The 115,343-nt window shown below is 42.2% G+C and carries 101 protein-coding genes, 4 tRNA genes, 3 pseudogenes and 1 riboswitch (1 of these 109 running past the window's edge); of the genes and pseudogenes, 54 read left to right on the top strand and 54 right to left on the bottom strand.

The genetic code is table 11. The annotated features are described in order from the left end of the window. Positions 1–1,827 carry the 5' end (the start) of an exodeoxyribonuclease V subunit gamma gene (locus HLH18_RS06320; RefSeq protein WP_171546194.1) on the bottom strand. 1,866 nt of this gene lie to the left of the window's left edge, so only the first 1,827 of its 3,693 coding nucleotides appear in the window; it begins with the start codon at positions 1,825–1,827; its stop codon lies off the left edge, out of view. 182 nt (positions 1,828–2,009) lie between these two features. Here HLH18_RS06320 and HLH18_RS06315 point away from each other — a divergent pair, with 182 nt between their 5' ends. Continuing rightward, positions 2,010–2,516: a hypothetical protein gene (locus HLH18_RS06315; RefSeq protein WP_171528420.1), complete on the top strand. Its 507-nt coding sequence runs from the start codon at positions 2,010–2,012 to the stop codon at positions 2,514–2,516. 56 nt (positions 2,517–2,572) lie between these two features. On the opposite strand, the gene pap is transcribed toward HLH18_RS06315, so the two are convergent. Next, positions 2,573–3,991 (bottom strand): polyphosphate:AMP phosphotransferase, encoded by a 1,419-nt coding sequence (gene pap, locus HLH18_RS06310; protein ID WP_171546193.1) that lies wholly within the window; start codon positions 3,989–3,991, stop codon positions 2,573–2,575. A gap of 207 nt (positions 3,992–4,198) precedes the next feature. Between pap and HLH18_RS06305 the strand changes: the two genes are divergently transcribed. The 14 genes from HLH18_RS06305 to HLH18_RS06240 all read left to right on the top strand — a co-directional run bounded on the left by HLH18_RS06305 (position 4,199) and on the right by HLH18_RS06240 (position 20,116). Continuing rightward, positions 4,199–4,903 carry a DUF8198 family protein gene (locus HLH18_RS06305; protein WP_171546192.1) on the top strand — a complete coding sequence of 235 codons (705 nt, stop codon included), beginning with the start codon at positions 4,199–4,201 and terminating at the stop codon, positions 4,901–4,903. 167 nt (positions 4,904–5,070) lie between these two features. Then, a complete protein-coding gene (ubiE, locus tag HLH18_RS06300; protein ID WP_171546191.1) occupies positions 5,071–6,015 on the top strand; it encodes a bifunctional demethylmenaquinone methyltransferase/2-methoxy-6-polyprenyl-1,4-benzoquinol methylase UbiE in 945 nt (314 codons plus the stop codon). Positions 6,016–6,026: 11 nt separating this feature from the next. Next, positions 6,027–6,695 carry a ubiquinone biosynthesis accessory factor UbiJ gene (locus HLH18_RS06295; RefSeq protein WP_171546190.1) on the top strand — a complete coding sequence of 223 codons (669 nt, stop codon included), beginning with the start codon at positions 6,027–6,029 and terminating at the stop codon, positions 6,693–6,695. 6 nt (positions 6,696–6,701) lie between these two features. Next, positions 6,702–8,321, top strand: coding sequence for an ABC1 kinase family protein (locus HLH18_RS06290; protein ID WP_171546189.1), 1,620 nt, complete (start codon positions 6,702–6,704; stop codon positions 8,319–8,321). Between the two features lie 169 nt (positions 8,322–8,490). Next, positions 8,491–9,570, top strand: a complete 1,080-nt coding sequence (locus HLH18_RS06285) for a patatin-like phospholipase family protein (RefSeq protein ID WP_171546188.1) — start codon at positions 8,491–8,493, stop codon at positions 9,568–9,570. Positions 9,571–9,826: 256 nt separating this feature from the next. Continuing rightward, the gene (gene hisIE / locus HLH18_RS06280) at positions 9,827–10,609 is read left to right on the top strand and encodes a bifunctional phosphoribosyl-AMP cyclohydrolase/phosphoribosyl-ATP diphosphatase HisIE (RefSeq protein ID WP_171546187.1); all 783 of its coding nucleotides are present in this window, start codon (positions 9,827–9,829) and stop codon (positions 10,607–10,609) included. 10 nt (positions 10,610–10,619) lie between these two features. Further along, positions 10,620–12,125: a UvrD-helicase domain-containing protein gene (locus HLH18_RS06275; protein ID WP_171546186.1), complete on the top strand. Its 1,506-nt coding sequence runs from the start codon at positions 10,620–10,622 to the stop codon at positions 12,123–12,125. Positions 12,126–12,154: 29 nt separating this feature from the next. Then, the gene (locus HLH18_RS06270) at positions 12,155–13,522 is read left to right on the top strand and encodes an AAA family ATPase (RefSeq protein WP_171546185.1); all 1,368 of its coding nucleotides are present in this window, start codon (positions 12,155–12,157) and stop codon (positions 13,520–13,522) included. 369 nt (positions 13,523–13,891) lie between these two features. Then, positions 13,892–16,741, top strand: a complete 2,850-nt coding sequence (locus tag HLH18_RS06265) for a monovalent cation/H+ antiporter subunit A (RefSeq protein ID WP_171546184.1) — start codon at positions 13,892–13,894, stop codon at positions 16,739–16,741. Continuing rightward, the gene (locus tag HLH18_RS06260) at positions 16,734–17,099 is read left to right on the top strand and encodes a Na+/H+ antiporter subunit C (protein WP_131287831.1); all 366 of its coding nucleotides are present in this window, start codon (positions 16,734–16,736) and stop codon (positions 17,097–17,099) included. Before HLH18_RS06265 ends, HLH18_RS06260 begins: the two co-directional genes overlap by 8 nt. Further along, positions 17,099–18,907 (top strand): monovalent cation/H+ antiporter subunit D, encoded by a 1,809-nt coding sequence (locus tag HLH18_RS06255; RefSeq protein WP_171546183.1) that lies wholly within the window; start codon positions 17,099–17,101, stop codon positions 18,905–18,907. Before HLH18_RS06260 ends, HLH18_RS06255 begins: the two co-directional genes overlap by 1 nt. Before the next feature lie 2 nt (positions 18,908–18,909). Beyond that, complete coding sequence (locus HLH18_RS06250) at positions 18,910–19,431, top strand: Na+/H+ antiporter subunit E (protein ID WP_171546182.1); 522 nt, start codon at positions 18,910–18,912, stop codon at positions 19,429–19,431. Continuing rightward, positions 19,428–19,703 (top strand): monovalent cation/H+ antiporter subunit F, encoded by a 276-nt coding sequence (locus HLH18_RS06245; RefSeq protein WP_171546181.1) that lies wholly within the window; start codon positions 19,428–19,430, stop codon positions 19,701–19,703. Before HLH18_RS06250 ends, HLH18_RS06245 begins: the two co-directional genes overlap by 4 nt. An 11-nt stretch (positions 19,704–19,714) precedes the next feature. Next, positions 19,715–20,116: a Na+/H+ antiporter subunit G gene (locus HLH18_RS06240; RefSeq protein ID WP_171546180.1), complete on the top strand. Its 402-nt coding sequence runs from the start codon at positions 19,715–19,717 to the stop codon at positions 20,114–20,116. Between the two features lie 151 nt (positions 20,117–20,267). Here the strand turns inward: HLH18_RS06240 and HLH18_RS06235 are convergent, their stop codons facing one another. The 10 genes from HLH18_RS06235 to tpiA form a co-directional block, all read right to left on the bottom strand. Further along, positions 20,268–20,672, bottom strand: a complete 405-nt coding sequence (locus HLH18_RS06235; RefSeq protein ID WP_067722362.1) for a ribosome-binding factor A — start codon at positions 20,670–20,672, stop codon at positions 20,268–20,270. Beyond that, positions 20,672–23,377, bottom strand: a complete 2,706-nt coding sequence (gene infB / locus HLH18_RS06230) for a translation initiation factor IF-2 (protein ID WP_171546179.1) — start codon at positions 23,375–23,377, stop codon at positions 20,672–20,674. Before infB ends, HLH18_RS06235 begins: the two co-directional genes overlap by 1 nt. A gap of 10 nt (positions 23,378–23,387) precedes the next feature. Beyond that, positions 23,388–24,872: a transcription termination factor NusA gene (gene nusA, locus HLH18_RS06225; protein WP_171546178.1), complete on the bottom strand. Its 1,485-nt coding sequence runs from the start codon at positions 24,870–24,872 to the stop codon at positions 23,388–23,390. Between the two features lie 39 nt (positions 24,873–24,911). Then, a complete protein-coding gene (gene rimP / locus HLH18_RS06220) occupies positions 24,912–25,436 on the bottom strand; it encodes a ribosome maturation factor RimP (protein ID WP_131287848.1) in 525 nt (174 codons plus the stop codon). Positions 25,437–25,647: 211 nt separating this feature from the next. Next, positions 25,648–25,724: transfer RNA gene (locus HLH18_RS06215), tRNA-Met, on the bottom strand. Between the two features lie 92 nt (positions 25,725–25,816). Then, a tRNA-Met gene (locus HLH18_RS06210) sits at positions 25,817–25,893 on the bottom strand. A gap of 71 nt (positions 25,894–25,964) precedes the next feature. Then, positions 25,965–26,041 (bottom strand) — tRNA-Met (locus HLH18_RS06205). Between the two features lie 47 nt (positions 26,042–26,088). Continuing rightward, a tRNA-Leu gene (locus HLH18_RS06200) sits at positions 26,089–26,173 on the bottom strand. A 53-nt stretch (positions 26,174–26,226) separates the two neighbouring features. Continuing rightward, on the bottom strand, positions 26,227–26,556 hold the full coding sequence (gene secG, locus HLH18_RS06195; RefSeq protein ID WP_171528435.1) for a preprotein translocase subunit SecG: 330 nt from the start codon (positions 26,554–26,556) through the stop codon (positions 26,227–26,229). Positions 26,557–26,569: 13 nt separating this feature from the next. Then, on the bottom strand, positions 26,570–27,361 hold the full coding sequence (gene tpiA / locus HLH18_RS06190) for a triose-phosphate isomerase (RefSeq protein WP_171546177.1): 792 nt from the start codon (positions 27,359–27,361) through the stop codon (positions 26,570–26,572). A gap of 281 nt (positions 27,362–27,642) precedes the next feature. On the opposite strand from tpiA, the gene pilB reads away from it, so the two are divergent. From pilB to coaE, 4 genes are read left to right on the top strand one after another with little or no spacing between them, the layout of a single operon-like run. Continuing rightward, positions 27,643–29,355 (top strand): type IV-A pilus assembly ATPase PilB, encoded by a 1,713-nt coding sequence (gene pilB, locus HLH18_RS06185; RefSeq protein WP_171546176.1) that lies wholly within the window; start codon positions 27,643–27,645, stop codon positions 29,353–29,355. Positions 29,356–29,384: 29 nt separating this feature from the next. After that, positions 29,385–30,614: a type II secretion system F family protein gene (locus HLH18_RS06180; RefSeq protein WP_171546175.1), complete on the top strand. Its 1,230-nt coding sequence runs from the start codon at positions 29,385–29,387 to the stop codon at positions 30,612–30,614. 17 nt (positions 30,615–30,631) lie between these two features. Then, complete coding sequence (locus tag HLH18_RS16210) at positions 30,632–31,495, top strand: prepilin peptidase (protein ID WP_171546174.1); 864 nt, start codon at positions 30,632–30,634, stop codon at positions 31,493–31,495. 15 nt (positions 31,496–31,510) lie between these two features. Further along, complete coding sequence (gene coaE / locus HLH18_RS06170) at positions 31,511–32,125, top strand: dephospho-CoA kinase (protein WP_171546173.1); 615 nt, start codon at positions 31,511–31,513, stop codon at positions 32,123–32,125. Here coaE and HLH18_RS06165 read toward each other — a convergent pair. The 3 genes from HLH18_RS06165 to ppnP form a co-directional block, all read right to left on the bottom strand. Further along, positions 32,122–33,039: a DMT family transporter gene (locus tag HLH18_RS06165; protein WP_171546172.1), complete on the bottom strand. Its 918-nt coding sequence runs from the start codon at positions 33,037–33,039 to the stop codon at positions 32,122–32,124. The genes coaE and HLH18_RS06165 overlap by 4 nt on opposite strands. A gap of 31 nt (positions 33,040–33,070) precedes the next feature. After that, positions 33,071–33,820 (bottom strand): 23S rRNA (guanosine(2251)-2'-O)-methyltransferase RlmB, encoded by a 750-nt coding sequence (rlmB, locus tag HLH18_RS06160; protein WP_131287870.1) that lies wholly within the window; start codon positions 33,818–33,820, stop codon positions 33,071–33,073. Between the two features lie 131 nt (positions 33,821–33,951). Next, positions 33,952–34,275, bottom strand: a complete 324-nt coding sequence (gene ppnP, locus HLH18_RS06155; protein ID WP_067866108.1) for a pyrimidine/purine nucleoside phosphorylase — start codon at positions 34,273–34,275, stop codon at positions 33,952–33,954. Between the two features lie 667 nt (positions 34,276–34,942). On the opposite strand from ppnP, the gene recN reads away from it, so the two are divergent. Beyond that, entirely contained in the window at positions 34,943–36,604 is a 1,662-nt protein-coding gene (gene recN, locus HLH18_RS06150; RefSeq protein ID WP_171546171.1) for a DNA repair protein RecN, read from the top strand. A gap of 75 nt (positions 36,605–36,679) precedes the next feature. On the opposite strand, the gene HLH18_RS06145 is transcribed toward recN, so the two are convergent. From HLH18_RS06145 to HLH18_RS06130, 4 genes are read right to left on the bottom strand one after another with little or no spacing between them, the layout of a single operon-like run. Then, positions 36,680–37,666 carry a CsgG/HfaB family protein gene (locus tag HLH18_RS06145; protein WP_171546170.1) on the bottom strand — a complete coding sequence of 329 codons (987 nt, stop codon included), beginning with the start codon at positions 37,664–37,666 and terminating at the stop codon, positions 36,680–36,682. A gap of 52 nt (positions 37,667–37,718) precedes the next feature. After that, on the bottom strand, positions 37,719–38,321 hold the full coding sequence (gene lpoB, locus HLH18_RS06140) for a penicillin-binding protein activator LpoB (RefSeq protein ID WP_131287879.1): 603 nt from the start codon (positions 38,319–38,321) through the stop codon (positions 37,719–37,721). Between the two features lie 12 nt (positions 38,322–38,333). Beyond that, positions 38,334–38,735 carry a YcfL family putative periplasmic lipoprotein gene (locus tag HLH18_RS06135; protein ID WP_171546169.1) on the bottom strand — a complete coding sequence of 134 codons (402 nt, stop codon included), beginning with the start codon at positions 38,733–38,735 and terminating at the stop codon, positions 38,334–38,336. A gap of 19 nt (positions 38,736–38,754) precedes the next feature. Further along, the gene (locus tag HLH18_RS06130; RefSeq protein ID WP_171546168.1) at positions 38,755–40,113 is read right to left on the bottom strand and encodes a COG3014 family protein; all 1,359 of its coding nucleotides are present in this window, start codon (positions 40,111–40,113) and stop codon (positions 38,755–38,757) included. A 673-nt stretch (positions 40,114–40,786) separates the two neighbouring features. Here HLH18_RS06130 and HLH18_RS06125 point away from each other — a divergent pair. The 4 genes and pseudogenes from HLH18_RS06125 (at position 40,787) to HLH18_RS06115 (ending at position 42,956) form a co-directional block, all read left to right on the top strand. After that, a complete protein-coding gene (locus tag HLH18_RS06125) occupies positions 40,787–41,341 on the top strand; it encodes a YqgE/AlgH family protein (protein ID WP_171528690.1) in 555 nt (184 codons plus the stop codon). After that, complete coding sequence (gene ruvX / locus HLH18_RS06120) at positions 41,334–41,777, top strand: Holliday junction resolvase RuvX (protein WP_171528689.1); 444 nt, start codon at positions 41,334–41,336, stop codon at positions 41,775–41,777. The genes HLH18_RS06125 and ruvX overlap by 8 nt, the downstream gene beginning before the upstream one ends. 144 nt (positions 41,778–41,921) lie before the next feature. Then, a pseudogene (locus HLH18_RS16310) lies at positions 41,922–42,044 on the top strand (IS5/IS1182 family transposase); the annotation flags it as partial. A 138-nt stretch (positions 42,045–42,182) separates the two neighbouring features. After that, a complete protein-coding gene (locus HLH18_RS06115; protein ID WP_171546167.1) occupies positions 42,183–42,956 on the top strand; it encodes an IclR family transcriptional regulator in 774 nt (257 codons plus the stop codon). Positions 42,957–43,168: 212 nt separating this feature from the next. Here HLH18_RS06115 and HLH18_RS06110 read toward each other — a convergent pair whose 3' ends face one another. Continuing rightward, complete coding sequence (locus HLH18_RS06110; protein WP_171546166.1) at positions 43,169–43,786, bottom strand: alpha-ketoglutarate-dependent dioxygenase AlkB family protein; 618 nt, start codon at positions 43,784–43,786, stop codon at positions 43,169–43,171. A gap of 134 nt (positions 43,787–43,920) precedes the next feature. Between HLH18_RS06110 and HLH18_RS06105 the strand changes: the two are divergent. After that, positions 43,921–45,724: pseudogene (locus HLH18_RS06105) on the top strand (ABC transporter ATP-binding protein). 237 nt (positions 45,725–45,961) lie between these two features. Here HLH18_RS06105 and HLH18_RS06100 read toward each other — a convergent pair. The 4 genes from HLH18_RS06100 to abuO all read right to left on the bottom strand — a co-directional run bounded on the left by HLH18_RS06100 (position 45,962) and on the right by abuO (position 50,827). Then, positions 45,962–46,918 (bottom strand): hypothetical protein, encoded by a 957-nt coding sequence (locus HLH18_RS06100; protein ID WP_171546165.1) that lies wholly within the window; start codon positions 46,916–46,918, stop codon positions 45,962–45,964. Further along, positions 46,915–48,177 (bottom strand): glycosyltransferase family 2 protein, encoded by a 1,263-nt coding sequence (locus tag HLH18_RS06095; RefSeq protein WP_250852378.1) that lies wholly within the window; start codon positions 48,175–48,177, stop codon positions 46,915–46,917. Before HLH18_RS06095 ends, HLH18_RS06100 begins: the two co-directional genes overlap by 4 nt. A gap of 481 nt (positions 48,178–48,658) precedes the next feature. Beyond that, on the bottom strand, positions 48,659–49,378 hold the full coding sequence (gene phoU / locus HLH18_RS06090) for a phosphate signaling complex protein PhoU (RefSeq protein WP_214646633.1): 720 nt from the start codon (positions 49,376–49,378) through the stop codon (positions 48,659–48,661). A 96-nt stretch (positions 49,379–49,474) separates the two neighbouring features. Then, positions 49,475–50,827, bottom strand: a complete 1,353-nt coding sequence (gene abuO, locus HLH18_RS06085; RefSeq protein ID WP_171546164.1) for a multidrug efflux outer membrane protein AbuO — start codon at positions 50,825–50,827, stop codon at positions 49,475–49,477. Positions 50,828–51,101: 274 nt separating this feature from the next. Between abuO and HLH18_RS06080 the strand changes: the two genes are divergently transcribed. The 7 genes from HLH18_RS06080 (at position 51,102) to HLH18_RS06050 (ending at position 57,862) form a co-directional block, all read left to right on the top strand. Continuing rightward, positions 51,102–52,169, top strand: a complete 1,068-nt coding sequence (locus HLH18_RS06080; RefSeq protein ID WP_214647285.1) for a hypothetical protein — start codon at positions 51,102–51,104, stop codon at positions 52,167–52,169. A gap of 91 nt (positions 52,170–52,260) precedes the next feature. Further along, positions 52,261–52,389, top strand: a riboswitch (TPP riboswitch). 111 nt (positions 52,390–52,500) lie between these two features. Continuing rightward, the gene (gene thiC / locus HLH18_RS06075) at positions 52,501–54,396 is read left to right on the top strand and encodes a phosphomethylpyrimidine synthase ThiC (protein WP_171546162.1); all 1,896 of its coding nucleotides are present in this window, start codon (positions 52,501–52,503) and stop codon (positions 54,394–54,396) included. Positions 54,397–54,472: 76 nt separating this feature from the next. Continuing rightward, positions 54,473–55,093: an NUDIX domain-containing protein gene (locus tag HLH18_RS06070; protein ID WP_171546161.1), complete on the top strand. Its 621-nt coding sequence runs from the start codon at positions 54,473–54,475 to the stop codon at positions 55,091–55,093. A 10-nt stretch (positions 55,094–55,103) separates the two neighbouring features. Beyond that, positions 55,104–55,913: a 3',5'-cyclic-AMP phosphodiesterase gene (gene cpdA / locus HLH18_RS06065; RefSeq protein WP_171546160.1), complete on the top strand. Its 810-nt coding sequence runs from the start codon at positions 55,104–55,106 to the stop codon at positions 55,911–55,913. Positions 55,914–56,122: 209 nt separating this feature from the next. Then, on the top strand, positions 56,123–56,650 hold the full coding sequence (gene dksA, locus HLH18_RS06060; protein WP_067722416.1) for an RNA polymerase-binding protein DksA: 528 nt from the start codon (positions 56,123–56,125) through the stop codon (positions 56,648–56,650). A 9-nt stretch (positions 56,651–56,659) separates the two neighbouring features. Then, positions 56,660–57,577, top strand: coding sequence for a tRNA glutamyl-Q(34) synthetase GluQRS (gluQRS, locus tag HLH18_RS06055; RefSeq protein ID WP_171546159.1), 918 nt, complete (start codon positions 56,660–56,662; stop codon positions 57,575–57,577). Positions 57,578–57,628: 51 nt separating this feature from the next. After that, positions 57,629–57,862, top strand: coding sequence for a zinc-ribbon domain-containing protein (locus HLH18_RS06050; RefSeq protein WP_171546158.1), 234 nt, complete (start codon positions 57,629–57,631; stop codon positions 57,860–57,862). Between the two features lie 32 nt (positions 57,863–57,894). On the opposite strand, the gene ftsW is transcribed toward HLH18_RS06050, so the two are convergent. The 5 genes from ftsW to HLH18_RS06025 all read right to left on the bottom strand — a co-directional run bounded on the left by ftsW (position 57,895) and on the right by HLH18_RS06025 (position 63,038). After that, positions 57,895–59,091: a putative lipid II flippase FtsW gene (gene ftsW, locus HLH18_RS06045; RefSeq protein ID WP_131289493.1), complete on the bottom strand. Its 1,197-nt coding sequence runs from the start codon at positions 59,089–59,091 to the stop codon at positions 57,895–57,897. A gap of 21 nt (positions 59,092–59,112) precedes the next feature. Then, positions 59,113–60,459, bottom strand: coding sequence for a UDP-N-acetylmuramoyl-L-alanine--D-glutamate ligase (gene murD / locus HLH18_RS06040; protein ID WP_171546157.1), 1,347 nt, complete (start codon positions 60,457–60,459; stop codon positions 59,113–59,115). A gap of 163 nt (positions 60,460–60,622) precedes the next feature. Next, a complete protein-coding gene (locus tag HLH18_RS06035) occupies positions 60,623–60,874 on the bottom strand; it encodes a DUF6587 family protein (protein ID WP_171546156.1) in 252 nt (83 codons plus the stop codon). A 47-nt stretch (positions 60,875–60,921) separates the two neighbouring features. After that, the gene (feoB, locus tag HLH18_RS06030; RefSeq protein ID WP_171546155.1) at positions 60,922–62,778 is read right to left on the bottom strand and encodes a ferrous iron transporter B; all 1,857 of its coding nucleotides are present in this window, start codon (positions 62,776–62,778) and stop codon (positions 60,922–60,924) included. Next, positions 62,775–63,038, bottom strand: a complete 264-nt coding sequence (locus HLH18_RS06025) for a FeoA family protein (RefSeq protein ID WP_131289590.1) — start codon at positions 63,036–63,038, stop codon at positions 62,775–62,777. The genes feoB and HLH18_RS06025 overlap by 4 nt, the downstream gene beginning before the upstream one ends. A 171-nt stretch (positions 63,039–63,209) precedes the next feature. On the opposite strand from HLH18_RS06025, the gene xerD reads away from it, so the two are divergent. The 4 genes from xerD to thrC all read left to right on the top strand — a co-directional run bounded on the left by xerD (position 63,210) and on the right by thrC (position 67,676). Beyond that, the gene (xerD, locus tag HLH18_RS06020) at positions 63,210–64,127 is read left to right on the top strand and encodes a site-specific tyrosine recombinase XerD (protein ID WP_171546154.1); all 918 of its coding nucleotides are present in this window, start codon (positions 63,210–63,212) and stop codon (positions 64,125–64,127) included. A 108-nt stretch (positions 64,128–64,235) separates the two neighbouring features. After that, the gene (locus tag HLH18_RS06015; RefSeq protein ID WP_171546153.1) at positions 64,236–65,051 is read left to right on the top strand and encodes a DsbC family protein; all 816 of its coding nucleotides are present in this window, start codon (positions 64,236–64,238) and stop codon (positions 65,049–65,051) included. 123 nt (positions 65,052–65,174) lie between these two features. Next, entirely contained in the window at positions 65,175–66,479 is a 1,305-nt protein-coding gene (locus HLH18_RS06010) for a homoserine dehydrogenase (protein WP_131289505.1), read from the top strand. A 57-nt stretch (positions 66,480–66,536) separates the two neighbouring features. Next, positions 66,537–67,676: a threonine synthase gene (gene thrC, locus HLH18_RS06005; RefSeq protein WP_171546152.1), complete on the top strand. Its 1,140-nt coding sequence runs from the start codon at positions 66,537–66,539 to the stop codon at positions 67,674–67,676. Between the two features lie 88 nt (positions 67,677–67,764). Here the strand turns inward: thrC and HLH18_RS06000 are convergent, their stop codons facing one another. Next, positions 67,765–68,817 (bottom strand): serine hydrolase, encoded by a 1,053-nt coding sequence (locus HLH18_RS06000; protein ID WP_131289509.1) that lies wholly within the window; start codon positions 68,815–68,817, stop codon positions 67,765–67,767. Between the two features lie 220 nt (positions 68,818–69,037). Here HLH18_RS06000 and gacA point away from each other — a divergent pair, with 220 nt between their 5' ends. Genes gacA through HLH18_RS05985 form a run of 3 tightly spaced genes read left to right on the top strand, consistent with a single transcriptional unit; the run spans position 69,038 to position 72,704 of the window. Further along, positions 69,038–69,673 (top strand): response regulator transcription factor GacA, encoded by a 636-nt coding sequence (gene gacA, locus HLH18_RS05995; RefSeq protein WP_131267965.1) that lies wholly within the window; start codon positions 69,038–69,040, stop codon positions 69,671–69,673. 31 nt (positions 69,674–69,704) lie between these two features. Then, complete coding sequence (locus HLH18_RS05990; RefSeq protein ID WP_171546151.1) at positions 69,705–71,273, top strand: sensor histidine kinase; 1,569 nt, start codon at positions 69,705–69,707, stop codon at positions 71,271–71,273. Positions 71,274–71,288: 15 nt separating this feature from the next. Next, the gene (locus tag HLH18_RS05985; protein WP_502708113.1) at positions 71,289–72,704 is read left to right on the top strand and encodes a sigma-54-dependent transcriptional regulator; all 1,416 of its coding nucleotides are present in this window, start codon (positions 71,289–71,291) and stop codon (positions 72,702–72,704) included. Between the two features lie 4 nt (positions 72,705–72,708). On the opposite strand, the gene HLH18_RS05980 is transcribed toward HLH18_RS05985, so the two are convergent. The 4 genes from HLH18_RS05980 to lptF all read right to left on the bottom strand — a co-directional run bounded on the left by HLH18_RS05980 (position 72,709) and on the right by lptF (position 77,753). Then, the gene (locus tag HLH18_RS05980) at positions 72,709–73,884 is read right to left on the bottom strand and encodes a S41 family peptidase (protein ID WP_171546149.1); all 1,176 of its coding nucleotides are present in this window, start codon (positions 73,882–73,884) and stop codon (positions 72,709–72,711) included. A gap of 26 nt (positions 73,885–73,910) precedes the next feature. After that, positions 73,911–75,458, bottom strand: a complete 1,548-nt coding sequence (gene gpmI / locus HLH18_RS05975; protein WP_171546148.1) for a 2,3-bisphosphoglycerate-independent phosphoglycerate mutase — start codon at positions 75,456–75,458, stop codon at positions 73,911–73,913. Between the two features lie 122 nt (positions 75,459–75,580). Continuing rightward, positions 75,581–76,651, bottom strand: a complete 1,071-nt coding sequence (gene lptG / locus HLH18_RS05970) for an LPS export ABC transporter permease LptG (RefSeq protein ID WP_171546147.1) — start codon at positions 76,649–76,651, stop codon at positions 75,581–75,583. 1 nt (position 76,652) lies between these two features. Continuing rightward, positions 76,653–77,753: an LPS export ABC transporter permease LptF gene (lptF, locus tag HLH18_RS05965; protein WP_171546146.1), complete on the bottom strand. Its 1,101-nt coding sequence runs from the start codon at positions 77,751–77,753 to the stop codon at positions 76,653–76,655. 159 nt (positions 77,754–77,912) lie between these two features. Between lptF and HLH18_RS05960 the strand changes: the two genes are divergently transcribed. The 4 genes from HLH18_RS05960 (at position 77,913) to HLH18_RS05945 (ending at position 80,782) form a co-directional block, all read left to right on the top strand. Further along, entirely contained in the window at positions 77,913–79,361 is a 1,449-nt protein-coding gene (locus HLH18_RS05960; protein ID WP_171546145.1) for a leucyl aminopeptidase, read from the top strand. Beyond that, the gene (locus HLH18_RS05955; RefSeq protein ID WP_171546144.1) at positions 79,354–79,761 is read left to right on the top strand and encodes a DNA polymerase III subunit chi; all 408 of its coding nucleotides are present in this window, start codon (positions 79,354–79,356) and stop codon (positions 79,759–79,761) included. The genes HLH18_RS05960 and HLH18_RS05955 overlap by 8 nt, the downstream gene beginning before the upstream one ends. Before the next feature lie 25 nt (positions 79,762–79,786). Next, positions 79,787–80,422, top strand: coding sequence for a cell division protein BlhA (gene blhA / locus HLH18_RS05950; RefSeq protein ID WP_350642513.1), 636 nt, complete (start codon positions 79,787–79,789; stop codon positions 80,420–80,422). A 141-nt stretch (positions 80,423–80,563) separates the two neighbouring features. Beyond that, a complete protein-coding gene (locus HLH18_RS05945) occupies positions 80,564–80,782 on the top strand; it encodes a hypothetical protein (RefSeq protein ID WP_131289530.1) in 219 nt (72 codons plus the stop codon). 112 nt (positions 80,783–80,894) lie between these two features. On the opposite strand, the gene HLH18_RS05940 is transcribed toward HLH18_RS05945, so the two are convergent. The 7 genes from HLH18_RS05940 to glnK form a co-directional block, all read right to left on the bottom strand. Continuing rightward, positions 80,895–81,440: a VTT domain-containing protein gene (locus HLH18_RS05940; protein ID WP_171546142.1), complete on the bottom strand. Its 546-nt coding sequence runs from the start codon at positions 81,438–81,440 to the stop codon at positions 80,895–80,897. Positions 81,441–81,553: 113 nt separating this feature from the next. Beyond that, positions 81,554–82,213 carry a riboflavin synthase gene (locus tag HLH18_RS05935; protein WP_131289534.1) on the bottom strand — a complete coding sequence of 220 codons (660 nt, stop codon included), beginning with the start codon at positions 82,211–82,213 and terminating at the stop codon, positions 81,554–81,556. Between the two features lie 27 nt (positions 82,214–82,240). After that, positions 82,241–83,533: a DNA adenine methylase gene (locus HLH18_RS05930; protein ID WP_131289536.1), complete on the bottom strand. Its 1,293-nt coding sequence runs from the start codon at positions 83,531–83,533 to the stop codon at positions 82,241–82,243. Continuing rightward, complete coding sequence (gene ribD, locus HLH18_RS05925; protein WP_171546141.1) at positions 83,530–84,633, bottom strand: bifunctional diaminohydroxyphosphoribosylaminopyrimidine deaminase/5-amino-6-(5-phosphoribosylamino)uracil reductase RibD; 1,104 nt, start codon at positions 84,631–84,633, stop codon at positions 83,530–83,532. The genes HLH18_RS05930 and ribD overlap by 4 nt, the downstream gene beginning before the upstream one ends. Before the next feature lie 12 nt (positions 84,634–84,645). Next, on the bottom strand, positions 84,646–85,104 hold the full coding sequence (nrdR, locus tag HLH18_RS05920; protein ID WP_074946956.1) for a transcriptional regulator NrdR: 459 nt from the start codon (positions 85,102–85,104) through the stop codon (positions 84,646–84,648). Positions 85,105–85,242: 138 nt separating this feature from the next. Beyond that, positions 85,243–86,646 carry an ammonium transporter gene (locus tag HLH18_RS05915; protein ID WP_171546140.1) on the bottom strand — a complete coding sequence of 468 codons (1,404 nt, stop codon included), beginning with the start codon at positions 86,644–86,646 and terminating at the stop codon, positions 85,243–85,245. A gap of 61 nt (positions 86,647–86,707) precedes the next feature. Continuing rightward, positions 86,708–87,046, bottom strand: a complete 339-nt coding sequence (gene glnK, locus HLH18_RS05910; RefSeq protein ID WP_067722465.1) for a P-II family nitrogen regulator — start codon at positions 87,044–87,046, stop codon at positions 86,708–86,710. A gap of 279 nt (positions 87,047–87,325) precedes the next feature. On the opposite strand from glnK, the gene HLH18_RS05905 reads away from it, so the two are divergent. The 3 genes and pseudogenes from HLH18_RS05905 to HLH18_RS05895 all read left to right on the top strand — a co-directional run bounded on the left by HLH18_RS05905 (position 87,326) and on the right by HLH18_RS05895 (position 89,625). Next, positions 87,326–87,553 (top strand): accessory factor UbiK family protein, encoded by a 228-nt coding sequence (locus HLH18_RS05905; protein WP_171546139.1) that lies wholly within the window; start codon positions 87,326–87,328, stop codon positions 87,551–87,553. Between the two features lie 67 nt (positions 87,554–87,620). Next, positions 87,621–89,108 (top strand): YifB family Mg chelatase-like AAA ATPase, encoded by a 1,488-nt coding sequence (locus tag HLH18_RS05900; protein WP_171546138.1) that lies wholly within the window; start codon positions 87,621–87,623, stop codon positions 89,106–89,108. Between the two features lie 7 nt (positions 89,109–89,115). Beyond that, a pseudogene (locus tag HLH18_RS05895) lies at positions 89,116–89,625 on the top strand (GNAT family N-acetyltransferase). A gap of 59 nt (positions 89,626–89,684) precedes the next feature. Here HLH18_RS05895 and HLH18_RS05890 read toward each other — a convergent pair. Next, positions 89,685–90,428 carry a TorF family putative porin gene (locus HLH18_RS05890; RefSeq protein ID WP_171546137.1) on the bottom strand — a complete coding sequence of 248 codons (744 nt, stop codon included), beginning with the start codon at positions 90,426–90,428 and terminating at the stop codon, positions 89,685–89,687. A gap of 379 nt (positions 90,429–90,807) precedes the next feature. Then, the gene (locus HLH18_RS05885; RefSeq protein WP_171546136.1) at positions 90,808–91,578 is read right to left on the bottom strand and encodes a TorF family putative porin; all 771 of its coding nucleotides are present in this window, start codon (positions 91,576–91,578) and stop codon (positions 90,808–90,810) included. A gap of 592 nt (positions 91,579–92,170) precedes the next feature. Between HLH18_RS05885 and HLH18_RS05880 the strand changes: the two genes are divergently transcribed. Beyond that, entirely contained in the window at positions 92,171–93,484 is a 1,314-nt protein-coding gene (locus HLH18_RS05880) for an OprD family outer membrane porin (RefSeq protein WP_171546135.1), read from the top strand. An 87-nt stretch (positions 93,485–93,571) separates the two neighbouring features. On the opposite strand, the gene ppa is transcribed toward HLH18_RS05880, so the two are convergent. Together ppa and HLH18_RS05870 are read right to left on the bottom strand one after the other, a co-directional pair. Beyond that, positions 93,572–94,108, bottom strand: coding sequence for an inorganic diphosphatase (gene ppa, locus HLH18_RS05875; RefSeq protein WP_004650090.1), 537 nt, complete (start codon positions 94,106–94,108; stop codon positions 93,572–93,574). Between the two features lie 128 nt (positions 94,109–94,236). Further along, a complete protein-coding gene (locus tag HLH18_RS05870) occupies positions 94,237–94,635 on the bottom strand; it encodes an MAPEG family protein (RefSeq protein WP_171529560.1) in 399 nt (132 codons plus the stop codon). Positions 94,636–94,741: 106 nt separating this feature from the next. Between HLH18_RS05870 and HLH18_RS05865 the strand changes: the two genes are divergently transcribed. Then, complete coding sequence (locus HLH18_RS05865; protein WP_131289556.1) at positions 94,742–95,122, top strand: hypothetical protein; 381 nt, start codon at positions 94,742–94,744, stop codon at positions 95,120–95,122. 52 nt (positions 95,123–95,174) lie between these two features. Here the strand turns inward: HLH18_RS05865 and HLH18_RS05860 are convergent, their stop codons facing one another. The 6 genes from HLH18_RS05860 to HLH18_RS05835 form a co-directional block, all read right to left on the bottom strand. Further along, positions 95,175–96,851 carry an AMP-binding protein gene (locus HLH18_RS05860; protein WP_171529559.1) on the bottom strand — a complete coding sequence of 559 codons (1,677 nt, stop codon included), beginning with the start codon at positions 96,849–96,851 and terminating at the stop codon, positions 95,175–95,177. A gap of 148 nt (positions 96,852–96,999) precedes the next feature. Continuing rightward, a complete protein-coding gene (parC, locus tag HLH18_RS05855) occupies positions 97,000–99,219 on the bottom strand; it encodes a DNA topoisomerase IV subunit A (RefSeq protein WP_171546134.1) in 2,220 nt (739 codons plus the stop codon). Between the two features lie 164 nt (positions 99,220–99,383). Beyond that, positions 99,384–100,703 carry a niacin transporter NiaP gene (niaP, locus tag HLH18_RS05850; RefSeq protein WP_171546133.1) on the bottom strand — a complete coding sequence of 440 codons (1,320 nt, stop codon included), beginning with the start codon at positions 100,701–100,703 and terminating at the stop codon, positions 99,384–99,386. 135 nt (positions 100,704–100,838) lie between these two features. After that, the gene (locus HLH18_RS05845) at positions 100,839–101,483 is read right to left on the bottom strand and encodes a trimeric intracellular cation channel family protein (protein ID WP_086193105.1); all 645 of its coding nucleotides are present in this window, start codon (positions 101,481–101,483) and stop codon (positions 100,839–100,841) included. Between the two features lie 60 nt (positions 101,484–101,543). Continuing rightward, entirely contained in the window at positions 101,544–102,011 is a 468-nt protein-coding gene (locus HLH18_RS05840; protein ID WP_171546132.1) for a YchJ family protein, read from the bottom strand. An 85-nt stretch (positions 102,012–102,096) separates the two neighbouring features. Beyond that, the gene (locus HLH18_RS05835; protein ID WP_171546131.1) at positions 102,097–103,674 is read right to left on the bottom strand and encodes a TerC family protein; all 1,578 of its coding nucleotides are present in this window, start codon (positions 103,672–103,674) and stop codon (positions 102,097–102,099) included. Positions 103,675–104,013: 339 nt separating this feature from the next. Here HLH18_RS05835 and HLH18_RS05830 point away from each other — a divergent pair, with 339 nt between their 5' ends. Next, a complete protein-coding gene (locus tag HLH18_RS05830; protein ID WP_171546130.1) occupies positions 104,014–104,634 on the top strand; it encodes an LOG family protein in 621 nt (206 codons plus the stop codon). A gap of 62 nt (positions 104,635–104,696) precedes the next feature. Here HLH18_RS05830 and HLH18_RS05825 read toward each other — a convergent pair whose 3' ends face one another. Further along, a complete protein-coding gene (locus HLH18_RS05825; RefSeq protein ID WP_171529557.1) occupies positions 104,697–105,665 on the bottom strand; it encodes a hypothetical protein in 969 nt (322 codons plus the stop codon). A gap of 418 nt (positions 105,666–106,083) precedes the next feature. Here HLH18_RS05825 and mdtD point away from each other — a divergent pair, with 418 nt between their 5' ends. The 5 genes from mdtD to HLH18_RS05800 all read left to right on the top strand — a co-directional run bounded on the left by mdtD (position 106,084) and on the right by HLH18_RS05800 (position 111,341). Beyond that, the gene (mdtD, locus tag HLH18_RS05820) at positions 106,084–107,475 is read left to right on the top strand and encodes a multidrug transporter subunit MdtD (RefSeq protein ID WP_171546129.1); all 1,392 of its coding nucleotides are present in this window, start codon (positions 106,084–106,086) and stop codon (positions 107,473–107,475) included. Between the two features lie 77 nt (positions 107,476–107,552). Then, positions 107,553–108,338 carry a glycoside hydrolase family 25 protein gene (locus HLH18_RS05815; protein WP_171546128.1) on the top strand — a complete coding sequence of 262 codons (786 nt, stop codon included), beginning with the start codon at positions 107,553–107,555 and terminating at the stop codon, positions 108,336–108,338. A 62-nt stretch (positions 108,339–108,400) separates the two neighbouring features. Then, positions 108,401–109,420 (top strand): MBL fold metallo-hydrolase, encoded by a 1,020-nt coding sequence (locus HLH18_RS05810; RefSeq protein WP_171546127.1) that lies wholly within the window; start codon positions 108,401–108,403, stop codon positions 109,418–109,420. A gap of 48 nt (positions 109,421–109,468) precedes the next feature. Beyond that, positions 109,469–110,524 carry a DNA polymerase IV gene (gene dinB, locus HLH18_RS05805; protein WP_171546126.1) on the top strand — a complete coding sequence of 352 codons (1,056 nt, stop codon included), beginning with the start codon at positions 109,469–109,471 and terminating at the stop codon, positions 110,522–110,524. A gap of 457 nt (positions 110,525–110,981) precedes the next feature. Beyond that, positions 110,982–111,341, top strand: a complete 360-nt coding sequence (locus tag HLH18_RS05800) for a RidA family protein (protein ID WP_171546125.1) — start codon at positions 110,982–110,984, stop codon at positions 111,339–111,341. 51 nt (positions 111,342–111,392) lie between these two features. Here the strand turns inward: HLH18_RS05800 and HLH18_RS05795 are convergent, their stop codons facing one another. Together HLH18_RS05795 and HLH18_RS05790 are read right to left on the bottom strand one after the other, a co-directional pair. After that, entirely contained in the window at positions 111,393–111,938 is a 546-nt protein-coding gene (locus tag HLH18_RS05795; protein WP_171546124.1) for a DUF2726 domain-containing protein, read from the bottom strand. Positions 111,939–112,248: 310 nt separating this feature from the next. Next, positions 112,249–114,666, bottom strand: a complete 2,418-nt coding sequence (locus tag HLH18_RS05790; RefSeq protein ID WP_171546123.1) for a YgiQ family radical SAM protein — start codon at positions 114,664–114,666, stop codon at positions 112,249–112,251. Positions 114,667–115,343 lie beyond the last annotated feature (677 nt).

Genomic DNA, 115,343 nt, shown 5'->3' with positions numbered 1-115,343 from the left:
AATCCCCAAAGCCAAACGATCAAGCGCGAATTTAAAACTAAAACGATAGTCTTCATCGCCTGCAGACAAACTGCGTTGTAAATGCTCTGCATCCAGTCCACGTTTAAAGCCGGCATCCACCAGCAATTCAGTGATACGTTCAATTGAATTGACTTCTAAAGCGTAACGCTGCTGGGTAGCACCCAGACTAAGCCAATCGGCAAAATCCTCAATGGTAAAACGCCCTTGAATCAATTCAATGCGCCCCAGCACCGCTTTCCAGGCGTTCAGCGCATCCAGCTGGGTCACGCCGGCAATTTTAATCGGCAAATAAACACTGTCTTTGGAGAGTTGATGACTGCTGCCCGTTTTTTGATGAATCAGATCACGTTCACTGGGTGGTGGTGCAAATACACTGCGAATCAGCGGTTCAAGTTCACTCAAGCTTGGGCTTAAAACCAAGATGTCACTTGGCCTGCGTGGTGCATCTTTTGTGCCTTGCGCTAACCAGTGAATCAGCTGTTCTTTTAAAACTTCAAGCTGGCGCAAACTGGAATGGCAGACATGAATCTGTATCGAATCATCCTGCTCATCCAAAATATATTGATGCTGTTCAGGCTCGACCAGATACAACACATCCGACTGAATTTTACCGAGCAGATTCTGTTTATATTCATCGACAAAGACATCTGCCCAGACCCCATCTTCGCCTGAAGACAAGTTGGACAACAAGGAAAAATGATCACGTGCCTGTTTACCAAAACGGGTCAGTAACGGATGACGTGACTCACGCTGTTCAGCATTAAAGTTTAAGGTAAATTCCTGAAAGAATTTTTCAATATCAGCATCACTGGCTTTCGGGTTTTTGGCAATAAAGCGTTCTTTGACCCGTACGTCATAGCGTGCTTTCCAGTTCGGATCCACACTGTCTGCCCAATATTCTTGCGAAGGGTTGTAATGCAGAATATAAATATCGATGTACTGCCCCAAACGGCGTAAAAACTCCAGTTGCATCGGCGGTAAATCGAGTAAGGTAAAAATCACCAATTGTCGCGGCAGTTTTTTTAAGGCCACTTTACGTGTTTCTGGATCATCCAGAATTTCCCAGAACATCGCATCAATACTTTGCATTTGTTCAAAGTCCTGATGAAACACTTCCTGCCATAACCAGCGCTGCCAAGCTTCCAGTTCGCGTGCCTGATTCAGGGTAAATTCAGAAATTTCAGTATTGGTTTTAAAGAACATATCTTCAATAGAGAGTTCTTTGTTTTGCCCCCAAGCCTGTAACCAGTTGCTTGGACAACTGCACATATTCGGTGGACAATTTTTCTGGCAATGCCCGCGATATTCCATGTAATGACTAAACAGACGTGATACCTGTTCCGCCACCCAATACAGCATGCCCTGCTTTTTCAGCTGTTTTTCTACGCCTTGTTCCAAACGATCGGCACTGTCATAAATCCGTTGCACAATGGAATGTAAAGGATGATCTAAGGCTAAAGGATTTTGTTCGGCCTGAATAAAGGTTTTCAGCGCCTGAAACACGCGCCACTTAATAATAATGCGGGGAATATTGGCTTTACGGACTTGTTCTTTTTGATCGACCAGCACCCATTGATAAGCTGACCACTGAAAACCACGAATACGGTGATGAAACTGGGTATTGGCACTGATGCCTTTTTGTTCTGCCAGTTTTTGCGTGAGCCATGTTTCCATAGCATGTGATGGCACAATAAAATGCTGGGTTTGCAGAACCTGAAAAGGCGTATTAGCAGGCTTATTCACGGTCGTCAGCATGGCATGTACCAGTACATCAATACGCTGACTTTGAATCACATGAATTGCCATTAATTACCTACTCCTGTTTTTTTCAAAATTAAATATCTACAAAACCACAAAGATTATTTACTATACATCTGCATCTGTCTATGTCACTTTTAGGTGGTCATTGAATTTAAAAATGCTTTGAAATTCACACCTTAATGATGGTTGAATAGAACAAATAACACGAAATTTAAGGTATTTACATGATGAAAATAGATAAAATTCCAGACTCAATAGACCCAGCATTAGATTTGGAAGCCATTCGTGCGGAATGCTTAGAACTTGTCAAAAAACGTGCTTACTGTTCTGCAGGTGCTGCAGTAGTACCTGTTCCGTTTCTGGATGTTGTCATCGACGTCGGAATTTTGTCACAACTCATTCCAGAAGTGAATGCACGTTTTGGTTTGGCCCCTGAACAAATCAGCGTCTATGATCCAGAAACCAAACAAGTGCAGTGGAATGAACTGCGTAAACGTGGGGTCGAGTTTTCTGGTTTGGTGGTTGCCCGTACTGCGGTCAAAAAATCCCTCAACAATGTGGCAGCAAAGGTCATCACCAAACAAGTGACTAAATTTATCCCCTTAGGCGGACAAATTGTTGCGGCAAGTTTAGGCTATTTTGTGATGAAAAAAGTCGCTGGAGCCCATGTAGAAGAATGTTACAAAATTGCCAATGGTATTCAACAAAAACAAAAAGCACAGGTGGTGAATTAAACCATCTGTGCTAAGTGGTGGATGATCAAGGCAGATTAATCTCTCCGCTGAGAGTCTTAATTCGCTCTCAGCTGTTTTAAAATGGCTCGTAATACTTCTAAACGTGCCGTATTTTTATCATTCGTCGCAATAATATACCAAGGAGCATGGGCTGTACTTGTTCTTTCAAACATATCTGCTGCGGCACTTAAGTATTCATCCCATTTTTCACGATTACGCCAATCATCTGCGGTAATTTTGAAGCGTTTATGCGGGGTTGCTTCACGTACTTTAAAGCGCGCCTCTTGTTCATCCTTACTAATCGCCAGCCACAATTTAATCACCACCGTTCGACTATTGACTAAATCTTTTTCAAAACGGTTAATTTCATCATAGGCACGTTGCCATTCGGCCTCGTTGACAAAACCCTCAACACGCTCAACCAATACCCGGCCATACCAGGAACGGTCAAAAATGGTAATATCCTCCTCCGTTTGTAACTTGGTCCAAAAACGCCATAAATAGGGATGACGTATTTCATATGTCTCAGGCGCTGAAATGGGGTGAATATCATATTCACGTGGATCAAGATTTTTGACAATGCGTTTAATCGCTCCGCCTTTACCTGCCGCATCCATTCCTTCCAAAACAACAATGGCCTTAAGATCATCAAAACGTAGGGCTTCTGCCACCTTAATAGACAGGTTTTTCAGCTCTTTTTTATAATCTTCTTTGGTAATCGGCTGATTTTCAGGATGCAATAACAGTTCTGGAACAGCAGCTTGTTTCCACGTGGCTGTGCTTTGACTTAAATGTTTAGGACAATGCTTCATGGCTGCCAAAATGGTCTGCGCAAATTGTTGATCTCGCGTTTTTTCATCTTCACAATCGATAATTGTCCAGTCTTGGGTAAAGCGCTGACGCAGCTTTTGCACGTTGTCATATTGTTTTTTATTGCGCCAGTCCAGACCATGCAATTTGTGCCAATGCACTTCACTCGGATCAATATTGTCAAGTCGTTTCTGCAAAGATTTCCACGACAAGTCAAACCAGACTTTAATCACGTCAACATGATTGTTTTTTAAATCCTGCTCAAAAGCACGCATATCTTCAATGTATGCATCAAACAGCGTTTCATCCAAGGGCTTGGACACATGCAAGGCAGTGACCAGCAAATCAGTGTACCAATTGCCAAACATCACCATAATTTCACCTTCGGCAGGAATAGAAGGTGCGTAAGGCTGCCAAAAAATTTGCTTCTGATTCAACATGATTGGTGGATCTGCTTTGACTCGCAAATAACGGGGATCAACCCATTCACGGAGTTGCTTGACTGACTCCCCCTTGCCCGCCAATTCAATTCCATTGACTAAAACCAGAACACTTTTAGCATTCTTTTGATCGCGGGTATTTTTTAAAAGATATTGTGCTTCAATCAGATTCAAGGAGAGCTCATCTTCATCCAGCAGCTGACTTTCTATTTTTTCTGAAGGCATATAATTCTCAAATCTATCGTTCTTCATGGCAGTATAGCGAAGCTGAATACGACACAACATAGCAAGATGTGCAGTTTATGTTGCTTAGAATTGCTTATTTCCAGATCAAACTGACCTGTTTAAAATCATTTTTTCATCATTTTGTCATAGCAGCTTTGTCAATCTACCTCTAAGATTTACCCAACTGAAAAATAATAGGGACGCATAATGTCGAAACTGGCTGCATTGGATGACTTGTTAGAGTTGTACTATCAATTGAATTATCATCAAAACCCTGACATTTTCCAACGTCTTCAAGATGTGCAAGCCTGGCAAAAAAACCGCATGCAAAACACGCATGTCGAACAGTTTTCAGAAAAACACAATATTTTAATGTCTGAATATTTTCTGAATCGCCTGTATGGCGGTCCAGATTTCGATGCCCTGGCAGAGCAAATTGCACGTTTAGCGAAATATGCACACAAAGCCGAAAAGCTACTTTCTGAAAATGCCATTAAAACAGGAACATCAAGTGTGTCTTTGGCGATTTTAGCAGTCCAACTGGATGAACAAGTGGCAATGCAATTGCTCGAAGACTATCATCCCCATGAAACCTTAACTGATGAGATGATGCGTCTGACTTATCTTAAACTGGATCAGGGGCAACAGCGCCTCACACAGCTGGATTTACTGGATCAACTGGGTTTTAATTTAGATAAGTATATGCGCTCATTTATGGTCTATACCGCATTTAAAATGTGTAAAGGTGCTGCCAGCAAATATAATTTCGACATCATGTATGAGTTCATGCAGGATGGCTTTTTAGCGATGAAACCGTTAAAGTCGGCAGAGAAGTTTGTCAAAGATTTTACTGCGGTTGAACGTCAAATCATTCATAAAGTTCATGCAGGTGATCCGAATCCATTTCAATAACGTCATGCTGTGATGGAAATAACACAATGAGCCGCGAATAAAAACACAGAGCAAATTTCTGTATATTATTCATAACAATTGCATGCGGATTGCTGTACAACGTCTTAGAATCTGTCATCATGCAAGCACTGCAATATTAACCCTATTTTTATGTTAGGAGTGACTCTATGTCTAACGAAAATCAAACGCCTACCTCGACACCTGAGCCGGCACAAAACACAGACAAAGTGAGTCCATTCTTAACTGAACCATTACCGCAAGGGACAGCACAAGGTCAGCAACAAACTTTACAACAACAGTTGACCGATACGCCTGTCACTGGTTCAGTGCCTAAATACAATCTGCCGCGTGGCGCAAACACCGGCAATGTGGGCGAAACCACACACTTTGGCTTTCAAACTGTAAGCAGCCAGGATAAAGCACAAAAAGTGGCGGAAGTGTTCCATTCTGTAGCGAGTAAATACGACATCATGAATGACTTGATGTCATTTGGTATTCACCGTTTATGGAAACGCTTTGCCATTAACATGTCTGGCGTACGTCGTGGTCAGCATGTACTGGATATTGCAGGCGGTACAGGTGACTTGGCTAAAGTATTCAGTCGTGAAGTCGGTCCTACCGGTCATGTGGTTCTTTCAGACATTAACGAATCGATGTTAAATGTCGGTCGTGACCGTTTAATCGATGCAGGCTGTACCAATGTAGACTTCGTTTTAGCCAATGCTGAAACTTTAGAGCCATTTGCAGACAACAGTTTTGACTTGCTCACCATCAGCTTCGGTTTACGTAACGTGACCGACAAAGATGCTGCACTCGCTGCAATGTACCGCGTACTTAAGCCAGGCGGTCGTTTATTGGTGCTTGAATTCTCTAAACCGGTGTTTGAGCCATTCTCTAAACTTTATGATTTGTATTCGTTCACAGCTTTACCGATCATGGGCAAAATCATTGCCAATGACTCGGAAAGTTATAAATATTTGGCCGAATCGATTCGTATGCACCCCGACCAACGCACCTTAAAAGGTATGATGGAAAATGCCGGATTCCAAAACTGTGATTACCATAACTTAACTGGTGGTATTGTCGCGGTTCACCGTGGCTTTAAACTTTAAGGTTTCGCACTATGTGGTCGATTCTGGCACTTGGTGCAGTTGAACGATTAATTCATCATGTGATTGATCTGGATGCGATTACCCGCATCCAGCTGAATGAATTACAAGGCAAAATGTTGCGGGTGGTCATTGACTCACCTCAACTGTCTGTCGATGTATTCTTTGACCAAGACAAAGTTCGTTTAGAACCGACTGTCACGGGTCAAAGTGATACGCCATCCATCTTCGAACAACGTCCATTCGATAAAAATGAACAGATTTCTGAAGCGACTGCGACCTTACAGGTTAAAAATGTAATCGAGCTTTTGAAACTGTTACTGACTGATGATGTCGGTAATATTCCGCTACAAGGTGACTATCACCTGTTGCAGGATATTCAGCGCATTATGCAACAAGCTGAACCTGATTTAGCTGCGCATTTAAGTCCCTGGATTGGCCCCGCCCTTGCACATGAACTGGGTAAAATCCAACTTGCACCGAAACAGTTAAAACGCACGCTTGAAAGCTATGCGTTCTTTGCCGAAGATGCATTAAAAGAAGATACCGGTCTGTTTGCCTCACGCTGGCAGATGGATGATTTAAACCAAGACACTCGAATTTTCAATCAAAATTTAGATCGTGCTGAAGCTAAAATTCAACAACTTCAGGCACAGATTGATTCAACTCAAAACCAGGTATAAGCATTTATGATTCCGCACGTTTCACGTTTACTCGAACTTTGGCGCATCGCCGCGCACTATAGACTCGACACGTTGTTTCCTGCGGAAGAATTACCTGAAAAAGCCCGTCATGTTTTAAGCCTGATTCGCATGCACCCTGCGGCATGGTCAAGCCGTGAACGTAAAAATCCACTGAAGCTGAAAGAAGCTTTAGAGGAAATGGGACCACTTGCGATTAAACTTGGGCAATTGCTCTCCACCCGTCGTGATTTGATTCCACCGGAAGTTTTACAGCAGTTGGTGCTTTTACAAGACCGAGTCAAACCCTTTGACAACAACGTTGCCAAAATGCGCATTCAGGAATCACTGAAAGCCGATGTAAATACCTTGTTTGCCCGTTTCGATGAACAACCGCTTGCTGCGGCTTCCATCGCTCAGGTGCATACCGCAGCATTGCATGATGGTCGTGAAGTGGTGGTGAAAGTCACCCGCCCCAATATTCGTCAGCAAATTTTACAAGATTTTGAAATTCTCGATTGGCTCGGTGCTGCTTTAGAAAAACGTCTAGAAGCGGCACGTGCCTTACATCTTTCTGAAATTATTCAGGACTATCGTCAAATCATTCTGAATGAACTGGATTTGACTTTAGAAGCCGACAACACCCGTCGTATGCGCCATTATTTTACTGGCTCAAGCATGATGTATGTGCCTGAAGTGTATATGGACAGCAAAGATGTGATGGTCGCTGAACGCATCACCGGTGTGCCTATTTCCGATATTGCGACCTTCGATCGCATGGGGATGAATCGCGTAGACTTGGCAGAAAAAGGTTTAACCATTTTCTTTACCCAAGTGTTCCGTGACAACTTCTTCCATGCCGACATGCATCCGGGTAACGTGTTTGTCGAAACCATTAACCCGAGTAATCCACGCTTTATTGCACTGGATTGCGCGATTATGGGTGAGCTATCCAAACACGATCAAATGACCGTGGCACGCATGTTACTGGCAGTGATGAACAGCGACTTCATGCAGCTGATTCTGGTGGTGCATCAAGCCGGCTGGATTCCACCGGGTACGGACCAGGATGCTTTAGCACGTGAAATGCGTCGTACCGTAGGGCCAATGGTTTCTAAACCGATGCATGAGCTAGACTTTGCCGGCATCCTGATTCAAGTGATGGATATTGCGCGTCGTTTCCATCTGGAAATTCCACCACAGTTGATGCTATTGCTGAAAACACTGGTGCATGTCGAAGGTTTGGGAACAGACCTCTACCCTGAACTGGATATCTGGAAACTGGCAAAACCGATCCTGACTGACTGGATTAAAGCGCAAATGAATCCGCAGAAGAACCTGAAGGAATTGGGACAAAAAATTCCTGATCTTCTGCTCGGTGCGCAGGATTTACCTAGCTTGATGATCGACAGTTTAAACGGTCTAAAAAATCAGTCTGCTTGGCATTCCAAACAGTTAAATGAATTACAAAGCATGCGTTTGCAAATGGAACATCAGCAAAAACGCAGCTGGATTTTCGGCAGCATGATGGCAATTTTCTTATCGATTGCGATTATTGCTCCTTGGTATGTTTCGATTCTTTTGATTGCATTTTCCAGCTTACTTGCTGTTTGGCGTGTGGTGAAATAACAAAGTCCACTTACCGCCTAGATCTACCTTTAAACAGCCTGATTATTTAAATAATCAGGCTGTTTTTTCTATCCAATGACTCATCAGTCACTGACTGAATGATCTCGGCATTGCTGCCTCAGCACAGCAACCTAAAATAACAACATACTTGTATATTTAATCATAGACCATGACGCAAATCTTGCATAAACGCCCTCCTTCATTAAATATCCATGCTGGCCGATTGGCACGCAAACTGATTGAAAAAGAAGGTTTACAGGGAAGCTTTGTCGATACTATTCCCGGCGCTGCAGGTGGTCCAAAAGGGATTGGTATTCAAGGTTTAGACCAAGCCATTTTTGGCGATTTTTTGGCGCAAGCACCACAACGTAGAACCCTGATTGGTTCATCCATTGGCAGTTGGCGTTTTGCCAGTATTTTGGCGTGGGGCGCTAAAGAAGGGACTGAACGTCTTTCAGAACTTTATACCAACCTGTATTTTCACAAAAAAATGTCGCGTCAAGACGTCGGTAATATTTGTCAAGGCATGTTGATTGACCTGATTCAAGGCAAAGAACAACAACTGGTTGATCATCCTGACTATCATCTCACTGTGATTTCAATTAAAGCACAGCATATTTTCCAAAGTGATAAGTCCTTCCCTCTCCTTGCCTCTATCGTGGGTATTATTGGCAGTAATGCGCTTGGACGTAAACACAATCGTCTGTTTATGCAGCGCGTGATTAGCCAACCCTCATCCGGTCAGCAATTTAAAGTAGATGATGACTTTGTTACCCATTATCAAACTTTAAATAGCAACAATGTCACGCCTTGGTTGATGGCTTCTGCATCTATTCCGGGAGTTATGGCAGCTATTCGCGATATTCCAGATGCGCCTAAAGGCAGTTACCGTGATGGGGGGTTAATTGACTATCACATTGACCTTCCTTTTGAGAGCCAAGGCATTGTGCTATATCCGCACTTTAGCGACCGCATTACACCGGGTTGGTTCGATAAAATGTTGAAAAAGCGTAAGGCGAATCCTGAAAATCAGGCACGAACTTTACTACTTTCCCCTTCCGCAGAATATTTGCAATCGCTACCGCTCGGACGCCTGCCCGATCGTAAAGACTTCACTTTAAAAGGCTTAGATCAGAAACAGCGCATTCAAATGTGGAACCGGTGTGTAGCCGAAAGTCAGCGCTTGGGTGATGAATTTTTAGAAATGGTGGAAAAGCAAAACTTGCCGCAATTTATGCAAGATTTATAAAACTACTCTGAATTGAGCTTATCCATGGATAGGCTTAATTTTAAGTGGCATATTTCTATCAGTTGGTTTTTGATCCGTTTTACCCATAAAAATAATGAAATACATTTGCACGAAAAAAAACATACAACTGCGTGATAAGTAAACTAAATGATCATACGTATATTTTTTTCTCAAACACTCGCTAATCACGTACACTATGTAGTTGCGATTTTAATTCGCTCTTTTCCATTTTGAACATATTTTTGGTGAAATTCTCATGAACAACTTGCAATGGCTCGATGAAGTAAAATTTAACGAACAAGGTCTAATCCCTGCCATTGCACAGCATCATCAAACCGGTCGTGTGCTCATGGTTGCATGGATGAACCGTGAAGCTCTAGCCTTAACTGCAGAAAAAAACCAGGCCGTTTACTTCTCCCGTTCACGTCAAAAATTATGGCATAAAGGCGAAGAATCAGGTCATTTCCAAACCGTGCATGAAATCCGTTTAGACTGCGATGCAGACGTGATTGTATTGCAAATTGAACAACATGGCGGCATTGCCTGCCATACTGGTCGTGAATCGTGTTTCTATCGTAAACTCACACCAAATGGTTGGGAAATTGTCGATGCGCAATTAAAAGATCCAAGCCAGATTTACGCTGAAAAATCAGTGAATCCACATACGCTTGCCATGAATGCCTCAACTGCCCAATCTGAACAAGTGGAAGTGCTAGACTATTTAGGGCAGATGATGACCGAGCGCAAAGCGGCAGATCCTGACTCCTCTTATGTAGCGAAGCTGTATCACAAAGGCTTAAACAAAATTTTAGAAAAAGTCGGTGAAGAAAGTATTGAAACCATCATCGCAGCGAAAGACTTTAAAGCTGAAGCGCATGAAGATAATAAAAATGACCTGATTTATGAAGTGGCAGATTTATGGTTCCATACCATTGTCATGTTGGGATATTTCGATCTTGAACCACAACTGGTTTTAAACGAACTTGCACGTCGCCAAGGCTTATCCGGATTGGTTGAAAAAGCCAATCGTCAACACTAAGCCGATGACTGTGTCTAATTCGCAAAAACCGAGTGCAACCTATGAGCAAGCCATTGCCATAGACAATGCACGTTTGGGCAAATCCTTTAAAGTGATTGCTTATGCCGGCACAGGTAAAACCACCACTTTACAAATGATCAGTGATGCCATGCCCGAGCGGCGTGGCATGTATCTGGCGTTTAATAAAGCCATTGCATCAGAAGCACAAAGTAAATTTCATCGTGGTGTCGACTGTCGTACTTTTCACTCGCTGGCTTTTCGTAGTGTGCCGCGTGGCGTGACCGACAAACTGCGTTTACCGCGTTTAAGTCCAAGTTTTATTGCCAAGGAATATCGACTGCAACCGATTACCCTGCGTCGTATGATGGGTGGACGTTATGAAAAATATGTGATGATGCCGAGTCGTTTGGCGAGCTTGGTGGCAAATGCAGTCAGTTATTTCTGTTCGACCAGTTCGCAATATCCTGCGCCACGCCATCTACAAGCACCGAGCTGGTTACATCCGGATGATATTGATGAGTTGCAAAAGCATCTTTATCCCGCGATTGAACGGCGCTGGTTAGAATCGATCGATCCCAACCATCAAGCCGGCATTGGTCACGATATTTATCTGAAACTTTGGGCTTTGTCTGAACCGAATATTCCAACAGATTATGTGCTGTTTGATGAAGCACAAGATGCAGATCCATTGATGCTGGGAATTTTGCTGCGTCAAAGAAATACCCAAGTGATTTATGTGGGGGACGCACATCAACAGATTTATGCCTGGCGCGGTGCGGTCAATGCCATGCAGCAGCTGCCGCTACCTGAATCGCGCCTGACCACCTCATTTCGTTTCGGTGAAGAAATTGCCTTGAATGCCAATGCGATTTTGGGCGCCTTAAATGAAACAGTGCCTTTGCTTGGCAATCCGTATCTCAATTCAAAAGTGGTCAATAAACCGCATACCAAACAACGCGATGCGATTTTATGCCGTACCAATGCGCGTGCGATGGAGTTATTGCTCGCAGGTTTAGTGCATGGTGATAAAGTTAGTTTACAAGCCGATCATGTCAAACTGAACCGTTTTGTCGATGCCGCCAGCATGCTGAAACAAGGCAAACGAGTGACTGATGTGCCTGAACTGGCCTGGTTTAATTCATGGCATGACGTGCATGAATACTGTGAAACCAATGACGGCAGTGACATTAAACCTTTGGTGAAACTGGTCGATGATCACGGTACCGATCCCCTCAAAAGAGCCTTGGCGAAAATCACTCCGATTGAACATGCCGACTACATTATCTCGACTGCACACAAAGCCAAAGGTCTGGAATGGGATCGCGTGCATATCGAAGATGACTATCAGTTTAAGGTCAATGAAAAAGACCATAAAATTAGTGACGAAGAGTTAAGATTGCTTTACGTTGCCTGCACACGTGCTAAAGTGAGTTTAAATATTCACCACATTTACGATTTGGTACAGCAACTTAAAAAGCAAATGCCATTATCGTTGCGTAAAGCCGTGGGAGAATAATTCAGCTCATTTCGCAATGCGGGTGTTTTATGAAAATCGAATCTGTTCAACTCAAACACGCCCTTCATTTTGCTGACCTCAAGCTGAAATTTAGCGACAAACCGATCACCCTGATTCTGGGTGATCAAAGCTCGGGTAAAACCGGTATTTTAAAATTCACTTATCAAGCACTGACCTGGTTTGCAGCACGTTATAAAGACTTTCGTGCTGCCGGTGTGGTGATGCTTGATCAAGACATTATGTTCACGCGCTTGCAATCCAAAATTGATATTCGGGTTCGAATTCCCAATGATATTGGCACTTTAACCGAAGCCAGTGAGCCACAAGACAAAGCACTTTCTTACTGCGATTGGCAGCTGTATAAAACCTTAAATAGTCATGGTATCGGCACCAGTAAAGCCGAGACCCAACAATTGGAAAATTTGGTCGAACTTTATCAAAATGCGATCAAGCATGATCAGCTGCAAGGATTACCCTTAATTGCCTATTATCCTGCGGAACGCTTCGTCAATGAAATGAATATTCTGAGCAAGAATAATCCTGTCATTTTCCAGACCTCACACGCCTATGAAATTTCAACTATTCCTTACACCACCTTTAGCCGTTTTTTTGAATGGTTTCGTGAAATCAGTGATATTGAAAATGCCCAGATTGCCCAACTGTTTCAACAATTGCTGTCCAATCCATCCATCCAGAAAAACAAAGATAATGGCTTCCTGCAACAATTGGTCAATGCTCAAAAACAAATGAACGCACCGAGCCTGGATGCGTTGAAACAAGCCTTAAGCACGGTCATTCCTGCTTTAGAAGACATTTATATCCAGTACCAGCCTAAATTACAGTTGATGGTGAGCTATCAGAATAAAACCATGCTCTATCAACAATTGTCTAATAGCATTAAAAACTGGATCGCGTTGGTGGGGGATATTGTGCGCCGCTTATGCTTGCTCAATCCAAACAGTTTATATCCCTGCCTTGAAGGGGATGGAATTTTATTGATTGATGCAATTGACCACCAGCTCGATCAAAATACCTCGCAAGTGATTTTGCAACGCTTACATCAGGCATTTCCACGTCTACAGATTATTGCTACCGGCAATCGCAGCGAATTACTGGAACATGCAGCAGACTATCAATGCTTGAAACTGGAAAACAAACAGATCTTTGATATGCAGCTGCAACCTTTGCAAGACAAGTTTGATACGATTTATGAGAACCTGGTTTTTAATGAAGAAGTGATTGAAACTGATCCATTGCTTGACCCCGAATTAGAAAGCATCACACCACAAAGCATCTTGCAACAGATTCAACAGCATTTAAGCGTAGAACAACAAAATGAATTGCTTGATTTATTGAATCAGCAAGATGATAGGTCTTCGCCCCACCCTCTACCCTAACCAAAAAATTGAATTTAATCACCAAACAGATTCGACATTTCAAAGAGTCATTTTCAAGAATCATTTTTAAGTTTTCATCTGTCTAAACACTCGACGCCTAGAAAGAATAGATGAGCGTATAATAGGTTAGCTGTGCGCAAAAATAATTGATGTTGTTTTCTTCATGTAATAAGATCAAGTATATTTAAAGTTTTATAGTAAAATCCGATTTTACTATCGCTTTTTACAAGTTGCGCAATACAGCTTGTTTTCCATATTTTTAATTTAATTTGGCTTTCAAGATTGAGAAGTTTGGATGGTTCTTTGCTGTCCTGTAGTCCTTGAAAGATAAGATTCACCCTTAGGTTTTTACCAACCTGATTCACGACAATGGATATGAGTGTGCTACCGATTATTATATTGTTACCGTTAGTACTGGGCACAACCCTTGTCTCGTGGCTGAAGCAATTTTCACGCGGGGTAACGGCTCTGGCGGCCATTGCAGTCAGTTTAAGCAGCCTGATCTTGTTACTGACTCAAGCAAAAGAGGTCTTTAATGGAGGAACAATCACCCAGACTTGGGCTTGGTTACCTCAATTAGGTATCAATTTAAGCTTCCGTATGGATGCCTTAGGCCTGTTGTTTTGTTTGCTGATTAGCGGTATCGGCACCCTCATTTATATTTATGCCTATTATTATTTAAGCCCTAAAAGTTCCCTGAGTAAATTGTATCTATTACTGATGCTGTTCATGGCAGCCATGCTGGGAATATCACTTTCCAATAATTTAATTTTATTGCTGATTTTTTGGGAACTCACCAGTATTTCCTCGTTCCTTTTGGTCGGTTACTGGAATAATTACCAAGCTGCACAACGTGGTTCACGGATGGCTCTTACCATCACCGGGATGGGTGGTCTGTCGATGCTCGGTGGCTTTATTCTGCTCGGTCAAATTACCGGCACCTATCAGATAGACCAAATTTTAACAATGAAGGATCAGATTCAAAGCCATTCGCTGTTTGCTCCCACCTTGCTGCTCATTCTAATGGGTGCCTTTACCAAAAGTGCCCAGTTCCCGTTCCATTTTTGGCTACCCAATGCCATGGCAGCCCCGACACCGGTATCGGCCTATTTGCATTCGGCGACCATGGTGAAAGCGGGGATTTTCCTGCTGGCACGTTTTACCCCGATTTTTGTCGGTGCAGCGCTTTATCACAACATTGTGACTTTTGTGGGGTTGTTTACCCTGTGTATGGCAGCCTTTTTTGCCATTTTTAAAGAAGATTTAAAAGGCTTACTCGCCTATTCCACCATCAGTCATTTAGGCTTGATTGTCTGCCTGTTGGGGATTGGATCACCGCTGGCGATTGCCGCAGCCATTTTCCATATCATTAATCATGCAACCTTTAAAGCAGCATTGTTCATGATTGCCGGAATCATTGACCATGAAACCGGAACCCGTGATTTACGCAAGTTAAACGGGATTTGGCAACTACTGCCGTTTACTGCGACCCTGACCATGATCACCGCTGCCTCGATGGCGGGTGTACCCCTGACCAATGGATTCTTGTCCAAAGAGATGTTCTTTACTGAACTACTGGCCAACCTCTCTGGGCCAGTCATGATTTTCTCGGCGGTTATGGCAACACTGGCGGGAATCTTTGCAGTCGCCTATTCGGTACGTTTGGTTCACGGAGTATTTTTCGATGGCCCACTGGGACGACAAGTTCCCAATCAACATGCCCATGAACCGCCTTTTGGCATGCGTGCACCCGCAGTTCTGCTTGCTGTTTTATGTATTTTAGTCGGTCTGGCCCCCGCCCTTTTGGTTGAAAAAATTGTCAATTCAACTGCGCGTGCCAGCACTCAACTCCCTGACTTTGCCGGCACACATTTAGCCATTTGGCATGGCTTCAATCTGCCTTTAGTGATGAGTATTATCGCGCTGTTTGGGGGGGTAATTTTATATTTCGCTTTCGCCAAAAACGGTAAAATTCGCGAGATTGATTTAGATCTGAGCCTGGGACAATTCCAAGGCAGAATCTTGTTTGATTTATTCTTAAAGCATCTGTTACTGAATTCACGCAAGTTCAAACGTAAAACTGAAAATGGTTCCCTGCAAAGCTATTTAATGTGGATTGTGTTATTTAGTGCCGCTTTGCTGGCCATGCCACTGATCAATCAGGGACTCACCACAGGTACGCGTGAATTAACCCATGCACCTGCGCTTGGCATTGTACTGTGGCTATTATTATTCTCAGCCTGCTGGATGATGTTGTGGTTCCACCATGAACGGATTAAAGCAGTGCTGATTAGCGGTGCAGTCGGTTTAGTGGTGACCATGGTTTTTGTGACCCTGTCTGCACCGGATCTGGCTTTAACCCAGATTACCGTTGATGTGGTCACCACTGTACTCTTACTCATGAGCTTATCATTACTGCCACAGCTGACGCCTTATGAGTCCAGTGTTTCACGTCGTTGGCGTGATGCGCTGATTGCCATTGGTGGCGGTCTCGGTATTGGCTGGATTAGCTGGTTAATCTTGACCCGTGACCACAACTCGATTTCATGGTTCTTCATGCAGCAATCCATTCCACTGGGTGGCGGCACCAATGTGGTCAATGTGATTCTGGTCGACTTCCGTGGTTTCGATACCTTTGGTGAAATTACCGTACTCGGTATTGCTGCCATTGGTGCCTTATGTTTAATGGATGGCATGCGTACCCACGGTACCACCATCACTCAAGGCTTGACCTACCGGTTTAACCCCTCTCCCTTGATGTTCAGGATTACTGCATCTTGGGTTTTACCTTTGGCACTTGTGGTAAGCTTGTATATCTTCCTGCGCGGTCATAACTTACCGGGTGGCGGATTTATTGCCGGCTTGATTACCGCTTTAGCTTTAATCATCCAATATATTGCCCTAGGTCAAGATCAGGCAGAACAAATGCTGAAAGCCAAATCCGGACGTTTATATGAAATCTGGATTGGTTCAGGTCTGGTCATTGCCGGACTGACTGGACTCGGTGCGTGGTTCTGGGGACGTCCATTCCTGACCAGCGCACACATTTACATCTCACCACCGATTTTAGGTGAAATCCACCTGGCGTCTGCTGCCCTATTTGATGTCGGGGTCTATGTCACTGTTGTTGGTGCAACCATGCTGATGATCTCGGTCTTAGGCGACTCACGTCACTCCAGTATGGCTGGCCCGGTACTCAAGGGAGAAGAAAATGATTAGTATCGAATTTTTACTCGCCTCGGCTATTGGCCTACTGACTGCAACGGGAATTTATCTCATTTTGCGTGCCCGTACTTTCCCGGTGGTTTTAGGTCTCGCCATGATTGGTTATGCGGTCAATTTATTTTTGTTCGCGATGGGAAGGATTCAGGTCAATGCCCCGGCGGTGCTGACTGAAACCAGCAAAGCAACCGATCCCCTGCCCCAAGCCTTGGTGTTAACCGCCATTGTGATTGGTTTTGCGACCACGGCTTTTATTGTGCAACTGGCTTTGCGCAGTCGTTATGAAACAGGCACAGATCACGTTGACTCCAAAGAAGATATTGTGCCGATTGACCCGCGTGAGGATGAGCCTTAATGAATGCTTTCATCCAGTTTTGGACTGAACACACCCCTATTTTTATCATTTTAATTCCAGCTTTTACTGCTTTTTTACTGGTTCTTTTGGGGAATCCAGGCGCAGGCGCATTATCACGGGATTGGCGTCAACCTTGGCGTCGTGGGATTAGTTACATTTCTTCAATTTTAGGTTTAGTCACTGCCATTCTTTATTTGAACTTGGCCAGCAGTGGACAAATCAGCATCTATAATTTAGGTGAATGGTCTGCACCCTTCGGCATTGTCCTGGTGCTAGACCAACTTTCCGCCCTGATGCTGGTACTGACCTATGCCTTGGCAACACCTATTTTATGGTATGCCAGTCACGAGTGGGATGCCCGTGGACGTTATTTTCATGCCATGTTCCACTTCCTGCTCATGGGTTTATGTGGCGCATTCCTGACAGGCGACTTATTTAACTTATTCGTATTCTTTGAAATCTTGTTGATGGCATCCTATGTCCTGCTGGTACACGGACAAGGCAAAGCACGTTTTCAACTCGGCATTCATTACGTCACCATTAACTTACTGGCCTCTGCCCTGTTCCTGATTGGACTCGGCATCATTTACGGCAGTGTCGGTAGTTTAAACATGGCAGATGTCGCACGTCTAATCCCCCTGTTGGAACCCGATCAGCATAAACTCGCAGTCGCGGGTGGCTTACTGTTATTTGTGGTGTTTGGGATTAAAGCCGCCATGTTACCGGTTGGTTTTTGGTTACCGAAAACCTATGCCGTGGCAACCACGCCTGTCGCAGCAATTTTCACCATTATGACCAAAGTCGGCATCTACGCCATCTTACGTATTAATGGCACCATTTTTGAAGATGACTTGAGCCACAGTATTTTGGCAAACTGGTTGCTTCCGATTGGTTTAATCACCTCGATCTACGGTGTAATTGGGGCGATTGGCGCAGAACGCTTACGTCGCTTCGTTGGTTTCATGATTTTGTCTTCGATCGGAACCCTCTTAATCGCGATTTCGCTATTTAATACCTTGGCATGGGCTGCGGCACTTTATTATTTAGTGCATAGCACCCTAATTGCAGCGGCGTTTTATTTGCTCTCGGGCTGGATTACGTCACAACGTGGAGCATTCAAGGACCATTTCAATATTGCACCGCAAATGAAACAACACAAGGTGGTGTCATTAGTCTTCTTTTTAATTGCCTTGATGATGGCAGGTTTACCTCCATTTAGTGGCTTTTTGGGCAAAGTCTTTATCTTGCAGGCGACGTCACACTCACCTTATCAACTGGTGATTATTGCCGTTGTGCTGATAGTCAGTTTACTCAGTATTATTGCGTTTACCCGAATTGGCTTTGTGTTATTTTGGCGTGCCACGATGCCTGAAGACAATCAAGATACGAATGAATTTAAGGCCTATCAAGCTTTACCTGAGCAATCGCCTGCACGAAATGACAAAACCATCTATTTACTGCTTTCAGGTTTAATCGTATATATGGTTTGTGCGGGTCCTATTCAGCAATATATGTTTAAAACGGCTGAACAAATCCAAAATAATGCCTTATATGAAGGGATTATTTTACATAAAGATAATCTTAATCAGGTGATTAGCGTTCAACCATATGATCCTGAAAACCTGCCTGAAACCAAATATGGCGGTGAAACTGTTGATCCGAATGCCCACCTTATTCCTTACATTATTTCTGAAGATACGTTGGAAGGTGAGCACATTTCAGAGTATAAGCGCCGCCAAATTGAACAGCAGCACATGCAGGAACCGGTGGATGCGGATGATGCCAAACTCAAACCTCAGGAGCCTTAACCATGCAAAAAACATCGTTCTGGGAAAACTGGCTACCGCATCCGTTTGTATCGGTGATTGTGGCTTTAAGCTGGATCATGCTGACGCATAGCCTCGATTCAGCAACAGTACTTATGGCGTTGTTGCTGGGAATTCTGATTCCGCGTTTGGTGAAACCTTTTATTACCCGTACTCCCGATATCAACTGGGTATTGGCTTTAAAACTCTTCTTTGTGGTGGTGTGGGATATTATCATTTGTAATATTAAAGTGGCTAAACTGGTTCTTGGACCAACACGCAACTTACATCCCAAATGGTTTCGCGTGCCTTTAGAAACTCAACATGAACAAGTCAATGTGTTGCTGGCACTGATTATTACCACCACACCGGGTACAGTCACTGCAGGGATTGACCATGATCGTGGCGATATTTTGGTGCATGCCTTAAGTACGGATAATGCTGAAATAGACATTCTAGAAATTAAAAATCGTTATGAAAAAGCGCTGATGGCTATTTTTGCTGTGGAATTAGGAGAAGATTCATGACCATTTTGCCTTATGCACTCGGCATATGTATGGTGGCCACCACCATTTCAATGTTTTTTTGCCTGGTCCGCCTAGTCATGGGTCCCTCCATTGTCGATCGTCTTTTAGCCTTGGATACGCTATTTCTGAATGCCACCTGCCTGGTAGTGATTCTGGGCATTTACTGGGCCAGTACCGCCTTATTTGAAGGGGCTTTATTGGTTGCCATGCTTGGATTTGTTTCCACCGCAGCGCTTGCTCGCTACTTTACCACTGGCCATGTCGTAGATTAGGAGAAACAGTAATGCAACTCGTGATGGAAATCCTGGTTTCAATTTTTTTATTGATTGGCTCATTCTTTATGTTGGTCGGTGGTATTGGCATGGTACGTTTACCTGACTTATTTATGCGTCTGCATGCTCCGACAAAATCCAGTACCTTAGGACTAGGCAGCTTTTTAATCGCTGCGATGATTTTTTCAGCATTTCAAGGCCGTTTTGGTTTTGCCGAACTGTTATTGACTTTACTAGCGTTCATTACCGCGCCAGTATCTGCAAATTTAATGGCACAAGCCGCTCTACACTTACGGTTACGCTCAACCGGTGGTGAAGTGCCTGAAACACTTGAGCGCCCCTTACCTTGGCAACGAAGCCGCCGTCGCCCTCCTACTCAAGACAAAAACAACTCACATGATAATCTAAGCTAAATGCAGACTAGATTCTTTAGTATTTTTAGTCCTTTGGTCATTTCCAGTTTAAATTCAGTCTACTACATGCGCTGATATATCCATTTTTTCTTAAACAAAAGTTTAACGCATAAAAAAAGCCACCCGAAGGTGGCTTTTTTTATGACATCAATTATTCATCATCTTGCTTTGCTTCAGCAGGTGGTAAATCCTTCACTGCTTCTGCAATCAGACCAAACATATAATTGCCGTAAGCATTGGTTTTGTCATAATGGAAACGCAAACGTGGCGTAATACGTGTCTTGATACGACGACTCAATTCGTGACGCAAGAAACCAGATGCTTTATTTAATACATCTAAAGTTTCTTTATTCGCGGCTTCACTTTGATCATCACCCAGTTCACGACCCATTACAGTCACATAAACTTCGGCATATCCTAAGTCTGCGCTAACTTTCACCGCAGAGATGGTCACCAGACCACCTAAGCGTGGATCTTTAAGCTCTTGACGAATCAGTTCAGAGAGTTCTCTCTGAACTGTATCAGCCATACGCTTAAGACGCTGACTACCCGCCATTAAAGACTCCGTTTAATCAATTGAACATCGTACACTTCGATCTTATCGAGTGCTTTGATGTCTTTATAGCCTTTCACCGCAAGACCACATTCCATACCGGCACGAACTTCTTCAACCACTTCTTTGTAGCGACGAAGAGATTCAAGCTCACCTTGGAACACAACCACGTCATCACGTAATACGCGAATCGGTTTGTTACGATGCAATACGCCTTCAAGTACCATACAGCCAGCAGCCGCACCGAATTTACTTGAGTGGAACACTTCACGTACTTGCGCAACACCAAGAATCGTTTCACGATGCTCAGGAGCAAGTTTACCGCTCATTGCCGCTTTCACGTCATCAATCAATTCATAGATGATGCTGTAGTAACGAATGTCGATGCCGTCTGCATCTGCTTTTTGACGCGCAGTATTATCAGCACGTACGTTAAAGCCTAGAAGTACTGCTTCAGAAGATTCAGCAAGCGTAACGTCAGACTCAGTGATTGCACCTACGCCAGAACCAATTACACGAACACGAACTTCATCTGTTGCCAATGCTTGCAAGGCTACAGTCAAGGCTTCCAATGTACCGCGTACATCAGTTTTAAGCACAACATTCACATAAGGAACATCTTTTTTGCCCATAGACGCCATGATGTTTTCAAGACGCATCGCACTTTGACGTTCAAGACGTTTTTCACGCTCACGCGCCATACGTGCATCAGCGACTTCGCGTGCTTTTTTCTCGTCATTTACAACAAGAACTTCGTCACCCGCCATTGGCGCTTCAGGAAGACCCAAGATTTCTACTGGAATCGAAGGACCTGCTGATTTAATACGTTTACCGTTTTCGTCTACCATCGCACGAACACGACCGTAAGATGCACCGGCAAGCACTAAATCACCGACATTCAAGGTACCGTTTTGTACCAGAATAGAAGCAACTGCACCGCGGTCTTTGTCTACACGCGCTTCAATCACAACACCTTGCGCAGCACCTTCTTCAGATGCTTTCAATTCAAGCAATTCTGATTGAATTAAAATAAGGTCAAGCAGTTCATCGATACCTTGACCCGAATGAGCAGAAACCATTGCCACTGGAACGTCACCACCCCACTGTTCAGGTACGATTTCTTTCACAGTCAATTCATTCAATACGCGATCTGGATCGGCAGATTCTTTATCCATCTTGTTGATTGCAACAATGATTGGCGTACCTGCAGCACGTGCATGATCAATTGCTTCAGCAGTTTGTGGCATTACACCATCATCAGCCGCAACAACAAGAACCACGATATCAGTCGCTTTCGCACCACGTGAACGCATTGAAGTAAATGCTGCGTGTCCCGGTGTGTCTAAGAAAGTGATAATGCCTTTATCCGTTTTAACGTGATATGCACCGATATGCTGTGTAATACCGCCCGCTTCGCCCGCAGCCACTTTGGTACGACGAATACGGTCAAGAAGCGATGTTTTACCATGGTCAACGTGACCCATGATCGTAACAACAGGAGCACGAGTCGTTTGAACGCCACGCGCTTCTTCAGCTGCTTCAAGCAAGTTATCTTCAGCTTGAGTATCAGAAACTAGAACTGGGTTATGACCCATTTCTTCAACGACAAGTGCTGCAATTTCTTGCTCAATGGCTTGGTTTTGAGTCACAAGCTCACCCATTTTCATGAGTGATTTGATAACTTCGCGAACCTTAATCGCCATTTTTGCAGCTAAGTCAGCAACAACAATGGTTTCACCAATTTCAACATCATAAACTTGTTTTTTAACAGGTTTTTCAAAGCCGTGCTTATTACCTTGGCTGGTTTTCAAACCACGTTTAGGCTGTTTACTGAAGCTTTGCTCTTCCTGACCACGACGTCCACCTTTTTTCGGTGCACGTGCAGTTGTAGTGTTACCACCACGTTTAATTTCACGGTCTTCTTTGGCAAATGAATCTTCATAAGCCTGACCAACAAGACCCGCTGCCAATGGAGAATCATCAACCACGCGAATCGTTGCAGTCGTATCTTCAGAGGTGTACTTAGAAGCCATTTGACGCATTTGTTCAAGCGTACGTTGTTGCGCTTCTTCAGCCGACTTACGACGTGCTGCTTCTTCAACTGCTTTTAATTGCGCAGCTTGAGCTTCACGTGCTTTTTTCTGTTCAGCTGTTTCAACTTGTTTAACCGTTTGTTTTACAATCGGTTTGTTGTTTGATTTACGCTTCACAACAACAGCAGCTTTTGGTACTTCTTGCTTAGCTGTTTCTTGCTTAGCAGCAGCACGCATTGCTTCAAAAGCTTGTTTCGCTTTAGATACGCCTGTTTGAGGTGCGTCATCCGCTTTTTGTTCAGCATTCGCAGGAGATGCAGTTGCATTCTTGTCTGCTTGTGCTTTCGCTAAAGCTTCAGCTTTAATTTGTTCAGGATCAGGCTTAACAAACGTGTGCTTTTTACGCACTTCAACGTTAATTGTCTTCGCCTTACCTGATGTACTGGCCACTTTAGCAGTACTGGTTGTTTTACGTTTCAACGTGATTTTTCCTGCATGCCCATCGTCTTGACCATGAAGTTTCTTCAAATGGTTAACGAGGGTATTTTGTTGTTCAGTGGAAATAATATCTTCAGCTTTACGTTGCGGTAAACCTGCGTCACGAACCTGCTCTAGGAGCTTCTCAACTGGACGTTCTACGCTGAGAGCTAACTCTTTAATCGACTTGTCCGTCATATATTTCCTCCTAGTTAAACCATGATTCGCGCGCTTTCATAATAAGTTGACCTGCTTTTTCAGCACCTAAACCTTCAATATCTTCAATATCGTCAGTTGCCTGGTCAGCCAAATCATCTACTGTTACCACACCGCGAGCTGCAAGTGCATACGCGATTTCCTGTGTCATCCCAGCCATTGCAACGAGTTCTGCACTTGGTTCCTGGATGTTTTCTTGTTGTTTTAATGCATCTGCCAATGTAATTTCTTTCGCACGGCTTTGCAATAATTCAACAGTTTCAGCATCAAGTTCAATCTCATCGAATGTTTCAGCTGGAACATAAGCAATCTCTTCAAGAGAAGTAAAGCCCATTTCAACCAAAGCCATTGCCAAATCTTCTTCAATATCAAGACGTGTTACAAACATGTCGAGGTATTGTTGAGCTTCATTTTGTTGACGCGCGTAGAATTCTTCTTCGAGCATCATATCCAATTTGTAGCCAGTCAATTCAGATGCTAAACGAACATTCTGACCTTGTGAACCAATGGCACGTGCCAACTGATCCGTTGCGGCGAAAATGATATCGGCGCTATGTGCATCTTCATCAATCACAATACTTGATACATCAGCAGGCTCTAAAGCGCTTGCAATGTACTGAGCCGGATCATCAGACCATACAACAACATCAATACGCTCACCGTTCAATTCTGATTGTACTGCCTGGATACGTGTACCACGCATACCAATACAAGCACCAACAGGATCAATACGATGATCGTTCGTTTTCACAGCGATTTTAGCACGAACACCCGGTTGGCGTGCAGCTGCTTTAATTTCGATGATTTCTTCAGAAATTTCAGGAATTTCTTTCTTCATCAAAGCAATCAGCATTTCAGGACGTGCACGTGACAACAATAATTGTGCACCACGACCTTCACGGTTCACGCTATATAAAATGGCGTTTACACGTTGTTTCGGGCGAAGAATTTCCTTAGGAATCATTTCTTCACGTGAAAGATATGCTTCAGCATTGTCACCCAAGTCAATAATAAAGCCATCTTTGGTTTGTTTTTTAACTTCACCGTAGATGAGTTCACCAACTTTAGATTCGTACGCATCAGCAACTAAAGCACGTTCAGCTTCACGAATTTTTTGCACAATTACTTGTTTTGCAATTTGTGCAGCAATTCGACCGAAATCAATCGATTCAACTTCGAGTTCACGAATGTCACCGATTGACCATTTTTCAGGATCCAAATCCGAGATCGCATCCTGACATGCAGGCATTTCATGATCTTCGTCAGCAACCACTTCCCATTGACGGAAAGTACGGTAATCACCGGTCTTACGATCGATTTCTACACGTAAACGTGCTTCTTCCGAGTTTGTGCCTTCGTAAAATTTCTTTTTAGTCGCAGCAACTAAAGCTTGTTCAAGCGCTTCAAAAATTGCATCACGACTTACACCTTTTTCGTTACTAACCGTTTCTACTACGGTAAGAATTTCACGAGCCATAAGTCACCTATTCGTTCAGATTCTTATTTATTGAATGAATTAATCTTGAAAGATCAAATTTGATTTGTCGATATTATGACTGTCGATTTCAAGTACCTGTTGATTTTCAACTTCGACTTGAATGACTTCATTTTCAAGATCAACAGCAATGAGTTTTGCTTGAAATTTACGACGGTTATCTACAGCACTAATCAGACGTAAAGCAATTTTATGTCCAATATATGCTGGCATTTGGTCAAGCTGAAAGAATGGTCGATCCCATCCTGGAGAAGACACTTCAAGTGAATATTCGCCAGAAATTGGATCATGCACGTCAAGCATTGCGCCAACTTGCTGTGTTACGCGGACACAATCTTGCACGCCAATACCACGACCTTCTTCAAGTTCGCCATCTTCATTCATGACAGGTTGCGTGTTGTTTTCGTTGGTTTTATCAATATAGATACGTAATAAAGAACGTTTACCTTGAGGAAGGAATTCGATTCCCCAAAGTTCTACATTACAAGCTTGCACTGCAGGAGCTATAAGGTCTTGGAGTGCTTGAGTTTTATTTGATAGCTTCATTTACTCTCGTCATTGTTGTGCGATTCAATAGTCGCTGTGACCGGTTCAGACTAACTCAACTATATTAGTAGTGAAACATGACGATTTGACCAATGGATGTCGACACTACACGATAGCCAATAAAAAAGGGCGTAATCGCCCCTGTGTACACAGAAAAACCAAAGTCCACTGTGCAAAAAGGCCCACCATTTTTGTGAGCCTTTTAGAAACTTGGTAGCGGGAGCTGGATTTGAACCAACGACCTTCGGGTTATGAGCCCGACGAGCTACCAGACTGCTCCATCCCGCAACAACGTGCAAAAATTATATACAATTCACTGAGCATTTTCAATCAAAAACTGTTCAATGGTTGCTTGATTAAGTTGCACCCTAATCAAAAAGTGGTAGCGGGAGCTGGATTTGAACCAACGACCTTCGGGTTATGAGCCCGACGAGCTACCAGACTGCTCCATCCCGCAACAACATGCAAAAATCAATCACCATTTAAATATTATTTAAATCGCCTATTTAGTTTGCTTCTAAATAGTATTGGTAGCGGGAGCTGGATTTGAACCAACGACCTTCGGGTTATGAGCCCGACGAGCTACCAGACTGCTCCATCCCGCATCAACAGATTTGCTGCACAACACCAACTTATGTTCTGGATTACAAGTTGGTGCGGAAGGGGGGACTTGAACCCCCACGCCCGAAGGCACTACCACCTCAAGGTAGCGTGTCTACCAATTCCACCACCACCGCAGCTGTGTCGCATTCTAGTCGGATCAAGTCCAAAAAGAAAGAACTAAATCAGGTTATTCACCTGTTTTCGGTGCAACTGGCGAAGTTTCATTCGAATTCGCCGGAGCAGTCGTGGTTGTTTGCACTGATTTTAAGCTATAAGCATCTGTCGTTTGTTTTTTGGCAAACACCGCTAAAGTTAAACTGGTGACAAAGAATAAAGCCGTCAAAATACCCGTCAAGCGAGTCATGAAATTCGCTGAACCTGAAGCACCAAATACAGTTGCAGCACCGCCACCACCAAATGATGCGCCTGCATCTGCACCTTTACCATGTTGTACCAGAATCAATACAATCATTAATATGGCTAAGATAATATGTACCACCAGCACAAAAGTTTGCATGCTGAACTCCTAATTATTTTGTATTTGCAAAAGCCTGAGCAATTTTATAGAAAGACTCTGCATTTAAAGACGCACCACCAACCAGTGCACCATTAATATCTGGACAGGCAGCCAACTCTACTGCATTTTCAGCCTTGACACTACCACCATACAGAATGGCGATGCTTGGACCGAATGATGTAATTTGAGTTAAGCCTTCACGAATCTTGGCATGCATGGCTTGTGCATCTTCGGGTGAAGCTGTTTTACCCGTTCCAATTGCCCAAATCGGCTCATAGGCAATCACAATCTTTTGCCACTGTTCAGCTTGAACAACTGAGGCAATGTCACAAATTTGTTGCAATACCACCTGCTCTGCTTGACCATTTTCACGTTGTTCCAGGCTTTCACCTACACAATAAATAATGGTTAATCCAGCATTTAAAGCATTTTTAACTTTTTCATTCAGTATTTGCGCAGTTTCAGCAAAGATTTCACGACGCTCTGAATGACCAATCAGTACAAAATCAATTTGATGATCTTTCAGAAGTTCAGCACTCACCTCACCGGTATATGCACCCGTACCTGCAATACGCGAAACATTCTGTGCAACGGTATAAACAGATCGGACTGAACTTGCCAATTCAACCTGAACACTAGCCAAGGCAAGCATGGTAGGTGCAACACCTAAATGACAATTTTCTTCTTTAATTTCATTATTTTGCAATAATTCTTTAAAACTATTCACCAGCGCTTTGGCGTCTGCCTGCATTGGGTTCATTTTCCAATTGCCAACAACCCAAGGAGTAATAGCCGAACCCGACATACAGTAACCTATTAAAAACAATTCATTTAACCGCGCACATTCTACACGGAATTCAGTATTTTTTAGAAAATTTTCACATGGCTTTTTTTAAACCATTCTTAATTTTTGCAAGTCGTCACGGCATTCTCAAGAAAAACTTCAGCATGTAATTACGACCAGTTCAAAGTTTTATCTAATATTAAGTAGATGACAACGTTTTAAGATATGGTATTTTTATATAACAAAAGTATAATTTAAAGATACCAATTATAAACAAATTGATTGAGCGGGCATATTAAAGCATGACAGCATTACAAGGTTCACCAAGATTCACTGGTTTTATTCGCCGTTTGGTTGAAGACGGCTTAGTTTCTGCTGAAAACATGCAGAATGCAGTATTAAGTGCAAAAAAAGCCAATCAAGATATTGTTCCTTTCCTCATTGATCAATTAAAAGTTTCCTCATTAGATATTGCAGAGAAAATTTCTCAAGAGTTTGGGGAACCACTTTTCGACCTCAGTGTTTATGATTCTGCACAAATTATCCGTGAAGGAATCGATGAAAAACTGATTACCAAACATCGTGTGCTGCCTATTTTTAAACGGGGTAATTTACTTTATGTAGCCACCAGCAATCCAACCAACATGGATGCCATGGATGCCATCCGCTTCAGTAGCAAAATGAATATTGAAGCCGTGATTGTTGAACATCCCAAATTAATAAAACTGATTGAACAAAACTTTGCCGAAGCAGATACTTTTGAATTCTCAGATGATGATATTGACTTAAATCTTGAGCAACAAGATCTCAATCAAAAAGACGATGAAGATGATAATCAACAGGCTGATGAAGCACCGATTGTTAAATATATTAATAAATTACTGATTGATGCCATTCGCATGGGTGCTTCAGACTTACATTTTGAACCTTATGAAAAAAGTTATCGTGTTCGCTATCGAATCGATGGTGTGTTACGTCAAATTGCCACCCCACCCTTACAACTGGCAACACGCTTAGCCTCGCGTTTAAAAGTGATGTCCCAAATGGATATTTCTGAAAAGCGCTTGCCTCAAGATGGACGGATTAAACTCAAACTTTCCAAAAGTAAAGCCATCGACTTCCGTGTCAACTCATTACCCACGTTATTTGGTGAAAAACTGGTACTGCGTATTCTTGATCCTTCAAGCGCGATGCTGGGTATTGATGCATTGGGTTATGAACCCGAGCAAAAAGAGTTATTTATGCAAGCGCTGGACAAACCGCAAGGCATGCTCCTCATCACAGGTCCAACAGGTTCGGGTAAAACGGTTTCTTTATATACCGGTTTAAATATTCTGAATCGTGAAGACACCAATATTTCAACCGCCGAAGATCCTGTGGAAATTAACTTGGAAGGAATTAATCAGGTCAATGTTAATGCTAAAGTGGGCTTAACCTTCTCTGCGGCCCTCAAGTCATTCCTGCGTCAAGACCCTGATATTGTCATGGTCGGTGAGATTCGAGATTTAGAAACGGCAGAAATTGCCATTAAAGCGGCTCAGACGGGTCATATGGTGATGTCAACGCTACATACCAACAGTGCACCTGAAACATTGACACGCTTAAGGAATATGGGTGTACCTTCCTTTAATATTGCCACCTCTGTAAACTTGGTGATTGCGCAACGTTTAGCTCGACGTTTATGTCCACAATGTAAAATTCCTGCGGATGTTCCAGAACTAAGTTTGTTGGAAATGGGATTTCAAGAAGAAGATCTTAAACATCCAGATTTTAAAGTTTATCAACCTGTCGGCTGTTCAGAATGTCGTGAAGGTTATAAGGGTCGTGTTGGTATTTATGAAGTAATGAAAGTGACACCTGAAATTTCGAAAATTATTATGGAAGATGGCAATGCACTTGAAATTGCTGCAGCATCTTCAAGGTCGGGGTTTAATAATTTACGTCGTTCAGGATTAATCAAGGTCATGCAGGGGGTGACTTCTCTTCAAGAAGTCAATCGTGTGACTAGCGAATAGATCAAGCATTTAAAAATAAGGATAAATTCATGGCTGTCAAAAAAGCACAGATGATGCCAACCTTCAGTTATGAAGGGGTTGATCGTAAAGGGGAAAAACTTAAAGGAGAATTACCTGCACGTAACATGGCACTGGCTAAAGTGACCTTACGTAAGCAAGGGATTACCATTAAGACGATTCGGGAAAAGAGAAAAAATATTCTCGAAGGCTTAATGAAAAAAAAGGTATCTACACTCGATATCACCATTTTCACGCGCCAACTCGCCACCATGATGAAAGCAGGTGTACCGCTGGTACAGAGCTTTGAAATTGTTGCTGAAGGTCTTGAAAACCCGTCGATGCGTGAAGTCGTCTTAGGCATTAAAGGTGAAGTCGAAGGCGGTAATACCTTCGCAGGTGCACTTAAAAAATACCCTCAGTATTTTGACAATCTTTTTTGCTCACTCGTTGAGTCCGGTGAACAGTCCGGTGCTCTGGAAACCATGCTAGACCGGGTCGCAATCTATAAAGAAAAAAGTGAACTTTTAAAGCAAAAAATTAAAAAAGCCATGAAGTATCCTATTTCTATCATTGTGGTTGCCATTATTGTGACCATTATTTTGATGGTGAAAGTGGTTCCTGTATTTCAGGAACTCTTTGAGGGTTTTGGTGCAGACTTGCCAGCCTTTACCCAACTTGTAGTGAATATGTCGAATTGGTTCCAAAAATACTGGTTCTTATTGATCATTGGTATTGGTGTCATTATTGCAGGCTTTATGGAAGCCAAAAAACGCAGTAAAAAATTTCGTGATTTCCTCGATAAAGCAGCGCTCAAAGCGCCTATTTTTGGTGACTTGGTTTATAAAGCCATTATCGCACGTTACAGTCGGACTTTAGCGACCACTTTTGCTGCCGGCGTCCCCCTGATTGATGCCTTAGAATCTACTGCTGGTGCAACCAACAATTGTGTTTATGAAGAAGCGGTCATGAAAATTCGCGATGATGTCGCCACAGGTCAACAGCTGCAATTTGCTATGCGTGTCACCAACAAATTCCCTTCTATGGCCGTACAAATGGTGGCGATTGGTGAAGAGTCAGGTGCACTTGATGCTATGCTGGATAAAGTGGCAACCCATTTTGAAAATGAAGTCGACAATGCTGTCGATGGCCTGACTTCAATGATGGAGCCTTTAATTATGGCAGTGCTTGGCGTTCTTGTTGGTGGTCTAGTCATCGCCATGTACCTCCCAATTTTCCAAATGGGTTCAGTCGTTGGCTAATCAGTAGGTTAAATATCTTGTTCAGTAATGTTATTTCTTATTTTATTCAAAACCCAACAGCGCTGTATATTGCAGTTGGGCTTTTTAGTCTATGCATTGGTAGTTTTCTCAATGTGGTGATCTACCGCACACCCAAGATGATGGAGCAGGAATGGCGTACCGATTGCCAATTATTTTTGCATCCTGAACAATCGATGATTGATGAATCCAAACTAACACTCAGCAAACCGGCATCGACCTGCCCTAAATGCCATACAGAAATTCACTGGTATCAAAATATTCCTGTTATCAGCTGGCTGGTCTTACGCGGCAAATGCGGCTCTTGCAAAAATCCAATTAGTATTCGCTATCCATTGATTGAGCTACTCACTGCAGTATGTTCATTGGTCATTGTTGCAGTCTTTGGGCCGACCTTACAAATGCTCTTTGGTTTGCTTTTGACCTGGATGCTCATCGCACTGACCTTTATTGATTTTGATACCCAGCTTCTACCGGATCGTTATACCCTGACTTTAGCAGCACTAGGTTTAGGCATTAATAGTTATGCTATTTATACCTCTCCTACCTCTGCAATCTGGGGCTATATTATTGGTTTCTTATGCCTTTGGATCGTGTATTACCTGTTTAAAATCATTACAGGCAAGGAAGGTATGGGCTATGGAGACTTCAAACTGCTTGCCGCTTTAGGTGCCTGGATGGGTCCTTTAATGCTGCCGTTGATTGTGCTACTTTCATCAATGGTCGGAGCAATCATTGGCATTTTTTTGCTTAAAATCCGCAAAGAAAACCAGCCTTTTGCTTTTGGTCCCTATATTGCCATTGCAGGCTGGATTGCGTTCATTTGGGGCAAGCAAATTATGAAAGTTTATTTAGGTCAATAATTTTTAGGTGAGTACATGACTTTTATCTTGGGTTTAACAGGTGGTATTGGCAGCGGAAAATCTGCAGCAAGTACATGGTTCGAAACCCAAGGAATCACAGTTGTTGATGCCGATATTGTGGCACGTGAGATTGTAGAAAAAGGACAGCCTGCGTTGCAACAAATTCACGCTGCTTTTGGTGATTGGGTTCTTTTAGACAATGGAGAACTGAATCGCCGTGCTTTACGTGAACAGATTTTCAAAGATCCAGATGCACGTAAAATGCTAGAAAGCATCACCCATCCTGCTATTCGCCAATCGATTATTCAGCAGCTGCAGGCAGCAACCAGTCCTTATGTCATTTTAGTCTCTCCCCTGCTGTTTGAAACCAATCAGCATGAATTGACCGATCATACCTTGCTGATTGATGCATCGATTGACTTACAAATCCAGCGGGCTGCGATGCGTGATCACCAATCGATTGCTCAGATTCAGAAAATTATTCAGTCACAAATGCCACGTGAAAAAAAGCGTAGTCTCGCTGATGATATTGTGCTCAATGATGGACATCTCGATCATTTATACAGCCATTTAAAACTACTACATGAAGCTTATTTACAACGCAGCAAGCAAAAAAAAGCAGTCAATTAAGACTGCTTTTTTTGTTGATCAAGTCGCTGCTGCAAACTGTCTTTATGCATGATCCAGCGCCATGGTTGCAAAGCACCAATCGCCATTCCAATCAAGCCACAAATAATCGCCAGACTTAATGTTTCACCTAAGAGCGGCACAGCTAAAATTGCTGCCATAAACGGTGCCAAAGTCACGATGCTGCCAGTCTTAAATGCACCTAAGCGCTTGATCGCTTCCACATAAGTCAGTGTCGCCACAATCACCACAAAAATGCCGTGAAAAATTACCTGCATCAGTAAATGCACAGGCTCAGGTTCAGTTAAATTTTTCGGTAAAAACAACAGATAAATCGGCACATAAACAATCGCTGACCAAATCGCGACACCAGCCATGGAATGCCATGCAGAAAGTTTCCATTGCCGCAATAAAACGGTAAATACACCCCACCAGATTGCACTCAAGAAAAACAGCAGGTCGCCAAAACCAAAGGCGATACCTGTTTCCTGATACATTAAAAAACTCATTGTGCTAATCGCGGTCAGCATAATGCCCAGACTGATCCAGATATGCTTATCAAAAGGCTGTTTAAACAGCAAAAATCCAGCGACCGCTGTACACAGAGGAATACAGCCATTCAGAAAGATGGCTGCATGGGCTGCGGGTACATAGTGAAATGCGCTGTATGATGTCAGGCAGTACCCAACCCCGCCAATCATCGCCAAAAGAAAGGGCTCTTTTTTCCATAAAAAGGCGAGGTCTTTTTTATAGATCAGGATCGGCATTAAAATACAAAATGCCAAAGCAAAACGTAAAGCCGTGATATCCCACGCGCTGATTCCCCACTGTGCATTCAGACGGGAAGTAATGGTAAATCCCCCCCAGATGCACATGGTAATGGCGATATAGAGATAACCTTGAGACCGGGGAGACATAACAAACAACTTTTAAATTGAGATAATAAAATTACACATTACGCTGACGGCAAGCTTCATATAAAGCCATACCTGTTGCCACACTGACATTCAAACTTTGCAAGTTTCCTGCCATCGGGATGTAAACTGTCTGATCGCACTGTGACTGGGTAATTGGACGTAGGCCGGTATCTTCAGCACCCATCACTATGCACACACCAGTTCCGGTGAAATCAAACTGTTGCACGGGTAATGCTTTTTCATCCAGCATGGTACCTACAACACGCACATTAAATTCATCTTTAATGTTCCCCAAGGTACGTGCAAGATTGGTCACTTGAATAAACTTCACCTTCTCTGCGCCGCCTGCAGCAATTTTACGTGCTGTCGGGGTTAAACTTGCAGAACGATCACGCGATACAATCACCGCTTCAACACCCATCGCTGCTGCTGTACGGATACAAGCACCTAAGTTATGTGGATCAGTGACTTGGTCTAAAGCCAACAACAGTGCTTGAGGATTCTGTTTCAGCAAATCATCCAGATCTTGTTCATTCAGTGTTGGATGCGGACGAACTGCGGCAACCACCCCCTGATGAAAAGGCTGACCCGCCAATTTTTCCAGTTTGTCACGACTGGCCTGTTGTACACTGATCCCAAAAGGATCAGCCAAAGCCAAAACGTTTTTCAAGCGTTGATCGTCACGACCTTTTAGCGTAAATAAAGTAAGTACACGCTCTGGCTCAAGCTCAAGTAATGACTCCACTGAGTGAACGCCATAAAAATATTCGGTTTTTGCCATGAACGGCCTCTAAAAAATGTCTATACAATGCAAAAAAGAAAAATCCTGCAAAGCTGACTTTACAGGATTGATGCTTAAATCTAGTTTAACTGATTCAGGCTAAAATTTCTTTGCCTTAATCCGACTTATGCTTAGCCTTCTAAATGGCAAACATAATCGAGCACTTCATCAGTCTCGATTTTAAAACGGCTATTGCCCGGGACATAAAAAGACTGTCCTGCACGGAACAATTCACTCTCGATTTTATCCGCAATTTGTACACGGCATTCGCCTGAAATAATTTCCATACGTTCAGGGACATGCGTTTCGAAAGTGAGTGCCTGTTCAGTCGGTAAAATCACCCCTAATGTCTTTTTTGTACCATCTTCGAATTGCACGGTATGACTAATACATGAACCGCCGAAATAAACATTCGATTTTTTGATAACAGAAACATGATCAAACTGATTTGACATGCGTATTCTCCAGATAATGCGCATTTATAATTTTTGATTGATGTAGTTTAAAGAGCTGCATTCAACTAATCAATCGGTGTTTCATACGGCTAAATCAATATTTTACAAATTGTTGCAGATATTTTCCTGCATCAATCTGAAGAAGATTTACCCTGAGTTTGCGAGAGTCTAAATCAACATTAACATAAGCACAAATAAGTTTTTGTATTGTATCGACTAAAGGTCTATCTGCTTTTCTACCTAGCAAATCTTGCACCAAAACAATGACGATTAACCTGGCAATCCTCTACAGATCCAAAGCCTAACTGTATGCCTAAATTCAGTATGTGAATCTCAACCTCAAATACTCTCCAAGAAATGCTGATCCATGATTTGTATCGACAGATATTTAGCCATTTTTGTATCATCATGATGCATGTTTTCAATATTATGAAAAAGATCCCAGCTCTAAAATATTTCTAAAATTAACGGAGCAGGTAGATAAAAATCACGCAGACTATTCAAGCAGATGTTGTTTTTATAGCGTATCTTCAGTAAAAGATATTTTCATCTTGAATATCAGGTAAAATAGTGATGTTTTACGTCATCTTAAAATTAAAAGCTGGCTTGTGACCAAAACAGAATTTCACTATCTTAGATTAAAACTTTTCGCAGCTCGGATGCGTTTATGCTGACACATTTAACTCTGATCAATTTTGCTTTAGCCGATCATTTAGCCATTGATATTGAACCCGGTTTCAATGTCCTGACCGGTGAGACAGGTGCGGGTAAATCTTTATTACTGGATGCCCTTTCTGCCTGTTTGGGTGAGCGTACCGATACCAACTACGTCCGTTTTGGTTCAGATAAAGCCGATGTCACCGCTGTTTTTAGTTATAAAGACCAAAGTCCAGAAGCTGAATGGCTTAAAGCACATGAGTTGGATGATGAATCTGGCGAGATTCATTTAAGACGGGTGATTTTTGCGACAGGCCGCAGTAAAGCGTGGATTAATGGTCGCCCAAGCAGCCTGGCTGAACTGAAAGAAATTGGTCGTTTACTGGTGCAACTGTATAGTCAGCACAGTCAGCAACAATTATTGGAACATCCTTATCCCAAGCATTGGTTAGATCGTTACAACAACTTTTATCAACCGGCACAAGATGTTCGTGATGCCTATAGCACCTGGCAAAAAAATATTCGTCAGCATCAAGCGGCATTGGATGCACAAGCAACCCGCAAACAACGGATCGAAACTTTAGAGTTACAGCTTGAAGAACTCGAAGAAATTACTCAAATTGACTATAAAGAGATTGAGCAAGAGTTCGACCGTTTAAGCCATCATGAACATATCATGCTGGATTGCAGCTACAGTTTAAATGCGTTGGATGAAGCGGAACAAAATATCACTCAAGAAGTTTCTTCGATTATTCGCCGCCTCGAATCGCATGCCGGTCGCAGTGAGCAACTCGCAGAAATTTATAATTCGTTAGTGAATGCGCAAAGTGAACTTGATGATGCAACTGCCAATTTGCGTCAATTTATTGACCGGCAAAGTTTTGACCCTGAACGCGTCGATGAACTGAATGTACAACTGGAAATTTTCCATCGTTTAGCACGTAAATATCGCACTCAGCCGGAAACATTAAAAGAAGAATATCAAACTTGGCAAACTGAGCTTGAACAGCTGCATCAGTTGGAAGATCCTGAAACTTTAGCTGAGCAAGTTGAATTGTCTCATCAAGACTTTTTAGCCAAAGCCCAGCACTTAGATGAGATTCGTCGTGAAGCTGCGGCTCCTTTAGCTAAAAAACTCACAGAACAGGTCAAACAACTGGCATTGCCTGAAGCCTATTTTGAATTCAAGTTTGAACCGTTGGAACAGGCGTCATCAGAAGGGCTTAGCTTTATTCAACTGCTGTTTACTGCAAATAAAGGCATTCCTGCACAACCGTTGGCACGTGTAGCTTCTGGGGGCGAACTGTCACGTATTGCTCTGGTGATGCAAGTGATGAAGGCTGAAAAAACAGAATCTGAAGTCTTGGTGTTCGATGAAATTGATGTCGGGATCAGCGGCGGTACGGCAGAAATGGTAGGACGCCTGTTGGCAGATTTAGCCCAGCATGTGCAAATTTTATGTATCACCCATCAGGCACAAGTGGCGGCACAATCAGATCAACACCTACTGGTGAAAAAGCGCCAAACGGATCCTGCAAGCAGCACCATTATCGACCTGAGTGAAGAACAACGTATTGATGAGTTGGCGCGCATGACCGGTGGTGTCGAAATTAATGACACGACCCTGCAACATGCCAAGCAATTACGTCAACTTAAGTTTCATCAGGCTTGATCATAGTACTTAAAAAAATCCCTGAACATTTGTCAGGGATTTTTTAGATAAAAGCTTAATTCAAACTCGATTCACTCACCATTTTACTGGTTGATCACTTGAACCTGGAGTCATCTCGTAGCCCGGTGACAGATCATAAGACTGGCGCATCTGCGATTGGACAGGCTGTAGTTTTAAACCCTGCAAAATTTCCGGGTTTAAACCTTGGGCAATCTTATCAGCTGTGCTGTCATTTAAACTATTCGTCAAAATATTCTGAGTCATTAAATTAGACAGCGTACGATTAAAAGTACCTGCCGCGACCACTTTACTGGTATTGGCTTCAATCACACGCCAGGTCAAACGCACCTGTTCCGCACCTGCATTCAGACCATACATCTGTTGGCCATTATTAGCGGATAGATCATTGATCCGTCCCACCAATAAATAGTCCGCCCCAACTTTCTGCCCGATACGTGCCAATTCTTGTGGTGCGCCATCCCAATACAGGAAGTCATTTTCAGACTGCATTTCGTCTAGATAATGACGATCGACCACACTGAGCTGCCCGCTTTGAGTCAAATAAGTACCCAAAGTATCCGACAATTCCTGACTAAACTCACGCGCTGAGGCATCACTGGCTAGGCGATTATTTTTCTCAGCCATCTGAAAAGGTAATACTGCGATCCGGCGTAAATGTTGATCTTGTACAGTGGATTCAAACTTAACCACATGCGCACGTACTTTGGCTCGGTAATTGTTTTTCGCTCCAGACACACTCAGTACCTGAAACTTGGTCACGGAACCTGAACCCTGATTGGCCACACTGAATACCGGTGAAACCTTACCGCTATAACTCCAACCCTGATTATTGACAGATAAAGAAACCGTTTCCTCATAATTCATCTGAGAAGAAACTGAAGCCCCACTTACCGATTGCACGGCTATCAACAAAGCTTCAGAAATCGCCTGATGCTGTGTTGGCCCACTACCCGTGGCTTCTTTAATCACTTCTTTAATTGCAGCAAAGGCTGGAGAACTCAGCAATCCAGACAACAGACCTGCTAGTAATATTTTTTTCATGTTGTATTCTTCTACAGTCACTGCACCAAAAGTGCAGTGACCTCAATTTAAATTACAGACCAAAAGTCGAGCGTTTTGCAGCTTTACGAATTTCTTTCTCACCGGTCCACTCTACAATGCCAGTTTGCAGGTTTTGCAATTTAAAGGTGAATTTGTAATACACATCGCTCTTGCCGCCCGCATTTTTAACAATACTCGACAAGTTACCATTCAGCATAAACTCGGCACCAATATGACCACCGGTACGTACCGCAGTTGCCTGATTGACCATGCCACTTTGTTTTTGATAAGCCAGTTGCTGTGCAACAGCATTCACAGATTTCATATCGACAAAGCGGAATTTTCCAGAGTTGATCAACTTGTTCTGAATGCTGTCTGTAATTGATTCAGTATCAATATGTTCTTGGGTTTTATTATGAATGCGGTCGAGCACAATCACAGGACGACGTGTTTGGGTCATTTGCACGACTGGCGGGAACATCAACATGTCATCTACCATTTTAGCTGCAATCATTTGCAAGTCGGTTGAACCAAAGTCTTTGGTTAATGTTTCTACAGCTTGCGCATCACCATAGCTCACTGAGCCTCCTGTGCTGGCACAACCAGTTAGCAAAGTTGAAGTTGCCAATACAGCGAATATTAATTTTGCATTCATGTTCAATCTCTCTTATTTTTTCAAATACACAACAACATCTACAGCAGACGGATTCGGTGCTAAGGACTGCACCCCTTTTGTTTCACGTCCGGTCAATTGAATTGGCTTCCAGATTGCACCTTCAGGATTCACTTCTGCACCCTGTACATCGACCCAAACAATCTTGTAGCTAAAATCTTTATTGTTAAAACGGCGGTTTTTGATCGCAATCGACGCGCGTTTCAAATCACCCGAAAAACTCATATTCACGCGCTCCACAAAAACCTCTGTGGTCAATACCGGATTATTGGTAATCGTACGAATACTGATTTCATTGTTTACATTGGTTTGCGTCGATAAGGCATTTGGTGCGGTACACCCCACCATCAACAGCGCTCCTAAACCAAGTACAGCAAAACTAAATTGACGTTTCATATATTTCTCTGATTTATCATTAACGTGGAATCGTGCTCACACTGGCAGTAATTTTGTCATTGACATGATGAGCATAAACAAAGACGGTTTGATTGGCTTTTACATCCAGGGTCACAGGTGAACTGGATAAACTTCCGCTGGAAAGCTGTAAATTATGTTTGCCTGGCGTTAAATTTAAGCGGGCAATCTGGGCATTACTTGGCAAAGTACTCCAACCCCGTAAGTCAGCACGTTCTGTGGACATGTTTAAAACATTGCCAGCCAATTGGCCCAATACACCAAATTGATTACCGAGTTCTTTTTGTGCAGCATATTTGGCAGTCGCACGTAGCACCTGACTGGTCAGATTACCCACTACTTTTTCTTTCAGGTCTTTGACTGCCAAAGCACCGATATCACTGATGACATAGCTGTCTTGCAAAGGCTTATTGTTCACTTTGACTTTCAAACTTTTCGGTGCCACATAAGTGCTCGGCTCATAAGTGGCAAAAGCAATATTAATTAAACCACCCGGTGTTGGCACATCGATTTTATTTTCAACTTTTTGCGGCACAACACCTTGCTCGATAAATACAATCACCGGCACACTGCCGCTCTTTGGCTGTACCACCAACTGATTTAGACGTTTGACATCCTGGGCAATTTGTGCGTCTGGCTGCAATTCATAGGCTTTTTTATAGTCGACTAAGGCATCGTTATATTCGCCCAAAGTTTCCCATAAATTTGCCGCCATATAGAAAGCATAAGCATTTTGATAGCTATTCTTAATCTTGCCGGCAATTGGGTCTAAGCCGACAAAAGCTTCATCCAAAGCGCTAAATGCCGTTTCGCCAGATGATTGTTTAGTGGCTTTATCTTTTTTCTTTTCCAGTTGCTTTTGATAAGACAGCTCAATTTCACGCTGAATACCTTGTGCGACCCGCATTTCTACTGCTGCAGCTTCTAAATCCTTGAGAAAAATATAATTTTTTGCTTGGGAAATATGTGCCAACACCTGCTCATGTGGTGGCACCATATAAGGAACAATCGAATCATTACTGACCAGTGCCAGTGCCTTAAACCCCATCCGGGATACACTGACTTTGGCCCTGTTTTGTTGTTTATCTAATAAAGTAAAAGCCTGCTTATAATAATCCTGGCTTTGTTCATATTGATGGTTGACTTGTAGTAAACGTGCTTGCTCAAGCAAATATAAAACACCATCTTTTGAATCTGCTTTGTCTTTAAATTGAGTCATTAAGCTGTCTGATAACTGACTATTTAAATGACTACGAAATAAATTCCCTTCTTCATTATAAGTACTGAATACTGCAGCCTGTGATATTACGGAAACTGAAAATAAAGCAGAAATCAAAGTCCCTTTTAAAAAATTATGCATAATTATCCATTAAAAAAATAATAAAAGATGAAAATTCATACATCTTACAAATAAAGCAATAGTGTTACAATATGTATATAAAGTATATTTAGTGAAACAATTAACGCATTATTCTGAACATATTTTACATATAAAAACAAAATTTAAAAAATAATTACAATAATTCATCGTTTTTTTATCTAACTAAAATCATGAACTGCATTCAATTGAAAACCTACAACCAAGATATAAATTTTAAAAATATTTAATATTTCTTTAGAAAAAATTAAGTTACAATGAAAACCCATAAAATCAATTTATTGTTAAAACGTAAATACAGGTAATATAAGTTATTTTGATGGACATTATTTATATTTATTCAGTATTATTATTTTAACTGTATTTTTTAATATTTTTAGATTTCATCTAGAGAATTAAAAAATTAATCAGAATAATGAAATTTACTATGTCTTAAAATAAAATATGGCTTAACAACCTCTTTAAATAAACTTTAAAATCATACTTTATTTTTCTATCTACTCAGTTTCAACAAAGCCAAGTTGTCAGCAACTTATTTTTATGGGATAAATACAATCAAGGAATAGTCAGTTTGAGTGATTGAAATCAGGTAACTTACCGCCATTCATCACTTTTGCAGACTGCAAATTATACTGACTTTAGGAGAACTGCTCAGATGACCAAACAGTTTCTGACACATCGCTGTCTGATCGCACCTCCTGATTTAGCCGATGATTTTTTTGCCAATACAGTAATCTATTTGGCACGACATGATGAAGATGGTGCTCAAGGCATTATCATTAACCGCCCTTCTGGTCTTTCAATCAAAGAATTATTGAATGATCTGGAAATTGAAGCGGATAATGTAAATCCCCATGATGTATTACAGGGTGGACCGTTGCGCCCGGAAGCAGGCTTTGTGCTGCATACCGGTCAACCGACCTGGCATTCATCCATTGCGGTGGGTGAAAATGTCTGCATCACCACCTCTAAAGATATTCTAGATGCCATTGCACATAACGAAGGCGTTGGACGTTATCAAATTGCCTTGGGTTATGCGAGTTGGGGCAAAAACCAGCTTGAAAAAGAACTATCACGTGGCGACTGGCTCATCTGTGATTCAGATATGGATTTAATTTTTAACTTACCTTACGACGACCGCTGGGATGCTGCCTATAAGAAAATGGGCGTAGACCGCACTTGGCTTTCATCAGAGATTGGACATGCCTGATTTATCACAACCCCAGCTGATTATGGCATTCGATTTTGGTACACAGAAAATGGGCATGGCGGTCGGTCAATCCTTGATTGAAAGTGCCAATCCCCTTGCCCTGTTTCCGATGAAAGATGGGATTCCCAACTGGGATGAATTACTGAAAATTGTGAAACAGCATCAACCCACCTTATTTCTAGTCGGTTTGCCGCTGAATATGGATGATAGCGAATCCGAACTTTCGACACGTTCACGCAAGTTTGCCCGTCGTTTGCGCCATCAAACCAATATTGAAACTTTGATGGTCGATGAGCGTTTAACTACTCGTGAAGCGCGTGATGAATTGGGTCATTATCAAGCCCAAGGTCGCGCTAAAAAACTGTCTGCAGATAGTGTTGCTGCTGCACTTTTTATTGAAAGCTGGTATCGCAATCCTGAAGGGCTTACACCTTAATTTTATGAAAAGCCATTGAGACAAAAAAGCCATTCAGTTTTGAATGGCTTTTTAATTGCTTAGATTCTCAGATGAAGTGTAACAAAGATCAACGTTATTGATCAGCGTAATGATGACCGATATATCTATAAGGCAAGGCATCGGATAGAGAACTTTTTTACCAAGCTGAAATAGTATCGTGGTATTGCCACACGCTATGACCAACTGGTTCAAAACTTCCTGGAAGCGGTCTATCTTGCCTCAACGATGATCTGGCTTAATGGATGACATGTCCTAAGTATAAATAGTTTTAAATGTGGACAAATACAGCATCGCCCCAACAAAAGCTCTCCTCTGGCTGATTTTTTGTTATAAAGTAATACATGTTACTTTCTCTTTTTATATGCTTTGACCAAGCAGGTACTTATGGCAATTTCTAGTTTTGGTAAGATTCTCACCGTTTTGGATCTATTTTCGGTGTCTCGCCCTATCATTAATGTCGATATCATTAGTGAGGAATTAGGACTGTCTAAACCTACCAGTTACCGGTATTTAAAAGAACTCGTATCCTCAGAATTATTACAGCGCTTAAGTGGTACTTCAGGTGACTATACACTGGGTTCCAAAATTGCAGTCTTGGACTACATTTCCCGTACCACCGATCCATTGGTGCAAATCAGTATTCCATTTATGCAGCAAATTGTGGAACGTACCGAATTCAGCTGTCTGCTTACGCATTTGAATTATGATTCATGTATCGATATTCATCATGAACTGTATAAAGACATGACCACGCTGATTTATGGTCGTGGTTGCCCTCGCCCTATCTATAAGGGTTCTTCTGCTAAAGTGATTTTGGCGCATTTACCCAAACAGCGCATTTTGGATTACTACCAGCGCTTTGCGACCGAACTGTCTGAAATTGGATTTGCGCATAGCGAAGAAGCGTTTATGTTGCAGATGAAACAGATTAAAAAGCAGGGGTATTATTTTTCCAATGGAGAAGTGGATCCAAATTTGGCCAGTCTTTCTATTCCTGTAAAATTTTCCAGTAAAGAACCGCCTTTGGCCTTAACCTTATTAGGCTCTAAAAATCGCTTTGAGTTTATTAACTTTCACAAGCTGATCGAAATTTTGCAGGAAAATGCTGCACTGGTAGAGAAAAAATTTGCTGAATTAGCGAAAGAAGATGATCTTTAAAATTTTGCGTAGATTCAACAAAATATCAATTTATGCAAAATAAAACCTGTTTCAAGCATTGCAATATTAAACCTATTCTCATAATATGATTATTGTTATTTATTTAGCCAATTGTATTCCATGACAATTTGTGCAACATCCTCAGAGAAAAGTTCGTGCCTATGCATGAGCTTTTTTTTTGGCTTTATTTTTAGCCGATCAAATACATCATTTTAGAAAAAATAACGAAAGGTCAGATTAATCCGCGGCTCGAGTATCCGTGTCGATTTCATCAAGGCATGTTTCCAGTACTGTTGGGTTTGGCCTCGCATCACAATCAGTTGCCCGCTGTGTAAAAGCAGATCGACTTTTTCTGCCGTATATTTATGCTTAAAACTAAATTTACGGGTTGCTCCCAAACTCAAAGAAGCAATAACAGTTTCCTGCCCCGTAGCAGATACCAAGGCAGCCTCATCATCACTATGCCAACCCACGGCTTGGGTACCATTTTCATATAAATTGGCTAAGCACGAATTAAAGCTATGCCCGACCAGCTTTTCGATATGTTGTTTTAAACGAAAGAGTGCAGGATTCCACAGATGTGCCTGCTTAAATGTACCTGAATAGTGATATTGGTAATTTTCATCGCCATACCATGCCACTTGACGTCCAGTTTTATGATGTTGACCAAACAAAATGATTTCATCATGCTGCCATGCCAAAGTGGCTAAAAAATAACGGAAATATTTTTCACTCTGCTCAGACGTTAAAATCAGGCCAAAATCTTCCACTACCCCATCACAGGGCAACACATTCGCTTGAGCTTCAGGTGCAAATAAATCAAAGTTCATCATTAGATATAAAGAGAAGATTCACTTTTATTTTAGCCGATTGTGTCTGGACACAATTCAAAACATTGTATGCGCTTGTGACATCCAATCATCAGGCTTAGACTGAAATTAAGCTTAACAATAAAAAATTGCATATGAATTTATGGCTCTTATTCCAAAAGCTTCGACCTTTTGTTCGCCCCTATCGTTTATTGGTTTTCGCAACGCTGGTTTTAACCCTGATCGGCTCTTTCACCGCACAGGTCAATGCACTGACTTTACAGTATGCAGTGGATAGCATTAACCGGCTGATTAAAGCGGGTTTGGGACTGTCTGAAGGCTGGCACATTCTGATCACTATTTCTGCCATCTTATTGGGCAAAGAAGTCGTTAATGCTTTCGTACAGTTTGGACAAAAATTTTATGGTGAAAAGCTGCGCATTTTTGTTTCGCAAGATTTAGCCCAAGGCATTATTGAAAAATTTCTGACTTATCGGCTGGCTTTTTTTAATGAAGACAATAATCAGGCCGGTAAATTGCAAACCCGTATTGACCGCGGTATTGGTTCACTGACCCGTCTGGTGCAAATTTTCTTTATTGATATTTTACCGTTATTTACCAGTGCGATTGTGGCACTTGGGCTGATGTTTTATGCCAATATTTATGTCGGACTGGTGGCTTTAAGTATTGTGCCGATTTATTTTTGGCTGACCTATAAACAGGCACAGAAACTCGGTGGATGGCGACGCAACCTGCGCGATGGACGTGAAAAAAAGAGCCAGGGCATCTTAAGTATTATTAACTCGATTACCGTGATTAAATCTTTTAACCGTGAATCGATTGAATCTGACAAACAGCTTAAATTACAAAGAGAACTCACTGCCAACCAGATGCAGACCCGTCAAACCAGCTTTCTGTTTGACGGTTTAAAAACCTTTATCGAGCAGATTGGTATTGTGCTAATCATCATTTTAACCGCCTATTTTGTGCTGGATGGTCAGATGAGTATCGGCATGATTATGTACCATGTGCTGTTGTTCAATAACGTTTCTGCCCCGATTCGTTCCTTGCATCGTATTTATGATGAAGTGAATGATGCGATGATTTACTCGGAAAGCTTCTTTAAAATTTTGGAAGCCGATCATGAAATTGAACCGAGTGGGGGCAAAAAAACCAGTCATCACCTGCAAGTTTGAACTTAAAAATGTCGAATTTTATTATCCCAATGGCCATCATGCCTTAAAAAATATCAACATGGTGATTCTGCCGAATAAAATCACCGCGCTGGTCGGTTTATCCGGTGCGGGAAAATCAACATTGATCAGTTTACTGGATAAATTCTATCAGCCTGCATCCGGGCAGATTCAACTCGACGGCATCAATCTGGAAGACATCGACACGCAATATCTACGCGATCATATTGGTTTGGTGCTACAAAAAAATCATATTTTCCAAGGCACTATTTTTGACAATATTCGTTATGGTAAAACCAATGCCAGTCTTGAAGATGTCATGATGGCCGCCAAAAAAGCCTCGATTCATGAGCAAATTTTACAGCTTCCGCATGCTTATGAAGCCGATGCGCTGATGCTTTCAGGCGGTCAACAACAACGAATTGCGCTTGCCCGCATGTTCCTCAAAAACCCACCGATTATTTTTCTGGATGAACCGACGGCTAGCTTAGATGCGATTGCCTCGGAGCAAATCAAACAAAGTCTGGATCAAATCAAACAAGGGCGAACCGTGATTATGATTTCACATAGTTTGTCGCAAATTATTGATGCCGATTACACCTATGTGATGAAAGAAGGTTGCATTGCCGAACACGGCGAACATGATGCGCTCTATCATCAAGAAGGTGTGTATAAAGAAATTTTTGATGCGATGGCCAAGAGTTTAAACATTGAAAAGATTGCCAAAACTTTTGAGGAGGATTCTGAGGAAGAAACGCATAGTTAGTGCTTATATGGTTCACCCCCATATTAACCACCAACCGTATTTATTAAACTACCTTAATAAATCGCTCAGCAGCTGAACTTGGCAGCAAATCTTAAGCATGTAAATATCATTAACGAGGTCAATTCATTTAAGCTCTCTGTCCTGAATTGAGTATGTCCTAAAAGAGAATAAGGGATTATTTGGCCTGTACTAAAGTCACAACACCCATTCATAACCCCATTCTTTATTCAGGCCGGACTAGAATCGTACAATCCACTCACCCTTTATATAGTGATAATCATAATCTGGTCCATAGAAAGAAGCACTGCGGTTATATCCGGCATTCATGCGTAGAAACTGTGACCCACGAATTGGGCTTTGCAGGTTCAGTTCAAATAACCGGGTTGACTGATTCGGATCCGCATTAATTTTTTCACGTCCAAAACCAGCAGTTAAACCAGCAGACCATCCGGCAAAGCGCTGACGCCAACCTAAGGCCAACATCGACTCCTCATAATCCTTGGGGTTGAAATACGCTCTACCTACATCCTCTTCACGACTACGGTAGGTACGATATCGGGCCTGAAGGGTTAGTCCCAAGTCGAGAGAAGGCTGATAGATCAATTTAATTCGGCCATGATCACGGCGATTATCATCTGAAAAAAATTGTGATCCTGCTACACCGACGACTGTGACATGCTGACCTAAGCCCTGATCCAGTGCAGCGCCCACGAAAGTGAAATTCGTCCCCTGATCCAAAGCGGGTTGTGTTTCCACCCAGTCACGATTAGCGAAAACTTCCAATGCTGTCTTTTGAGCAAGCGGTGTTCGATAACTGCCATCAAAGGTGAATAATGTATGATCACCCTGCTCAAATACACCGGCTTCCAAGGACCAGCCATTTGCTGTAGCAGAATCAATTTCGCGTCCAATAAATGCGATCTTTTGACCATCTCGACGCCAATCATCAGCTTTATACTGATAAGCACTGGCATGTAGACCTAAGTAATGATCTGCATTTTCATATTGAGGTAGAAATTCTGCCGATAGTTTACGGGTTTGAAAGCCTTCACTATCGTCACTCAAAAAGAATTCCGTTCCGGCAGCACGTTCACTTTGTGTCTGCCCTTCCTCTAATCCATTTGCCAAGCTAGGTGTAGTGATGCTGATGAGTAAAGGAACAAGCACATAGGTTGCAATTTTTATGTTTTTCATTTTGTTCCCCATGTTTTTCGTGTTTTGAACAACTCATCTAAATACCCTAAAATACTGGCGGGCTGTAATAAGAAACTATATGTGAGTACATACAATAAAAAACCAATAAAGTTTTTCCGCACCTTGAGTTCCAGATCGTCAAACATTCTGCGTTCAATCGAATAATTTAATAGTCCTAGTAAGAATGCCATAGGCAACAATGCCAGAGTCATAATACCGACAATCCAGTAATGTCCAAAACACGCCAGGATGATTCCTGGTATAAAACCAAAGGTAAAGGCAATATCTAGCCAAGGGAAAACCAGGTTCCAATAAATAAAAAATGTGGATAATCTCGGCTTGATTAAAATCCCGGGATGTTTAATAAATGCTTCAATCATGCCACGGGCCCAACGCTGACGCTGTTTAACAAATACTTTAAGCGTCGTGGGTGCATTGGTAAACAGACAGGCATCCTCACAATGTCCCACACGATAGCCAGCCTTCAACAAGGCCCAGGTGAGTACAATATCTTCACCGACACATTCAGGCCATCCACCCACTTCTATCAAGGCATTGCGATCATAAATAGAAAAAGCACCTTGAGCCACTAAGGTTCCCTGATACAGGGACTGCATACGCTTGGTCGCTGCAATACCGAGAAAATAATCCCATTCCTGAGTTCTGGTTAGCAAATTCTCACGAGAGTTGCGCACCAGAATCTTACCTGCAACCGCACGTGTGTTGGGTGGATCCACCATATAGCGTTCAACAATATTAATTAATGCAACACGATGTAAGTAAGAATCAGCATCGACTGTGATCACCAAATCGTGTTGAGCGAGTTTCAGTCCTTCATTTAATGCATGTGCCTTACCTGCATTTTTCTTTAAATCAAGTAAAGTTAACCAGGGAAATTTTTGTTGGGCTTTTCGGACAATATCTGCAGTTTCATCCTGAGAACCATCATTAATCACAATGACTTGTAGGGGGCCTGGATATTTTTGAATACCGATACTCACTAAAGTATCTTGTATTGAGGCAGCTTCATTATAGGCGGCAATCAACATGGTAATGCCCGGATAAGAAGGTAACGGCTGTCTCTTTGGTCTCCTGTCCATCATCAAGCTTAAAGCCGCGAATGAATTCATAAACCCTGGAATAATAGCAATGCCATAAATCAAGAAAATAGCCAAAAAATGACCAATATGCGTGCTGAGATCATGCATCCAGTCTTGGGCAATCCATATTGAAAATACTGTCCAAAAACAAGCGCCCATGAGAGACACAACAAACTTTAACTGCACAGAAAAGTAAATTCGAGAGATATCTTCTCTATTACTTTCATCAATGATCATCAGCACTCTCTCAAATATGTCATTTCATTCATAAGACTTGTGCAAGGTTATTTTCAGTAAAGTGTGTGACTGCACTGAAACAGATGATGACCTTCTTTACATGCGTTAGTTACCGTAAATGTATGAAAATCATTATTGTTCGGAGATCGGACTTTGCTTTTTTTAAAAACGACCTGCATTTTTTATAATTATATATTATTTTTGTATGTTTTTTGATACATAAGGCACACTTATTAGGTTAATTTGTATTATTTGTCTCGTAATGTTGATTATTTGTAAACTTTAATAATAAAAAAATTTCGAGATAATCGAGCTATTAAGCTCATCATCTGATACAGAAAATCACTTTGAAAATAAAAAAAGCCTGCAATAAGCAGGCTTTTTTTGAAAATTAATTTAGAAATTAACGTTCTTGGACTTTCTCTTCAATTTCTGCAACGCTGGTGTGACGCACGTCTAAACCTTTAACCATATAAATGACCTGTTCAGAAATATTGCGTGCATGGTCACCAATTCGCTCTAAAGAACGCAACACCCATAATACATTGATTACACGTGAAATATGACGTGGATCTTCAATCATATACGTCATTAAGGTCCGGGTTGCCGATTGATATTCACGGTCAATATCGGCATCGGCAAGCAACACACGCAAGGCTTGATCGACATCTAAACGCGCAAAGGCATCTAAGGCATCATGAATCATCACCCGCACCTGATTGCCAATGTGACGGGTTTCCATATAACCGCGTGGTGAATTGCCTTCTTCACACAAATTCTGTGCAATACGTGCAATTTTTGCCGCTTCATCACCAATACGCTCTAAATCGGTATTGGCTTTAGACATGGCTATTACCATACGCAAATCAATTGCCGCAGGATGACGGCGTGCCAAAATCAGGGTTAAGGCTTCGTCAATTTCCGTCTCTAAACGATTGACGACATTGTCCTGGAATTGCACATCGATCGCCAAGCTTGCATCGGTGTCTAATAAAGCACGAATACCGTTGGCAACTTGTTGTTCAACCATACCACCCATGGTCATAAATTTGGTATTTACATCCTGTAACTCTTCATTAAATTGCGAAGAAATATGGTGATTCAACACCGGATTATTTGGCAAGGGGGCGTACTCCACAACAGCAATTTTAGGATTAAAAATCTTGGTCAATATTAAATCATATCTAATATGAAGCTTTGATGACAAACATCTAAATGTTTAGCTGGCTGGTTTGACTGCTTTATCGATCAGCCAAGCATTCATCTCTTCAACATCTTGTTCTGTTAATTTGCCAACAGCAGCTTTCAAACGTAGCACATTAATTAAATAATCATATTGTGCATTTAAGTAATCCTGCTTGGCAGAAAAAGCATTTCGTTGCGCCAATAGCACATCCACCATAGTTTTCAAACCTTCCTGATATTGGGCTTTAGAGGCTTGAGAAACAATACTGGCCGAATCCATGGCCGCTTTACGCGCTTGTAGTTTGGCCTGATCGGTTTCCACCAGCATATAAGATTTTTTTACATCGGTATTGGCTTTACGAATGGCAGCATCTAGCTGGGCTTCACTTTTTTTCACATTCACTGCGGCTTTTTGAATGGATTTTTGTGTGCGTCCACCGTTATACACATTCCAGTTCATTTCCACGCCGATCTGATCAAACTGACCATCACTGGAAACCACATTTTGGGGGGACTGTTTGATATACCCATAAGTACCGACCGCTTCAATTTGCGGATATAACGCAGCTTTTTCGACCCGTTTTTGATCTTCGGCATAATGCTGTTGAATCCGGGCTTGTTGAATGGAAAGATTCTGACTCAGTGCTAAAGCGTTCCATGCGTCCAAGTCCGCCGGATAAGGTTTTTGAAATTGAAAGTCGTCTCTGAGTATCGCCAAATTTTCACGATAGGGTCCAATGATTTGTGCCAGTTGCTCTTGTGCCAAAATCAATTGCACATGAGTGGCAATCCGGTTGGCGCGTGCACTTTCATATTGTGCATTCGCTTCACTGACATCACTTTTTGCAACCAGGCCTTCGCGCAATTTGGCATTCATTAAATTGAGCTGTTCCAACAAGGCTTTTTCTTCTTGTAAATTGGCCGTGGTTAAACTTTGTTGACGCAGCACATTAAAATAAGATTCGGATACATTTAAAATATGTTCTTGACGTTGTAACTGCAAATTGATTTCACTCAAACTGACTGAGGTTTTAACTTGCTTTAAACCTTCCCACGCATCCCAACGGAAAATCGGTTGCCGAGCAGTCATGGCAATTTGTTTAGTCGTTGAAGAAGACGAGCTAAATGCGTCCGCAGGAAAACCCGGAACACTGGCCTGATTCGCATCCTGGCTTTTTCGTGTGACATTTCCAGAAACAGTAATGGTCGGAAGTAAATTTCCTTTCGCAATCCCCAGATTTAATTGATCAGCTTCATACTGTAAAAGATTGGCTTGCCAGTTTGGATCGGTAGTTTTTGCACGTTGATACACCTCAACCAAATCCAAAGCATAACTGCATGGACTTATCAGAAAAACACATGCACTGATGACTATTTTTATATTCATTTTTTATGGTAAATCCCTGCACCGTACCTGACCATCTGCAAACACGCATATTTCAAAGAAAACTATGCAATATTAGAGTGATCTCCTTAATTTTACGTATGATTTTTATTAATTTTTACAATCCGCCATGCTATATCGATTCATCTATAAAATGCTAGTCCATGATCACAGCACGTAACTAAACTCCTGCACAATACTACACAGACAAAATCTTTTTCAGCTATAAAATAGCCGCAATCCACCAAAATCATTGCTGCATGTATCCAGATATCGAATGACTGTGCCTTTCAAAAAAAAATCCTCTGTAAAGCGATGCCTTCCTCTTGTTATTTTGATGCTTTTGCTCGGCTGTCAAAAACCTGAACCTCAGCCTATTCCAGAACCGCTACAAAAACAATCACAGCAAGATGAAACGGTGGATTTATCTTTATTATGCAAAAATATTGAAAAAAATATGGCAGAAATTAATGCTGAACGTACCACTTTTGCCTTGGAACAGATCAATCAAGATTTAAAATTATGCCTACCGCTGTCGACATTTAATGAACAACAGCATTTGTTGGCCCTGTCTAATCAAATGTATAACAACTTCTTAACCGTGGATAGAACACCGCCACAACAAGTGGCTTTTGAAGCGTATGCTTTTGATTTATCCCAGCATCCCACCATTCAGCAAAACCATTTTGAACAACTGAATCTACGTGACCAATATTTATTGAAACATAAGGGTCAAGCCTATATCGAGTTATTTGATGCAGGTAAAGGCTTGGTCAATTATCGTCGCAGTCCTGAATATTTAGCCAAAATTTTTGCACCCTACATGCCACGGGCAGAACAGGTCTTTATCGAAAATTTGGCGACACAGAATATGATGCCTGTGTTTGTTGAAGATACCTTGATGATTGAGCCACACGAGATTGCAACTCGCGCCTTGTTTTGGGAAGAATATTTAACTCAATATCCTAAAAGCAGCTATCGCAAAGATGCAACGTATCTTTTGCAGATGTATACCCTGTTTTTATTTAAGGGCATGAACGACTCGCCTGTCTCTGACACTTATACTGATAAACATGCCATCCAAAGTAGTTCGATGGATGAAATTGAAAAATTAGCTCGGGTCAAAAATTCGTATTTAGCGCTTCAGGCGATAAAATTCCTGCAATTTCTACAATTATCCGAACAGCAACGCTTAAAAGAAATCCCTCTGCAACTTAGTGCTAAAGAACAGCAATCACTTTCTGAAAATCAGCTCACACTCAAACAATTAGATCAGTATTTAGGGTTGCAAAATTTAAACCGCTCTAAAACACGTGATTGTTTTAGTGATGCCGTTTGTCTCTAATCAAACCCTTTCAATTAAAGACCTCTAGAACCACATAAAAGCGATATTTAATGTGAATGTTTTTTAGTGCTTGGGCATGTTAATATTTGTCCATCGCTTGACGGAGCGCGAGTAATTGCTCGCTGAGATTGTGTCAGTTTTTTCTATAAAGAACTTAAGCACGAGTACCGTTGAACCTGATCAGGTTAAGACCTGCGTAGGAATCAAGCATCTAAAAACTGAAGCCCTTAATTTATCTGTATCTTAATTTTTAAAATAAATTAGACCCGATAAATCCGCCACGTTTTTGGTCGTGCTTGATTCGTTGATGTCATTCATAAGGATCATTGCAATGAACCAGTTAACGAATCTATCTGCAACAGATATTTCTGCTCAACATGAGCAAGATGCTAAAGATCTCACCCGTATTTTACCCGCTTCAAAAAAAGTCTATATCCAGGGTTCTCGCTCTGATATTCAAGTCCCGATGCGTGCCATTGAACTGACCGATACCCCGACCGGTTTAGGAGGTGAACAGAATCCGGATATTCTGGTGTATGACACTTCAGGTGTGTATACCGATCCTAAAGTTGCAATTGACCTGAATAAAGGTTTACCCAAAGTTCGTGAAAGCTGGATTGAAGAACGTCAAGATACCGAACGACTAGATACCTTGACTTCTGCCTTTGGACAGGAACGTCTAAAAGATATTCGTACCGCAGAAATTCGTTTTGCGCATATTCAAAAACCGCGTCGCGCCAAATCAGGCAAAAATGTCACCCAGATGCACTATGCTCGTCAGGGCATCATTACCCCCGAAATGGAATATATCGCCATTCGTGAAAATCAGCGCCAGCTTGAAGGTGTGGATGCACGTCAACATGTCGGTCAAAATTTTGGGGCAAAGAATTTGACTGAAATCACGCCTGAATTTGTACGTCAGGAAGTGGCAGAAGGTCGTGCGATTATTCCGGCCAACATTAACCATCCTGAAATTGAACCAATGATTATTGGTCGTAATTTTCTGGTCAAGATCAATGCCAATATTGGTAACTCGGCACTTGGTTCAAGCATTGATGAGGAAGTGGCGAAAATGACCTGGGCGACGCGCTGGGGCGCTGACACCATCATGGATTTATCGACCGGGAAAAACATTCATGAAACCCGTGAATGGATTATTCGCAACTCCCCTGTTCCGATTGGTACCGTTCCAATCTATCAAGCACTGGAAAAAGTCGATGGTGTGGCCGAAGATTTAACTTGGGAAATCTTTAAAGACACCTTGATTGAACAAGCTGAACAAGGTGTGGATTACTTCACCATTCATGCCGGTGTACTACTTCGCTATGTTCCCCTCACCGCAAACCGTTTGACCGGTATTGTCTCGCGTGGTGGATCTATCATGGCGCAGTGGTGCCTCGCCCATCATCAAGAAAACTTTCTCTATACCCATTTTGATGAAATCTGCGAGATCATGAAAGCCTATGACGTATCATTCAGTTTAGGCGATGGCTTACGTCCGGGTTGTATTCAGGATGCCAATGATGAAGCACAATTTTCAGAATTACGGACTTTAGGTGAACTGACCCATCGCGCGTGGCAACATGATGTTCAAGTCATGATTGAAGGTCCGGGTCATGTGCCAATGCATATGATTAAAGAAAATATGGATTTGCAACTTGAAGTCTGTCAGGAAGCACCTTTCTATACCCTTGGCCCTTTAACTACAGATATTGCTCCGGGTTATGACCATATTACTTCAGCAATTGGTGCAGCGATGATTGGCTGGTACGGTACAGCCATGTTGTGTTATGTCACCCCGAAAGAACATTTGGGCTTGCCGAACAAGAAAGATGTTAAAGATGGCATCATCACGTATAAAATTGCGGCCCATGCTGCCGATTTAGCCAAAGGTCATCCGGGTTCCCAAGTTCGTGACAATGCTTTATCGAAAGCGCGTTTTGAATTCCGTTGGGAAGACCAGTTTAACTTGAGTCTTGACCCGGATACCGCACGCAGCATGCATGATGAGACCATGCCAAAGGAAGCGCATAAATCAGCGCATTTTTGTTCGATGTGCGGACCTAAGTTCTGTTCGATGAAAATCACCCAAAATGTGAGAGATTATGCAAAAAATCAAAGCAATGCTGAGCATAGCCAAGAACAAAATGCAGAGATAGAAGCGGGATTCGAAACGATGAAAACCACCTATCAAGAACATGGTCAAAAATTGTACCATAAGCTTTAATTTGGAAAAAAACTCTTTTATTTTCATAAAATTCTCGGTTAGGATGAATGATTGCTTTTCATCCTGACTGAGCTATATGAATATTATTAGACAAGCAACATATAACAGCGACGAAGTCAAAATCCAGTCACGTGAATATCTGTTCCGTGGCTTCATTCAGGTTGAAAAAGTCAGTCTCCAACATCGTTTATTTAATCAAACTGAATACACGCCAGTGATTCAACGTGAACTTATTCACCGACCTGAAGCTGCGGGTGTACTGATTTATGATGATGCCCAACAAAAATTTGCCTTAATTGAACAATTTCGTGTCGGTGCAATGGATGATTCAGATTCAGCCTGGCAACTGGAAATTATTGCCGGAGTGCTGGATGGTAATGAATCCCCTGAAAGCTGTATTCGCCGTGAGAGTTTAGAAGAATCTGGTTGTAAGATTGATCAGTTACAGCACTTATTCAGTTTTTATCCATCTGCAGGTGCCTGCTCAGAATTGTTTCATTTATACAGTGCACACGCGAATCTTCCTGAACAAGGCGGGATTTTTGGCATGCAAAATGAAGGCGAAAATATTCAATTGCATCTGATTGACTACAGTGAAATTAAAAACTTATTCACCAATGGTCGATTAAGAAATGCACCAGTCATTATGGCATTGCAATGGTTGCAACAACATATTAAAACGACAAGGAATGTCTAAGGAGTCAGACATGACTTTATCCGATTACAATGAAATCCAGCAAGACTGGACCATTATTCAAATTTCAGACACACATTTGATGAATCAGGAAGATTTAGAATTTGTGCACATAAATCCTGAACAAAGCTTTCATGCCGTGATGAAGCAAATTCAGCAGCAATATCCAAATGTGGATGCGATCATTCATACCGGTGATTTAGCACAAGTGCCTGTGAAAGAAACCTATAGCCGTTATTTGGCATTTATGCAGCGTTTAGGTATCCCATTTTATCAAATTCCCGGGAATCATGACAATATTGATCTGTTCCCTTTCTACCATAATCAAAATCAGGTTCATGCGATTCATTTTGGCCCATGGAGCATGGTGTTATTAAATAGCGCTGTGCGTGGCAAAATTGATGGCTGGATTGAGGAAGAGCAACTGCAACAACTGGATCGAATTTTATCTAAATTCCAACAACAATTTGTGGTTGTTGCATGTCATCATCATCCTTTCGATATGCATTCAAAGTGGATCGATCAACATAAGTTGAAAAACACTGAAAATTTAACCGACATTTTAGCCAAGCACCCTAATGTGAAAGCGGTAATCAGTGGTCATGTTCATCAAGATGCCTTGAATGAATGGAAAAATATTCAGTTTTTTTCAACGCCTTCAACCTGTGTCCAGTTCAAACCTTTAAGTGATGATTTTGCACTCGATGAAGAAGCGCCGGGGTTTCGGGTGCTGCATTTGAAAGCAAATGGCGAGTTACAAACTGAAATTTATCGTACCGAAAAGGCGCAACAAAAAATTAATGTTGAAATTTCAGGTTATTAACTTTTCATTTTGCTTTTTTTCTATTACTTTATGGCTTCAAAAGGAAACGTGATAGATTGAATCCAGGCATCAAAGACTATCAAAAAGCACAAAAAGTCTATATGATGACGCCCCTCGAAGGAGAATCTCCTAAGAGTTGGATAAAAACACTTGCATATCACCATATTTTTTGCGTATAGATAATACGTATATGATGAGGAATGCCCTAAATGGCGAATGACAACCAAAATCAAGTCTTGGACGAACAAACTGATGTTGTAGACGAAAAATCTACAAAACGTGTGCGAAAAACCAAGCCAAAAGCGTCAGAAAGTGGTTCTACTGCTAGCTTATTTGGTATTGCACCTTATCAGCCGAAAAAAAATGAAGAATACATGTCCGAAGGACAGCTTGAGCATTTCCGCCAAATTCTGTTGGCATGGAAAGAAGAGCTAATGTCTGAAGTGGATCGTACCTTAAACACCATGCAGGATGAAAATACTGCATTACCTGACGTCAATGACCGTGCAACACAAGAAGAAGAGTTTGCCATTGAACTGCGTACACGTGACCGTGAACGTAAATTAATCCGTAAGATTGAGCAATCAATTGAAGCGATTAAAAACGATGACTATGGTTTCTGTGAAACGTGTGGTATTGAAATTGGTCTGCGTCGTCTTGAAGCACGTCCAACTGCAACCCTTTGTATTGACTGCAAAACTTTAGCAGAAATCAAAGAGAAGCAAAATAACGGTTAATTGCAGTTAATGCTTAATAATCCTCCCCTAACCCCTCCTTTAATTCAGGAGAGGGATAACAGGATGGCTTATGTGGGTCGGTTTGCGCCATCGCCAACCGGCCCTTTGCATTTTGGCTCACTGATTACGGCTGTCGCCAGTTATTGCGATGCACGTGCGCATCATGGCAAATGGCTGGTTCGGATTGAAGATACAGACATTCCGCGTATTTATCCCGGTAGTGAAGATCATATCCTGCGTTCAATTGAAGCCTTTCAATTTGAAGCTGATGCAGAAATCATTTTCCAAAAAGACCGCCTAGACATCTACGATGCGGTAATCGATCAACTGCATCAAAACCATCTGGTGTATGCCTGCCAATGCACCCGCAAAATGCTGGGTTCCAATCATATCTACGCGGGTACTTGCCGTGATTTAAATCTGCCTTTTGAGCAGCAAGCCATTCGTGTCAAAGTATCCGATCAAGAAATTTGCTTTAACGATCGCCTGCAAGGTAAGCACTGTTCCAATCTGCAACAAGACCTTGGAGATTTTGTGCTCAAGCGTCGGGATGGCATTATTAACTATCAACTGGCTGTGGTGGTGGATGATTATCTGCAAGGCATGACCCATGTGGTTCGTGGTGCAGACCTGCTAGATAATACTGAACGGCAAATCTGGCTGGGTTCGATACTTGGGTATCCAAAACTTGAATATATGCACCTGCCTTTAGCCATGAACGATCAGGGACAAAAGCTCTCTAAACAGAACATGGCGCAAGCCCTCGATCTCAACCACGCACCAGAATTACTCCAGCAAGCGATTCGCGCCTTGCATCAGCCAGAAGTCGATTTAGACACTCCAGCACACATGCTCAAGCAAGCAATTGCGCAGTGGGATACACAACAGATTCCACACACAATGCAACTGCAGGGCACTTATTTATAAAATCAAAAATGCGCTAAGCTAAAAGATAAACTTCAAAAAAGAGCTCAGTCTATGTTTTTTATTTTTGGAATGGGTCCGAGAACCAAAGTCATTCAGAAAAGTCAGTTTCTTTGCCCGGTATGTAGAACCAGAAGCGGATATGAATTAAAACAACAGCGTAATTATTTTTCTTTATTTTTTATCCCACTGATTCCCTTATCTAAAGCCAAAGGAGAATTTGTGAAATGTCTGAATTGTGGAACTGAAATGCCAAGCACAGTGTTAAACCATGCTCAGCCAGATTAAGGAATAATAGCCAAACTTAGAAACTCGCAAACTTAGAAGCTGGATTCTTCTTTACTTGGATTGGCTTTTTGCGTGGTGGCATCAATTTTTAAAATCAAACTGATCATCACTGCACACATAATTAACGATGAACCGCCATAACTAATAAACGGCAAGGTCAAACCTTTGGTGGGTAGCATGCCCATATTCATTCCTGCATTCACCAAAATTTGCAGTAGGAAAATAATACTGATGCCATAGGCCAAATAGCCTGCGCGCAAATATTGGTGTTGCAAAGCACGATGACCTATTTTAATACAGCACACCAGCATCACAAAGGACAAGACCAACACGGTACTGATACCAAAGAAGCCAAACTCTTCACCTAAAATTGCCAGCATAAAGTCGGTATGGGCCTCAGGCAGGTAAGACATTTTCTGGATACTATGTCCCAACCCCACTCCAACCCATTCCCCCCGACCAAAGGCCATCAGGGCGTTGGAGAGCTGATAGCCGGTGCCTAGGGGATCAGCCCAAGGATCGGTAAAAGATAGCGCGCGTTGTAAGCGGTATGGCTCAAAGATAATCGCAGCAGCTAAACCCAGAATAATCGCCAGCATGAAACCGATAAACTGGATTGGCGGTGCACCAGCTAAAAAGAACACCCCCAAAATCATCAAGACAATCACTGCAGTTGCACCCAAGTCCGGTTCTGCCAGAATCAAACCGACGGTAATCACCATGACTCCGCCCAAGCGGAACAGACCGGAGAGGTTATTTCGCACCTCTTCTGCCCTGCGCACCACGTAATCGGCGGTGAAAATGGCCATCATGACCTTGGCCACTTCAGAAGCCTGCAAGGTAAAGCCAGCGATCCGAATCCATCGGGTGGAACCATTGACTTCCGTACCGACCACTAAAACCACCGCCAACAACAGAATGGTCATAATCCAAAGTGGAAAGGTATTATTGAACCAGATATTCAACGACACTTTATAGGTTAAAAATGCGGCTACCGCAGCCACAAGAATTGAAATCCCATGTCGGATCACATAGTGAAATGCATTTTCATGTAACCGGTCTGCATAGGGCATCGACGCCGATGCCACCATGATTGAACCGATACACAGCAAGGCAATCACGCAAAAAATCAGCACATTACGCGGTGTAACTTCAGCGGGGATTTTAGCTCCCCACTCATTATAGACCTGATTAATTTTACTTATGGTCGTCTGAGCCAACCCAGCCATACAACGTTCCTTATCATTCTTCTAAGCAAGTGTGTTCACACATTCAACAAACTGGTGTCCACGTTCACTATAACCTTTAAACATATCAAAACTTGCACATGCAGGTGACAATAGCACCACATCATTGGCTTGTGTATGTTGCTGGCATAATTCCACCGCTTCTTTTAACGATTCCGCATGAAACAATGTCGTGGTTCCTGCAATAGCCGCTTCAATCACTGGTCGGTCTTCACCAATCAACACCGCCACTTTGGCATATTTGCTGAGGGCATCACGTAAGGCAGTGAAATCCTGCCCTTTACCTTGACCGCCTAAAATAATCGCCACTTTGCCCTGTTGCGGCTCAATGGCAGCCCCCAGACCGTCAATAGCAGCTAATGTTGCGCCAATATTGGTGCCTTTGGAGTCATTGTAATAACGTACGCCATTCACTTCTTTCACAAATTCGCAGCGGTGCTCCAAGCCTTTAAAGGTTTTTAAAGTGTTCAGCATCGACTCAAGCGGCAAACCAATCGCCTCGCCCAAGGCCAAGCATGCCAGAGCATTGGCAACGTTATGGGTGCCTTGAATGTACATGTCGGAACTTTTCAATAAACGCTCACGACCACGTGCCAACCAGATTGTGCCATCATCTTCTTTCAAGATGCCATATTGATTCATATCTGGAGCATTTAAACCAAAGCTTTGCATTGGTGTCGCATCTGGAACCAAAGGACGAGTCAGCGAGTCATCACGGTTAAACACCACTTTTTTCACACCTTGGAAAATACGGTGTTTTGCAGTGTGATAACCAAACATATCGCCATGACGGTCTAAGTGGTCTTCACTCAAATTAAGGACGACTGCGACTTCTGCGGCCAAATTAGAGGTAGTTTCCAGCTGGAAGCTGGAAAGTTCCAAAATATACAGTTCAGGATTATCCTTGGTTAAATCCAGTGCCGGACGTCCCAAGTTGCCACCGACTGCCACTTTAATTCCCGCATCTTTCGCCATTAAGCCAATCAGGGTCGTCACGGTACTTTTGGCATTTGAACCGGTGATTGCCATAATCGGCTTATCTGTGGCACGGCGTAAAATTTGAATTTCACTGACCACAGGAATGCCTTTGGCAACCGCGGCCTGAATTTCAGGAGTTTTTGGATCAAGCCCCGGACTAATCACAATTTCTTCGGCCTGTAATAACATCTCTTGATCGAGCTGACCAAAACTGGTTTGAACTTCGCTTGGAATTTGATCATGTCCTGGAGGCGTCTTTCGAGAATCAGTTACTGCAACGCGGTAGCCATTTTCATGTAAGAAATTTACTGCTGCAACACCTGAAATTCCGAGCCCTGCAACGACTTTTAATCCACCACGTTGTATTAACATTTTTACCCCATATCTTGGTATGTTTTTAAACTGACAAAATGTTAGCACTTTGCTCTTTTGAATGCTTTTTCTGTTTTGACTTTATGCCGCTTTTTTTGTGTCGGCGCGTAAAAAAACCGTCATAAAAAAGACGGTTTTTTTAAATTGAGCACAAACTCGGAATTTATTTCCACTTTACTGCCTGAACTTCCGGTTTAGTCTTAACCTTGTCGTCAGTTGTAGAACAACCACAACTGCCGCCACAGCCCGAAACCATGGCAGGCTTTAACCATTTGGCTAAAGTCAACCAGCCCTGCTTGGCACAAAGACTGGACAACTCCATGAAGACTGAGTTTGCCGTCTGAGGAAACACCTTTTTGAAGACCACAATTGCACTCCAAATCACCAATGCCGCAACAATCACAACTTCAATCATCTCAATCTCCTATGCAGATTATTTTCAGTCAACTGAACCCAATCCAATTAACCCAAATAGTGGGTTGCAATTTGATAGGTCAGGAAAGACATCAAATAAGCCAAACCAAATAAATAAGCGGTCATAAAGCTCACGGTTTTCCATGAACCGGTTTCACGTTTCACCGTTGCCAGTGTCGCCAGACAATGCGGTGCATAAATAAACCAGACCAATAGGGATAAACCGGTCGCCAGCGACCAACCAAGGCTGCCATCACTGCTAATGATAGATGCCAAACCTTGTGATATTGCATCATCATCGGTTGCAGACAAGGCATAAACCGTACCCAATGCGGCAACCACCACTTCACGTGCCGCCATCGCAGGAATCAAGGCAATACAGATCTGCCAGTTAAAGCCCAGCGGGGCAAAAATCGGTTGCATCAGGTGTCCGAGCATCCCTGCGAAAGAATAATCAATTGCAGGTAAAGTCGCGCCTTCTGGCGGTTGCGGGAAAGTACACAAGAACCAAAGCAAAATCGACAGCGCGAAGATGATGCCACCGACACGTTTCAAGAAAATTTTGGCGCGATCCAGCAAACCAATCCAAATGCTTTTCACATCTGGAAAACGGTAGCTTGGCAATTCCATCAGCAACATATGTTGTGATTTATCTTTTTGAAAGAATTTCAGAACGAAAGATACCATCAGCGCGCTGACAATCCCGGCCATATATAGGGCGAACAGCACCAAGCCCTGCAGGTTAAACACCCCCCAAACCATATATTCCGGAATAAAGGCAGCAATCAATAACGCATAGACCGGTAAACGGGCTGAACAGGTCATCAGTGGCGCAACGAAAATCGTGGTTAAACGATCGCGTGGGTCACTAATACTGCGGGTTGCCATAATCCCCGGGACTGCACAGGCAAAACTGGACAGTAACGGAATAAAGGCACGACCTGAAAGACCGGCTTTAAACATCAGTTTATCCAGCAAGAATGCAGCACGCGGTAAATAACCTGATTCTTCCAGGACTAGAATGAAGAAGAACAGAATCAAAATTTGTGGTAAGAACACCACCACACCACCCGCACCGGCGATAATGCCATCGACTACCAAGCTGTTCAGTAACGGATGCGATATGTGCTGTCCAACATATTCACCCAGCCAGCCAAAGAAGACTTCAATCCCATCCATAAACGGCGCAGCCCAGGCAAATACCGCCTGAAAAACCACAAACATCATCAGTGCCAGACTGACCAAACCGAAGACGGGATGTAAAAATATTTTATCGAGGAAGTCAGAGCGTTTATCTTCCTGCTCAACTGAATGCACCACATCATGCAAAATCGTAGTGACTTTTTGATGATTATTACCAGTCAAGCCACTGAGTTCGGTATGCGGGGTTGAATATTTACCTTGATCCAGCGCATTCATCAGGTTTTCAATGCCCGAATTACGCACCGCAACGGTTTCCACCACAGGAATACCTAAACGTTCCGACAATTTTTGCGTGTTGATTTGCATGCCACGGCGACGTGCTTCATCCATCATATTCAGCACAAGCAGAACTGGACGGCCCAGCTCGATCATTTCCAGAACCAGACCTAAATGCAGTTTCAGGTTAGTGGCATCGACCACACACAAGAACGCATCTTGTTGGCCTTCTTCGGCAATTTTACCTTGTACGACATCACGGGTAATCGCTTCATCCGGACTGGTGGCATCTAAACTATAAGTTCCAGGCAAATCCAGAACGCGAACCGGTTTACCCGACGGCAAGGTGAACTGCCCCACCTTACGTTCAACCGTGACACCGGCATAGTTGGCGACTTTTTGACGGGTACCGGTGAGATGGTTAAATAATGATGTTTTACCGCAGTTTGGGTTACCTACCAGGGCAATACGCAGCGCATCACTCATGCAGGTGCTCCCTCAAGATTAATTTCAATTTTTTCAGCTTCAACTTTACGCAGTGCGAATCGGGTAAATCCAACTTGAATCAAAATCGGGTCGCCACCAAAAATACCTTTGGTAATGACCTGTACTTTTGTGCCCGGAACAAAACCTAGAGTCTCTAAACGACTTGCCACTAAATCGTTTTGAGCAATATTGCCATCTAAAGTTCTGTTGACTTTGCTGATGATGGCTGTTTGTTTCACTTTTAAATCAGATAAACGCACCGCATCTAATCCTAAAATATTTTGAACAGTATACAAACAAATGAGAATAATTACCAAGTAAGGTTTATTCCAATTCTCATCTTGTTCTGTTACATCGACATTACTGCAGAATTGTTCTAAATTGGTCCAAGCCAAGAAAAACTTGGATTTTTCATTCAATGTAGAAGTGACATGCTTAATAAAAAACCTCGTATCCCTGCTCCTGTGAGCATTCCTGAACATTTAAGTTTTTTACAGGGTTTCCGAGATTATTTAATTGCACAAACCGTCAGTCCGCATACCCGCAATGCTTATCTGTCTGATTTGGTTCAATGTAGTGAATATAATCCCAGTTCAATGCCAGATTGGAACAGTGATGACATTTCCGATGTTCTATTAAGCCTGACCAAACAAGGCAAAAGCCCACGTTCGATTGCGCGATCACTTTCTGCACTGCGGTCTTTTTATAAGTTTTTACGTGAACAAAAACTGCGCTCTGACAATCCGGTTGCGACCCACAAAACGCCTAAAATTGGTCGTTCCCTGCCCAAAGATATTTCCGAACAGGAAGTCGAAGCTTTAATTCATGCACCCGATATTGAAACGGCTTTAGGTTTACGTGATCGCGCCATGCTTGAAGTGCTGTATGCCTGTGGATTGCGGGTAACTGAATTACTCAATTTGCGCCTTGAATTGATTAATTTGAAACAAGGCTATTTACGTATTGTCGGTAAAGGTAATAAAGAACGCTTAGTGCCTTTGGGGCAAGTGGCTTGTGAATGGATTGAAAAATACCTGAATGAAGCACGTTCCAGTTTGTATAAATCTGCCACCGACTATGTTTTTTTAACCCAGCACGGCGGCATTATGAGCCGACAAAATTTCTGGTATGCAATTAAACGCTATGCGCTACAAGCTGGGGTGCAGGCCGAATTATCTCCGCATACTTTACGGCATGCCTTCGCTACCCATTTACTCAATCATGGCGCGGACTTACGTGTCGTTCAGATGTTACTGGGTCACAGTGATTTATCGACCACGCAAATTTATACTCACGTGGCTCAAATCCGAATGCAACAACTGCATGCTACCCATCATCCGCGTGCTTAGCCTGATCTTCATTCATCATCTAAGATCAAGAAGTGTTAACGAGCGTGGCTTTTTTTTTGTTATGCTAAGCCACCAATTTTTATCTATAGCTAAAAGAAAGGGTTATTTATGTCATTTACCCGCTCAAAAATTTTTATTGCATGCACCTTGGCAAGCAGTCTGGTCATCACTGCTTGTTCCAACTCAAATCACGATGAAAAAAAGCAAGGTACTTTAACGGCTAGTGCACCCGCAACCGGACAGGCATCGAATATTTCCGAGCGCAATGCACAGCAGCGTTTGATTAACACACTGCAACAGCACTTTAAAAAAGCCAATATCAATGCCAAAGTTTTAGATATTAAAGCCACTGAAGTACCGAATCTGTATTGGGTCAATCTTGAAGGCATGTCATCGGTTTATGCCACCGCAGATGGGAAATACATTATTCAAGGTGATGTACTGCGTTTGGGCGATAGTAAAATTCATAATGTCAGTGAAAACCTGCAATCTGCTGCCAATAAAAAACTACTGGCGAGCTTAAAAACTGAAGACCTGCTGGTTTATAAAGCGCAAGGCAAAACCAAACATATTGTGTATGTATTTACCGATGCCAGCTGTCCGTATTGCCATAAACTGCATGAACACATGAGCGAAATTAATGCCAAAGGCATTGAAGTGCGTTATATCGCATGGCCACGTGGCGAACAGTTCATGCCAGCCATGGAAAGCGTGTGGTGTAGTGAAGATCGTCAGGCAGCCTTTAATCAAGCCATTGCCGGTGTGCCTCTTGCTCCTGCAACCTGTAAAAATCCAGTCCGGGCACAATACCAATTGGGTCTGAATATGGGCGTCAATGGTACCCCTGCGATTTATAATCAAGAGGGTGTTTACCTCGGTGGATACCTATCTCCAGAGGAATTAGCAGAGCGCTTAAATAACTAATTTTTATTCGTTAAATTACTGTTTTTTATAGTTGCAGATAAAGTTATTTCTTTCCTAGAGTCTCATGCTTTTTTTAGCTATGATCTAGGTTCGCTTAAAATTGATTAGATATTGGAGTGTGACGTGAAACCAGTTCGTCTGGCAATCCTCGGTCTTGGTACTGTAGGTGGTGGTGCCCTTAAACTTTTAAAAGAAAACGCTGCTGAGATTAGACGTCGCACCGGTCGAGAAATTGAAATTACCCATGTCGGTACACGTCGTCCGCGTCCTGATTTGGATCTTCCAGAATCTGTAAAACACAGTGCTGATCTGCTCGATATCGTTCGTCAGCCTGATGTCGATGTGGTGGTGGAAGTCATGGGCGGTATCCACCCTGCCTATGAAGTCATCATGGAAGCCATGAAACATGGCAAGCATATTGTGACTGCCAACAAAGCGCTATTGGCTGAACATGGCAATGAATTATTTAAAGCGGCCGAAGACAATGCCGTGCAGATTGCCTATGAAGCGGCAGTTGCCGGCGGCATTCCAATTATCAAAGTCATTCGTGAAGGTTTGGCAGCCAATAAAATTGACTGGTTGGCCGGTATTATTAATGGTACAGGCAACTTTATTTTAAGTGAAATGCGTGAAAAAGGTCGTGCTTTTGAAGATGTGCTGAAAGAAGCTCAAGAACTCGGTTATGCTGAAGCAGATCCTACCTTTGACGTCGAAGGGATTGATGCTGCACATAAACTGACTATTCTGGCTTCATGTGCATTTGGTATTCCACTACAGTTTGATAAAGTCTTTACTGAAGGGATTGGCAAAGTCACTGCACAAGATGTGAAATATGCAGAAGACTTGGGCTTCCGTATCAAACACTTGGGTATTGCACGCCGTACCGATGCCGGAATTGAATTACGTGTTCATCCGACTTTAATTCCAGATGATCAGCTGATTGCCAATGTCAACGGCGTGAAAAATGCAGTTCTGGTACAAGCCAATGCAGTCGGTCCAACCCTTTATTATGGTGCTGGCGCAGGTGCAGGTCCAACTGCTTCTGCGGTTGTCGCGGATGTGGTGGATATCGTTCGTGATATTATTTATACCGAAGATGGCGCCGGAACCATTCCGCAATTGGCCTTTGAAGCCTTAACTGATTTGCCGATTTTAACGCGTGAACAAATGACCACGGGTTACTACATTCGCATTAATGCCGAAGATCAAATGGGCGTCCTTGCAGATGTAACAACTATTTTGAGTCGTGCCGGAATCAGTATTGATGCCATCATGCAGCAACCGCGCTTAAAAGACCTTATTCCGATCGTGATTTTAACTGATCCTATCGTTGAATCAAAAATGGATGAAGCGTTAAAACAGATTCAAGCATTGCCTTTCATTCATGGCGAAATTGTACGGATTCGTTTAGAATCGCTTGATAATTAATCGGGTTGAGGGGAGTATTTCCCCTTGCCAAGCTCTACACACAATTGGAACATCATCATGTCTAATGCCAATCGTTATACTGGTTTAGTTGACCGTTATCGTGACCGTTTACCAGTATCTGCAACCACTCGTGCAATCTCTTTAGGCGAAGGTAATACGCCACTGATCAAGCTTGAGAACATTCCACGCATTATTGGTAAAGATGTTGAAATCTATGTGAAGTACGAAGGCTTAAACCCGACTGGTTCATTTAAAGACCGTGGTATGACCATGGCCGTAACCAAAGCGGTTGAAGAAGGATCTAAAGCCATTATTTGTGCCTCTACCGGTAATACCTCAGCTGCCGCTGCTGCTTATGCTGCACGTGCAGGCATCAAAGCATTCGTTTTAATCCCGGAAGGCAAAATTGCCATGGGTAAAATGGCACAAGCAATGATGTACGGTGCAATCACCATGCAAATTCGCGGTAACTTCGATGACGGCATGCGCTTGGTTAAAGAAGTGGCTGATCAAGCACCTGTAACCATTGTAAACTCGATCAACCCGTACCGTTTACAAGGTCAAAAAACCATTGCTTACGAAATTGTTGAAGCTTTAGGTCGCGCACCTGATTACCACTGCTTGCCAGTGGGTAACGCGGGTAACATCACTGCACACTGGATGGGTTATACTGAAGCAGTTGCCAACCAGCCGAAAGAACAGTTTGAGCAAGTGATTTACGATGCTGAAACAGATGCTTTCACTGGTCCTAAACCTGCCGGCCTTCCAATTATGGCAGGTTATCAAGCGTCTGGCGCTGCACCATTCCTACGTGGTGGCCCTGTTGCAAACCCTGAAACTGTTGCGACTGCCATCCGTATTGGTAACCCACAAAGCTGGAACCATGCGAAAGCGGTTGTTCGTGACTCGAATGGTTGGTTTGATGAATTGACTGATGCTGAAATTCTTGAAGCACAACGTTTACTTTCAATGTATGAAGGCGTGTTCGTAGAACCTGCGTCTGCAGCATCTGTGGGCGGTGCAATTCGTGACATTAAAGCGGGCAAAATTAAAGAAGGTTCAGTGATTGTTTGTACTGTGACTGGTAATGGTTTGAAAGACCCTGACACTGCCATCAAACAATGTTCTGATGCGGTCATGCTGTCGATTGATGCAACGATGAATCAAGTGAAAGACTCTATTCTTTCTAATATGTAATTCTTTTAGCATCATTAGAAATAAAAAAAAGCCCTGCAATTGCAGGGCTTTTTTACGCTATAAATAAAGCGATATTAGATCAACGAAATTAGATACGTTTTGGAAGTTGGCTTACCCAACTCATTAAACGGGTTGCATCATTGGTGCGTGCTTGGGAAGAATCTGCACCCAGCAATACGACAACCGCTGGACGATTATTTAATGTGGTATGCATGACCACACAACGCCCTGCTTCATTGATATAGCCGGTTTTTGAAATATTAATATTCCAGCCACCGTTACGCACCAAAGCATTGGTGTTGTTCGATTTCAATACCCGATAACCTAAATTAAAGTCGTAGGTCGGCGTAGTGGAGAACTGACGAATCAAGCCATATTGTGATGCCGCATTGACTAAAATCCCCAAATCACGTGCTGAAGCGACATTTCCTGGATGCAAACCCGTTGATTCTAAATAATGGGTTGAATTCATACCCAAGGATTTGGCTTTAGCATTCATCGCACTCACAAAAGCGGCCCGACCACCTGGATAAGTCCGGGCTAAAGCAGCTGCTGCTGGATTTTCAGATTTCATCAAAGCAAAAAGCAAGGCTTCTGCACGGTTCATGCTGTCACCGGCACGCAAAGTTGAACTTGAGCTTTTACAACCTGAACAAGAAAAGTCTGCTTGTTGCAAAGTGATCTTTTCCGACATATTCAAACGTCCGTCCGAGATCACCACTGCGGTCATGAGTTTAGTAATGGATGCGATCGGGAAAGCAGTATTACTATTTTTACTGTATAAAACTTCGCCTGTTTGACCATCCATCACTAAAGCAGCACGTGCATTGACAGAGGGTTGATCACCAAAGCTTGAATTATTCAGAATTTGTACAGTTTTAGGTGCAGACTGTTTAACCACACCATTAGAACTACGCACCGAAGTGGTAATTTTAGTTGAACCTTGTGGTGTAGGTTCTTCGCTCAATGTCGAAACATCGCCATTGAGTAATTGTTTGGCCTCTTCAGAAGACCAATTTAAAGCAGCTTGACCTGTGCCTCCAGAAGCATCCATGATAAGTTCTGCAAAACTGCTAGAACTCATGCTCAGTAAGATGGACATACCCAGCACATGCATTAAAGACTTGTTTGAATTTTTCACGATGGTTTACTCAACTCATGGAGGCAAGATACATTTGTGTATTACCTCAAATATGCCTTACATTTAAACACAAAGGTGAACATCTTTTATGCATAAACCTTTATGCTTAACATTTCATTTAAAGATTAATAATAGGATTGCTAATTTTGTCATTTCATTGCAAGCTTATTTTGCTTTATGTAACAAAAAAATTGCTTTTTTTATATGAGGGGAGAAATAGGTGATCACAGTTTTAGTAGTAGATGATCATGAATTAGTACGTACCGGGATTTGCCGAATGCTCGAAGACCATGCGGATGTTCAAGTGATTGGTCAGGCTGAATCTGGGGAAGAAGCGATTACCTTAGTCCGTCACCATCATCCGAATGTAGTTTTACTTGATGTGAATATGCCGGGTATCGGTGGGGTAGAAACCACCCGCCGTCTGTTGCAAAGTGCACCTGAAACCAAAGTTGTCGCTGTAAGTGGCCTGGCTGAAGAACCTTATCCGTCATTGTTGCTTAAAGCAGGCGCTAAAGGTTATATCACCAAAGGCGCACCGGTGACTGAAATGGTTCGTGCCATCAATAAAGTCATGCAAGGTGGCAAATATTTCAGTGCAGACATTGCCGAGCAACTGGCCAGTTCATACCTTTCAGATACCCAACAATCACCATTTGATGCACTCTCTGAACGTGAAATGCAGGTTGCGATGATGGTGGTGAATTGTATTAGTGCACAAGAAATTGCCGATAAACTTTTTGTCAGTGTCAAAACCGTGAATACTTATCGTTATCGTATCTTTGAAAAGTTAAATTTAGATAGTGATGTAAAACTGACTCACTTAGCCATTCGTTATGGGCTGATTAAACCTTAATGCTTTTGATTGAGCTTTCTAGAAGACATGCATGACGCAAAACACCAAAAATTTTGAGTTTAATCAGTATCATTTAGGCATCTGGTATGGCGCCTACAGACTGATTATTGCGACATGTCTTCTGCTGATTTTTTCACTCACTTACCCACAGTTAAATACAGATTACCGCTATCCACAGCTCTATCTTTACGTACTCATTTGCTTTGTAGCGATAGGCTGCATGCAACTGCTGAGTCTAAAAAAAATACGAGCCAACATTCCACAACAACTGACGCTGTTATTTGCTGTCGATGTGATTGCTTTAAGTTTACTGACTTTAGCGTTGGATGGTCCGAATCTGCATGTAAGTCTGCTCTTCGTGATTACCATTTTTGCCGCTTCTTTATTATTAGATGCAAAAAAAGCCTTAATCATTACCCTCTTTGCTGTTATTAGCGTGATTTATCAAATCTTTTTAGGCAGCATTTTTGATTTTTCTTCACTCAATAATATTGGCAATAGTGCCTTATTGGCTTTTCTGTTTTTTGTGGTCTATGGCAGTGCTCAAGTTGCGGTACGGCGTTTCCAATTGCTGGAAAATTTGAATTTTTCTCAATCTTTGGAACTCAATCGACTGCAAAATCTGAACCGTTATATTCTGGAACAAATTGAACTCGGTTATCTGGTTTTAGATGAAAACTGTCATATCGTGCTGAGTAATCCTGCGGCGTGCATGCTGTTAGGGATTCCCCCACTCTATGCCTATGACAAATCTCCTTTATACAAAATACAGCCTGATTTATTTGAATTAATTAAATTTGAGCAACTTCAGGATGGTGAAAAATTTCAATTCGAGTCACAGCTGAGCCGTTATCATATGCATATCGAAGTGCAAAAATTAATGGTTCCCCATCAAACCCTCACCCTGTTGGTGCTGCAAGATGCCGGCAAACTCAATCAAAGGGTACAACAATTAAAACTGGCTGCTTTAGGACAACTATCTGCCAGTATTGCGCATGAAATTCGCAATCCCTTGGCTGCGATTGTTCAAGCCAACGAACTGTTGCTAGATAGCGATCCAGATCAACAAAATCTATTAAGCCAGATGATTTCAAAGCAAGCACAGCGTATTGATCGTATCATCCAAGACACCCTGAATATGGTGCGAAATAGGGAAACCCATCCGGTACTGATTCAACTGAATCAATTTATCCCGCAAATGATCCAAGAGGATTTATCTGATATCATCCAGCAAATTCGATGCACGATACAAAATAAAATTTCGATTACTTTTGATGAAGCACAATTTCGCCAAGTTCTGATTAACCTGATTCGTAATGCCATTCGTCATAATTCACCTGAACACTCTCATATTGAGTTAAACATTTACTCACATGAATCCAATGTCCGAATTGAAGTCCGCGATTTTGGCACAGGTGTGGCATCCAAAAACTTAAGCTATTTATTTCAACCTTTTTTTAGTACCGAAATCACGGGAACTGGTTTAGGATTGTACTTATCACATAGTTTTTGTGAAGCAAACCAAGCAAAACTTAACTATGTAGAACAAAAACAAGGGGCATGCTTTCAAATAGAATGCCTACGTGTTGCTTTAAATTAATATTGCTGGGGTGTAATTGTGGAAAGACAACCACTTGTTTTATTGGTGGATGATGAGGAAGATTTGTGTACGCTGATGCAAATATCTTTATCACGCATGGGCATCAAAACGCATATCGCACATCGTCTTGAACAGGCGAAAAAATGCCTTTCCGATCATCAATATGATGCCTGTTTAACCGATTTAAATTTACCGGATGGTAATGGTCTGCAATTGGTAGAATGGATTGGCCAACATTCTCCAGCCCTACCTGTGGCTGTGCTGACCGCATATGGCAATATGGAAATTGCGATTGCGGCATTAAAAGCAGGTGCTTTTGATTTTGTCAGTAAACCCATCAATCAGAAACATTTGGAACAACTCTTACAAAAAGCGTTGAACAAACCGATCGAAAATTTCCAAAGCAAAGAAGATCGTCTGGAACAAAAATTATTGATTGGACAATCACTCCCCATTCAACAATTACGCATTACTTTAAATAAAATTGCCCGCTCTCAGGCGCCTGTATTTATTACCGGTGAATCCGGAACCGGAAAAGAAGTCATTGCTAATCTGGTGCATCGTTTAAGTAATCGTAATGAAGGCCCTTTTATTGCGATTAACTGCGGTGCCATTCCAACTGAACTGATGGAAAGTGAACTGTTTGGGCATAAGAAAGGCAGCTTTAGCGGAGCGACTCAAGACAAACAAGGTCTGATTCAATCTGCGCACGGTGGGAGTCTGTTTCTGGATGAAATTGCTGAACTGCCTTTAACCATGCAAGTTAAACTGCTTCGTGCCGTACAGGAAAAACGGATTCGTCCAGTCGGCTCAGATACTGAAATTGATGTCGATTTCCGGGTGATTAGTGCCAGCCATCAAGACTTAGACGCATTGGTGCAACAAGGCAGATTTCGACAAGATTTATTCTTCCGTATTCACGTGATGGATCTGGTGCTTCCGCCACTGCGTGAACGGGGTGATGATATTATTTTATTGGCGCATCATTTTATTCAGAAGATTAGCCAAGAATGGGATATTCCGCAAAAACAACTGACTGAACGTGCAAGAAACTTTTTGCTGAGCCAATATTATCCCGGCAATGTTCGTGAGCTGCGTAATATTATTGAACGCGCCATCACCCTAAGTGATGAAGATAAAATTGACCTACAGCATTTACAAAGTGCACCGTTGCGTTATCCATCAGCCCCATCATTAGATCATCAGCAAGAATCTAGCTCTGCTTTTCGTAGTGACATTCTGGTTTCTTCTAAAAAGTTACCCGATGAAGGTTTAGAGCTTTATCTGGAAAATATTGAAAAAGATATTTTACTCAATGCCTTAAATTTAACCCATTGGAACAGAACGCTGGCAGCCAAAAAACTGGGCATGTCTTTTCGCTCTTTGCGTTACCGCTTAAAGAAATTTGGCTTAGATACTGATGATGAATAAACTGTTATTTACGGTTTAGAATGATTTCTGCAACATGTTCAAGATAGTTTTCCTCTTTCATCTCATGTTGCAGCAGGTATTGCTGATTCGGCTGAATTCCGACACCTTCAATCATCTGCCCTTTGGGGGTGTAATAATGCGATACTGTCATCTGTAAAGCGGCACCGTTGGAAAGCGGGAAAAGTTTTTGTACCACCCCTTTTCCATAGCTCTTCTCACCGACGACCCATGCGCGGCCATGGTCTTTCATTGCTGCAGTAAAGACTTCGGCGGCTGAAGCAGAACGGTTATTGATTAAAATGCCCAGCTTTAAATTCTGAAATTCAAAACTCGGTAAGGCCTGAAATTGTTGATCACCTTCAGAACGGCTTTTGGTGGAAACAATCACACCCTGATTCAAAAATAAGTCAGCAGATTCCACCGCAGCCGACAATAATCCACCCGGATTATTTCTTAAATCCAGCAACACCGCTTTCAGACGTGAGGAAGAATGTTCTTCAATCAAGCGTTTAATTTCATTGGCAGTATCTTGCTGAAAAACTTTGACTTTGATGACTAAAACCTGATTATGCAAAACGCTGGCTTGTATATCGGTTTCTATTTTTTTACTGCGAACCAAACTTATTGGGGGACTATTTTGTGCCAGTTGCAAAGTTAAGGTCGAACCAATCGAGCCATTGAGCAGACTATTCACCTGATTAGGATTGAGTTTTTTCAGTTCTTGATCATCAATCTTAAATACAGCCACGCCATTGCGCAAACCTTGCTTGGCCGAATCGGCATTATCCTTTAAGCCTTGAATCACCCATTGATGTAACTGCTGATCATAAATCAGTTCAAAATCGACAGAGGCGATATCGCCTTCGGTATATTGTAATAATTGCTTATAATCTTCAGGACTGAGGTAGCGAGAATAACGGTCTAGACCACTGACCAAACCTTTAATCGCTTGCTGAAACAAAGCATCGTCATTTTTAGCATCAACATAATTTTCTTTGACAATGCTATAGATTTGAACAAATTGCTGAATCGATTCCACCGGAACTTCATCATAATTTTGTTCAACTTCATCATCAAAATCTAAAACAGGCTGGTCTTTCACTGCAGCAAGTGCAGAATGGCTCACACACATGAATAACGTTGTTAAAGTGACAACCATCTTCCAGCGTTGTAAAGCCATCCTTTCACCTGTTTATCGGGTTAATTTTATGATTTTAAAGTAATCAAATTGCGACCTTGCATTTCTGCAGGTACAGGAATGTGCATGAGGCTCAACAAGGTTGGCGCGACATCTGCAAGTACTCCACCTTCAGCAATGGTCGCTGAAGTTGGTCCCACATAAATGAAAGGCACAAGTTCAGTGGTATGTTGAGTATGTACCTGACCACTGTGATAGTCCTGCATTTGCTCGACATTACCATGGTCAGCGGTAATCAGCATATGGCCTTTTTGTGCCATTACTGCTTCATATACACGACCGAGGCAAGTATCGACCGCTTCAACAGCCTTCACTGCAGCATCAAATACACCGGTATGTCCAACCATATCACCATTGGCATAGTTCACCACCAATAAGTCATATTCACCTGAGTTGATTGCAGCAACCAACTGATCGGTCACTTCATAAGCACTCATTTCCGGTTTCAAGTCGTATGTTGCAACGCTTGGCGATGGAATCAGGATACGTTTTTCACCCGGATATTCATCTTCACGACCACCACTGAAGAAGAAGGTCACGTGCGCATATTTTTCTGTTTCCGCAATACGCAGTTGGGTTTTGCCCAAATTCGATAAATATTCACCAATCGAGTTTTTCAACGCTTCTGGCATATAAGCCACAGGTGCATCAATGGTCGCTTGGTAACGCGTTAACATCACAAATTTAGACAGGTTTGGAACCACTTTACGTTCAAAACCGGCAAAGTCTTTTTCGACAAATGCTTTGGTAATTTCACGCGCACGGTCGGCACGGAAGTTCATAAATACAACGCTGTCGCCATCTTGAATTTTAGCCAGCTCACCAATACGGGTGGCTTTGACAAATTCATCAGACTCATTTGCAGCATAAGCCTGTTCCAGACCTTCTACCGCGGTTGCAGCAGTACGTACTGCTTCACCTTGAGTCAATAGACGATAGGCTTGTTCAACACGATCCCAACGATTGTCACGATCCATGGCAAAATAACGGCCAATCATGGTCGCAATACGGCCTTGGCCCGGATATTGCGCAAAGACTGCATCTAATTTTTCTAAAGATGGTTGCGCACTTTTCGGTGGCGTATCACGTCCATCAAGGAAGGCATGCAGATAAACTTTTGCACCACGTTTTAATGCCAGTTCAGCCATAGCCACAATATGGTCTTCATGCGCATGTACGCCACCTTGTGATAACAAGCCTAAAATATGCACCGCGCCATTCGCAGCTTTGGCTTTTTCAACGGCATCAACCAGCACTTCCTGCTCAAAAAAAGCACCAGTACGAATATCTTTGGTAATACGAGTGAAATCCTGATACAGCACTCGACCTGCACCAAGGTTCATATGACCCACTTCAGAGTTGCCCATTTGACCATCAGGCAGGCCAACATCTTCACCTGAACCTGAAATCAAACCATGTGGATGCTTTTGTTGCATAGCAGTTAAATTTGGTCGTTTTGCTGCCAGGAAAGCATTGTCTTCGACCGCTTCGCGATGACCCACACCATCCATAATTATCAATACGTGAGGGATTTTGCCAGCAGTTGCATCCGTCATAATGAACACTCTTTTGTTTACAATTTCATCGTCATATCTTACCGAATTTTCGGTCAAGACTCTATGTGCAGATCATGACTAAAGCTGATCATGCACCTTGTTTTTATCACTGTCGGAGCAGTTTAACGTGCACGGCGTAGCAAATAACCACCGACCAGCAGCATCAGCACAATCGGCACAAACACAAACCAGGCCGGTGAAGGTGAATAGACCAGACTGGCATAGCCCAAGAAGTCTTGCAGATAGAAGAATCCCAAGCCAATAAATAAGGCAATCACCAAACGAAAACCCATCGACTGTTGACGTAAGGGACCAAAAATAAAGGAACAGGCAATCAGTACCAAGGCAATCAGTGCAAATGGCGAACCGACTTTTTTCCAAAATGCCAGCTTATAGGTTTTTGGAACCTGGCTGTATTCATGCATATAACTCATAAAGCTCACCAATTGACTCGGCGATAAATCTTCAGGGTCAATGGTGACCATATGCACATATTTCGGTTGCAAGGCTAAAGCCAGAGGCAGCTGATCGGTTTTCACCAGGGTTGAATTACCTTGCGGCAGAATATCCATTTGTACAGCAGTTTTTAAATTCCAAGCCCCATCTTTAACAAACTGACCTTGCTCGGCATTTAAAACACCTTTCAAGCGATAACTGTCATCAAAGTCAACCACTTGAACATGTTTTAGCTGCCCTTTGGCATTGGCATAATCAATGTAAATAAAGCGCTGACCTTCACGAGTCCAGTAACCATTGACTTCACCGAGCTCGCTTACACTACGATGGTCTTTGACACTTTTGGCTTGCTCATTGGTATATGGAATCACCCATTCACTGAGTACAAAGGATAAAACCACTAAGATTAATGCGGAGCGAATCACCCAACCGACAATGCGCCATAAGCTAATGCCGACTGAACGCATCACCACCAGTTCACTATTGGAAGCCAAAGTGCCCAGACCAAGTACCGCCCCAATCAATGCAGAGATCGGCAAAATTTCATAGAGGTAATTGGGTGCACCCCATAACACATATTGCAGTGCCTGCCATGCATTATAGGTTTCATTCAAGGAACCCAATTCACCTAAATAGGTAAATAAAACTTGCAGAACCGACAAAATAGCCGTTGCACCCAGCATGGCTAGGGCCGTAGTTTTGGTCACATGTTTGGCAATTATTCGACGTGCTAACATTTTAAGACCTCGCCTGCTGAATTCGTTTCTTGATTTTAGGGGCGAGCTTTTGTTTTCGGGAGAACAAGGCTCCAGCAATACCGTACACGACCAATACCAAAGGATATGCCCAAATTCCTAACTCATCTTTACTGACACGGGTTTTCACTGCCATCAGTGCCACAATCAAACTGGCGAAAATTAGCAAAGCCGGGAATAGTTTTAAATAACGTCCTTGACGAGGACTGACTTCTGAAAGTGCAATCGCCAAAATTAAAGCCACAAGCACTGAAAATGGAACGAAGATCCGCCAGCCCAATTCACTCACAACCACTGGATCATTACGATTACTCCATAGCTTCGCAATCGGTAAACCTTCCACTTCAGCACTTTCAAATTTGGCTTCTTTATCACTTTCCAGACGTAAACGATAAGACTGAAATTCAGCCTGAGTATATTTGGGTGTGCCTGGGAAAATTTCGTAACGGCGCCCTTCAGATAAATCGACAATACTGGCCGTTTCATTGGCAACTTCTACACGAGTTGCTTCCTTGGCCAGAATCATGACATCCGGTTTACCCGGTTTTTCCGCGCGTTGATAGAAAAACACATCTTTGAGATTATGACGGTCTTCTGACAAGTCCCCGGCATAAATGGTATAGGGACCAGAGGAAATAAATTCTTTAGGACGCACCAGATCAAAACCGGTTCTGACCGCCTGATTGGTGGTCAACTCTTCAAACTGACGCAGCCCCCAAGGCGACATCCACACCATCAATACAGTTTGAGCCGCCAGAAAAACCACGGTCAGCGGAATCAGTAAGCGCCCCAGCTGATGCCGACTGATACCACTGCCGTTCATTACCGCCATTTCATGGTCGACATACAGACGGCCAAACACCAGCATCAAACCGATAAAAAAACCGAGTGGAAGAATCAGGGTTAAAAATTCCGGTAGCCGATAACCAATAATGCTGAACAAAATACTGACATCTAAACGACCTTGTGCCGCAATGCCAAAGTACTTGATCAGTCGACCACCCATCATGATCAAGGTAAGCAAGGCAATCACAACCAAGGATGTAGACACCACTTGCTTGACCAGATAACGCCGAATAATCAAATTAATTCTTCCAAAAAAGAGGCTAATAAAAACTAGCGCTAGTTTACCCGAATGGTGAAAATATAAAACCTATACTGTTGTTGCGCATTGAAACTCTATTCATAGAAATGTTTCAATGGTTTAATGGTTTGCAAACTTTCAAAGGCATGAATACAGAACATGAAACTGACAATTAATACGTCATTCCAAGAGAATGCATCTAGCCCCTATTTGTTAATATTAGTCGATTCTGAGCAGCTTCAAAACGCAGCGACTGCTTATGAAATCAATGATTTAAATACCTTAATAGAAGCCGCACAATTTAAAGCCGGTCTAAGTGAATCTTTAGCTCTTGTCGGTAAAGTGGCAGCATGTACCAATAGTGCGCTCATGGGAATCGATAAAGCAGCTGAAATTCAGCCTGCTAAATTAGCAAAAATCGCACAAAGCATTATCAAAGCGTCACAAAAAAAATTCAAACAGATCAGTATTGATATTTCTGCCTTAGCATCTGAACATCATTATTTATTCGCTTTGGCTTTGACTCAAGCCAGTTATGCTTTTGATGAATATAAATCGAAGAAAAATGAATTCATCCTTGAAGAGATTCATCTGATTGCAAACAATGGTACTTTAAATTCACAACAACTTGACTTGATCCATGCCGTGCAATCGGGTCAAAGCTTGGCACGTGATTTAGGTAATCGTCCAGGCAACATCTGTTTCCCTGAATATCTGGCGGAACAGGCACAAGCATTGGCAGCTGAATATCCGGATCTGTTAAAAGTAACCGTTCTTGATGAACTGCAAATGACCGACCTTGGTATGGGCGCTTTTCTGGCCGTCAGCAAAGGTTCGGATCGTCCGGGACGCATCATTACCATGGAATATCAGGCCAATACTGAACAGGCACCTATCGTACTGGTGGGTAAAGGCGTGACTTTTGATAGTGGCGGTATTTCACTCAAACCTGGTGCGGGTATGGATGAAATGAAATTTGACATGTGTGGTGCGGCTTCTGTACTTGGTACGATGCGTGCGCTGTGTGAATCAAAACTGCCGATTCATGTGGTCGGTACCATTGCTGCAGCTGAAAACATGCCTTCAGGTCATGCAACCCGTCCGGGTGATATCGTGACCACGATGAGCGGTCAAACGGTAGAGATTTTAAATACCGATGCGGAAGGTCGTTTGGTTTTATGCGATACCCTGACCTACATCAAACGTTTCAACCCGGCTCTGGTGATTGATATCGCAACATTAACCGGTGCATGTGTAGTGGCTCTAGGTTCAGTGCTGACCGGTCTGTTCACTCCAGATGATGAACTGGCGGCAGAAATCAGTGCTGCTGGTCAAACCTCATTTGACCGTGTATGGCGCATGCCAGTACTTGAAGATTATCAAGAGCAACTTGATTCTCCATTTGCAGACATTGCCAACATTGGTGGCCCTAAAGCCGGCTCGGTGACTGCAGCATGTTTCTTGCACCGCTTCACCCGCGAATACCGCTGGGCACATTTAGACATCGCTGGAACAGCATGGAACTCAGGTACAGCGAAAGGTGCAACCGGTCGCCCTGTTCCATTACTGGTTCAATTCCTGGCGAATCGTGCGCAGTCGAATGGCTAAAGTTAGCTTTTACTTATTTGAAAAAAGTCCCGAACGGCAAGTGGAAAGCACTTGCCGTTTGTGCCGCAAGATTCTGAAACAACCGGAACATATCTGGTTGTATTGTGAAGATTTGGACTTGCAACAGCAATTAGATGAACGATTGTGGAGTTTTGATCCCAGCAGTTTTATTCCGCATGGGATTGATCAGGAACATACCACGATTTGCATTTCAGCTCGACTGCCGGAACAATCTGACTGGATTGTGTTTAATTTTAACAATCAAGCCCTTGAACAGATTGATAAATTTAGTCACATTATAGAAATCATCGAAAATAATGAATCGGCAAAACAGCTGGGGCGTGAAAAATTTAAACAATATCGACGCCTAGGTATTGAACCGCGAACGTTCAAGCTTTAGCCGATCAATTGCAATAAGGAGATATGTGGTGGCATTAAATGTCGGTCAAGATTTTAAACAGCGTTGGTTAAATGTGCCTGAGGCTGTTCGTCAGGCATTTATTGATGACCTACACCGCGTCTGCAATGTGCTGAAACCTGAAACCAATATCCAAAAGTGGTTGGAAAAGGATAAAGAAGCACAACAGCTCTCTTATGAAAAAATTGAACGTGCTTATATCGAACGCAAGGCACAATTGATTGAAGAAGCCCGTCTTCGCAAGCAACGTGCTTTAGAGCAGTCATTGGAAAACAAACGTGCAGCACAAGCTGCCTATGCTCAAGCCTTGCAGTTAGATGAAGCCAGACAATTTGCTGAACAAACCCAAACTTTGGCCTTTATTCGTCAAACTTTAGATCATGAAACCCAAGTTTATACAGCGCGTTATCATAAGAATCCTGAAGGCTCGGCACTGAACTTTTCCAAAGGCATGCTGTCGATTCATGACCATGAAGTACTCTCGGAACTGGAAAGCGTGCGTCTACGTCTAGAGTTGGAAGCGGAAACTCTCATTGAACAGGCGGTGACAGTATTTCGTGCCAAGTTACATCAAGCCAGCCAAGACGAAATTGACTATATTTTAAAGAACTCTGATTTATCCACCGAGAAGACTAAACCCTGATTTCTAATCATAATTAATCCAGACTATTTTTCCGCTGTCATATGAATGACATGTTTATGTCACAAAATGGTCATGTTTTAAAATCTATTTAAAAACATGACCATTTAAATACTTAAACTTCATCTTATTCAGGAATAAAAAATGGATATCTTGAACCAAATTTCGACTCAAATTGCCGCACTGGATTCGGGTGAAAAATGGAGTGTATCTGCTCAAGATTTATGGATTAGCCATGCCGACTTCCACTCAGTTTCAATTTATATTTCCCGAGAGGCGGAAAAAGGACAATTTTCTGTTTCTACTCCAGAGGCATTAAACTCTTGGGTTGCAAGCACATCTGTCACGATTACCAAACACTGAAATAGATTAATAAAAATAGTCCACTTCGGTGGGCTATTGTTATTTTAATACATAGATTTAATTTTTTTTATTCAATTCAAACAAATTCAAATACGGTCTAAACCATTAAAAACTAAAATAAATCTACAGCAATTCCCAACATATTACCTACACCATAGCCCATACCTAATAACAAGCTAATCCAGATCAGCCCGCCTACGACGTTATAAAGCATAAAACTCAGGATATTCATGTGCCCCGCCCCTGCAGCAAAAGGTGCAAATGAACGGACAAACGGGACAAAGCGTGCAACCAGAATGGTTTTTCCACCATGTTTGGTAAAATAATGATTGGTTTTAACAATATATGCAGGTTTCAAAAACCGTGAATGTTCATGGAAAAATTTAAATCCCAACACCTGACCGGTATAATAATTAACGATATAACCCAATACTGCCGCAATAAATAACAATGACCCCATATAAGGTAAATGGACGACATCGGTGGTTGAACATAGTGCGCCAATCGCAAGCAGCAAGCTGTCCCCAGGTAGGAAGAACATGAACACAGAACCCGTTTCTGCAAAAATGATCAGAAATAAAATGGCGTAAATCCACAGGCCATAGTTGTCCAGTAAAGTCGGTAACCATTGTTCAATATGCATTAAAAAATCAAGCATTTGTACCCATCCACTTCCCCCTTTACTATTTGCATAAATGACTAAAAAGTATAAATAAAAACAAAAAAAACAGTCTAGTTTTTCAACCAGACTGTTTTCTATTCTATGGATTTTTACTTCAAGAAGCCATTTTCTGCAAGAAATGCCATGCTTAATTTGGATTGTTCTTGGGTTTCTGCCGCTTTATCACCGAGCATTAAACGTTCGATATAGCGTGCTAAAACATCAACTTCCAGATTAACTTTAGCACCGGTTTTCCATGTACCAATATTGGTTCTTTCAGCCGTATGTGGAATTAGGTTCAGGCTAATCACATTACCGCGTAGGTGGTTAATGGTCAGACTAATCCCATCAACCGTCACTGAACCTTTTTCGGCTAAATATTTGGCAATTTCAGCAGGCGCAGTCACTTCATAATAAATGGAACGGGCATCTTCACGCACCACGGTAATTTCACCGACAGCATCGACATGACCGCTGACAATATGACCGCCAAAACGGGTGGTTGGCAGCATAGCCTTTTCCACATTCACGCGCTGACCGACTTTCCAGGTACCTAAGGTCGTGCGGTTTAAACTCTCACGCGAGACATCGGCTGCATACCAGTTTTCGCCCCATTCAATCACGGTGAGACAAATCCCATTGGTGGCAATTGAATCGCCCAAATGAACATCTGACATGTCGAGACTGGTGCCAATACGCAAACGGACATCACCGCCCACGCTTTGTAAACTTTCCACTTTGCCTAGACTTTCAATAATGCCTGTAAACATAATTTGTTCTCTATTTCTGTATTTGTTTTACCACAATGCCAATTGTGTACTCACGCCTGTAGTATCGACCCCACCCAGTTCAGCAAAATGATATAACTGACCCAAGAGTTGGCGCAATGGTGGACCCGATTTGGCATGAGTGTCGGTAATCACAATAAACTCAAGTACACGTGCGCGTTCTGACTGACGTTGCTTGCTGACACGATAACGCGGTACATCTTGCGTTAACAAAGTCACACGACCACGTTTTAAATTCGCTTGCAGCAAATCACCGGCTTCAATATTACCATCGGTCGAATAGCTGGTCAGAATATAACGCGCATTAATTGTCGCAACCAATTTCTCATACGCTTCTTTGGCGTGCTTGGAAGAGTTGTACTGACTTGGACGCTCTTTACGCCATACACGGTCAATCCCGCTCTTGTAGCCTTTGGTATCTGGACTGGGTAAATCAGCCTGATCCCACAAGGTTAAAGCATTCAGGACGTGATAGTTACTGCCATAGGCATGTTGGTTATACGGTGGATCAAGATAAGCCACATCCACTTCAAAACTGCTCATCTGATTGGCAAGATGCTGGGCATCCACACACCACATTTCAGCGGCCGGTTTTTTCGGTTCGCCAATTTCACAGAAACGACTCGGTGTCAGCCAGAGTAATGATTCAATCCGTTCCAAAGCGGTTTGGGTTTTACCGCCCCAGCCATGATGGAAGCTTTTAAATACCCCACTGGTATTGCTGACAAAACTTGCAGAATAAAGCAATGGCGCAAGCAAGGCCGACATCTCGACATCATCAATTGCCCCTTGCGCCTGCCAGGTCGCAATCTGCTGACGGATCGCATCGATACGCATGCCGTTACGGCGTTTGAAGAACAAACGATCGCGGGTCGGATCATAAATTTCATCATTACGCGGACACAGGTTATGCGTCACCCAACCTTTGACTTCCGGCAAACGGTTTAAATAATCAATGGCTTTTTGATAACCACCCAACTCTTTAAATGCCGGTGCTTCTGTGCAGGATAAAATTGCACTGTTTAAAGCATGGCTGTAGGGTTCCCAGTCATTGGCAATCACGCGATAACCATTTTGCCGCGCCAGACGTGAAACCACGCCCGAGCCTGCAAAAAAGTCAGCAAAAATCGGGGCACGACCATTTTTGCTATTTAATGTTCCCGTACTCTCAAGGGCTTCCAAAATCAGATGAAGTAAACGACGCTTATTGCCTAAATACGGAACAAGCTGATTGAAAAGATATTCGTCTGTGGTACGTGCTGAATGACGACGTTTATGATAAACCGAAGACTCTGAATTCATACTGTCTCTTGAGAAGGGATTAACCTTAAGCGCACATCATCCCCCAATTGGGTGGCCTCCATGAGCTTAAATCGAAGTTGCTCTGCCATACGGCTAAATTCCGCACTAAACATTGCACGTGCTGTTTGACCTAAAAATGTTGGTGCAACATAACTGATCATTTCATCGACTAACTGTTGTTGTAAAAAGGCAGTCGATAATATTGCCCCCGCTTCCACCAGCACATCATAAATTTGATGTTGGGTAGATAGGGTCTGTAGCAAGTCTTTTAAAGGCTGTACTGGCAATTGTAGCACGCCTAAATCAGCCAGTTCCTGACGAAACGGTCCCATGACCATGACTGTATCAGGTTGCTGCAGTATTTTTGCGTTGAGGGGTAAACGTCCCTGACGATCGAGCACCAGACGTTTCGGCTGAACAATGCTGGTGATATCTTCAAGACCATTGAGCTGACGTACATTCAGCTGACAATCATCAGCCAGTACCGTTTCAATCCCGGTAATGACCACACCAGAAATGGCACGCCAATGCTGCACATCCTGACGGGCTTCAGGTCCGGTAATCCATTTTGATTCCCCTGATGCCATGGCTGTTCGACCATCCAAGCTTGAAGCCACTTTTAAACGAACATAGGGCATGCCGGTGGCCATGGCTTTAAGAAAGCCAAGATTGAGTTTTTCTGCTTCTTGTTCACAAATGCCCACTTCAACTTCAATGCCGGCATTTTTTAGAATTTGTACACCTTTGCCTGCGACCAACGGATTCGGATCAGGACAAGCGACAATCACTTTAGCCACACCTGCTTCCACCAAGCCTTTGGCACAAGGCGGTGTGCGACCATAATGCGCACAAGGTTCCAAAGTCACATAAGCGGTTGCGCCTTTGGCTTGATCTGCCGCCTGACGCATGGCAAAGACTTCCGCATGCGGTTGCCCCGCCTTCGGATGAAAGCCTTCACCGACCAGTTGACCATCTTTAACGATGACGCAGCCGACATTGGGATTGGGTTTGGTTGAGTATTGTCCAAGTCGCGCTAATTCAATCGCACGTTGCATCCACAGCTGATCTTGGTGAATGGGATCTTGGCTTAACTTAGACATCTTGAAACTCTTTTAGTGTTCACGGTGTTGCATTTGTTCAATTTGACGTCGAAAAGCTTCTACATCCTGAAAGTCTTGATAAACCGAGGCAAAACGCACATAAGCCACATGATCCAAAGCAAATAAAGACTGCATGACAATTTCACCAATGGTTCGTGATTTCACATCACGCTCACCCAAGCGGCGAATTTGTAATTGGATATCGCTGAGCACAGTTTCAATCTGCTCTTGTGTGACCGGTCTTTTTTGTAAAGCATGCATCAATGAACGGCGCATTTTCGCTTCATCAAAAGGTTCACTTTTGCCGTCAGATTTAATCACCCGAGGCATCACCACTTCATAAGTTTCAAAAGTGGTAAATCGTTCTCCGCAACTAATACATTCACGACGTCGACGAATTTGACAGCCTTCAGCAGCCAAACGCGAATCGATCACTTTACTATCTGCGGCGTTGCAAAACGGACAATGCATAGCGGTTTAATTGAACAAATCAAATCGGGTTTAGAGTGTAGCAAAAATTCTGTGCTTTGTAGAGGTTTACGCAAGATATGGAAAAAAAACAGCCCTTATGGGCTGTTTTACACAATATATTGATTCTCGGTTTTTATATTATTCTACACGTTCGCCATGTTGACTTAAGTCTAGACCCATACGTTCGTCATCCGCTTCGACACGAATACCAATCACCAGGTCAATCAGTTTAAGAATGATGAAAGTGAGTACTGCAGAGTAAGCGATGGTTGCCAGTACGCCTTCAATTTGCACCCATAATTGATGCATCATATTTGCAGGGACTTTATCACCCATGATAAATTCACTGGCGAATACAGCGGTTAAGATTGCACCGACAATACCCCCTACACCATGCAGACCAAAAGCATCTAAAGAGTCATCGGCTTTCAGTGCACGTTTAAGTGCAGTAATCCCCCAGAAGCAGACGACACCGCCAATTAAGCCCATCGCCAATGCACCACCAACAGTAACGAAACCAGCTGCCGGTGTAATCACCACCAGACCAGCAACCGCACCAGATGCACCACCCAATACAGAGGCTTTACCACGAACCACTTTTTCAGTAATTAACCATGCAATTGCTGCGGCTGCGGCTGCAACCTGAGTTACAACTAATGCATAACCAGCAGAACCGTTAGCACCGAGTGCAGAACCACCGTTGAAACCGAACCAGCCTACCCAAACCAGGCTTGCACCGATCACAGTCAAAGTCAGGTTATGTGGCGCCATTGATTCACGGCCCAAGCCCATACGTTTGCCAAGCATGTATGCAGCAACCAGACCTGCAACACCCGAGTTAATGTGAACCACCGTACCACCGGCAAAATCCAGTGCACCGTCGTTACCTAACCAGCCACCACCCCATACCCAGTGGGTAATTGGTGCGTAAACCACAACACTCCAAATGGTAATGAATGCAACGAAAGCGCTGAATTTCATACGTTCTGCAATCGAACCGGTAATGATGGCTACGGTAATGATCGCAAAGGTCATTTGGAAAATAACAAATAGAATTTCAGGAATTGTTCCAGTTAAGGCATCTGTGGTAATGCCGGATAACATGATTTTATCCAAGCCACCAATGAAAGCGTTACCTTGACCAAAAGCGAGTGTATAACCAATCACCACCCAAGTAATACTGACGACTGCCGCTGCAACAAAGCTATGTGCCATTGTGCCGAGGACATTTTTCTTACGAACCATACCACCGTAAAACAGTGCCAAACCTGGAATGGTCATCAATAAAACCAGTGCTGTAGACACTAAAATCCATGCGGTATCACCTGTATCTAATTTTACTTCTTCTTCGACAGGTGCTGCTGTTGCTTCAGCTGGAGTAGGTGCCGCAGCTAATTCAGAATTTGTTAACGATGTATCAGCAGTTTCAACAACTGTGACATCTTCAGAAGGAGTGGATGCTGTTACAGCTTCTTCAGCCCATGCAACAGAACCACCTAAAAGTGCGCCCGATAAACTCAGCGCAATGAGCATTTTTTTCATTCGTATCCCCCAACCTAGTATTTTTTTGAGTTATTAGGTACTCAGCAAACTTCGTGCCAAATTAGACAGCGTCTGCACCTGTTTCACCGGTACGAATACGGATGACTTGTTCTAAATTAGTAACGAAAATTTTACCGTCACCAATTTTTCCTGTGCTTGCAACACGCGTAATCGATTCAATCACTGAATCAACCATATCATCGCTAATCGCGATTTCAATTTTTACTTTAGGCAAAAAATCAACGACATATTCAGCGCCACGATAAAGTTCAGTATGACCTTTTTGACGACCAAAGCCTTTGACTTCAGTTACGGTGATCCCTTGAACACCAATGTCAGAGAGTGCTTCACGCACGTCATCTAATTTAAAGGGTTTTACAATTGCAGTTACGAGCTTCATGTTTGTTTTCCTTCGGCTTCTTTCACCAGTAAGGTTTTATGTTCAAATTTCGTGCCAAACTTTCTAAGGTTGGGGGAAAATAGAGAGTTTCGACACGAGTTTTCTTTATAACCTATTTTATACTTTTAAACGTAGTCTGATCTAAAAAAAAGAGTCATTTTTATTATAAAATTTACGATTTTACTCATCGAACAAAACTATATCTGATTGATGGGGGCTATGGTCTAGGTTTGAGCAATGCTACACTGCTCATACTTCTGCACCGTTAGGGAATCAACAATGATCGAAACTTTATTACAAGCAATCATGGAACAAATCGACCAACCCAAAAAAGATATTGAACATAATTTGCGTGCCTTACTCAATGAAGCGGTTTCCAAGATGGATCTGGTTTCAAAAGATGAAATTGAACGTCAACGTACTGTGCTCAATAATGCCAATTTACGATTGAATGAACTGCTTAAACAAGTTGAAGCATTAGAAATTAAAATTAAGAACAATAAATAAGCACTTTTTTGGTGCACTAAAAGACACAAAACGATTAAAAATAACGCACTATAACGGAACAATAATAATGTCTTTTGCTAAAATTTACACTCGAGGTCTGCTTGGACTTCATGCACCTTTAATTGAGGTGGAAGTTCATGTCAGCCAGGGTCTACCTTCTTTAACCATTGTCGGGCTGCCTGAAGCGGCAGTTCGTGAAAGTAAAGACCGTGTCCGCTCGGCCATTATCAATAGCGGTTTTCAGTTTCCGACGAAGCGCTTAACCATCAATTTAGCCCCGGCAGACTTGCCCAAAAATGGCTCACGTCTCGATTTACCGATCGCTTTAGGGATTTTGATCGCGTCGGGGCAAATATCTGAAAATATTACAGATAATCTAGAATTTATAGGGGAACTGGCTTTAGATGGGCAACTTCGCCCCATCAGCGGTATTTTGAGTATTGCAATTGCTTGCCAGCAGTCAGGACATCAACTGATTTTGCCCGAACAAAATGCCCAACAAGCCTCTCAACTACCTAATTTTGAAGTCTTTGCAGCCAAGCATTTAAAAGATGTGTGCGATCATCTTTCTAATCAACAGCCCATCCAGCAATATCAAGCCAGTCACTCTGCAGCACCGGATCAGTACAAATTTGATTTAGCCGATGTCAAAGGTCAGCTCCGTCCACGACGCGCTTTGGAAATTGCCGCAGCAGGCGGGCATTCTTTATTGTTTAAAGGACCACCCGGTACAGGAAAAACCCTGTTAGCATCACGGCTTGCCAGTATTTTACCGCCTTTAGATACTCAGGAAAATCTGGAAGTTGCCAGCATTTATTCGGTTTCCAATACCTCACACCCCTTTGGACAGCGTCCTTTTCGCGCACCACATCATACGGCTTCAGCGGTCGCTTTAGTCGGTGGAGGCTCACATCCGAAACCCGGTGAAATCACTTTGGCGCATTTAGGGGTTTTATTTTTAGATGAACTGCCTGAATTCGATCGCAAAGTATTAGAAGTTTTAAGACAACCACTGGAATCTAAAGAAATTGTGATTTCGCGTGCTTCACGGCAAATTACCTTTCCGGCAAACTTTCAGCTGATTGCCGCAATGAATCCCTGCCCGTGTGGTTATGCTTTTAATCAGGATATTCGTTGCCAATGTTCTGCGGATGCGATTAAGCGTTATCAGAATCGTATTTCAGGTCCACTACTCGATCGTATTGATTTGCATCTGGATGTGCCGCCATTACAAGTACATGAATTGCAAGATACAACACCCGTCGAAAATTCCCAGACTGTGCGTGAACGTGTGATTCAAGCCTACAAGCTACAAATACAACGACAGCAATGTCTGAATCACGCTTTAAGTCCTAAACAGCTGGAGCAATTTGCACCACTGGATATGCAGGCACAAAAAATCATGGAAATGGCACAGCAGCGCTTAAACTTATCTGCTCGTGCCTATCATCGGGTATTACGTGTCTCCAGAAGTATTGCGGATTTATCCCAGCATGCAGAAATACAAAGCCAGCATTTAACCGAAGCTTTGTCTTATCGGGCACAACAGAGCTAATTCACTGATGCAAAATTTGTTTATCCATAGCGAAAACCTTGCTGATCAAGCTGCGATTTCACAGGTCATTGAACAGGCATTTAAAGATCAGCAATATTCGAGTCATACTGAGCATTTCATTGTTAATGCCTTTCGGCAAGAAAAACAATTAAGCATTGCTTTAGTCACTATTTTAAATGAGCAAATTTTGGGACAGATTTCCATCTCACCTGTCAGTATTTCTTCAGGCGTACAAGGCTGGTATAGCTTGGGATCGGTTGCAGTTTACCTAAATGGCAACTGTAAGGAATCGATTCAGCACTGATTCAATCTGCATTAAGTCAATTGAAAATGATTGGCGCAAAAGGCTGTGTGGTTTTAGGTGATCCGGATTTCTATGCCGAATTTAGCTTTAAAGCTGTGCCTGAACTTATTTTAGAAAACACCCCATCTGAATATTTTCAAGCTTTGGTTTTTTGAAGGAAGTTTTCCACAAGGAACAGTCGCTTATCATGAGGCTTTTAATGCGACTTCGTAACATTCTATCAAAATAAAAAGGCGACTCTCATGAGTCGCCTTTTTATTTACATTTTTGGATTAGAATCCATATTTCAAACCTAAAACAACTTTATTTTTCAAATCAGTATCATCACGTAATTTACCACCAATGATATAGTCCATAGAAACTGATGCACCTGTATCACCCAATGGATGACTTAGACCCACTGTTAAATGGCGCAAATTGAAATCCTCTGTGGTATTTAAAGTGAGACCTTCAAAATCACCACTATCAGAATAATAATACGCGCCTAATGATGTATTCAAAGTAAAGTCTTTCGGTAAACCATAGCTATAACTGGCAAGAAAATAGGTATCCCCTGCATTACCCCAAGTTACATCGTCTGTAAGCGTTTGAGCAGTAAGACCCAAACTCTTATAGTTTAAGCCCACCATGGTTTCAAAAACATTTGAATCATCAGACGGATAATAAACGTAGTAAGTACCACCTACTTTAAAGCCCAGGTCTTCAGTAATTTTGCCACTGAAACCCGCATAAAAATCATGTTCAAAGCTTTGCTCACCAGATTCTGCATAACTTATATCTAGTGTAGAACCCCAATATCCAGCATAGAAACCTGAAGCATGACTGTAGTCTAAACCGCCTTGAACCGCTGCCCCCGAGTTTTCTAAACTTGCAGTATTACCACGTAATACATATTGAGACACCACTCCAATATTACCTGTCACTGTATGTTCTGATGCAGGTGCCTCTTCTGCGAAAGTGAATGTAGATGCTGCGCCTAATACAGCCAGAGATAATACTTTTAAAGTTAATTTCATTGTTTGATTCCCCCACATCGTACTACGACGGTTTTTTTGGTTATTTCGATAAACTCAATGAGGTAATAGCAATTGCTATGCCAAAAGCAAAATGAGCTCTCTACAAGTCATCTAGAATAAAAAATAAATAGATTTATAATTTTGTTTTTATTAAATTTTAATCAATTACAATAAACCTATCTGCAATACAGTTTATTCGCTGCTATAGCCAGTTTGTTCAGCATTAAAACTGACTTCAGCTTTAGAGCAAGATTCATATTTACTTACATCATGCCTCTTTTTGAGGCTATTTTTTAACCACATTATTTTATTATGCTTAAAAAAAGTGCACAAATTTAAAGCAATTTATGCACTTTTAAAAACTCTTACAGTTTTAGGCTTAAAAACTAAAATTCAAACCGAATACAACCTGATCATCAAAATCTGTATCGAAGCGATCCTTACCACCGACCACATAATCTAAAGATGCGGTAGCCCCCGTATTTGCAATGTCTTTACTCACACCCATACGTGCTTCATTAAAGGCAACATCATTAGTCGTTTCAATCACGCCGTCATCTCGGCTGCTGTTATAGATGGATGCGCCAACTGAGGTATTCAACATAAAATTTTGCGGCAAAGCATAACTATACGCTGCGCTTAAATACACATCTCCCGCGTTAGCGAAAGAAGCATCTTCAAGCATTACAGATGCAGCTAAAGTTAGGTCTTTATAAGCCAATTCACCCAATACATCGAATGCTGTAGTTTTACGTTTACTGCCATCTTCAGCATAAACTGTACCGCCATTTTGATAGTAATAGGCAGTCCCTTGAACTCTATAGCTCCAGTTTTGGTTAATTTCATTACCGTACGCCACATAAAAATCATGTTCAAAACCATGATCTCTATCCTCATCAGATGGATCATAACCTATGGTTGAACCCCAGTATCCTACGCTAACACCACTTTGAAGTGCATACTCAAGACCTGCTTGTAGAGCAACATCATCATTTTCCACACCACCACGGTAAATATATTTATTCACTACGGCAAAACTGCCTGTTAATGCTCCCGCTGCTGGTGAAATTATCTCTTCTTCAGCAAATGCAGACATTGTGCTTATGGCAAGCAATAAAGATAACGCAATTTTGTGTGAAGTTTGATGCATTCCTACCCCTTAGAGAATCCGACTAAGATTCTTTTTCGATGACAAATTTAGCTGCGGATTCTAAAGCTTTTTTATAATTTTTGTTCAATTTTTTAGATAATTTCATCCTGCTTTTATTTAATTTCAGGGAAATAAAAGCGCTTAATATTTAAGTAAAATATATTTTGCATTGCATATAATTAGACGATATTTACATTAAATATCATGATGATCGGAGAATTTAGATCATTGGCAAGATCTGATAAAAATTTACCACCCAGACTTTTAGTCACAACTTAAAAGCCTTATTAGACCAAAGTAGCAAGCGTTAAATCTAATAAAATAAAATTAAAAATCAGGGTGCTATCTATCCATTCTTTATAAAAAACCACATAAAGAATCATCTTTCATTTAAATATATTATTGTTTTAAATAATATTTTAAATGGAATCGTTTTTTTTGAACTTTTGTTCAATTTTATCTATGCATTCTTATTCAATGAATGCATAACTTTAATGAAATAAAATGAATAAAAAAAAGATTTTTTTGCTCTACATTACGTATACAATTCTTCTCATTTAATCCTCCCTCTTTTGTATAAGGCCATCTCCCAATGCAAAAAGCACAAAAACTTACCCTAGCAGTTTTGATTCAAGCTGCATTAATCTCAACAGCATATGCTAGCGAGCAAAGCGAAGCTAAAGGCTTTGTTGAAGATGCTGAAGGAACTGTTCTATTCCGTACCGGTTATATCAATCGTGACAAAAAAGCACCTGATGTCAAAGATCAAAGCTCTGCTGCACAATCTGCAATTGTGAAACTCGAGTCTGGTTTTACCAAGGGTGTGGTAGGTTTTGGTATAAATGCAGTAGGTGATGCTTCATTTAAATTGGGCAACAATAAAAATGCTGGCAACGGTATGATTCCACGTGAAACAGGCTTAAACAGTGACGGTGAACTAGCTAAGGGTGCTGGTGATACCTATGACCATTGGGCACGTGGTGGCGCAAGTGTCAAAGCGCGTGTTTCAAATACGACTGTTGAATATGGTACTCAAGTTCTCGATATCCCTGTGCTGGCAAGTAATACAGGTCGTATGGTTCCTGAATATTTCACCGGTGTGCTTGCAACAAGCCACGAAATTGAAAATTTGGAAGTTATTGCGGGTAAATTTACTAAAAACCAATACTCTGATCAAATTAACACTGATGGTGAAAACTTAGACCGTGCAGTGGTTTGGGGCGCAAAATACAAATTTAGCGACGCTCTAAATGCATCGTACTATGGCCTAGACAGCAAAAATAAATTAGAGCGTCATTATGTAAATGCCAACTATAAACAAGCATTAGCAAATGATAGTTCTTTGACTTATGATTTCAGCGGTTATCACACTGAGTTTGATGAACAAGCAGCTACTTATTCTTCAACAATTGGCAATAAATATGTTTCCGGTCGAAGCAACAATATTTGGGCAATTTCAGGTACTTATAATACTGGTGCACACAACGTCATGTTGGCTTACCAACAAAATACTGGCAACACCGGTTATGACTACGGCCAAAATGCTGATGGCTACCAAAGTATTTACTTGCCAAACTCTTACTTGTCTGACTTCGTCGGCAACCATGAGAAATCAGCACAAGTTCAATATACCTATGACTTCAGTGCAATGAATGTTCCTGGCTTAACTTGGACCACTGCTTATGTCTATGGTTGGGACATTAATGTTGCAGGTGAAACAGGCGAAGGTAAAGAAAATGAATTCTTTAACCAAGTGAAATACACGGTTCAAAGTGGTTTTGCCAAAGATGCGAGCTTGCGCGTTCGTAACTCAATCTATCGTGCAAATGATGTCTATGAAGGCGCTTACATCGGCGATACTAACGAATGGCGTTTATTCTTAGATATTCCTGTGAAATTATTTTAATTCACAGTAAGTTCAAGAGATAAAAAAACCTGCACATTGTGCAGGTTTTTTTATCTAAGCCTTTCAGGCTAAATTCGAAACAAACAATTATTTGTTTGCTTCTGCATAAGCTGCAATTGAGCTAAGTACTTCTTGTTTCGCAACATCAGCACCTTCCCAACCACTTAATTTAACCCATTTTCCTGGCTCTAAGTCTTTGTAGTGTTGGAAGAAATGTTCAATTTGGCTGATCAACAAAGGCGGAAGATCAGTATATTCCTGAACATCTTTGTAAATTGGCGTTAATTTGTCGTGCGGTACAGCAACCAATTTCGCATCGATACCACCGTCATCTTCCATGTTCAATTTACCGACAGGGCGGCAACGAATCACTGAACCTGGTTCAACTGGGTGTGGTGTTACAACCAATACGTCTAATGGGTCGCCATCTAAAGACAAGGTATTTGGTACATAACCGTAGTTCGCTGGGTAGAACATTGCTGTACCCATGAAACGGTCTACAAATAACGCATCAGAATCTTTGTCGATTTCGTATTTGATTGGTGCTGCATTTGCAGGAATTTCGATGATCACATAGATATCGTTTGGCGCATCTTTACCCGCTGGGATATTGCTGTAGCTCATAGCATCACTCTTTAACAAGTTAAATCTTATTTAAACCGGCACGATTATAACGGTTTTTGAGAATTAAATAACTTTGTGATTATACATCCGCCACAGCAAAATATGTATTTCCCTAGATTGATGCAAGCTTAAGTTAATTTAATGACCAGAAGTAATAAGCAGATTGGGCAAAGTAAAGACAAGGTCCAAACAATGCTGCGCAAAGTTGCCCAGTTGGCTAAATAGCAAATGCCGTAAACAATACGTAGCACAATATAGGCAATACCGAAGGTCATAATCACGGTTTGAGGAACCACCATATATTCCGCCATTAAAATGGCAGCAATAAATAAGGGTAAACTTTCAAAACTATTTTGCTGTACCGCATTGGCACGTGCTGCCAAACCCGTGGTTTTGGCCAAAAAATCGCGCGGGTTTTGGTTATCTCGTCCTTTAAAGCCAGCGGTTTTTTTTGCAATCACTGTAAAAACGTAGGGCAATAAACATGCAATTAAGATGAGATAGATTATTCCGCTGATGGTTTGCATCTCATTTTTCTCATTAAGATTTTCTGCCCAATATCATAGCATGGCGTTTCAGTAATAATTTTTGTTAAATTATAATGTTTTTATTAATGAGGAATAAGGATCCAGTATGGTCAACCCAGATCAACAACAAATGTTTGATGTCCTGGAAAAACAGCGTCAGCATCAACTTAAAGTGGATCGTGTACTCAAAATCGTGTTGCCGATTGTGGGATTTTTACTTTCAGTCATGTGTGCCAATCTAAATAGACTGTCTCTTATTTTCACCATTGTCATCTCAATTCTTGCACTTTGGAATGTGGGGATTAAACGTCAAGCCCTTTGGATATGGACGACAGTCGTTGCACTTTACTGTTTGCTGGATAATTTCTATAGCTTTGGTTCGTTTGATTTAAAGCGATACGTTTATCAGTTCGGTAGCATCACGACCTTTTTATGGATTATGGGTATTGGACGCCCTTATATTGATCGCTGGCTGATGAAAGATTAAAAGTTCAAGTATAAAAAAAGCGCCGAGAACGGCGCTTTTTTTATTACAGGGTTTATGCAGTTTTACGTAAATCTTTACGTAAGATTTTACCTACGTTTGATTTTGGCAATTCATCTATAAATTCAACATAACGCGGGCGTTTATAACCGGTTAAGTTTTCTTTTGCATATTCCAATATTTCTTCAGTGGTTAAAGACGGATCTTTTTTCACCACGAATAACTTAGGCACTTCCCCTGATTTTTCATCAGGCACACCAATCGCTGCAACTTCCAATACTTTTGGATGTTTGGAAATCACATCTTCAATTTCAGCAGGGTAAACATTGAAACCAGAAACCAGAATCATGTCTTTCTTACGGTCTACAATTTTAATATAGCCGCGAGCATCCATAATACCGATGTCACCTGTACGGAAGAAACCATTGGTCATGACTTTTTCAGTTTCATCCGGACGGTTCCAATAGCCTTTCATGACTTGTGGACCACGAATCGAGATTTCACCCTGCTCGCCTAATGGAACTTCATTGCCATCATCATCAAGAATCGCAACTTCAGTCAATGGCAACGGAACACCAATCGTGCCGCTAAACTCCATTGAGGATGGTGGGTTTGCAGTCGCAACAGGCGAAGTTTCTGATAAACCATAACCTTCAATAATGTTAGTGCCGGTAATTTTCTTCCATGCTTCAGCTGTAGAAGCCAGAACAGCCATACCACCACCCATCGCCATTTTAAGGTTGCTATGGTCGAGTTGCTTAAACTCTTCATTGTTCACCAATGCATTAAACAAAGTGTTTACTGCCGGGAAGAATGATGGACGGTACTTGCGCAATTCTTTCATTACCGCAGGTAAGTCACGCGGGTTTGGAATCAAAATGTTGGCTTGACCTTTATACATACCGTACATGGCACAAACCATGAACGCAAAAATATGATAAAGCGGCAATGCACAGAAAATACGGTCATCTTTCGAACCGTCTTGTGCACCAAATTTACTTTGGAAAATGCCGTCACACTGCAACATATTCGCGACAAGATTGCGATGTGTCAGTTCTGCACCTTTAGAAACACCCGTAGTACCACCGGTATATTGCAATACAGCAGTATCACTTAAAGTCAGGCTTGGACGCTTGTAGTTGCTTGCATTGACTTTAGACATTGCAGCATTGAACTTAATATGTCCTGGAATATCCCAAGCTGGAATTTGTTTACGTACTGAACGTAAAACAAAGTTCACTAATGTGCCTTTTAATGCACCTAGCATATCGCCAACAGAAGCCACGACCACATGCTTCACAGGTGTTTTACCAATAATTGCTTGGTAAACAGTTGCAAAGTTTTCAATAATGACCAGCACTTCAGAACCCGAGTCATTTAATTGATGCTCAAGTTCACGCGAGGTATAGAGTGGATTCACATTCACTAATACCAGACCTGCACGGAATATACCTAATGCAACCACTGGATATTGCAACACGTTTGGCATCATCACTGCGACGCGAGAACCTTTTGCCAAACCTAAGCTTTGTAAATAAGTTGCAAATTTACGGCTTGCTTCTTCTAGTTCATTAAATGTTAAAACTTTATCCATAAAGATAAAGGCATCACGTGAACCAAATTTTTGAAAATTACGTTCAAAAACATCATTAAGCGAGGTATTTTCTGGTGGTAATTCTATAGTTTCCGGAATCCCTGTTTTTTGGTATTCAGCGAACCAAATTTTTTCCATAATGCCCTTCTCTCCAATCTGTAATCCTTAGTTTTCAACTGTTTTTTCAATGTTATGCGTCATTATTGAACTTGTTTAGGCATAACACGACATCCATTTACACGAATACGGATCATATATAACGTATTTTGATCAATGGATGCTAGTTTTATCTTTGAATGAACAGTTTATTTGCTTTTTGATATCCCCGTGGTAAGAGTTGACCTTTAGTCGCTCTTTTACCTATATATTTCTGAAGATCATCACCTTTTAGTTTTAATTGTTGCTGTCCCGCAACCACTTGAATTATTTCATTTAAACCAAGTAATGTCATGGACAAAATTTGTTCACTTGGTTCAAGTTGTATCAACTTGTTTCCTTTACCCTTGTTCAGGATTGGCAATTCTGACAGATCAATCACCAATAAACGACCAGCGGTACTGAGGATGGCTACATGCGTATTGGCATCCACCGTTTGCAACGGTAATGCTTTGGCATCATCCGATACGGTCAAGAAAGCTTTACCCGCTTTTGCATTGGTATCTAGCTGTTTTGCATTGGATTTAAAGCCGTAGCCTTTAGAGCTTACCGCAATAATTTCCTGCTCATCATCTGCGATCATGACTTGAATAAAGCCAATTCCATTTGCAGGAGCAAGTTTGGAGCTTAAGGGCTCACCCAAACCTCGTGCCGATGGCAAACTGTTAATCGCCAACGCATAACTGCGCCCGGTTTCATCCAGTACGTAAGTACGCTGATTCGACTTGCCGGTTGCATGGCTTAAGTACTGATCCCCAGCACGGAAATTTGCATTTTCAGCATCCACCTCATGCCCTTTGGCACAACGAATCCAGCCTGCTTCTGATAAAATCACTGTTACAGGATCAGCCGGCATCAGGTCTTGTTCGCTAATTGCGGCAGCTTCTGCACGTTGCACAATTGGCGAACGTCGGTCATCACCAAATTTCTTGGCATCATCTTTTAGTTCGGTAATGATCAGATTCTTCAATGATTCTGGATTTGCCAATTGTTCACGAATAATGGCAGCGCGAGCTTCCAATTCTTCCTGTTCACGGCGAATTTCCATTTCTTCAAGTTTTGCCAAATGACGTAACTTGAGTTCCAGAATGGCTTCGGCCTGAATTTCATCAATCCCGAAATGCGCAATCAGCTCAGCTTTTGGATGATCTTCTTCGCGAATGATGCGAATCACTGTATCCAGATCCAGATACGCAATCAAAAGACCGGCCAAAATATGCAGGCGTTTTTCAATTTTATTTAAATGGTATTGCAGACGACGGGTCACGGTATTTTTACGGATTTCAATCCATTCCAGCAAAATACGGCGAATCGACTTCACTTGCGGACGACCATCAGCACCAATCATGTTCATATTGACACGGTAGCTAGATTCCAGATCAGTGGTCGCGAACAAGTGACTCATCACCGCTTCGGCATCAATACGATTGGAACGCAGCACAATCACCAAACGGGTTGGATTTTTATGATCGGATTCGTCTCGAACATCGCTCACCAAAGGCAGTTTCTTCGCCTGCATTTGATCGGCAATTTGGGTAATGATTTTTGAACCCGACACCTGATACGGCAGCTCGGTAATCACGATTTCATTTTTTTCAATGGCATAGACCGCACGCATGCGATAACTACCACGACCGGTGGTCTGAATTTTTAATAAATCCTCAGCCGAGGTAATAATTTCCGCTTTGGTGGGTAAATCCGGTGCCGGAATATATTCGGCAACCTTTTCATCGCTTAAATTTGGATTACGAATCAGCGCGATGGTGCCTTTAATCACTTCACGTAAGTTGTGTGGCGGAATATCGGTTGCCATCCCTACGGCAATACCGGTGGTACCATTCAACAAAATATTCGGAACACGGGCAGGTAAATTCACCGGCTCTTTCATCGAACCATCAAAGTTGTCCTGCCAGTCACAGGTGCCTTGACCTAATTCAGACAACAGCACTTCACTATAAAGTGAAAGTTTGGCTTCTGTATAACGCATTGCTGCAAAAGATTTCGGATCATCGGGTGACCCCCAGTTGCCCTGACCTTCAATAAAAGGGTAGCGATAGCTAAACGGCTGTGCCATCAGCACCATGGCTTCATAACAAGCAGAGTCACCATGCGGATGGTACTTACCCAGTACATCACCTACCGTACGGGCAGATTTTTTTGGCTTGCCACTATGCTTTAAGCCCAGTTCACTCATCGCATAAACGATACGGCGCTGCACCGGTTTTAAACCATCACTGATATGCGGCAATGCACGATCCATAATCACGTACATGGCATAGTTAAGGTAAGCTTGTTCAGTAAATTCTGCTACGGAACGATTTTCTGTCGCATGATGCACAAGGCTGGTCATAAAAGCGTGAAATCCTAAATAATTCGTTTTTGTATCTACGTTGTTATGCTAAGTCGCAGGTGAAGTCTACACAAGGGCAGTACTGAACACTCTGCGACAAATTATGTCTTATGGCCTAAAAATATCCACTTTATAATGTTCGATCAACTAAAAAATCAGCAATTTTATAAGCCCATCGATTCTAAAGTCTTGCCTTTGGTTTCTTCGCCTAAGACTAAAATCACCAAAGCCACAGCCAGCAATACTGCAGTAAACATTGTAAAGACGTGGCTGAAACCATTGTTCATCACCATCATATGGGTGACCACGATCGGTGCCACAATCCCGCCCATACGGCCAATTGCAGAGGCCCAACCCGAACCAAAGGCACGAATATTGGTTGGATACTGTTCCGGCGTATAGGTATACAGTACGCCCCATGCACCCAAGTTAAAGAACGACATCAGGCAACCCCAGAACATAATCATGTTTACAGTATCAGCTTGACCAAAGAAATAAGCCGAAACAGCACACATGCCAATAAAGCCCGCCAATGTGGCTTTACGTCCCAATTTCTCGACCAGCCATGCTGCCGCGACATAACCCGGAAGCTGCGCCAAAATCATAATCAGCACATATTCAAATGACTGCACAATGGTATAACCCTGTTTGACCAATAAACTTGGCAACCAGGTGAAAATGCCATAATACGAATAAACAATACCAAACCAAATCAGCCAGAGCATTAAGGTACGACGGGCAAACGCACCTGTCCAAAGCTGTTTAAAAGAAATATTCTGCTTTTCTGCAACCGGCTTCACTTCAATGTGCTGAATCACTTCTACGCCACATTGACGTTCCAGTTTTTGAACCAGAGCATGCGCTTCTTCAATCCGTCCACGGTTAATCAAGTAAGGAACAGATTCCGGCACTTTTTTCAGAATCATAAACACATAAATGGCAGGCAAACCGCCAATTAAAAATGCGATATGCCAACCATAATTCGGAATCACAAAGTAGGAAACCAGAGCTGCGACCAGCCAGCCCAAGCCCCAGAAACTTTCCAGTAAAACAATAAAACGTCCGCGTACTTGCGCAGGAATGTATTCACTGACCAAAGTTACCGCGACAGGAAGCTGTCCACCTAGCCCCAAACCGACAATGAAACGAAACACCAGTAACCAGGTCAAATTAGGTGCAAAAGCACATAAAGCAGTGGCAATACTATAGGTCACCAAAGTAATCGCAAATACGGTACGACGCCCAATTCGGTCAGCTAATCCGCCAGAGAAAACCGCCCCAATGGCCATACCGACAAAGCCAATCGACACGACCCAGCCTTTTTCAGTCGGGGTCATGTTCCATTCTTCGGCCATGGTCGTCAAAATAAAAGCAATCAGACCGGTATCCATTGCATCGAACATCCAGCCGAGTCCGATCACCCATAGCAAGGTATAGTGAAACTTACCGATGGGTAAGCGTTGTACACGTGAGACTAAATCCATAATAAGATCTCTGATTTGGTGAAAGGGTGCATACTGCTTTCCCAACAGGATTTATGATTTTGCTGATTTTTATACGCTAATTTGAAGACCATGACCGCTCATTTCGTCGGTCATTTCTCGTTTTTGTGCAAATTGTTATGAAGCATCTTTGGAAGATGCCGATTGATCATCATCATCTTTATAAATGAATTTGGGCATTTCTAAGCCGAAGTAGATGGCGATACAGCGTAAAGAGAAACCGAAGATCAGAGTCGAAATTACGGTTACTTCCAGGGAGAAGCCAATCTCTTGACAGACCCAATAACAGATGACTGACACAAAAGAAATACTGGCATACAGTTCACGGCGGAACACCAAAGGTACATCGTTACACAGAATATCACGCAAGATACCACCGGAGACACCCGTCAGCACACCCGCTACAGCTGAAACCACGAAACCATGTCCCATTTCCAGTGCAATCTGACAACCAATCACGGTAAAGCCAATCAGCCCCATCGCATCCAGAATCAAGAAGATCGAGCGTAAATGGCGCATCCATTTGGCAATCAGAATCGTGACAAAGGCTGCCGCACAGGTCAGCACCAAATATTCCGGATGTTTGACCCAAGTCAGTGGATAATGTCCGAGCAATACGTCCCGAACTGAACCGCCACCAAGTGCCGTCACACAAGCAATCAGCGTCACCCCAAACCAATCCATACTACGCCGACCAGCCGACAAAGCCCCGGTCATGGCTTCGGCCGTAATCGCAATAATATAAATCACTAATAGCAACATTGCCCTTCTTCCACTGAGGGTAATCGATGCGCGTTATTCTAAGGCAAATTCAGATGAAATTTACAGATATTGTGCACAACATTGTTTAAATTTTTTCCCCGATCCACAAATGCAGGCTTGCTTCATGGTGATTTGCATCTCTGTGGTCGGATCAAGGAAATACCAAGCTCCATCATGTAGCACAAAATGTGAAACTTCATGATGAACCTGAGCCTGTTTGCCATCATGGTAATGTGCCTTAAATTCTACTTGTGCATGATTTTTATCTATTTTTTCTTTAGCTTGCACGACTTCAAGCTTGAGCCATTGATTGGACTGACTCCAGTCACGAATAGCCGCAACATCCAATGCCTGTTGCTGTCCAATGGCTGTGGTTTTGACAATATAGTCAATCTCATGCTTGGCAAATGCACTATAACGTGAACGCATCAGCTGTTCTGCAGTTTGCGCTTTTACCTGTCCCAAATGTAGCGGTTGGCAACAGCTGGCATACATTCCAAGACCACATGGACAATTGCTTTCTGACATCAAATTTTCCCAATAAAAAATAGCCCGACGATGCGAGCTATTTTAATCAATTATCTTGGTTTAAAGACTATCTGCCTTAATTTAGTTAATCATCGGCATGGTTTTCAATTTTCGGAATGATATGGACTTTATCAATTTTATGACCGTCCATCGTCACCACTTCAAAAATATAACCATCGGCTTCGAATTTTGCCCCACTTTCCGGTAAATGCCCTAAGTGGTGCAAGATATATCCCGACAAGGTTGAGTACTGTTCAGATTCATCCACCAGATCACAATCTAAAAGTAAGGAGACGTGACGAATATCGGTAGAACCTTCAAGAATTAAAGTGCCGTCTTCCAAACTTTCTGCTGCAGTTTCAAATTCATCTTCATCCGGGAATTCACCTGCAATCGCTTCAAGTACATCAATTGGCGTCGCAATCCCTTCAATCGAACCGTATTCATTCAGGACAATTGCCAATTGCAACGGCGCTTGACGTAACTGCTCCATCACCATCAACACTTGGGCATTTTCATGCACTATCACCGGTTCACGTAAATGACGTTTAAAATTCAGTACACCGGTTTCAATGTATTCATTCATCACTTTGTGGGTCAGGACCACACCAGCAATATTGTCCAACTCACCATGTGCAACAATCAAACGTGAATGGGTCATGCTCAATAGCTGTTCTTTAATGGCACTTTCGTCTTCGTCTAAATCAATCCATTCCAGTTCAGGACGTGGAGTCATCACCGACTTCACCGGTCGTTCAGACAGTCCAAGTACGCCCTGTACCATCACACTGTGATAAGCGCCATTTTGTTCATTAAAGACTTCATCGGCAAATGCACGGGTTGCAAGCACATCTTCAGCATCATTATTTTGAGATTCCGATTTCCCACCGAGCATGCGCATTACCGCAGAAGCGGTACGGTAACGTAAATCCGTCGTGGTCACCATTTTCTCCTGGTTACGGCGCATGGTTTGATTCACAAACTCAACCACCACCGAGAAACCAATTGCAGCGTATAAATAGCCTTTTGGAATATGGAAACCAAAACCTTCAACAATGAGTGAGAAACCAATCATCATCAGGAAGCCCAAACAGAGAATCACCACGGTTGGATGCTTGTTGACGAAATCCATCAACGGTTTCGATGCCCAAAGCATAATGCCGACCGCAATAATCACCGCAACCATCATTACAGAAAGGTCTTTCACCATTCCGACTGCAGTAATCACGCTGTCGAGAGAGAAAACTGCATCCAGCACCACAATTTGAACGATTACCATCCAGAAAGCGGCATGCACCGGATTTTCTTCTTTCTGTGGTTGAGTACCTTCAATGCGTTCATGCAGTTCCATGGTGCCTTTAAATAAAAGGAACACACCACCGAACAGTAGAATCAGGTCACGGCCTGAGAAAGGATGATCAAGTATATGGAACAGTGGCTGAGTTAAGGTCACGACCCAAGCGATGGAAGCCAGTAAGATTAAGCGCATAGCCAAAGCGAGGAGCAACCCGACAATACGACCTGCATTACGCTGTTCTGGAGGAAGTTTTTCCGCCAAAATGGCAATAAAAACCAGATTGTCGATCCCGAGAACAATTTCTAACACCACTAAAGTGGCCAGTCCAATCCATGCAGATGGATCTGACATCCATTCAAAGATCATTGGATGCTCTCCTGCAGGGTATTGAGGTCTGATTTTAGGATGTTCATATTAAAATCGCTGAATATTCTATGAACAGCATTCTTTATAATTTTTGCGGAAAAATTGAGATGTTCAGAGCGAGGACAACCACTACTCATGTTGATTCATTTATTGGAAAACAGATTTTTAGTATAGCAAGATGAACTAGAAATTCATCTTTTTTTCAGTACTGCCGCTCTTTTATCTCAGCAAGTTTTAACAAATCTTTGCAAAGCCTGTTCATGACCTCACATGCTGTGTCATATTTTCAGACTAAGCTAGAGCATGAAAAAATAAAGTGCTATGGTAAAAAATATAATGATGAACAGTGTATTAAAAATGACTCCAAAACATAAAAATCCAGCGCCGAAAACAACTCAACCTTTAATTGCGCTCTATTGTGGCTCGCGTTCAGGCAACAAGCAGATTTACCAGGAAAAAGCCATTGCGCTAGCTCAAGCTCTTTCTGACTTGGGTTTTGGACTGGTCTATGGCGGGGCCAGTATTGGCCTGATGGGACAAGTCGCTGACGCGGTTAGACAACGTGGCGGTCAAACGGTCGGGGTGATTCCTGAATTTATGCTGGATTATGAAATCGCGCATAACCAACTTACCGAATTACACATCGTAAACAGCATGCATGAACGCAAGGTCATGATGGCGGAGCGTGCCAGTGCTTTTGTCGCACTGCCGGGTGGCTTGGGTACGTTTGAAGAAATTCTGGAAATTGCCACATGGGGGCAGTTGAATCAGCATCAAAAACCGATGATGCTGTATAACGTAAATGGCTTTTATGATGCCTTAATTGCTCAGCTTGATCATGCGGTCAGTGAAGGCTTTTTACCGCCACAGCATCGGGCGAAACTGATTATTTGCAATCATGCCGATCAAATTCTCAATGCGATTAAAAATCTCGACGCTCCGAAACACTTTGCGATTTAAAACCAAATTCTAAACATAAAAAAGCGAGCCCAGAGCTCGCTTTTTTGATTGCACTTTCTACGTTATAAATTTGAAATAAAGTTATAGAACCAAGGCAAAGTTGTGGCAAGCACAATACTCATGATTAAACCGACCATCAGCTTCATCGCATCTTTACTGACGTTGCGTGAGGTTCGATATTTATTCACTTCAGCCAGATGCATCGACATCGCAAACTCACGACCTGCAAGCAGACCCAAGAATACCCATGTGGTACTCATTGGAATATTGCTCCACTCTTTAAACACCAATAAAATCAGGGCGTAAATAAAATCGATAATGGTCGCGGAACGAATATCGGCAACACCGGTTTTGGTATCGATAATTTTCTGGATGGCGCCACCACGTTGATAAAAGACCACACCCAAGAGAACGATAAACACCAGAATCGCAAAAATTAAAAATTCCAGCGGAACCTGACGCGGCACATAGACAAAAATATTGGCCAGATCCTGAATCAGCCACTGGCTCCAGAGAAATGCTGTAGATACCCATTGCAGGCCAATCCAGATATGCGAGGGTTTATGGTCTCGGGTTTTACTGAAATAAACCGAAATGCCTTTAATCACAAAGCGATAAACAATGATTGCCACAACAAATGCAACGGCATAACCCATCATCGATTTGGTGAGCATTGAACCCAAACTGCTCGGCGAAAAAATGGTCAGGACCAAAAATGTGGTACTGACCGGAATCCCGTATTTGGTCAAAAAAATCAGTAAAATAGGCGGAACAATATACAGCCAGGTAATGCCACCCTCAGGAAAAGGAATGGTTTCCAGACGGCCATAAGAGGCATCGCCAACACCTGAAGCCCACCAGCCATACAGCAAGACCACACTTAAAATGCTGCTGGTATAGAGCCACAGCAACCACCAAGGGCGATGGGCATTGGATGAAATAAAGGTACCTAAGGTCTGCGGCACATCATTTCCGACAATTGAATAAGCGGCTAGACAGAAGCCAACAATCATCAAAATTTCGATTGTCATAAAAACAAAACCTTTTTCACCAATTAAAAGTACTCATCCAGCACTGCTGGAAGTTGGGCCGAATTATGACATTTTTATGTCACTTTAATGACATAAGCATGGCAAGATTTTGTGAACGTCGATTAAAAAGCGGCTTAATGTTGTTTTTATCTGCATTTTTTATTTCAAATGAATTGGAGTGATTGTTGTTGAATGATCGACTTAATTGCAGGGAGAAGTGTAAAAAGCTGAACTTAAATCTGGATTTTATTTTCTTTGCTTGAAATTTCAGCTTTTTTTTTAAACCAAAGATTTGCATCGCATGACGGTCTGATGTCTGCTTTATTACGCTTTACCCACTATCGATAGAACAACTTTTTCTTACACCATGTTGGGATGATTACTTTAAACTATTTAAAAATTTCACTTTTATACTTTTATGAACGCCACGCCATCACATCAAGCCTTACAACCAGAATTTAGACTCTTGGTCTTGTTGGTGTCTATTGGCTTTTTTATGCAAGGTTTGGACACCACCATCGTCAATACTGCTCTTCCCGCGATGGCGGTAAATTTAGGTGAAGATCCTCTCCAGATGCATGGTGTCGTGGTGGCCTATGTACTTTCCGTGGCGGCCTGTATTCCCTTAAGTGGCTGGCTTGCAGATCGATTTGGTGTACGCAATACCTACTTTAGTGCGATTGTTATCTTTACCTTGGCATCATTAGGTTGTGGACTTGCCAACAGCTTAAATGAACTACTGGTCTATCGTGTTATTCAGGGCATTGGCGGGGCATTATTGTTACCTGTGGGTCGTTTGGCCATGCTCAAGGTCATTCCGCGTACACAGTTTTTATCTGCCATGAGTTTGATGAGTCTTGCAGGATTGATGGGTCCGCTTATCGGCCCCACACTGGGCGGCTGGATGGTAGAAGTGACAACCTGGCACTGGATCTTTTTAATTAATATTCCGATGGGGCTTTTAGGCTGTTTAATTACAGTTAAAGCCATGCCGAATGTCAAAGAGCCTACCGTTAAATCATTCGACTTTTCCGGCTTTATTCTATTGGTGATTGCCATGGTCAGCGTTTCAATGGGGATCGAAAACTTTGCTAGCCCCCATCTGTCTTTATGGTGGAGTAGTGGATTAATCACTGCGGGTTTAATGGCGGCTACTATTTACGCCTATCATGCACATCGTCATCACAATGCGCTGTTCCGTAGCACGTTATTTAGCAATAAAATTTATACTATAGGCATTATCGGTAATTTCTTTGCCCGCTTAGGCGGCAACGCGATGCCTTTTTTAATTCCACTGATGTTGCAGGTCGCCTTTGGCTTTGAGCCATTTATTACCGGTCTATTGATGATTCCGACTGTGCTTGGCTCTCTCGCTTCCAAGCCGCTTATCCGTCAAATCATTCAACGCTTTGGTTATCGTAAGGTATTGTTGATCAACACCTTATTGGTGGGTGCTTGTATTGCCAGTTTCGCCCTCACTACGGCGGACACGCCAATCTGGTTACGCGCTTTGCACTTCTTTATTTTTGGCATGTTAAATTCTCTACAATTTGTCTCGATGAATACATTAACTTTGAAAGACTTACCGCAACAAGATGCCAGCAGTGGTAACAGTTTTTTGTCGATGATTATGATGGTTTCGATGAGTATTGGTGTGGCTTTGGCAGGAACCTTGGTGAACGTCTTCACAGCCTATTATGGCGTCGAACACATCACTACGGCATTTCATAGCACCTTAATTTTCTTGGGCTGTATTAATATCATCACTGCCTGCGTTTTTTGGCGCATTCCACGCAATACGCCTGTTTAAGCTGATTGAAGAAACAACGTGGTTTGAAGCTTCAGATCACGTTATCATGTGCTGGATCAATCACCCTTAAATTATTTATGCCTAAAAAACGATTAGCCCAGAACAGCCATAAAAAGCTTTACGCCTCTTGCGCAGGCTTGGTGCTGATTTGCGTCGCAATCATCGTTTATATTTTTGTATTGCATCATAATCCTGCCTCGGCACAAGAATATCCGGTCAAAGGTTTTGATGTATCGCATCATCAAGGTGATATTCAGTGGAAACAGATTTCCCCAAAGAGCTATCGGTTTGTTTATCTGAAAGCTACGGAAGGGGGTGATTTTAAGGATCGAAAATTTCAGGACTATTGGTTACAGGCACGTGAAAATGGTTTGATGGTCGGTGCTTATCATTTTTATCGTTTATGCCGTGATGGGGAAATTCAGGCGCAAAATTTTATTGAAACAGTCCCCAATAAAGCCGATGCCTTACCACCGGTGATTGATCTGGAATATGACAGTAATTGCATCAACACCTACACCAAGGAACAACTACTTAAAGAAATTCAGGTCATGCACGATCGACTGTATCAGCATTATGGCAAACAACCGATTTTCTATATTTCCAAGTCATTTTATAACATTATTTTAGCGGGGGAATTTTCCAAAACTCCGCTGTGGGTGCGTGAATATCAGGGCAAACCGGATTTAAAAGGCAAGCCGAAATGGCTGTTCTGGCAACATACCAATCAGGGAACCATCAAAGGCATTGCAAAAGTTGTCGACTTAAATGTGTTTAATGGCGACGAGTCTGACTGGATCAGCTTTTTACAACGAAATGGTATCTACTCACTAAAAAAAGTTGAAAATTTACCGAAAAAATAACAAGATAAGCTCAATTATTCATCAACAATAAAAAAGAATAAACAACTACAAACAGGAAAATTATGTCGATTAAAAAAGGACTTTGGGTTTCATTCGGACTGGTCATTCTGTGTTTGGTGGCTGGCATGGTTTTTTTACTGCAACCTTCCGGTCAAGTGTCTGATTTTCAAAAATGGCAATATCAAGCCTCTGAAAAAGCATCGAAATCTTCAAGCTTAAATGTAAAGTTTTTTGGCGTTTCAACATTACTTTTTGATGATGGCAAAACCCAGATTTTAATCGATGGATTCTTTAGTCGCCCTTCCCTGTCTCAAGTGCTTTTTCAGAAAATTCAAAGTCAGCCTGCAATAATCCAGCGGATGATTCAGCAACAGCAGTTACAGCGCACTCAGGCAATTTTAGTCACGCATTCACATTATGACCATACGCTAGATCTTGCCGAGCTTGGCAAACGACTTCCACATACGAAAATTATCGGTTCAAGCAGTACCTTGAATATTGCACGAGGCGGACACGTTGCAGAACAGCAGTTAATTCAGGTTCAACCCTTACAACCCATGTCCTTTGGTGAGTTCAAAGTCACAGCCATTCCTTCACAACATACTCCACCGACGGCAGTGAATAATGACCTGGGTGAGGAAATCTCCAAACCACTGCAACAACCTGCCCGTTTTTCTGAATTTAAAGAGGGTCATAGCTTTGATTATTTGATTGAACATCAAGGCCATAAAATTTTAGTCAAAGCCAGTACCGGTGCTGTTCCTGATCAACTAAAAGATTTAAAGGTCGATACCTTATTTTTAGGCATTGCCCAACTTTCGCGCCAATCGAAAGAATTTCAGCAAAATTATCTCGATCAAACCTTGAGAACATTAAAACCTAAAGTGGTGATACCGATTCATTGGGATGATTTTTTTAAACCTGTGGATCAGCCTTTAGAATTTTTGCTTTATCTGGCCGATAACACCGAGCAAAGCTTAAAGATTTTGATTCAGGCTGCTGAACAACAAAAAACACAAGTAGTTTTACTCAGTCAGCCTGTGTCGTATCCGCTTGATCCTGCTCTACAATCTCAGCCATGAAGATGAGATACTGAAGCTATATAGCGTTAGAGGCAGAATTAGGGCTGCATGAGAAAAATCATTCACATCGATATGGATGCCTTTTATGCATCCGTGGAACTCAAAGACCGACCCGAGTTAAAGCATTTACCAGTGGTGATTGCCTCACATCATCCACGCGCTGTGGTCTGTGCGGCCTCTTATCCTGCACGTGAGTTTGGTTTACGTTCTGCGATGTCGATGTCACAGGCCAAAAAACGCTGTCCGAAAGTAGTGGTCATAGAACCCAATTTTGAAAAATATCGTGCTGTCTCTGCCCAGATTCATCAGATTTTCCAGCGTTATACTCCCCTCATTGAACCCTTATCTTTAGATGAAGCCTATTTGGATGTCACAAACAATTTACAGAACATTCCCAGTGCAACCGAAGTCGCCATGCGAATCCGGGAAGATATTTTTCAAGCCACTGGCTTAACCGCATCGGCGGGTGTCGCACCGAACAAGTTTTTGGCTAAAATTGCATCTGACTGGCATAAACCCAACGGCATTTGTGTCATTAAACCCTCACAGGTGCAGAACTTTATTCAACATTTGCCGTTAAAGAAAATTCCCGGTGTCGGGAAAGTCACTCAAGAAAAACTCAAAAAATTGCAATTGGAAACTTTGGGTGATTTACAACAAATTGACCAAGCGGTGTTGATTCAACATTTTGGTAAATATGGCAAGCAGCTTTTTCTCTATGCCCAAGGGATTGATGAGCGCCTCGTCCAAACCGAACGTGAACGCCAGCAGATTTCCAAGGAAACCACCTTTGATGATGATCTGACTTTAATCCAATGCCAGAACTACTGGTCCAAACTGATGAATCAAGTCTGGCAAAGTTTAGAGAAAAAACAACTCTGTGCACGTGGGGTTTCGGCCAAACTAAAACTGAAAAATTTCCAGGTTTTGCAACACAGTAAAAGTTTTAAACAGCCCTTAGAAAATCAAAAGCAACTGGAAGAGGTACTTCAGCAATTGCTGATCGAAATGCAGATTCCTGAACATTTTCAATTTCGCTTAATCGGGGTTGGGCTTTACCAACTTTCTGACCAGCTGGATCAGCCGCAGCTTTCATTGTGGTAAGCATTTGAATATTTTTCAATCAAAAGAATAAAATTAGACCAATTGATGATACATAACTACTGTTTTTGAGGTACTCTATGGGCGCGATGCATTTATCCATGTAGCCGCTGAGATGCTAAAAATCACCTTTACTTTTAGCATGCTGTCCTGTGATTGGCGTGACGATCAAATCCGAATATTACAGGGCAACTCTGTTGTAAACCATGGAATCCCCTCTTGCATACCTTCTGCGAATATTCCTGTAAATCTCTAAGAACTTCCAAAAACAACGCGCGCGTCAAGCCGTACTCAGTAGTGTCATTGGTGGTGTTGTCGATTGGTACGATTTCTACTTGATGACCTTGCTGCCGCACTCATTTTTAAAACCAATTTTTCCCAAGTATGACTGACAATATGTGGCCATTTACTTACTATAATTGTCGCAGCGATCATGCCCAAAACACAGGATTAAAATTTGATGAGTGTTCAACGTCTACATGTAGAAAAGCGTTATTGCGAAGTAGCGATTTCAGGCAATCTGGTCCATTTGGCCGGTCAATTGGCCAATGACACCTCACTGGATATTAAAGCGCAAACGCAAGAAACGCTGAATAATATAGACCGCTTATTGGCAGATGCAGGAACAGATAAAACCCATATCTTGACGGTGATGATTTTCTTAAAAGATATCCAACAAGACTATGCTGCAATGAACGAAGTTTGGGATGCTTGGGTGGCTGAAGGTCATGCACCTGCACGAACCTGTGTTGAATCTAAACTCTATGCACCGGACGTTTTGGTGGAAATGACAGTCACTGCTGTCCGTACGGAAAATTAAAGTGATAGATATAAATAAGCATGAACGCATATGAATTCATGCTTGTTATTATTACCCCACGATTCGGATTTTCTTTCGTTCCAGCTCAGGATAAAAACTATACTTCTTTGGTATATCTGCCACCTGTATATCTAACTGATTGTGAGGAGATTTTTCAAGAAGGAAATCTTGTCTTAACTCATAATATTCAGGCACATCTTCATAGCGAATGACACGATATCCCGCCATAGCTAAAAGTGCATCTTGATATTGTGCATTCTGTGGACGTTTTAATGCCATGGGATCATCAAGTGTAATAATGGCGGTGACTTGATGATGTTCATCAAGCACCACAAAGTCTGCCACCATATTGCGATATTTATGGCGGGTACGAGAGTATTTGGTGGTCAATAGCGCATCAAATGAAACATGAGCCAATATAGCGCTCTGTGGCAATATTTCCTTGAGTCGCGTATAGGTTAATTGTTCGTTAATATTAAAGATAGCCCTTTGCTTTAAAGCACTATCTTGCTGTTTGGTACTGCTTTCCAGACTTTTCCAAGCCATACACAGTACGCAAAATAGGAGTAAACTCCCGACCAAAATGTAAACCATCATCCTGTTAGTCCTTTAAATTTTTATAATCTTTTTCGGTGTCACACCGATTGTTATCAAATTCAGTATACAACTCTTATTTTTATTAATTTTTTAAGTAAACAAACTGCATTTAAATAACGACGAAATCATCATAAAAGCTGACAAAAAGTTGCAGTGATTTTATGCTCATGATTGATGTCTAAATTAAATCCGTTATTTAGACACTATAAATAGGGTATATCAAGCCCAAGCACTGATGCAACCCTACTTTTAGATATTGTCCTACAATTCCGATGAGCTGTTTAATTCCTTTTATTTTTTATTTTTTAAATCAAGCTCTCGATTTCGACTTAGATTTACCTTTTGGTTTAGGACCACCAAACGGTTTTTTAGCATCCCCAGTTTCACGGGGTGGTAAACCGGTATGCTGAGTCAAGATTTGACCTTTTTCAGGACGTTTTTTGGTATTCGACGGACGTGATGGGTTCGCTGCGGAATTATTCCGAACAGCATTGTCGCCGCTACGTTTTTGCGAGTCACCGGCAACAGTCGAGTTTTTCTTACGTGCCGATTGATACTGACCTTCAGTGCCCACAGGCTGATACGTCGGAATCAAATGCTGTTTCGAGTTACCAATCAGGTCTGAACGGCCCATTTCTTTCAATGCTTCACGCAATAATGGCCAGTTATTTGAATCATGGTAACGCAAGAAGGCTTTATGCAAACGACGACGCTTGTCGCCTTTTACAATGTCGACATTTTCAGTATAACGCGCCACTTTCGCCAACGGATTTTTACCGGTGTAGTACATGGTGGTTGCCGTTGCCATCGGAGATGGATAGAAAGTCTGTACCTGATCGGCACGGAAACCGTTCTTCTTCAACCAAACCGCTAAGTTCATCATATCGTAATCGGTGGTACCCGGATGCGCCGCGATGAAGTAAGGAATGAGGTACTGTTCTTTGCCTGCTTCCTTACTAAAACGGTCAAACATTTGTTTGAAACGGTCATAAGTGCCAATACCCGGTTTCATCATCTTCGACAATGGACCTTTTTCGGTATGTTCCGGTGCAATTTTCAGGTAACCACCAACGTGATGTGTCACCAGTTCTTTCACATATTCAGGGTTCAATACAGCCAAGTCATAACGTAAACCTGAACCAATCAGAATCTTCTTAATGCCTTTTAATTCACGTGCTTTACGATACAACTGCGTCAATGGTGCATGGTCGGTATGCAAATTTTGGCAAACACCGGGGAATACACATGAGGGTTTACGACAGTTTTTCTCAATTTCAGGATCTTTACACTGCAAACGATACATGTTCGCAGTCGGCCCACCTAAATCTGAAATAATACCGGTAAAGCCAGGCGCGGTATCACGAATTTTTTCCACTTCACGCAGAATAGATTCTTCAGAACGGTTTTGAATAATACGACCTTCATGTTCTGTAATCGAACAGAAAGTACAACCGCCAAAACAGCCACGCATGATGTTCACAGAGAACTTGATCATGTCAAAAGCTGGGAAACGTGCTTCGCCATAAGATGGATGTGGCAGACGTGCATAAGGCAAGTCAAACACATAATCCATTTCTTCCGTGGTCAATGGAATCGGAGGCGCATTCAACCAGACATCACGTTCACCATGTTTTTGTACCATGGCACGCGCATTTCCGGGATTAGTTTCCAAATGCAAAATACGGTTAGCATGCGCATAAAGTACTGGATCTGCAGCAACTTCTTCAAATGCAGGCAATCGAATTACGGCTAGCTCACGAGGTGGCAACTTATGTTTGATTGCTTTGGAAGCGGGTTGCAACTGCACAATTTGTGTATCAGGTGCTAAGTTGTCCCCTTCACGCACGATTGGATTGGCAACCAGTTCTTTTTGGAAATTTTGATATTGAGTTAAAGAATTACCTTTATCTTTTTCTATTTCACAGCCATCTAAATCTTCAGTCATCACATAAGGATTGATGATTGGATCGACACGGCCAATTGCATCGACATCATTCGACGCAATTTCAACAAATTTGGCTTTAGATGCACGGTTATGTTTATTGACAATAAAAGCAGTACCACGAACATCGGTAATTTCGTGAATTTTTTCACCTTTAGCCAAACGGTGCATCACTTCAGTAATCGAGCGTTCGCCATTACCGTACATCAATAAATCAGCTTTTGAATCCATCAACACCGAGCGACGGACTTTGTCTGACCAGTAATCATAATGCGCAATACGACGCAATGATGCTTCAATTCCACCTAAGAGTACTGGCACATCCGGGAATGCTTCACGGCAGCGCTGACAATACACAGTTGCGGCACGGTCTGGGCGTTTGTTCGGCTGATTATCTGGTGAATAAGCATCATCAGAACGGATTTTACGGTCTGCCGTATAACGGTTGATCATGGAATCCATATTGCCGGCAGTCACGCCCCAAGCAATGGTCGGTTTACCCAATACACGGAATGCCTCAGGATCAGTCCAATCTGGCTGAGCGATAATCCCCACACGGAAGCCTTGCGCTTCAAGGGTACGCCCAATAATGCCTGAACAGAAAGATGGGTGGTCGATATAAGCATCGCCACATACTAAAATAAAGTCACAGGCATCCCAGCCGAGTAGATCCATTTCCTCGCGCGACATCGGCAAAAATGGTGCGGGTTCAAAACAAGACGCCCAATATTTGTCGTAATCAAACAACGCTGTCGGCGCTGTCTGTGCGGTATAAGCTGTAGACATGGCTAGCAAATTCTCGGCTGGCAGATGGAAGATCTGAAAATTAGATCAAAGATGAAAGCCGATCATTTTACCATGAATTACGCTTATATTCTTGATTAAAAAATATACAAAAACAGTAGTTTAAATTTTTAATTATTTGATGCTTACGAAGATGATCGATGATGGAGTTGTACAGCAAAAAATAAACCTAACATCAGCACACAGCTAATAAACACGCTTAAGCCATTCCAACCATAGTTTTCCTAGACTAAACCACTACTACTGCCCCAAATACTGGCAAAGATTCCTTACCCTATTTACCCAATTTTTTATTTAAACTTTTATTAAGTCTTTTTTTACTTCTTAAAGCATAGAAAGCTGATTTTATTACCATGAACGTAAATTTTAACAAGGTTAAAGACTTTGTGGGCTTTTAATCGCCTTATATCCTACTTCTTAGTACAAGAAGTGGCTAAGGATAAATATTTTCATTCTTTCAGAATCAAGGTTTAATCCAAGAAATCTGATCATCACTTTTTTCGAATATTTGATAAAGAAGGCTCCATATAGAGCTTTTTTAATTTATTCCCCACATAAAAAAACACCCCCTTCAATAGAAGGGGGTGTTTTTAGGAATAATGAGCTGGCGATGACTTACTCTCACATGGGTAACCCCACACTACCATCAGCGCAAAGAG

The organism is Acinetobacter sp. ANC 5414, assembly GCF_013004295.1.
Taxonomy (GTDB): Bacteria; Pseudomonadota; Gammaproteobacteria; order Pseudomonadales; family Moraxellaceae; genus Acinetobacter.
This window is presented reverse-complemented; position numbering and strand designations above follow the sequence as displayed.

Coding starts and splice junctions, on each gene's coding strand:
- HLH18_RS05945 (WP_131289530.1), top strand. CDS start 80,564: ATGGATATCTTGAACCAAATTTCGACTCAAATTGCCGCACTGGATTCG.
- HLH18_RS06100 (WP_171546165.1), bottom strand. CDS start 46,918: ATGAAAAACATAAAAATTGCAACCTATGTGCTTGTTCCTTTACTCATC.
- gluQRS (WP_171546159.1), top strand. CDS start 56,660: ATGCTTAATAATCCTCCCCTAACCCCTCCTTTAATTCAGGAGAGGGAT.
- dksA (WP_067722416.1), top strand. CDS start 56,123: ATGGCGAATGACAACCAAAATCAAGTCTTGGACGAACAAACTGATGTT.
- HLH18_RS05870 (WP_171529560.1), bottom strand. CDS start 94,635: ATGCAAACCATCAGCGGAATAATCTATCTCATCTTAATTGCATGTTTA.
- HLH18_RS05835 (WP_171546131.1), bottom strand. CDS start 103,674: ATGATCTTTGAATGGATGTCAGATCCATCTGCATGGATTGGACTGGCC.
- HLH18_RS06110 (WP_171546166.1), bottom strand. CDS start 43,786: ATGAACTTTGATTTATTTGCACCTGAAGCTCAAGCGAATGTGTTGCCC.
- HLH18_RS06295 (WP_171546190.1), top strand. CDS start 6,027: ATGTGGTCGATTCTGGCACTTGGTGCAGTTGAACGATTAATTCATCAT.
- HLH18_RS05880 (WP_171546135.1), top strand. CDS start 92,171: ATGCAAAAAGCACAAAAACTTACCCTAGCAGTTTTGATTCAAGCTGCA.
- HLH18_RS05810 (WP_171546127.1), top strand. CDS start 108,401: ATGTCGATTAAAAAAGGACTTTGGGTTTCATTCGGACTGGTCATTCTG.
- HLH18_RS05905 (WP_171546139.1), top strand. CDS start 87,326: ATGATCGAAACTTTATTACAAGCAATCATGGAACAAATCGACCAACCC.
- ribD (WP_171546141.1), bottom strand. CDS start 84,633: ATGTCTAAGTTAAGCCAAGATCCCATTCACCAAGATCAGCTGTGGATG.
- nusA (WP_171546178.1), bottom strand. CDS start 24,872: ATGGCTCGTGAAATTCTTACCGTAGTAGAAACGGTTAGTAACGAAAAA.
- HLH18_RS06145 (WP_171546170.1), bottom strand. CDS start 37,666: ATGAAAAAAATATTACTAGCAGGTCTGTTGTCTGGATTGCTGAGTTCT.
- infB (WP_171546179.1), bottom strand. CDS start 23,377: ATGACGGACAAGTCGATTAAAGAGTTAGCTCTCAGCGTAGAACGTCCA.
- abuO (WP_171546164.1), bottom strand. CDS start 50,827: ATGAATATAAAAATAGTCATCAGTGCATGTGTTTTTCTGATAAGTCCA.
- thrC (WP_171546152.1), top strand. CDS start 66,537: ATGTCTAATGCCAATCGTTATACTGGTTTAGTTGACCGTTATCGTGAC.
- ruvX (WP_171528689.1), top strand. CDS start 41,334: ATGCCTGATTTATCACAACCCCAGCTGATTATGGCATTCGATTTTGGT.
- secG (WP_171528435.1), bottom strand. CDS start 26,556: ATGCAAACTTTTGTGCTGGTGGTACATATTATCTTAGCCATATTAATG.
- HLH18_RS06115 (WP_171546167.1), top strand. CDS start 42,183: ATGGCAATTTCTAGTTTTGGTAAGATTCTCACCGTTTTGGATCTATTT.
- HLH18_RS05960 (WP_171546145.1), top strand. CDS start 77,913: ATGAAACTGACAATTAATACGTCATTCCAAGAGAATGCATCTAGCCCC.
- HLH18_RS05890 (WP_171546137.1), bottom strand. CDS start 90,428: ATGAAATTAACTTTAAAAGTATTATCTCTGGCTGTATTAGGCGCAGCA.
- hisIE (WP_171546187.1), top strand. CDS start 9,827: ATGAACAACTTGCAATGGCTCGATGAAGTAAAATTTAACGAACAAGGT.
- HLH18_RS05830 (WP_171546130.1), top strand. CDS start 104,014: ATGAACAGTGTATTAAAAATGACTCCAAAACATAAAAATCCAGCGCCG.
- HLH18_RS05935 (WP_131289534.1), bottom strand. CDS start 82,213: ATGTTTACAGGCATTATTGAAAGTCTAGGCAAAGTGGAAAGTTTACAA.
- lptG (WP_171546147.1), bottom strand. CDS start 76,651: ATGTTAGCACGTCGAATAATTGCCAAACATGTGACCAAAACTACGGCC.
- HLH18_RS05955 (WP_171546144.1), top strand. CDS start 79,354: ATGGCTAAAGTTAGCTTTTACTTATTTGAAAAAAGTCCCGAACGGCAA.
- HLH18_RS05825 (WP_171529557.1), bottom strand. CDS start 105,665: ATGACAATCGAAATTTTGATGATTGTTGGCTTCTGTCTAGCCGCTTAT.
- niaP (WP_171546133.1), bottom strand. CDS start 100,703: ATGGATTTAGTCTCACGTGTACAACGCTTACCCATCGGTAAGTTTCAC.
- coaE (WP_171546173.1), top strand. CDS start 31,511: ATGACTTTTATCTTGGGTTTAACAGGTGGTATTGGCAGCGGAAAATCT.
- HLH18_RS06240 (WP_171546180.1), top strand. CDS start 19,715: ATGCAACTCGTGATGGAAATCCTGGTTTCAATTTTTTTATTGATTGGC.
- nrdR (WP_074946956.1), bottom strand. CDS start 85,104: ATGCATTGTCCGTTTTGCAACGCCGCAGATAGTAAAGTGATCGATTCG.
- HLH18_RS05790 (WP_171546123.1), bottom strand. CDS start 114,666: ATGTCTACAGCTTATACCGCACAGACAGCGCCGACAGCGTTGTTTGAT.
- HLH18_RS06130 (WP_171546168.1), bottom strand. CDS start 40,113: ATGCATAATTTTTTAAAAGGGACTTTGATTTCTGCTTTATTTTCAGTT.
- HLH18_RS06095 (WP_250852378.1), bottom strand. CDS start 48,177: ATGGGCGCTTGTTTTTGGACAGTATTTTCAATATGGATTGCCCAAGAC.
- lpoB (WP_131287879.1), bottom strand. CDS start 38,321: ATGAATGCAAAATTAATATTCGCTGTATTGGCAACTTCAACTTTGCTA.
- HLH18_RS06035 (WP_171546156.1), bottom strand. CDS start 60,874: ATGATTGAAGTTGTGATTGTTGCGGCATTGGTGATTTGGAGTGCAATT.
- HLH18_RS06180 (WP_171546175.1), top strand. CDS start 29,385: ATGGCTGTCAAAAAAGCACAGATGATGCCAACCTTCAGTTATGAAGGG.
- HLH18_RS05800 (WP_171546125.1), top strand. CDS start 110,982: ATGAGTGTTCAACGTCTACATGTAGAAAAGCGTTATTGCGAAGTAGCG.
- ubiE (WP_171546191.1), top strand. CDS start 5,071: ATGTCTAACGAAAATCAAACGCCTACCTCGACACCTGAGCCGGCACAA.
- HLH18_RS05900 (WP_171546138.1), top strand. CDS start 87,621: ATGTCTTTTGCTAAAATTTACACTCGAGGTCTGCTTGGACTTCATGCA.
- HLH18_RS06050 (WP_171546158.1), top strand. CDS start 57,629: ATGTTTTTTATTTTTGGAATGGGTCCGAGAACCAAAGTCATTCAGAAA.
- HLH18_RS06165 (WP_171546172.1), bottom strand. CDS start 33,039: ATGTCTCCCCGGTCTCAAGGTTATCTCTATATCGCCATTACCATGTGC.
- HLH18_RS05980 (WP_171546149.1), bottom strand. CDS start 73,884: ATGGCTTTACAACGCTGGAAGATGGTTGTCACTTTAACAACGTTATTC.
- feoB (WP_171546155.1), bottom strand. CDS start 62,778: ATGAGTGATGCGCTGCGTATTGCCCTGGTAGGTAACCCAAACTGCGGT.
- HLH18_RS06315 (WP_171528420.1), top strand. CDS start 2,010: ATGAAAATAGATAAAATTCCAGACTCAATAGACCCAGCATTAGATTTG.
- HLH18_RS06015 (WP_171546153.1), top strand. CDS start 64,236: ATGTCATTTACCCGCTCAAAAATTTTTATTGCATGCACCTTGGCAAGC.
- HLH18_RS06290 (WP_171546189.1), top strand. CDS start 6,702: ATGATTCCGCACGTTTCACGTTTACTCGAACTTTGGCGCATCGCCGCG.
- HLH18_RS05990 (WP_171546151.1), top strand. CDS start 69,705: ATGACGCAAAACACCAAAAATTTTGAGTTTAATCAGTATCATTTAGGC.
- HLH18_RS06235 (WP_067722362.1), bottom strand. CDS start 20,672: ATGGCGGGTAGTCAGCGTCTTAAGCGTATGGCTGATACAGTTCAGAGA.
- ppa (WP_004650090.1), bottom strand. CDS start 94,108: ATGAGCTACAGCAATATCCCAGCGGGTAAAGATGCGCCAAACGATATC.
- gpmI (WP_171546148.1), bottom strand. CDS start 75,458: ATGACGGATGCAACTGCTGGCAAAATCCCTCACGTATTGATAATTATG.
- HLH18_RS05930 (WP_131289536.1), bottom strand. CDS start 83,533: ATGAATTCAGAGTCTTCGGTTTATCATAAACGTCGTCATTCAGCACGT.
- mdtD (WP_171546129.1), top strand. CDS start 106,084: ATGAACGCCACGCCATCACATCAAGCCTTACAACCAGAATTTAGACTC.
- pilB (WP_171546176.1), top strand. CDS start 27,643: ATGACAGCATTACAAGGTTCACCAAGATTCACTGGTTTTATTCGCCGT.
- ppnP (WP_067866108.1), bottom strand. CDS start 34,275: ATGTCAAATCAGTTTGATCATGTTTCTGTTATCAAAAAATCGAATGTT.
- HLH18_RS06135 (WP_171546169.1), bottom strand. CDS start 38,735: ATGAAACGTCAATTTAGTTTTGCTGTACTTGGTTTAGGAGCGCTGTTG.
- dinB (WP_171546126.1), top strand. CDS start 109,469: ATGAGAAAAATCATTCACATCGATATGGATGCCTTTTATGCATCCGTG.
- HLH18_RS06285 (WP_171546188.1), top strand. CDS start 8,491: ATGACGCAAATCTTGCATAAACGCCCTCCTTCATTAAATATCCATGCT.
- HLH18_RS05795 (WP_171546124.1), bottom strand. CDS start 111,938: ATGATGGTTTACATTTTGGTCGGGAGTTTACTCCTATTTTGCGTACTG.
- HLH18_RS06305 (WP_171546192.1), top strand. CDS start 4,199: ATGTCGAAACTGGCTGCATTGGATGACTTGTTAGAGTTGTACTATCAA.
- HLH18_RS06080 (WP_214647285.1), top strand. CDS start 51,102: ATGACTGTGCCTTTCAAAAAAAAATCCTCTGTAAAGCGATGCCTTCCT.
- glnK (WP_067722465.1), bottom strand. CDS start 87,046: ATGAAGCTCGTAACTGCAATTGTAAAACCCTTTAAATTAGATGACGTG.
- rimP (WP_131287848.1), bottom strand. CDS start 25,436: ATGAAGCTATCAAATAAAACTCAAGCACTCCAAGACCTTATAGCTCCT.
- recN (WP_171546171.1), top strand. CDS start 34,943: ATGCTGACACATTTAACTCTGATCAATTTTGCTTTAGCCGATCATTTA.
- pap (WP_171546193.1), bottom strand. CDS start 3,991: ATGCCTTCAGAAAAAATAGAAAGTCAGCTGCTGGATGAAGATGAGCTC.
- tpiA (WP_171546177.1), bottom strand. CDS start 27,361: ATGTCGGGTTCGGCTATTACTCCTTGGGTTGTTGGCAATTGGAAAATG.
- HLH18_RS05845 (WP_086193105.1), bottom strand. CDS start 101,483: ATGTTGCTATTAGTGATTTATATTATTGCGATTACGGCCGAAGCCATG.
- HLH18_RS06245 (WP_171546181.1), top strand. CDS start 19,428: ATGACCATTTTGCCTTATGCACTCGGCATATGTATGGTGGCCACCACC.
- ftsW (WP_131289493.1), bottom strand. CDS start 59,091: ATGGCTGGGTTGGCTCAGACGACCATAAGTAAAATTAATCAGGTCTAT.
- HLH18_RS05915 (WP_171546140.1), bottom strand. CDS start 86,646: ATGAAAAAAATGCTCATTGCGCTGAGTTTATCGGGCGCACTTTTAGGT.
- HLH18_RS06260 (WP_131287831.1), top strand. CDS start 16,734: ATGATTAGTATCGAATTTTTACTCGCCTCGGCTATTGGCCTACTGACT.
- HLH18_RS05885 (WP_171546136.1), bottom strand. CDS start 91,578: ATGCATCAAACTTCACACAAAATTGCGTTATCTTTATTGCTTGCCATA.
- HLH18_RS06255 (WP_171546183.1), top strand. CDS start 17,099: ATGAATGCTTTCATCCAGTTTTGGACTGAACACACCCCTATTTTTATC.
- HLH18_RS06250 (WP_171546182.1), top strand. CDS start 18,910: ATGCAAAAAACATCGTTCTGGGAAAACTGGCTACCGCATCCGTTTGTA.
- thiC (WP_171546162.1), top strand. CDS start 52,501: ATGAACCAGTTAACGAATCTATCTGCAACAGATATTTCTGCTCAACAT.
- HLH18_RS05865 (WP_131289556.1), top strand. CDS start 94,742: ATGGTCAACCCAGATCAACAACAAATGTTTGATGTCCTGGAAAAACAG.
- xerD (WP_171546154.1), top strand. CDS start 63,210: ATGCTTAATAAAAAACCTCGTATCCCTGCTCCTGTGAGCATTCCTGAA.
- HLH18_RS06070 (WP_171546161.1), top strand. CDS start 54,473: ATGAATATTATTAGACAAGCAACATATAACAGCGACGAAGTCAAAATC.
- HLH18_RS06125 (WP_171528690.1), top strand. CDS start 40,787: ATGACCAAACAGTTTCTGACACATCGCTGTCTGATCGCACCTCCTGAT.
- HLH18_RS06265 (WP_171546184.1), top strand. CDS start 13,892: ATGGATATGAGTGTGCTACCGATTATTATATTGTTACCGTTAGTACTG.
- parC (WP_171546134.1), bottom strand. CDS start 99,219: ATGACCAGCCTTGTGCATCATGCGACAGAAAATCGTTCCGTAGCAGAA.
- HLH18_RS05860 (WP_171529559.1), bottom strand. CDS start 96,851: ATGGAAAAAATTTGGTTCGCTGAATACCAAAAAACAGGGATTCCGGAA.
- HLH18_RS05815 (WP_171546128.1), top strand. CDS start 107,553: ATGCCTAAAAAACGATTAGCCCAGAACAGCCATAAAAAGCTTTACGCC.
- HLH18_RS05840 (WP_171546132.1), bottom strand. CDS start 102,011: ATGTCAGAAAGCAATTGTCCATGTGGTCTTGGAATGTATGCCAGCTGT.
- rlmB (WP_131287870.1), bottom strand. CDS start 33,820: ATGGCAAAAACCGAATATTTTTATGGCGTTCACTCAGTGGAGTCATTA.
- HLH18_RS05940 (WP_171546142.1), bottom strand. CDS start 81,440: ATGCTTGATTTTTTAATGCATATTGAACAATGGTTACCGACTTTACTG.
- HLH18_RS06270 (WP_171546185.1), top strand. CDS start 12,155: ATGAAAATCGAATCTGTTCAACTCAAACACGCCCTTCATTTTGCTGAC.
- cpdA (WP_171546160.1), top strand. CDS start 55,104: ATGACTTTATCCGATTACAATGAAATCCAGCAAGACTGGACCATTATT.
- murD (WP_171546157.1), bottom strand. CDS start 60,459: ATGTTAATACAACGTGGTGGATTAAAAGTCGTTGCAGGGCTCGGAATT.